The sequence below is a fragment of the Gardnerella sp. KA01002 genome (assembly GCF_049244015.1).
Classification (GTDB): Bacteria; Actinomycetota; Actinomycetes; order Actinomycetales; family Bifidobacteriaceae; genus Bifidobacterium; species Bifidobacterium vaginale.
The window spans coordinates 1,211,101-1,326,443 of record NZ_CP058365.1 but is presented as its reverse complement, the minus strand read 5'-3'; the positions used below and the strand labels follow the sequence as shown (position 1 = coordinate 1,326,443).

55 protein-coding genes, 5 tRNA genes and 1 riboswitch (2 of these 61 only partly in view) are annotated in these 115,343 nt (G+C 42.5%); of the genes, 42 read left to right on the top strand and 18 right to left on the bottom strand.

Translation table 11 applies throughout. The annotated features are described in order from the left end of the window. Positions 1-5,885, top strand: partial view of a type I pullulanase gene (gene pulA, locus HXT60_RS05085; protein ID WP_421791421.1) — the 3' portion only. Its footprint begins 154 nt before the window's first position; 5,885 of the gene's 6,039 nt are visible here — the last part of the coding sequence; its start codon lies off the left edge, out of view; its stop codon occupies positions 5,883-5,885. Between the two features lie 1,204 nt (positions 5,886-7,089). Here pulA and HXT60_RS05080 read toward each other — a convergent pair. Continuing rightward, positions 7,090-16,620: a Rib/alpha-like domain-containing protein gene (locus tag HXT60_RS05080; protein ID WP_421790939.1), complete on the bottom strand. Its 9,531-nt coding sequence runs from the start codon at positions 16,618-16,620 to the stop codon at positions 7,090-7,092. A gap of 574 nt (positions 16,621-17,194) precedes the next feature. Between HXT60_RS05080 and HXT60_RS05075 the strand changes: the two genes are divergently transcribed. The 3 genes from HXT60_RS05075 to HXT60_RS05065 all read left to right on the top strand — a co-directional run bounded on the left by HXT60_RS05075 (position 17,195) and on the right by HXT60_RS05065 (position 20,046). After that, entirely contained in the window at positions 17,195-17,671 is a 477-nt protein-coding gene (locus tag HXT60_RS05075) for a holo-ACP synthase (protein ID WP_004114448.1), read from the top strand. A gap of 218 nt (positions 17,672-17,889) precedes the next feature. Then, positions 17,890-17,963, top strand: a tRNA-Gly gene (locus HXT60_RS05070). A gap of 172 nt (positions 17,964-18,135) precedes the next feature. Next, positions 18,136-20,046 carry a glycoside hydrolase family 25 protein gene (locus tag HXT60_RS05065; protein WP_421790937.1) on the top strand — a complete coding sequence of 637 codons (1,911 nt, stop codon included), beginning with the start codon at positions 18,136-18,138 and terminating at the stop codon, positions 20,044-20,046. An 86-nt stretch (positions 20,047-20,132) separates the two neighbouring features. Here the strand turns inward: HXT60_RS05065 and HXT60_RS05060 are convergent. After that, positions 20,133-20,213, bottom strand: a tRNA-Leu gene (locus HXT60_RS05060). Between the two features lie 37 nt (positions 20,214-20,250). Continuing rightward, positions 20,251-20,323 (bottom strand) — tRNA-Thr (locus HXT60_RS05055). 315 nt (positions 20,324-20,638) lie between these two features. On the opposite strand from HXT60_RS05055, the gene pgi reads away from it, so the two are divergent. The 9 genes from pgi (at position 20,639) to HXT60_RS05010 (ending at position 32,335) form a co-directional block, all read left to right on the top strand. Beyond that, positions 20,639-22,333, top strand: a complete 1,695-nt coding sequence (gene pgi, locus HXT60_RS05050; RefSeq protein ID WP_174190809.1) for a glucose-6-phosphate isomerase — start codon at positions 20,639-20,641, stop codon at positions 22,331-22,333. Positions 22,334-22,498: 165 nt separating this feature from the next. Beyond that, positions 22,499-22,659: riboswitch (M-box (ykoK) riboswitch) on the top strand. Between the two features lie 105 nt (positions 22,660-22,764). Further along, entirely contained in the window at positions 22,765-22,977 is a 213-nt protein-coding gene (locus HXT60_RS05045; RefSeq protein ID WP_226913173.1) for a hypothetical protein, read from the top strand. Between the two features lie 137 nt (positions 22,978-23,114). Then, complete coding sequence (locus HXT60_RS05040; RefSeq protein ID WP_410313191.1) at positions 23,115-24,863, top strand: ABC transporter permease; 1,749 nt, start codon at positions 23,115-23,117, stop codon at positions 24,861-24,863. A gap of 108 nt (positions 24,864-24,971) precedes the next feature. Beyond that, on the top strand, positions 24,972-26,522 hold the full coding sequence (locus HXT60_RS05035; protein WP_004138653.1) for a nitrate/sulfonate/bicarbonate ABC transporter ATP-binding protein: 1,551 nt from the start codon (positions 24,972-24,974) through the stop codon (positions 26,520-26,522). A gap of 253 nt (positions 26,523-26,775) precedes the next feature. Then, positions 26,776-27,144, top strand: a complete 369-nt coding sequence (rplS, locus tag HXT60_RS05030) for a 50S ribosomal protein L19 (protein WP_004114457.1) — start codon at positions 26,776-26,778, stop codon at positions 27,142-27,144. A 38-nt stretch (positions 27,145-27,182) separates the two neighbouring features. Beyond that, entirely contained in the window at positions 27,183-28,037 is an 855-nt protein-coding gene (gene lepB / locus HXT60_RS05025; protein WP_004114465.1) for a signal peptidase I, read from the top strand. A gap of 39 nt (positions 28,038-28,076) precedes the next feature. Then, positions 28,077-28,760 carry a ribonuclease HII gene (locus HXT60_RS05020; RefSeq protein ID WP_020761877.1) on the top strand — a complete coding sequence of 228 codons (684 nt, stop codon included), beginning with the start codon at positions 28,077-28,079 and terminating at the stop codon, positions 28,758-28,760. 253 nt (positions 28,761-29,013) lie between these two features. Then, positions 29,014-31,614: an ABC transporter ATP-binding protein gene (locus HXT60_RS05015; protein WP_415705241.1), complete on the top strand. Its 2,601-nt coding sequence runs from the start codon at positions 29,014-29,016 to the stop codon at positions 31,612-31,614. Further along, positions 31,598-32,335 carry an HNH endonuclease family protein gene (locus tag HXT60_RS05010; RefSeq protein ID WP_421790933.1) on the top strand — a complete coding sequence of 246 codons (738 nt, stop codon included), beginning with the start codon at positions 31,598-31,600 and terminating at the stop codon, positions 32,333-32,335. The genes HXT60_RS05015 and HXT60_RS05010 overlap by 17 nt, the downstream gene beginning before the upstream one ends. Positions 32,336-32,434: 99 nt before the next feature. Here HXT60_RS05010 and HXT60_RS05005 read toward each other — a convergent pair. Then, a tRNA-Ser gene (locus HXT60_RS05005) sits at positions 32,435-32,519 on the bottom strand. 456 nt (positions 32,520-32,975) lie between these two features. Here HXT60_RS05005 and HXT60_RS05000 point away from each other — a divergent pair. The 5 genes from HXT60_RS05000 (at position 32,976) to HXT60_RS04980 (ending at position 43,280) form a co-directional block, all read left to right on the top strand. Next, entirely contained in the window at positions 32,976-33,923 is a 948-nt protein-coding gene (locus tag HXT60_RS05000; protein WP_004138573.1) for a DMT family transporter, read from the top strand. Between the two features lie 56 nt (positions 33,924-33,979). Beyond that, positions 33,980-34,618: a tRNA (cytidine(34)-2'-O)-methyltransferase gene (locus HXT60_RS04995; RefSeq protein ID WP_226988348.1), complete on the top strand. Its 639-nt coding sequence runs from the start codon at positions 33,980-33,982 to the stop codon at positions 34,616-34,618. Positions 34,619-34,681: 63 nt separating this feature from the next. After that, complete coding sequence (locus HXT60_RS04990; protein WP_415702599.1) at positions 34,682-35,407, top strand: peptide ABC transporter permease; 726 nt, start codon at positions 34,682-34,684, stop codon at positions 35,405-35,407. A gap of 199 nt (positions 35,408-35,606) precedes the next feature. Then, positions 35,607-39,173, top strand: a complete 3,567-nt coding sequence (rpoB, locus tag HXT60_RS04985; protein ID WP_004116667.1) for a DNA-directed RNA polymerase subunit beta — start codon at positions 35,607-35,609, stop codon at positions 39,171-39,173. An 87-nt stretch (positions 39,174-39,260) separates the two neighbouring features. Continuing rightward, a complete protein-coding gene (locus tag HXT60_RS04980) occupies positions 39,261-43,280 on the top strand; it encodes a DNA-directed RNA polymerase subunit beta' (protein WP_004138747.1) in 4,020 nt (1,339 codons plus the stop codon). 512 nt (positions 43,281-43,792) lie between these two features. On the opposite strand, the gene HXT60_RS04975 is transcribed toward HXT60_RS04980, so the two are convergent. Further along, a complete protein-coding gene (locus tag HXT60_RS04975; protein ID WP_285068687.1) occupies positions 43,793-45,235 on the bottom strand; it encodes an ATP-binding protein in 1,443 nt (480 codons plus the stop codon). Between the two features lie 690 nt (positions 45,236-45,925). Here HXT60_RS04975 and HXT60_RS04970 point away from each other — a divergent pair. From HXT60_RS04970 to HXT60_RS04935, 8 genes are all read left to right on the top strand, one after another. Further along, on the top strand, positions 45,926-47,728 hold the full coding sequence (locus HXT60_RS04970; RefSeq protein ID WP_421790930.1) for a SpaH/EbpB family LPXTG-anchored major pilin: 1,803 nt from the start codon (positions 45,926-45,928) through the stop codon (positions 47,726-47,728). A 195-nt stretch (positions 47,729-47,923) separates the two neighbouring features. Beyond that, positions 47,924-49,081 carry a class C sortase gene (locus HXT60_RS04965; protein ID WP_119676119.1) on the top strand — a complete coding sequence of 386 codons (1,158 nt, stop codon included), beginning with the start codon at positions 47,924-47,926 and terminating at the stop codon, positions 49,079-49,081. A 136-nt stretch (positions 49,082-49,217) separates the two neighbouring features. After that, positions 49,218-57,245, top strand: coding sequence for a cell wall-binding protein (locus HXT60_RS04960; RefSeq protein ID WP_421790928.1), 8,028 nt, complete (start codon positions 49,218-49,220; stop codon positions 57,243-57,245). Between the two features lie 112 nt (positions 57,246-57,357). Continuing rightward, positions 57,358-58,119, top strand: a complete 762-nt coding sequence (locus HXT60_RS04955; protein WP_421790926.1) for a hypothetical protein — start codon at positions 57,358-57,360, stop codon at positions 58,117-58,119. A gap of 111 nt (positions 58,120-58,230) precedes the next feature. Then, positions 58,231-63,138, top strand: a complete 4,908-nt coding sequence (locus tag HXT60_RS04950) for a PD-(D/E)XK nuclease family protein (protein ID WP_421790924.1) — start codon at positions 58,231-58,233, stop codon at positions 63,136-63,138. Continuing rightward, positions 63,131-67,312 (top strand): UvrD-helicase domain-containing protein, encoded by a 4,182-nt coding sequence (locus tag HXT60_RS04945; protein WP_421790922.1) that lies wholly within the window; start codon positions 63,131-63,133, stop codon positions 67,310-67,312. Before HXT60_RS04950 ends, HXT60_RS04945 begins: the two co-directional genes overlap by 8 nt. Positions 67,313-67,399: 87 nt before the next feature. Then, on the top strand, positions 67,400-68,071 hold the full coding sequence (locus HXT60_RS04940) for a GNAT family N-acetyltransferase (protein WP_004573806.1): 672 nt from the start codon (positions 67,400-67,402) through the stop codon (positions 68,069-68,071). Between the two features lie 497 nt (positions 68,072-68,568). Further along, on the top strand, positions 68,569-74,610 hold the full coding sequence (locus tag HXT60_RS04935; protein WP_421790920.1) for a GA module: 6,042 nt from the start codon (positions 68,569-68,571) through the stop codon (positions 74,608-74,610). A 351-nt stretch (positions 74,611-74,961) separates the two neighbouring features. Here HXT60_RS04935 and HXT60_RS04930 read toward each other — a convergent pair whose 3' ends face one another. Further along, a complete protein-coding gene (locus HXT60_RS04930; RefSeq protein ID WP_421790918.1) occupies positions 74,962-79,467 on the bottom strand; it encodes a hypothetical protein in 4,506 nt (1,501 codons plus the stop codon). Positions 79,468-79,867: 400 nt separating this feature from the next. Here HXT60_RS04930 and HXT60_RS04925 point away from each other — a divergent pair, with 400 nt between their 5' ends. From HXT60_RS04925 to HXT60_RS04900, 6 genes are all read left to right on the top strand, one after another. Then, on the top strand, positions 79,868-81,247 hold the full coding sequence (locus HXT60_RS04925; protein ID WP_004113044.1) for an MFS transporter: 1,380 nt from the start codon (positions 79,868-79,870) through the stop codon (positions 81,245-81,247). Between the two features lie 278 nt (positions 81,248-81,525). Then, positions 81,526-81,669: a hypothetical protein gene (locus HXT60_RS04920; protein WP_004113042.1), complete on the top strand. Its 144-nt coding sequence runs from the start codon at positions 81,526-81,528 to the stop codon at positions 81,667-81,669. A gap of 147 nt (positions 81,670-81,816) precedes the next feature. Beyond that, positions 81,817-83,796, top strand: a complete 1,980-nt coding sequence (locus HXT60_RS04915; RefSeq protein ID WP_101888643.1) for a ribonuclease J — start codon at positions 81,817-81,819, stop codon at positions 83,794-83,796. Positions 83,797-83,832: 36 nt separating this feature from the next. Continuing rightward, entirely contained in the window at positions 83,833-86,445 is a 2,613-nt protein-coding gene (pepN, locus tag HXT60_RS04910; protein WP_174190817.1) for an aminopeptidase N, read from the top strand. 121 nt (positions 86,446-86,566) lie between these two features. Then, complete coding sequence (locus HXT60_RS04905; protein ID WP_421790915.1) at positions 86,567-88,159, top strand: aminopeptidase P family protein; 1,593 nt, start codon at positions 86,567-86,569, stop codon at positions 88,157-88,159. A 248-nt stretch (positions 88,160-88,407) separates the two neighbouring features. Continuing rightward, positions 88,408-89,304: a carbohydrate kinase family protein gene (locus tag HXT60_RS04900; protein ID WP_004114510.1), complete on the top strand. Its 897-nt coding sequence runs from the start codon at positions 88,408-88,410 to the stop codon at positions 89,302-89,304. Between the two features lie 106 nt (positions 89,305-89,410). Here HXT60_RS04900 and HXT60_RS04895 read toward each other — a convergent pair. Both HXT60_RS04895 and HXT60_RS04890 read right to left on the bottom strand, forming a co-directional pair. After that, positions 89,411-89,484, bottom strand: a tRNA-Ile gene (locus tag HXT60_RS04895). Between the two features lie 145 nt (positions 89,485-89,629). After that, positions 89,630-90,328 (bottom strand): ECF transporter S component, encoded by a 699-nt coding sequence (locus tag HXT60_RS04890; protein ID WP_004116727.1) that lies wholly within the window; start codon positions 90,326-90,328, stop codon positions 89,630-89,632. A 517-nt stretch (positions 90,329-90,845) separates the two neighbouring features. Between HXT60_RS04890 and HXT60_RS04885 the strand changes: the two genes are divergently transcribed. Continuing rightward, positions 90,846-92,300: a bifunctional folylpolyglutamate synthase/dihydrofolate synthase gene (locus HXT60_RS04885; protein ID WP_421790913.1), complete on the top strand. Its 1,455-nt coding sequence runs from the start codon at positions 90,846-90,848 to the stop codon at positions 92,298-92,300. Positions 92,301-92,320: 20 nt separating this feature from the next. Here the strand turns inward: HXT60_RS04885 and HXT60_RS04880 are convergent, their stop codons facing one another. Together HXT60_RS04880 and HXT60_RS04875 are read right to left on the bottom strand one after the other, a co-directional pair. Continuing rightward, positions 92,321-94,114, bottom strand: a complete 1,794-nt coding sequence (locus HXT60_RS04880) for a UDP-N-acetylmuramoyl-L-alanyl-D-glutamate--2,6-diaminopimelate ligase (protein ID WP_421790911.1) — start codon at positions 94,112-94,114, stop codon at positions 92,321-92,323. A gap of 21 nt (positions 94,115-94,135) precedes the next feature. Then, complete coding sequence (locus HXT60_RS04875; RefSeq protein ID WP_004113025.1) at positions 94,136-94,906, bottom strand: exonuclease domain-containing protein; 771 nt, start codon at positions 94,904-94,906, stop codon at positions 94,136-94,138. 332 nt (positions 94,907-95,238) lie between these two features. On the opposite strand from HXT60_RS04875, the gene galT reads away from it, so the two are divergent. Together galT and galK are read left to right on the top strand one after the other, a co-directional pair. After that, entirely contained in the window at positions 95,239-96,585 is a 1,347-nt protein-coding gene (galT, locus tag HXT60_RS04870) for a galactose-1-phosphate uridylyltransferase (protein ID WP_421791419.1), read from the top strand. 82 nt (positions 96,586-96,667) lie between these two features. Beyond that, positions 96,668-97,945, top strand: coding sequence for a galactokinase (gene galK / locus HXT60_RS04865; protein WP_020760550.1), 1,278 nt, complete (start codon positions 96,668-96,670; stop codon positions 97,943-97,945). Between the two features lie 203 nt (positions 97,946-98,148). On the opposite strand, the gene HXT60_RS04860 is transcribed toward galK, so the two are convergent. Both HXT60_RS04860 and HXT60_RS04855 read right to left on the bottom strand, forming a co-directional pair. After that, positions 98,149-100,050, bottom strand: a complete 1,902-nt coding sequence (locus HXT60_RS04860; protein WP_421790909.1) for a DUF4838 domain-containing protein — start codon at positions 100,048-100,050, stop codon at positions 98,149-98,151. A 5-nt stretch (positions 100,051-100,055) separates the two neighbouring features. Continuing rightward, entirely contained in the window at positions 100,056-101,372 is a 1,317-nt protein-coding gene (locus tag HXT60_RS04855; protein WP_065189556.1) for a PTS sugar transporter subunit IIC, read from the bottom strand. Between the two features lie 346 nt (positions 101,373-101,718). Between HXT60_RS04855 and HXT60_RS04850 the strand changes: the two genes are divergently transcribed. Genes HXT60_RS04850 through HXT60_RS04835 form a run of 4 tightly spaced genes read left to right on the top strand, consistent with a single transcriptional unit; the run spans position 101,719 to position 106,035 of the window. Next, the gene (locus HXT60_RS04850; RefSeq protein ID WP_421790907.1) at positions 101,719-103,059 is read left to right on the top strand and encodes an extracellular solute-binding protein; all 1,341 of its coding nucleotides are present in this window, start codon (positions 101,719-101,721) and stop codon (positions 103,057-103,059) included. Next, entirely contained in the window at positions 103,056-104,021 is a 966-nt protein-coding gene (locus HXT60_RS04845) for a carbohydrate ABC transporter permease (protein WP_421790905.1), read from the top strand. The genes HXT60_RS04850 and HXT60_RS04845 overlap by 4 nt, the downstream gene beginning before the upstream one ends. Then, positions 104,018-104,875: a carbohydrate ABC transporter permease gene (locus tag HXT60_RS04840; protein WP_004113011.1), complete on the top strand. Its 858-nt coding sequence runs from the start codon at positions 104,018-104,020 to the stop codon at positions 104,873-104,875. The genes HXT60_RS04845 and HXT60_RS04840 overlap by 4 nt, the downstream gene beginning before the upstream one ends. A gap of 47 nt (positions 104,876-104,922) precedes the next feature. Continuing rightward, the gene (locus HXT60_RS04835; RefSeq protein ID WP_020761758.1) at positions 104,923-106,035 is read left to right on the top strand and encodes an ROK family transcriptional regulator; all 1,113 of its coding nucleotides are present in this window, start codon (positions 104,923-104,925) and stop codon (positions 106,033-106,035) included. 155 nt (positions 106,036-106,190) lie between these two features. Here HXT60_RS04835 and galE read toward each other — a convergent pair whose 3' ends face one another. Beyond that, positions 106,191-107,201 carry a UDP-glucose 4-epimerase GalE gene (gene galE, locus HXT60_RS04830; protein WP_004113007.1) on the bottom strand — a complete coding sequence of 337 codons (1,011 nt, stop codon included), beginning with the start codon at positions 107,199-107,201 and terminating at the stop codon, positions 106,191-106,193. 867 nt (positions 107,202-108,068) lie between these two features. On the opposite strand from galE, the gene HXT60_RS04825 reads away from it, so the two are divergent. The 3 genes from HXT60_RS04825 (at position 108,069) to HXT60_RS04815 (ending at position 111,352) form a co-directional block, all read left to right on the top strand. Next, a complete protein-coding gene (locus tag HXT60_RS04825) occupies positions 108,069-109,514 on the top strand; it encodes a hypothetical protein (RefSeq protein WP_421790902.1) in 1,446 nt (481 codons plus the stop codon). Between the two features lie 537 nt (positions 109,515-110,051). Next, a complete protein-coding gene (locus HXT60_RS04820) occupies positions 110,052-110,525 on the top strand; it encodes a helix-turn-helix transcriptional regulator (protein ID WP_004113003.1) in 474 nt (157 codons plus the stop codon). Between the two features lie 38 nt (positions 110,526-110,563). Beyond that, on the top strand, positions 110,564-111,352 hold the full coding sequence (locus HXT60_RS04815) for a zeta toxin family protein (RefSeq protein WP_421790900.1): 789 nt from the start codon (positions 110,564-110,566) through the stop codon (positions 111,350-111,352). A gap of 332 nt (positions 111,353-111,684) precedes the next feature. Here HXT60_RS04815 and HXT60_RS04810 read toward each other — a convergent pair whose 3' ends face one another. The 5 genes from HXT60_RS04810 to HXT60_RS04790 all read right to left on the bottom strand — a co-directional run. Next, positions 111,685-111,759: a 50S ribosomal protein bL37 gene (locus tag HXT60_RS04810; protein WP_369803150.1), complete on the bottom strand. Its 75-nt coding sequence runs from the start codon at positions 111,757-111,759 to the stop codon at positions 111,685-111,687. 102 nt (positions 111,760-111,861) lie between these two features. After that, a complete protein-coding gene (locus HXT60_RS04805; protein WP_004112999.1) occupies positions 111,862-112,821 on the bottom strand; it encodes an aldose 1-epimerase family protein in 960 nt (319 codons plus the stop codon). A gap of 47 nt (positions 112,822-112,868) precedes the next feature. Continuing rightward, on the bottom strand, positions 112,869-113,369 hold the full coding sequence (gene ybaK / locus HXT60_RS04800; protein WP_004112997.1) for a Cys-tRNA(Pro) deacylase: 501 nt from the start codon (positions 113,367-113,369) through the stop codon (positions 112,869-112,871). A gap of 110 nt (positions 113,370-113,479) precedes the next feature. After that, positions 113,480-114,535, bottom strand: coding sequence for a type I glyceraldehyde-3-phosphate dehydrogenase (gene gap / locus HXT60_RS04795; protein WP_004112995.1), 1,056 nt, complete (start codon positions 114,533-114,535; stop codon positions 113,480-113,482). Positions 114,536-114,710: 175 nt separating this feature from the next. Next, a protein-coding gene (locus HXT60_RS04790; protein WP_004112993.1) for a thiamine diphosphokinase crosses the window boundary here: on the bottom strand, positions 114,711-115,343 show its 3' portion. The gene runs 105 nt beyond the window's last position; 633 of the gene's 738 nt are visible here — the last part of the coding sequence; the start codon falls outside the window, past its right edge; the stop codon is at positions 114,711-114,713.

Here is a 115,343-nt window from a genome sequence, read left to right as displayed (position 1 = left end):
ACCGTAAGGGCGTTATTGTTACTGCATTCCAGCAGAATTGGAAGAGTATTGCTCAAGAATGCAAAACAACTTATGGTCCTGAGGGTGTTAAGTATGTGCAGGTGTCTCCTCCAAATGAGCATGTAAAGGGTACTCAGTGGTGGACTTCTTACCAGCCTGTGAGCTATAAATTAAAGTCAAAACTCGGTACTGAAAATGAGTTTAAGAGCATGATTGACACTTGCAAAGTTGCAGGCGTTGAAATCATTGCGGATGCTGTTATTAATCACATGACTGGTGCTGGTGACACTCATACAGAGGGTGTTGGTGGAAGCCAATATAGCGCTGCTAAAGAAGATTTCCCAGATGCTGGATATAAAAAGGATGATTTCCATCAAGATGCTAGGAATATTGAGCACTATAACAATGCTGAGGAAGTGTGGAATCGCAGGCTTGTTGGCTTGCTTGATTTGGATACGTCAAAGCAGCATGTGCGAGAGACTTTAGGTAAGTACTTTGCTCATTTGCTCAAGCTTGGTGTTGCTGGCTTCCGTATCGACGCAGTAAAACATATTTCTCCAACAGATATGGCTGCGATTAAGAAAGCTGCTGCTGATGCTGCGCACACTACGCCTGACAAGATTTGGTGGATGCAGGAGACGATTGGTGATCCTTCTGAAGCTAAAGAAATACAGCCAGATCAGCATTTAAAGGAAGGTGAAGTCAACGAATTCCAGTATTCTTACCGATTAAAGAGCAATTTTTATGGTTCAATTTCGAATCTAAAGAATATTACTAATGGACTTGTTCCAAGCGATAAAGCTTCAATTTTTGTTACTAATTGGGATACTCCTCGAGAAAATTATGCGCGCACTCTTACTTATAAGGATGGTCCTCGCTACGAGCTTGCAAACGCGTTTATGCTTGGCTACCCTTACGGAAACCCAAACATTTACTCGGGGTATAGGTTTGATGCAAAAAATAAGGATGATGGTGCGCCTGGTGCGACTGAAACCTCTGTTCCAAATGTAGATTGTTCTCCAACAACTGGTTGGCAGTGCACTCAGCGTTGGACTTCGATTCGTGGAATGGTTGGCTTCTTTAATGCTGTAAATGGTGCTCAAGTCACTAATTGGCAGGAGAGTGACAATAATAACATTGCATTTAGCCGCGCAGGCAAGGGCTTCTTAGCAATTAACAATACTCCAAACGCAAAGAAAGTTTTGTATACTACTGATTTGCCAAATGGTGAGTATTGCAACGTTTATGCTGCGGGGAATTGCTCTAAGACTGTTAAAGTTACAGATGGCAAGGTTGCTGCGACTATTGCTCCTTATTCTGCAATTGCTTTGCATGTGGATTCTAAAGCAGATAGCGCTAGTAAAGCTGGTCCAGCACGTGATGAATCTGATCCAAAATACAATGTTGACGATGCTAAAGACCAGTCAACAACTGTCTATTTTAATGCTAAAAATAAAGCAGGTAATCCAAGTTCTGTAAATATTCATTATCAAATCGGCAATGGATCTTGGACTGCAGTTCCTGGTAGACCAATGCGCAAAGTTTGCGATGGTTGGTTTGCAAGAACAATTCCTAATAATGGCAAGCAAATTACTGCTGTATTTAATGACGGTGGAAGTAATTGGTATAACAAGAACAATCAGTCTAGAGAAAACTTTGAAATTCAAGCTGGTTCGAAAACTTATGTAGTAGATGCCGATTTGAAAGGTTCTGAATCTGCTAGCATTCCTTGCAAGGTTGAGGACACATCTTCAAAGCCTACTGAATTAAAGACAAAGATTGTTATTCACTATAAGCAAAAATATGGTGACAATCGCCATATGGGCGTCTATATCTGGGGTCTTAAAAATGCAGATGGTCAAGAGATAAAAGGTGCTTGGCATGAATTCAATGGTCAAGACGCTTTTGGTAAGACTTACGCAGTTGAAGCTGATGGCACTTACGAGAGCGGAAAAGTTGGATTTATTATTACCGAGAAACCCGTTGATGGTCAGGACTGGCATAAGGACGGCGGAGATCGTAATATCTGGCAAATCGAAGATGGTGTTGGCGAAGCTTGGGTTTACGGAGGAGATTCAAATACTTTTGCAGAACCTCCATCTGAAGTCTCTAACAAGCTTAATAGCATTAAAACATTAAATGTTACTGTTCACTACCGCAGAACAAACAAGGATTACGCTGGTTGGAATCTTTGGACTTGGTGCGGTAGTGAGAAGGGCGTAAAGCAAGATTTTACGGCTCATGATGATTTCGGTAAGATTGCAGAATATACATTCCACAATGATTCTGGCATAAAAGATTCAAAGTTTATTGTGCGCTATTCTATGCAAGGCAACGATTGGGTTTCTAAAGATCCTGGCGAAGGCGATCGCCCAATTCCTGCAAAAGCAATTACTTTAAGCGAAGATGGTAACACTGGTAATGCTGAAATCTGGCTTATGCAGGGCGATAGTAGAGTTTACTTAAGCCCAAACGTAATCAACACGAAGGCTAATGCTATTAATGCTGATATTACGTCTTTTAAGGAATTTACTGTAAACGTGAGCGGCGACCCTTCGGAAGTTGAGAAGAAAAATGTTACTGTAACTGATGTTACAGATTCAAAGAAAAATCAACACAAGACAATAGATATTTCGCAAGTTGCTGTTGTGGATAATAGGATCGTAATCACTGCAAAGAACGAATTAGATCTTAAGAAAATGTATGAAATCAACATTAAGGGTGTTGGTGGAATGCCTAAAACAGTGTCTGCTTCAACTGTTAAAGGTTCTAAGATTGTTCGCACTGATGAGTTTGATCAAAAGTATGCGTACATAGGCGATGACTTGGGTGCTGTTGTAAATGGTAATTCTACGACTTTCAAGCTTTGGGCACCAACTGCTACGAAAGTGGAGTTAGTAACTTATAAGTCAACTGATGAAAAAGCACAAGAAGATAAAAAGCAAGATATGACTCTTGGCACAGAAGATGGAAAGCTTGGCGTGTGGAGTATTACTACGAGTGATGCAAAAGCTGGCACTGCTTATACATACAAGGTTTATTTTGCAGATGGCACTGTTAATAATTCTCCAGACCCTTATGCAAAAGCTGCTGTGCGAAATGGAATGAGATCCGTTGTATTCGGTGGCAATATGGCAACACCTGTATTTCGTAAGGCATCATTTGGAAAGCGTCCAACTGATGCGACTATTGCAGAAATGAATATTCGCGACTTTTCGATTCATGAAAGTTCTGGCGTAGATGTTGCAAAGCGCGGAAAGTATCTTGGTGTAATTCAATCTGGTGCTAAAAAAGATGGCAAGCCAACTGGCTTTGATTATTTGAAGTCCCTCGGCATCACTCACGTGCAAATCATGCCAATGTATGATTTTGGTTCTGTGAACGAAGATCTTAAAGTTGACTATGCAGAGAAGAACGACAAAAATAATCCTCATCAAAACTGGGGCTATGATCCAATAAACTACAACGTTCCAGAAGGCTCCTATGCGTCTGATTCAGCAAATCCTGCTACGCGCATTACTGAGCTAAAGCAAATGGTTGAAGGTCTACATAAGGCTGGTTTGCGCGTGATTATGGACGTGGTTTATAACCATGTTTATAACGCAGAAAAGAACGCTTTTGGACAGACTGTGCCAGGCTACTACTTCCGTTACAACGATGACGGCAGCTTGTCTAATAGATCTGGTTGCGGAAACGATACTGCTTCAGAGCGCAAAATGATGCGAAAGTATATTGTTGACTCTGTAAAGTATTGGGCTAAAGAGTACGGTATTGACGGCTTCCGTTTTGATTTGATGGGATTGATTGACCTTGAAACCATTAAGGAAGTGCGTGAAGCTGTTCATGCAATTGACCCGAACTCGATTATTCTTGGCGAAGGCTGGGATATGAGCCAATTGCCTTATGGAAACCGCACTATTCAGCCTAATGCGTATAAGCTTGCTGAAAATAATGGCGTTGCGTTCTTTAACGATTCCTTCCGTGATGCTGTAAAGGGTCAAGGAGATGATGATGTTGCTGGATTCGTGTCTGGAAACAGAGGCAGCGACAATCTTGTAATGCAAAATCTTTACGGTTGCCAGCCTGGAAACGCAAGCTGCACTGGTAGGCGCTACGCGAATGCTGGTCAGACTGTGCAATATGTTGAAGCTCACGACAATCTTAATCTTTACGATAAGTTGAAGAAATCCTTGCCTAATGAGACAGAAGAGAATCTTAAGAAGCGAGTAATGCTTGCTAATTCGCTTGTAATGTTTGCGCATGGCATGCCATTCTTTGAGCTTGGTCAAGAGTTCTTACGAAGCAAGAATGGTAATGCTAATAGTTACAATGCTGGCGACGGTGACAATTCCGTTAAGTGGGATCTAGTTAAAACGAATGAAGATGCTGTCGAGTACTTCAAAGCGTTGATAAAGCTAAGAAACGAGATTCCAGCTTTACGAGATTCTGAATATTCTGATGTTAACAATAATATGCATTGGATTAAGAGCAGCGATGGTATTAACGCATTTAGTGTTGACAACAACGGTAAAACGTATGTGTTTATTTTCAATGCTAATAGTGGTGAATTTACTGTGAATATTGGCAAAGGAAAGTATCGCGTGCGCATTGCTGATGGGAAAGCTAACAGCAATGATGAGTCAGTGTGTCCTGAAGCATCTGTAGATGACAATGGAAATTACAAGGTTTCTGCTCTTTCGACTTCAGTACTTGTGAAGGATGCTGAAAAGAAGAACGACAATCCTTTTGCAAATATTAATGTTGATGATGTTCTCAAATATAAGATGAATCCTTTGGATATCAATAAGTTGAAGGATGGATCTAAGCCTGGTACGCAGAAGCCGAATCCATCTACTCCTGGGCATGAACAAACTCCTGGTACTGTTACTCCATCACCTCAGCCACCTGTTCCTGGTCCTGTAGTGCCAAATCCGGCTCCAGCGCCTGGCCCTCATCCTCAGCCTGGTTCTAATCCTGTGAATCCGGCTCCTCAGCCAGCGCCAGTTCCAACTCCAACTCCTGGAGAAACTCATCCTGGAACTCATGAGCCAAATTCATCTACGCCTGGTCGTGAGCAAACTCCTGGAGACTCTGATACTGAAAATCATCCTGCTCCACATACTTTAGTCCCAGATGTGGGTACTGCTCCTAGTAATTCCGAATCAGGTTCTGCATCCCAGCAAGGCTCTAAGTCTAATACGCCTGCTCATGAACCTAATAATAGTATTGAATCTAAGCCTAATGCTGAGTCTCACTCTACTTCTGAATATCAAACTCATTCAAAACCTAAGCAGAATGTGCATGAAAATTCAGATCAGTCTAAACCAGCTAAAACAAAACCTGAATCTTCCTCAAATTCTGCTGTATCTGCGCCTGCTAAGCCATCATCAGCTGCTCCAACTCCTACTGCACCGGCAACAGTGCAGCAGCTTAAGTCAGAGCTAAGAGGAACTCTGCTAGTACGAGACAATAATGTTGCGAATGCTGGAATTGTGAACAAAGTAAACATTCGCATTCAAAACGGCGAGTTTATTGAACGTCTGAATCGTGAAGGTATTGCATATGCTTACGCATACATCTACTCGTCTCCGCGATTGCTTAAAGGCTCCGACGGTTCAAAGTATGTTACTGTACGAATGGTGAATGGCGTGCCTCAATTCGATGCAATATTCCCAGCTGGATACTCTGGTAAACACACTGTTCTACTTGTAGACGAGAGTGGCAAACAAATCGCATGGACTGAAGTAACTGTTGTAGATAATGGTGTTTCAAAGCGTGGTGGATCTATGCTTCAAACAGGAAGCAACATTGTTTATACTTTTGCGCTGTTCATTATACTTACATTTGTTGCAGCTATTGCTCGTTATAAAGTTGCATTTAGATAGATTTGTGGCTTTGAGTTTTAAAGCGTCGCGCGCGAGAGCACTTTTGTAGTGCGTTTGCTTTGACTGAGCTTGAAATTTCATAACGCATTTCAAGCTCCTTCAAAGCGTGATTTGGCTTAAACGTAAAGTCCAGTGGACTTTACGCGCCAGATCAGCCGAGCGGCTACTAATAGACGTTCGGAATCACACGGCTAATCCGCGCGAACGACGATCAACCTTGTAGTGCGATTGTATGACGACACGCCGTAAATCAGGTACAAACGCACTACAAGGTTGCGCCAAGTTAGGTATAGATTCGAGATTTTTCGCACTGAATGAAGCGTATCGCTCGCGCGTTACAGCGCGCTCACGTCTTCGCTTGCGTTGAAAGCACACTGTGCTTTCAACTTTGAGCAAGCTCAGCGAATCGAAGTGCATTCGCGCGCTACGCTTTAAGCGCTCAAGCAAGTCGATTCGCAGCTCTTTGATGGTGATTCGCTGAAGTAGCAAGAAAAATCGAGAATCTCGGTGATAAAAACCACGCAAAAGTTCTAGATATTCAGAAGGTTTGATGTATTTCTATACGAGCAATAAAAGAGGAGAGTAGCGACGGGATTTGCGAGGAGAGAAATACTCAAACCTCGCGCAATACCAAGTAAGGAAACCGTACTACGCTCTAAACCCAGACGCTCGCCTAGATGCCAGCGGCTGCTACTGCTGAGCTGCTGCTTACTTACAAACGCCGGGGAATTTTCTCCGGCGTTTGTAGTCGTTTTGGCGTTATGTGGAAACATTTGCTGTGTTATTCCACGGCATCTGTTTTCGCTCTGGCTTTATTTGACCACATTTGCAGGAAAAATGTAAGGCGATTGGAGTTGCGTTAAAAATTACGTAAGTAGCTCTGTAGTTCAGTATGCCATATTTAGTACGTGTAGCATTGCGTATGTCGCCTGATATTACCTAATGCCAGTAGTACGCTGTCATTATCGCAGTGGTATGCTATTTCGCTACCGGTACCCGCTACCAGTACCCAGATCATTTAACGGCATCTATTTGTAGCACCTATATCTCTGTAGATTATACCTCCGTAGCCTACAGTTCTATAGCTTTACAGATATAACAATGCTCCGTGGTTGAAGAGTTGTCGTAAATTTTGCGAACCCTTTTATCACGGAGCATATGTATATTATTTATTCAATTTTAATATTTGTTGCACCACCAACGTTTAGTCGCGCTTCTTCCTGCGAATAATGACTGCGAATGCAGCACCTATTGCGGCTGCGAGTGCAGCAACAGCGCCTGCTGCAGTAATTGCAGAGCCTGTATTGGTTAACTTTGATTGCGCAACCTGGCCGGAGGAGTGACGTGCAGGAGACTTAGGAGCTTGTAACTGAGTGTTATTGCTCTTATTCCTGTTGTTTTCACTGTTGCCAGTGTGTTCATCAGAATCATGAGAACCAGATTCATGTTCTGGGGTTGGCGCAGGTGCTGGTTCCGGTGTCGGTGCCGGTTCTGGCGTTGGTGTTGGTTTCTTGGTTGGGTTGTTTCCTACTTTACCGTTTGCCTTGTTGGATGGTTGACCATTCTTCTTGGCTTGCGCGGTAATCGTACTACCATCCTTGATTTGGGTTGCAGGGATGGTGACTTTACCAGTCTTAGGATCAACAGTCACGCCGGTTGGAGTATTACCGTTAATAGTCCAGTTACCATTCTTATCTTTCTTCACGGTAATTGTTACAGGAGTCGTTGTATCGCCTTCTGGAATATACGTGATTTCTAGAGTATCAGCATCTGCTGGTGGGGTAACAGTTGCTGAACCTTGCTCAACACCATCTTGTGGCGTGAGTATAGTCGGCTCACCCGCAGGCGTTGGCGTTGGTGTTGGCGTTGGTGTTGGTTTCTTGGTTGGGTTGTTTCCTACTTTACCGTTTGCCTTGTTGGATGGTTGACCATTCTTCTTGGCTTGCGCGGTAATCGTACTACCATCCTTGATTTGGGTTGCAGGGATGGTGACTTTACCAGTCTTAGGATCAACAGTCACGCCGGTTGGAGTATTACCGTCAATAGTCCAGTTACCATTCTTATCTTTCTTCACGGTAATTGTTACAGGAGTCGTTGTATCGCCTTCTGGAATATACGTGATTTCTAGAGTATCAGCATCTGCTGGTGGGGTAACAGTTGCGGAACCTTGCTCAACACCATCTTGTGGCGTGAGTATAGTCGGCTCACCCGCAGGCGTTGGCGTTGGTTCTGGTGCAGGCTTCTCCTTTTCGCCAACTTTAGCAGTTACCACTTCTGACTTGCTCTTGCCAGTCTTATCGCTACTGTCTTCTGATTGCGCAGTAATAGTGCTACCGTGCTTAATCTTGTTTGCTGGAATCGTAACAACGCCAGTTTGCGGATTAACGGTTACGCCTTCTGGAGCGTCTCCGTCAATCTTCCACTCATGCTTGTCGCCTTCAGCAACAACAGTAATCGTTGCGGTTGTTTCACTGCCTTCTGGAGTGTAAGTAACTACAACCTTGTTCACGCGCGTATCCGTGAGATCAGGCGTCACGCTAGCACCACCCTCGGCTGGAGTGTCAATCTTTGGCTTAGTTATATTTCCGTTGACAGTAATATTTACACTATCGCCCGTCTTTGCACCATCACCCTTACCGTTGGTTGGTGTGAGGGTGACGATGGCACCAGGCTTTTGCTTGTCGATAGTAATAGTGAAGTTGCCATCTTTATCTGCGGTACCAGTTCCGATTTGATTGCCATTGTTATCGGTAACAGTTACTGTTGCGCCCGGAAGAGTCTTTCCAGTGATGATTTGTTTAGTAGAATCATCTGGATTGTCTTTTAGCGTTTGCTCACTAATCTGTGGAGTCTTAAAGCCAGTTACAGCAGTAGCGGGATCAGATGGTTTGTCCGTCTTGTTCTTAGATACTGCAGTAATAGTGCTGCCGTCTTCCAAATTCTTTGTTGGAATAGTAACAACGCCAGTATCTGGATTAACGATTACGCCTTCTGGAGCGTCTCCGTCAATCTTCCACTTACCATTGTTATCCTTCTTAGCAATAATTGTGCGAACTGGCTGTTCTGGACCATTGATTGAATTTGGCTTAGCATTGATTTCAATTTTCACAACCGTTGTGTCATCAGTTGGCGGAGTTACAGTTACGTTTCCGTCGTTCTTCTGGTTGTCGGTTGGTACCGTAATCGTTGGCTTTTGTGGTTTAGCAGTGACGGTTACAGTAGTTGCATCACCATCAACTCCACCCTTGCTTGGAACAAGCTTGAGTGTTGTGCCAGGATCCTTCTTATCGATTTCGATAGTGAAGTTTCCGTCTTTGTTGGCATCTCCAGTACCAACAGTATTACCGTCATTGTCTTTGACAGTTACTGTGTTTCCTGGCTGAGTTTTACCAGTAATAGTTGTCTTATCAGACTTATCTGGTGTGTTTTCTGCTTTGCCACCATTAATAAATGGCTTGTTTTGTTCCACAACGTTTACTATTACTGGTACGTTCACAGGATTTGCGATACCCGGAATAGTTACCACGACAGTACCGCTCTTATTGTTTCCAGCTGTCTTGGTATCTGGAGTACCGTTAGTTGCCCAAGCAAACTTGGTTCCGTTAGGTAACTCATCCTTATTGGCAATGCTGTTTTCTGCGCTTGGAGAATCACCAACATGTACGCTCACCGTTTTACCGGCTGGATTTGGCACAACGAACACATTGACTGAAATGTCAACATCTGGCTCGCCTGGCACCTTAACGGTCACAACGCCTGGTTGGTTGCCAGTCTTTGACGTATCAGGCTTCTTCTTCCAAGAAATACTAGCATCCTTAGGTAGATCCTTATGATTCTTAATAACATCCTCTGGCTTAGGAGTAGTGTCAGTTGTGTCACCATTCTTCTTTTGCAACACAGTTACGTCGTTTGCAACAGGTGCTGGTGTCACAGTAATTGTTACTGGCACTTCTTGAGGTGCTTGCCCTGGAATCTTGACAATCACTGTGCCACTAGCAGTGCCTGGCTTGTCGGTCTTTGGAGCAGCATCCTTCTTCCACTCGAATGTGGTTCCCTTAGGGAGTTTGGTGCTGTTATCAATGCTGTTCTTAGGATCAGGATTGCTGTTCTGTGCAACGGTGGTTACCTTTGCTATAGGCACAGGGTTTACGTTCACAGTAACTATGGCTTCCGCTGGATCTTTCACACCTGGAATATGAACGAGCACAGTGCCGTTAGTGGTGCCTGGCTTGTCGGTCTTTGGAGCAGCATCTTTCTTCCACTCGAAGGTGGTTCCCTCAGGGAACTTATCTTTATTAGCGATACCCTTCGATGCGTCTGGAAGGTTGTCGCCAACCTTCACGTTCACAACATTCGCTTCTGGCTTTGGCAAAACGCTCACTGTTACAAGCACTTCTACAGGGGATTGACCTGGGATGGTAACAATAATCTTGCCATTCTTTGCGCCAGGATTGTTAGTATCTGGCTTATCTTCAGGTTTCCACTCGAACTTAGTGCCCTCAGGGAACTTACTCTTATCGCTAGAATCCTTAATAACATCCTTAGCTTCTGGCAAATCCTTGCCCTGTGGCACGTTGACTTCAGATGCACTTGGGTCAACAACGTTAACCGTTACTTCAACTTCTTGAGGAGTATCAGATCCAGGAATAGTAATCTTTACTTTGCCTTTTACGCTGTTACCTTCCTTAGATGTGTCTGGTTTTCCGTTGTTATCCCACTCGAACTTAGTGCCATCAGGGAACTTATCCTTATTGGCAATGCTGTCTTCTGGTTTAGGCTCCACGCCCTTTGGCACAGTCACAACTTTAGCTGTAGCAGTTGGAGACTTAATAGTTACAGGCACGTTGATAACAGTTGTTGATCCATCCGGATATGTAACTGTTACAGGCACTTCAAACTTTCCAGCCTTATCTCCATTAGGGATCTTAGACTTATCTCCCTCAGCAATAGAGTAAGTTGGCTTATTTGTTTCGTTCGTTGGCCAGGTAGGAACACTTACTTTGCCAATAATTTCGTCGTCCGAAGGCTTTTGACCATTATCTTTTTCAAGATTATCTGCCTTAGGTGGGTAAAGTTCAGACTGCTTATTGCTAATAGTTACTGGCACGTCAACAGTGTCAGTTGTGCCATCTGGGTAGGTGACTTTAACCTTAACAGTAGAGTTTCCAGGAGTCTTACCATCTGGAAGCTTTGTATTAGGCTCGTTCAACTCAATCTTTGGTTGTTCCTTTGAATCTTTTGACCAATCAGGAACAGTTACATTCTTAGTTACATCATCAGATGTAACCTGCTTGCCAAACGGCTTAACAACAGGTGTTACCTTTGGCTCGAAAGTATCCGACTGCTTGTTCTTAATAGTCACATCAACAGTAACTTCATCAGTTGTGTTATCTGGGTACGTGACCTTAACCTTAACGTGATAAGTGCCAGGCTTTGTGCCGTCTGGAATATCCTTATCGGCGCTTGTGATAGTGACTGTTGGCTTATCGCCATCCTTCTTTGGCTTAAAATCAGGAACAGTTACAGCAGCTGTAACAGCTTTCTTGGTCTTTTCTTTACCAGTGCCATACGGCTCTTCCACAGTGTCAACTGCAGGAGTGTTCGCAGTGGCATCGGTATCTGTAACTACTACAGGCACTTGCACAACAGTGCTGGAACCATCTGGATATGTGACCTTAACAGGTACGTTAGTTGTGCCAGTCTTATCTGTAGTTGGTAGAGGAGTTTTTGGATCTACAAGCTCTACTTTTGTTTTAGATTTATCTGGAGTCTTGCCATCAACTGTAGAAGTCTTCACAGCATTCTTAATGTCTTCAGCAGTAGGTGCTGGATCATTACGCTTCTTGTTGATAGCTTCTGCGCCTGGTTTGTAGGTCTCGTTATCTGGCTCGCCAACTGTTACAGGAACTTCCACGTGATCCTCAGAACCGTCAGGATACTTAACAGTAACCTTAACGTTTACGGTTCCAGGAGTCTTAGTGTCGATAGGTGTTTGACCTTTATCAACTGTAATTGTTGTACCATTTGGTTTATTTGGAACAGTGACTTTAGCAATGATGTCATTGTCAGAAGGGCCACTTTCTCCATACTTCTTAGTGATTCCGCCGTCAACCTTTGGCGTATGAGTTTCACTTTGAGGCTTTCCTACAGTAACCTTTACTGTTGCGTGATCTTTAGAGCCATCCTTATATGTAATGGTTACAGGAATATCGAAAGTACCAGGCTGAGTGCCATCTGGAACAGTCTTAGCTTTGTCGTCAATAGCAATACTTGCGCCTTCTGGAAGCGTTATATCTTTGCCTTGCTTATCTTTACCAAAGCTAATGCCTTTATCCTTGCCAACGCCGGTAATCTTGCTGGATATACCTGTATTCGGCGTCTTATTGTAGTCAATGTTAATTGTTTGACCTTCTGGCGTGTAATCCTTGTTTTGTGGATCCAAAACTTTAACAGTTACTGTTGCAACGTCACTAGAGCCATCCGAATACTTAACCTTAACCTGCACTTTGCTTTCGCCAGGCTTATCGGTGCTTGGAACGTCTTTTGTGTTGACGATTTCTACTGTTGGATTTTGCTTTGGAGAGTTTCCATTCCACGTCAAGCCATTGCCATCGCCAAACGACTTAATCTTATTTGCAATATCTTCCTTAGAATTCCAATGAACAGTAATCGTCCTGCCAACAGGGTCGTAGTTGTTAGACTCCCTATTAACGACAATAGGCACTTCAATCTTGCTGGAAGATCCATCTGGATATTTAACAGTTACAGGAACAGTGTAATTTCCATCATCTGTAGGAATTTTTCCAACTTCAAATGTTATACCAGTCTTATCGATTGGCGTATTTGGATTATCATATTTTGTTATTGTGATCGCGTTGGTAATTGCGTTGTTATCCTTAGGATTATCAACTTGCTTAGCAGTAGCAGTATGCTCTTCAGCATCCGTGTACACGGAGATTTGAACCTTAAGCTTAGACTCGTTGCCAGCTTCGTCTGTAACAACAAGCTCACGAGACCACTTGTTATCGGACGAATTAGTTATACTCGCATCTCGTTTTGCAGTGCCCTTAATATGAATAGTCGCAGGCTTTTCTGCAGAATTCCCGTTTTGATTGTCAATAGTGATTTTTCCGTCATGACCTGGGAATGTTGCTATTGTTGCACTCTTAATCTTTCCGCTGTTGTCATAAGCGTTGATATCAATGCTGAACGGTTTGCCATTATGCACCTTGAACTGGTAGTACTCAGCTGTTTTCTCAGTGTCTGCTCTCTTTGCCTTATTGGTACTAGGTGTGTTAATAACAGGCGCGATATCGTCCTTAACGGTAACGGTTGTAGTAACGTCTTTAGTTGAACCGTCCTTAAATGTTATGCGAACTTTAGCATCTTTCTGCTCGCCAGGCTTATTCCAATCTGGTTCTTTAGCCCAAGAATACTTAGCGTCCTTAGGCAGTTTCTTCACTGCTTCTAGATCAATGCCGCTCTTAGGATCCGGATGCTTTGTGCCGTCGCTCATGTTGTACGTAACAGGCGTTCCTGTGACTTTGCTGTACTTATCTGATTGCGGTTTAACGATAAACTTCACAGTAACTTTATTAGTGTTGCCCGAAGGGTCCACAGCTGTGATGGTACGCGTATACTCGCCAGGCTTAGTGTTGAGTGGAGTAGTGCCGTCAAGCGTCAAAGTCTTAGGATCTGCAGTTGTGCCAGTTCCAGTAGGAGCTTTTTCTGTCTCGCCTGGAGTTTTAGGCGTTAAAGTAAGAGTTGTAACTTCTCCGCTATTGTCTGTTGCAGTAATCTTAATATCGTTTTTATCACCGCGGTACGTAGTGATAGTAAATACTGGTGGGTATTTTGGACCATCTGGATATCCAGGATCAATGGTGTTATATGTACCACCGTCACCCTTTTGCTGAATCGCAACTTTAGGACTTTCGTTATCCCTAACAGTTACCTTAACGTCAACAGTTTCAACGCGTGGGTGATTTTTGTCGTTAGTAGGAATAGTTACAATAACTTTTCCAGACTTTTCTTTGCCAACAGTGGAAGTGTCTGGAGTGCCGTTAGTTTCTTTGCTCCAAGCAAACTTAGTTCCTTTTGGTAAGCTTCTGTGGTTGGCAATAGCCTTCTTTGCGTCTTTTTCGTCTAGCTTATGACCTAAGTCAACAGTAATATTTCTCGGCTTAATGTCTTCTTTTTTCTCCACTTTTACAGTCACAGTTTTTTCTGTTTTGTGACCAGCAGCATCAGTTGCAGAGAACGTAAGAGTGTAAGTGCCAACCTCTTCAGGCTTAAAGCCGGAGAATGTATAAGTAAGTTTCTTCTGTGTGTCTGTATTATTCTTAGAATCGTACTTGACTCCAGCGCGAGTTGGGTTACTAAGCAGCTTTGTTGGGCCATTGTTAAACAGAGCCATCGTTGCTGTTGCTGTGTCAATAGATTCAATCTTTACATCATCTTTTGCAGTAAGCTGAATTTTCAGATCTTCGCCAACTTTTACGGTAAAGCTATCTTTATCGGCAGTAAGCGTTGGAGCTTTGTCATCCTTAGTAGCCTTCTTAGCGTCGCTTGCGTCAGAGCTTACGGAATCTGCAGTAGTAGTTACTGCAGTAATGTTTCCTTCAGGAATGCCGTTAGCAACTGTAATTGTAACTTTGCCATCAGCTCCAACGGTTCCAGTGCCGATTTGTTGGCCCTTGCTGTTCTTAAGTGTTACAGTGCTTCCAGCTGTGCCAGGACCAGCATTAACTACAACTTCCTTGCCTTTTACGCCTGCAACGCCAGTCAAATCAGTCTCAATCTTAGGCTTTTGAGGGCGAACAGTGAAAGTGACCTTTTCTTCTGCAGTACTGCCGTCGCTAAATGTGACTTTAGCAGTGTAAGTCTTCTTTCCCGCAACGTTTGTAGAAGGTTCGCCGTTCACCCACTCTGCGCTCTTAATTTTATCTTTAACATTCTTATCGGTTATGCCAAGATATTGCTTAGCGTCAACTTTGTTGCCGTCTTTGGTCTTTGTGAGCTTATCGCCAACAGTAGCATTAACGGTATTTCCATTAAGCTTATGTTGCAAAGAAAGTGGCTTTTTAATGTATACAGGAATCGTAACAACGTGATACGAGTTATCTGAGTACACAACTTTTGCAGATGCGTTTGCGGGAAGAGTTTCCCTTCCGTTAAAGTACTCTTGTGGAATATTGGTTTGAGGGAATGGATTAAAGACGAGTTTCCCTCCGCCTTCAATCCCAGTAACGTGAGGCTTCAAGTCGTTTTCAGTAAGTGCATGTCCCCAATCAACAGTAATCGGTGTAGCAGTTGGCTCCTTGTACTTTTTATTAAGGTTTTCAAGTTTTATTTTTACTTGTTTTTCTGCTTTGTTTCCAGAAGTGTCGGTTGCAGAGACAGTAATCGTGTAGTCGGAGTTTACAGGATTGCCACTTTTATCTTTGTGTATAAATGTAGTCTTATTAATAACCTTGGTATGAGGATTGCTTTCGCTAGCATCAATACCATTATCGTTTTTCTCGTCAACATTGCCATTTTTAGCAAAGTCTGGCAATCCGCTTACAGAGAATTTCGTTACTTTTCCACTGTCGTCAGATGTTCCGAATTTGATTGTAGGAGTATCGCCCTGATACACGGTAATGCTGTTGTTGGAATCGCTAATCTCTTTGCCATTAAAATACAGCTTTGGAGGTAAATTGTCGCTTTTTGTGCGCTTAAGATTTGGTTCTTTCCAGCGCTCGCGACCAGAAATAAAGGTGTAAGCAGAGTTAGTCGTTCTACCATAAGTACTTGTATTTGCCCATGTATAAGCATCTTGAATGTCGTCAAGAGTGACTCCTTGACGTAATTTTACTTTGCAATGCATGTGTACTGCATAGTCGACGTTTGTAGTTCTTAAGCCGATGCCGTAGCTTTTGTTCTTATATACGCCTGTTAATGTTGTAGCATTGCTAATAACCCCGTCGCCTGCATTCTTGTGGAAAGTATCACTCAAATCTTGCTGGTTGCTATTCCCCATGCGTATGCCCAAGGTTATTTTGTAAATAGAATTTCCAAGGTGCTGATCATCTTGCAAAGGCTTACTAAGTGTTGCTGATTGGCTATCTTCTTTAGTGAATAATGAAAAATCGCGTGAAAGAACAGCGTTTGTTGTTTGTGGACTAGTGCCATTTCGTTTATAAAAATCAAAGCTTAAATCACTTAATGTGTCTCCATTGTAATAACCATTATTTAAGTCAGCAACTGCAAAAGGAATTTGCCAAACATACTGTTGTTGTTTGGAAGCGCCAGTCATATCTTTACCGTCGTTGTTAAAGAACACATCGAAGACTAAATACTTAGCACCGTTGTTTTCTTCAAGATGTGCATACATATCCGATTTCTTGGTGGTGTTATCGTAATCACCCAAACCGTCGGATCCTATTTGACCGATTTTTCCGTTGCTGTTAGCAAAGCGATACCTTTGGAACTCAAGAATATTTGGCGTATGCAGCCAAGGAGTAGGATCAGCGTTACGCACTTCTTGCGCAAAAGCTGCCGTAGTTGGAGGAAGAAGAATATTAGAGGATGCGAGGATTGGCTGACCACCCAAGCAGGTTGCTGCAGTGAGAACTGTGGCAAGTGTGCTCAATGAAACCTTGCGCATGGTTGCATACGCAGAAGATGAATCAACGTTTTTAAACGAGCTCTCAACTTGCTCGCGTGCATGCTTTTTGCGGTTGCTATTTGCCATAATAATCCGTAATCCTTTATTCTTGTGCTTCTTAATTTAACGTTCCCTAATGTGTGTCGTATATAAACTTGTGTCTAGTTCTTCTTCAAATACTAATTTTGTGTTTTCATAAAGCAACGGTAGACAATAAGTACGTTTATATACATGCTGCATAATATTATATCGTATTTTTACTATTTTGTCGTAATTTTTTTATTGTTAAGTGTTCTATAACTGTAAAATTTCCTGCGGGGGGGGGGGGGGTGCTCTATGTATAAAATATTGTCATAACGACGGATTGTTTAAAATTATCTAAAATTTTATCGTTTTATAGTAATTTATTCGCATATGAATTAATCACACTTGTAGCGTTTCTTGTACACATGCTTAAGCAGGTAGTAGCGTGCGTAATTTTCTGGCGTTTGCTGTCGTTTTGTAGTTTTGGAAAACATTTGCCGGTGATTTTTTCGGCGTTTGCTACTGCAGTAAAAGCGCGTAAGTGATTGTTGATTTAAATATATTTTATACAAGATTTTATATAGTATTTTTGCGTAGAACATAAAAAAGTATGTATATGTGCTAAAAGTAGGTGTGTATGATTGCAGGAATAGGGCACGACTTGGTAAACGTTGCGCAGTTTGCTGAGCAGATGCATGATGGCGATGGTTGGCGTGCTCTGTTTTCTCAGAGAGAGCTTAGACAGTGCGCCATGCGAGCGAACTCAAAAAACGACGCTGAGGCGATGCATATTGCAGCGCGCTGGGCTGGAAAAGAGGCAGTTATAAAAGCGTGGTGCGAGGCTTTATCTTCGTTTGGAGATGCAAAATATCCTTACACGCTAGATAACACACCGTGGTCGAGTATTGAGATTTTAGATGATTCTCGTGGTTGCCCAAGTGTCCATCTTAATGATGCTGTTAATGAAAAGCTTATGCAATCTTTGAGCACGGTTCCTATGATTAATGCACAGAATGGCTTTTCTATTAGATGGCATGTTTCTTTGAGCCACGATGGTTTGCTCGAAGATGCATCTGCAATCGCCTCTGCGTTTGTGATTCTAGAAATAGCTTAGATATTTGCGATTTGCACTGTATGGTTTTGTTTATTTTTTTTCCCGCGTTTGTTGTCGTATTTGCATAAAAAGGGAACAAACACGGGAATGTTAATTGTGTGGTACAACGCTCTTGAGAATCTAAGTGGAGTGTCGTTAGTTGTTTTATGTCAAAATCATCTGTATAATTGTTCGAGTCGCTGTTTTGGGGTCTTATAAAAATTCCATTACGTGCAATTGCGGATGTAGCTCAATGGTAGAGTATCAGTCTTCCAAACTGATGACGCGGGTCCGATTCCCGTCATCCGCTCCACTTGATTTCTGTGATTTCTTTGATTCCGATTGTTCTAAATATATCGTGATTAGTCATAGTTATTTTTGTGTTTTTTCGTTATTCTGATTTGCGATTTGTTTCTTTACTGTTTGCGCATATTGCTATGGTTGTATGAGGTAAAAACACGTAAAAGCATATCTCTGGAGGAGTTGTGGGACAAATTATTGTACGTGTAATTGCAAGTTTAGTTTCTGTTGCTGCTGCATTTGTTATGAACGTTTCTCCATCTATTAATGTTGAAGGACGTGGTGTTTTTGAAGGCTCTGCTTCTAGTTCATCAAGAAGTTCATTAAGAAGTGCCAAAAATAATGCAATAAAAAGTGCAGATAATGGGAATAGTAATTCTGCTGAAGATAATCGTTTGAATGGTTTTGCCGATGGTGATGCCAATAATCCTGATTTTAAGTTGCCTTCAAAAGTGGCGTCGTCATTTAAGAATAGTGACGAAGTAGTTTCTTCAAAATATGCTCTTACATCTACTGGTCATTTGAAATCTCTTAAAACTGGCGATATTGTTACTGATCCTAAAATTATTGGTACTAAAGACAAGCAGCCAGATCCTCTTGCTAAGAGCGATGGAAGACGTTTTACGCCTATTACTGTTGGAGATTTGCGAAAAGCAATTAAGCGCTACAATTCTACGAATTCTACAAATTCTGCCAATCCTTCCAAAGTTCGTCTAATAAGCTCAAATCAGCCTATTCCAGACGAGTCTAAATCTTCTGCTAAAGCAAAAGATTCAACAATATTGTCTTCTAAAACAGCCACAACAACTGATGGTATTGTTCGCAAAGCCTATTTGCCTGTAACAAATTATGGTGTGGAATGGGAAGATTACAATGGTTCTCAATCATTCTTTGATGGCAACGGAAACATGTTTGCTTATAACGCTAGAGGTGTTATAGATGTTTCTGAACATCAGCATGAAATTGATTGGGCTGCTGCTAAAGCCGCTGGAGTAGAAGGTGCAATAATTCGCATCAGCTACGGTTGGGATAATGGCTACGATAAGTATGCTGTACGAAATATCAACGAATGCAAGCGTTTAGGTATTCCTTTTGGAGTTTATGTTTATTCCTACGCTGAAACGCCTTCTGATGGCGCTTCCGAAGGTGCCGATGTGGCAAGGCTTTTGCAAGGTGCTGGAGTTAATCCAAGTGACCTTTCATACCCTGTTTACTACGATTTGGAAAGATGGGAGTGGGCAGGGCATCAACCACCTACTGATCCATACGTTTATCAGAATATTGTCGCATCGTGGTGGAATCAGCTGGCTTCTGCTGGATACACTAATCTAGGTGTTTATTCTTATGCTAATTATTTAAACGGTCCGCTTAATTCCCAATATATTCACGATCGTACAAGCTGGGTTGCTAGCTATGGTGCCACTACGCTTTTTAACATTACAACACCATTAGGCGGCTGGCAGTACACTTCTAGCGGTTCTGTATCTGGAATTCAAGGTAATGTTGATTTAAATGCATTTGGTACTAGGCCAACTACGCCTACAAGCCGCGCTCACATCGATTTTACGTGGATTATTCGCAGTAACGATATAGCTGTAGGTGCCGCAGCAAGTAGTAGTATTTACAATCATATGGAATATCGCTGGCTTGCTTACGATTTGCTTAATAAGCAGTGGAAGACTATTTCTGACTGGTCTGTTAGCAATTGGGCTTCTTGGGTGACAAGCAACGGTGATTATTGGCTTCACTGTGATGTTCGTGATTCGTTCACTAAGAAGCCTTTGGGTAACAAAACCATTGCTTTCCATTATGAGATTCAAAATGCACCGGCTCCTGTTTTTACAGGTGATACCGTGATTTCTGGCACTTATGCGGCTTGGCGTGGTAGCAATGTTTTACTAGGTGCTACTACAAATAATCCTAATGGTTACACGATTATCAAAATATATGACTATAACGCCAAACAATGGGTGAGCCAATTTAAGGGTCCATGGGCTTTGTGGAGTCCTAAACCTGGAATTTATTGGACACATTTTGAAGCCTACACATCTAATGGTACACTCAAAGATACTAAGACTTATGCTTTTGGAGTGTAGTTTTAGACTAAGAGTTAATATTTTCTCTGGTTGTTTCGTTTAAGAGAAAAAATGGACCAGGTGCAATAGCATCTGGTCCATTTTTGTGCGCGAGATGGGACTTGAACCCACATGTCGTAAGACACAGGAACCTAAATCCTGCGCGTCTACCATTTCGCCACTCGCGCTTAAATCGCCTAAAACAAGCGAAAAAGAAACTTTAAGAGCCACTTGACAGAATCGAACTGTCGACCTTCTCATTACGAGTGAGACGCTCTACCGACTGAGCTAAAGTGGCAATTTGCCCGAGAAGCATTCGCGACTCGCGCACAAATCAAATACTATATATTAATATTTGCAATTTGTCTAGCATGACGCGCCGCAAATGTTCGCATGTGTTCTAGTCAAAGTGTATTTCTGTCCGCTTTTGTGAGTATCTTGGCAATTGGAAGATAGTGATGCACAAGTTCCACTTTGCGCGCATTTACACGTGTTTACTTTATAGTTCACTATGATTCTCGATGATTATTGTGATTAAAACGTGTTCAAGTGTGCCTAAAGATTGATAAAACAAGGCATCACGTCACTTCATTCAAGATGAAAGGACCAAGAAATGGCCATCAATCCACCAGTTGACGCCGTTAAAACACCTGAATGGGCTGCTTTGCAGAAGCACTATGATGAATTGCAGTCCGAAGGCGTGAGCCTGAAGAAGTGGTTTGCTCAGGATGCAAATCGCGTGGATAAGTTGAGCTTCGAAGCTGGAGACCTCCACTTCGATCTTTCTAAGAATTTGATTAAGCCAGAGACGCTTAAGCTTTTCGCCGACCTTGCAAAGGCAGTTAAGCTTGATGAGCGCACTAAGGCGATGTACACTGGCGTGCACATTAACAACACCGAAGATCGTGCAGTATTGCACACCGCTTTGCGTCGTCCAGCCGAAGATGCTGGTAAGTTCATGGTAGACGGTCAAGATACCGTTGCCGACGTGCGTGAAGTGTTGGGTCGCATTTACGATTTTGCTAACGAAGTTCGCTCCGGCGCTTGGAAGGGCGTTACTGGCAAGAACATCAAGACCGTTGTAAACATTGGTATCGGCGGCTCTGATTTGGGTCCAGTCATGGTTTACGAAGCCTTGAAGCCATATGCTGACGCTGGAATTAGCGCTCGCTATGTTTCTAATATCGATCCAAATGATATGGCAGAGAAGACCAAGGATTTGGATCCAGAAACCACGCTTTTCATCATTGTTTCCAAGACTTTCACCACTTTGGAGACTTTGACCAACGCTCGTACCGCTCGTACCTGGTTGCTTAATAAGCTTCAGGAGTGCGGTGCTATTGACGGCAGCGACGCAAAGAAGGCTGAAGCTGTTGCTAAGCACTTCGTGGCTGTTTCCACCAATCTCGAGAAGGTTGAAGAGTTCGGCATTAACCCAACCAACGCTTTCGGATTCTGGAACTGGGTTGGCGGCCGCTACTCTGTGGATTCCGCTGTTGGCACTTCTTTGGCTGTAGTTCTTGGACCAGAGCGCTTCGAAGAGTTCTTGAAGGGCTTCCACGCAATCGATACTTACTTTGCCGAAACCCCATTCGAGAAGAATGTTGTTGTGCTTCTCGGTATGCTCAACGTTTGGTACCGCAACTTCTACAAGGTTGCTTCTCACGCTGTGCTTCCATACGATCAGTACTTGCACCGTTTCCCAGCTTATTTGCAGCAGCTCACCATGGAATCCAACGGTAAGTCTGTGCGCTGGGACGGCACTCCTGTAACAAGCGAAACCGGCGAAATCTTCTGGGGTGAGCCAGGCACCAACGGCCAGCACGCTTTCTACCAGTTGATTCACCAGGGCACTCAGCTTATTCCAGCTGACTTCATTGCTTTCGTGAACACGCCAAATCCTACTAAAGATGGCGATCAGGATGTGCACGAGCTCTTCTTGGGCAACTATCTTGCACAGACTAAGGCTCTTGCTTTCGGAAAGACGGCAGACGAAGTTCGCGCTGAAGGAACTCCAGAAGAGATTGTTCCAGCTCGCGTATTTAGCGGAAACCGTCCAACCACTTCTATCTTTGGTGAAGCTTTGACTCCATTTAGCTTGGGCGAGTTGATTGCTCTCTACGAGCACATCACCTTCGTCGAAGGCACTGTTTGGGGCTTGGATTCCTACGATCAGTGGGGTGTGGAGCTTGGCAAGCAGCTTGCAAAGCAGATTACTCCTGCAATCTCTAAGGATGACGATGCTTTGGCAGCTCAGGATGCTTCTACCCAGAGCTTGATTCGCTTCTATCGCGCTCATCGCAAGTAAGTGAGTGTGTAGCAATCTTATTTGATTGTTGATTTAAAGCCTCTTGTTGATTAAATTCTTCAAGAGGCTTTTTGCGAATCGACTTGCATGAGCGCTTAGAGCGTAGCGCGCGAATGCACTTCGATTCAAAAATAGGTTGACACAAGAGCAGTGATAATTTATAATGAGCACGGTCGGTAGGTAAGGCTACCACGGGGATACGGGTTGCTGCCGCAACACAGTGGAGACACTGCAAGTTGGTCAACAGTCGTTGTCGATTTCAAGGCTTCGACTAATGCAACACCACCGCCCTGCGAAGCTGAAGCTTGAACGACAAGATTAAGGTTGATTTCTTTTGATTTAAAAATCACCTTGTGTCTTCTTGCTTGCCGTCCGGTTCAATGATGATACGGTTTTGCGTTGGCGCGCACAAGCTAGAGGAGGTGATTGCCGTGAAACATGACAGTAGCAGTAGTACCAGTTGTAATCAAAGTGCTAATACAGTTAATGCCGTTAGTGACGATTCAGACAGTATTAGTAGTAGTACGGACGTTCCCCCTGAATATACAAAAGATGAATATAAAAAACCGGCAGTCACCGCCAAAATGTTTGCGATTACAGGTTTTGCGATTAAAGATTTTATTTTATTTGATTTGTTGGGATAAGTCGCCAGCAACCGCGCGCTAAATAAGCGCTTCTAAAATAAAGTCTGAAATTCTAAGCAAAATTTAAGATAAATGCAAAAAATAGTGGTGATAAGCGGCAAACGCGTGTAAAAATACGCGTTCCCAGAGGACTTATCATGACAATATTTACAACATCTGGAAAAAACGGTGCTAGTACGCAAGTAGACGAAAACACTCGTTTTTGGTCCGACATTATTGTGTGCGTTGGTATAATCGCGCTTTTTGGATTAAGCGCTTTCCTTTTGCAGCGCATTAACCAGCCAATTGGACCTAAAGGAATACCTTCCACGGTTTCAACCGACCTTATTAATTTGCCTTACTACACGCTTAGATCCGTGTTTCGTATGATGCTTGCGCTTATTGCGTCGCTGATTTTTACGATTGTTTACGGATCTCTTGCAGCGCGCAGCCGCCGACTAGGCAAGGTTCTTATTCCGTTGCTAGACATTTTGCAATCCGTTCCAATTCTTGGCTTCCTTTCAGCTACAGTAACGATTTGGCTGGTGATTTTCCCAGGATCGATGATGGGCGTTGAAGCCGCTTCGATTTTTGCAATTTTTACAAGCCAGGCTTGGAATATGACTTTCTCGTTCCACCGTTCGCTTTTAAGCGAGCCAAAAGAGCTAGATGAGGCAGTGCGCAGCTTGCAACTTACGCATTGGCAGCGATTCTGGGTACTAGATATGCCAAACGCAATGATTCCGCTGCTTTGGAATTGCATGATGAGCGTTGGCGGCGGATGGTTCTTCCTTACTGCTTCCGAAATGATTTCCGTAAACAATCACACTTACGCGCTTCCTGGAGTAGGTAGTTTTGTGGCGCAATCTGCAGCAGAAAACAAGCTTGGAAACATTTGGTGGGCTATTTTATCCATGATTGTTGTTGTGCTAGCGATTGACTTCTTCCTTTGGAAGCCGCTTACCGCCTGGGCAGAACGATTCCGCATAACTCAAAGCGCATCCGACGAAGAACGAAAGAGTGCTGTTTTGACACTTATTCGTCATTCGCATGCCGACGAAGTTATTAGCAAGCTGTTTTCTCCGATTCGCGAATGGCTTGAAATTATTACACGACCATTCGGACGCACAGGTTCACAGTGGCCGCGTAAAGCATCACAGCGTAAACTTGGCGACTTGGTTTTCAACATTGTTATGGCTGTGCTGATTTTGGGGCTTGCTGCTCAAATGCTTTACTTTGTAGCAACTCGCACAGGTTTGCAGGAGTTCGCTACAGCTGGAGCGTTAGGAGCTTTAACTTTTGCTCGCGTAGCTGTGTTGATTTTTGTAAGCTCGCTGATTTGGGTTCCAGTAGGCGTATATATTGGCATGAATCCTAAGATTTCGCGAATTATGCAACCTGTTGTGCAAATTCTGGCTAGCTTCCCAGCAAACTTTGTGTTCCCATTTGCAATGATGTGGTTTATGGCTTGGCATATTGACCTTGGATGGGGAAGTATTATTTTGATGGCGCTTGGCACGCAATGGTACATTCTGTTTAACGTTATTGCAGGCGCTAGCGCGATTCCAGACGATTTACGAGAAATGGCAAGAAGCTTTAGATTAAATCGTATGCTCAAGTGGAAGGCTCTTGTTTTGCCTGCGATTTTTGGGTCCTGGTGCACTGGCGGAATTACTGCCGCTGGCGGTGCTTGGAACGCTTCGATTGTGTCAGAGATTGTGGAATACGGCAAGAATCACATGGCAACTCAGGGTTTGGGCGCGTATATTACGAATGCAACAACCGTTGGTGATTCTGTAAAAACGCTTGTGGGAGTAACGGTTATGAGCTTAATAGTGGTGTTAAGTAATCGACTGTTCTGGACGCCTTTGCAAAGGTATTCGGCAAAAAGATTTGTTTTGAATTAATCGACTAATCAATCGACTAATCAATCGAATAAATCAAATAAACTACGGAAAATTAAACTTTTTAAGTTTATAAACTTTTTAACTTTATAAAACAGATTGGCAAATATTATGAACACTTTGAACAAAACCGCAGAAAAGGCTGCGCAGAATTTGGCTGCGCAATCTTCAGTTACAAGCGATATCATCGACGCAAAACACATAACTCAAAGTTTCACATCGGATAGTGGAACTACTCAGCACGTACTTCACGATATATCGTTTACGTTGCGCGAAGGCGAAATCGTTGCAATTCTAGGGCGTTCTGGCGCTGGAAAATCAACCTTCTTGCGAACAATGGCAGGCTTAATTCAGCCAACAGAGGGAACTGTAACGTATCGCGGTCGTGAGCTTACTGGTCCAAACCCAGGGGTGGCAATCGTTTTCCAAACATTCGCACTTATGCCATGGCTTACAGTTCAAGACAATGTGGAGCTTGGTTTGCGCGCTAGAGGCGTTAGTAAAGAAAAGCGCACGGAGCTTGCTCTCGCAGCAATTGATGCTATTGGTTTGGACGGCTTTGAAACAGCGTACCCAAAGGAGCTTTCTGGCGGCATGCGTCAGCGCGTAGGTATTGCGCGCGCGCTTGTTTTGCGTCCAGATGCTCTGTTTATGGACGAGCCATTTTCTGCGCTTGACGTCCTTACAGCAGAAAATCTTCGTCAGGAAGTTCTTAAGCTTTGGTCTAGTGAAGAGCGTGATATCAAGTCTGTTGTAATCGTTACGCACAATATTGAAGAAGCTGTGCAAATGGCAGATCGCGTGGTGGTTTTGGGATCTCATCCTGGGCATTTGATTGCAGACGTGCAAGTTGATTTGCCTCGCCCGAGAGACAAACATAGTGCTGAATTTGAGGCGATGGTTGATAATCTTTATGCGATTTTGACTGGTTCTATGCCAGAGGGTGAATCTGAGCCAGATAATACTGATACAACGGTTGCTGGCGACTTGTCTGGTGCAGATGGCGATTCTCAACCTGTGGAACAGACGGATGCGGAAGAAACAGAGGCTGCTGCAATCGCCGACATGCTTATTCAAAAGCATCACGACGCGGAGGCAGAAGCTAAGCAAAACGAGGAGCAGGCGGATGCGGGGGAGCCGAAGCCTGAGCCTGTTGCTGTGCACTTGCTGCCGAACGCAACGCCAGGAGGAATGGCAGGTTTGCTAGACGTTATTTCGGAAGAGCCAGATGGCATTGATTTGGCTGATTTGGCTGCGGATTTGTCGTTTGAAATCGATGACTTGTTCCCACTTGTAGATGCTGGAACAATGCTTAATTTGCTTACAGCAGAAAATGGTCATATTACTATTACGCCAGCAGGTCAAGAATGGCATAATGCCGACATTTTGCACAGCAAGCAGGTGTTTGCGCGTCTTGCAATTGAGCATGCTCCTCTTGTTCATGCAATTGATCAGGCTTTGAGCCGAAACCGCAATGGCAAGCTTCGTGGCGAGTTGATTTTGGATTTGCTTCGCAGCAAGCATACGGACGCCTTGGCTCGTCAGCAATTTGATATTGCGATTAGCTGGGGTCGTTATGGTGAGCTTTTTGACTACGATGCCGATGATGACGAATTAACCCGTACTGTTGAGACGGCGCCGCTTAATGGAGTTGCGCGCTGAAATAGTGCGAAATAATGCTCAATAATGTCCATTATTGAGCATAGATTTGTGTTTTGTATGCTTTCGATAAGGCGATGCCGCATAGTCGACTTATCAATAGTCTAGCCTGCTTTTTTAAAGTTTTGGCAGATGGAAGCCCTGAAAAGCAAACTTTTTGGGAAGGATTATTCAAAGTAAAGTTGAAAAAGTTAAAATTAGACTAACTTACTTTGATGTAGCTTACGTCGATATGCGGCGGCGAGGAGGAATTATCATGGTGAATGCTGTAGAAGCATTTGATGCTAAGCATCTTAAGTCTGCTGAGGAAATCCCAGCTTTCCGTCCTGGAGATACTGTTGACGTTAACGTTAAGATTCAGGAAGGCAACAACACTCGTATTCAGACCTTTACTGGCGTTGTTATCGCTCGTAAGGGTGCTGGTGTTCGCGAGACTTTCGTTGTACGTAAGGTGAGCTTCGGCACTGGTGTTGAGCGTCGCTTCCCACTTCATTCCCCAGCTATCGATTCGATTAAGCTGGTTCGTAGTGGTCGCGTTCGTCGCGCTAAGCTTTACTACTTGCGCGCTTTGCGTGGTAAGGCTGCTCGTATTGCCGAGCGTCGTGACAACAGCGCTGCTAAGTAAATTTATTTAAGGTTAAGGATTTAACATTAAGGATTAATATGTCTGCCGAAGACTTGCAAAATAGCGATGGTCACATTGTTAATGTGGCAGGTCACGGCTTAAATCCTTCTCCAGTTCCACCGGAGCCAGAAGAAAGACCAAGTCTAACTTCTGGCTTCAGTGCTAAACGTGCTAGGCATGGAAAAATAAAAGGGAATCATATTTCTGGATATCAAGATAGTGATTATGATTCCTCTAAATCTCAGTCCAAGGTTCGTACTCGCAAGCTTTTTAAAACATCTTGGAAAGAGCTTGTTGCATGGTATCTTGTGCCTATTCTTGTTGTTATTTTTCTTCGTGTTTTTATTCTCGGCGTATATTTTATTCCATCTGGCTCCATGCTAGACACAATTCATATTGGCGATTATGTTGTTACGTCTAAGCTCACTCCTCGCCTGTTTCCACTAAATCGTGGAGATATTGTTGTTTTTGAAGATCCTGCTAATTGGCTTCAAGGTGAAAATAGTCGCGGCGGAATTGTGTCTGGTAAAGATCTTATAAAGCGTCTAATTGGATTGCCTGGGGATACTGTTGAATGTAAGGGCGATGGTGACCCAATTCTTGTTAACGGTGTTCCTGTGCTTGAATCTGCTTATATTAAACCAGGTGTAAGTCCTAGTTCCTTCCCGTTTAAGGTGAAGGTTAAACCTGGTCATGTATTTGTTCTAGGAGATAATCGCGCTAACTCTGCGGATTCTAGGTATCATAAGAATGATGGTGACGATGGTTTGGTACCTATTTCTAAGGTTGAAGGCGTGGCATTTATGCGTTTTTGGCCTTTGAATCGTATGGGTATTTTTGAAAATCATAGCGATGCGTTTGATGATGTAAGAAATAAGTCAGATGCTAAATAGTTCTTTTAAACGTGCGTAGATATTAGATTTGGGGAGATTTTGGCTGCTGTTCCGTCTTTTAACTTTGAGCAAGACCTTTTAAAAAGTGGCTTCGATTGGGTTATTGGATTAGATGAGGTTGGACGTGGTAGTTTAGCTGGTCCTGTTATGGTTGGTGCTGCTCTTTTTGGTGCCGATAAAATTAATTCTGGTTATTTTCCTGATGGATTAGCTGATTCCAAGCTTATTAACGCTCACAAGCGTGAAGGATTATTGGAGCCTCTTGAAAATTGGTGCGATGCTTTTGCTGTTGGTTCTTGTACAAATCGCGAGATTGACGAGTGGGGAATAAGTTATGCTCTTGGTGTTGCTGCGATTCGTGCAATTTCAGATGTGCAAAACAGTATGAGATATAAGCTTGAAAATGCTCATATTGCAGCGATTTTAGATGGACCATTTAATTATATTGGTAAGGTTTCTGGAACTTTTGATGCGCCTAGTATGGATTTTCCTGTTAAAGTTCACACTTTAGTTAAGGCTGATCAGAAGTGTGCTAGTGTTTCTGCAGCTTCTGTGATCGCAAAGGTGACTCGAGATTCTCTTATGACAAGCTTGTCTGACGATCCTAAATATAAAATTTATGATTGGGCACATAACAAGGGTTATGGTTCTAAATCGCATAGAGCTGCGATTTTAGAGTATGGTCCTAGTGATTTGCATCGTATTAGTTGGCATTTAAGCTAAAGTTCTTCGGCGTGTTGATGCCTGATGCTCAGCGTAATCTTGAATGCTAAAGGGGTAGTGAGCTAGTGCGTGGGTATGTGTTTGTAGAGAGTGTTTAGATAGCGTTTTTAAGAGATTTAAAGCTGATTTTAACAGTGCGAGCTACTCGAATTTGTAGATTCAATCTGCAGGGTATCGTGTGTGTACTTTGTAGTGCGTGAAAGTATTTTTGGAATTTAAAAGAGTTTTCTATGGAAAAGAAAAGGATAGTTAAATGATTGGTCGTTTCTTCGCTTTTGTTCCAGGTGTTAAGCACTTGGTTGTTTTAAGAGCGGCATGTCTTGCTATATCTTCTCTTGCGAATATTGGTTTTGTGTATGTTTGTGTTGGAATTCTTTCGCCAGTGCTTATTCCTGCAAAATATACTGGCAAGTCCTTGTTAAGCTCTGTTGAATTGACGTCTTATCTTATTTCTCTTGTTGGAATACTTATCGTAAAATATATTGCGTTCCATCAGTCTTGTACTATTTCTACCGAAATTGGAACTCGCGTATCTATGAAGCTTAGACCAAAAATGTTGCGTTCTATGCTTTCTTTGAGCTCCTCTAAAAAATGGTCTAAGGGATATTCTTCTATTTGCGTGAACGATGATGTTGAGTGGGTTCAACGTTGGTATGGTTTACTTTTGCCGCAGATCATTGCTGCTTTTCCTATGCCTTTTGCGGTTAGTGTTGCAATGTTTTCAATAAACTCTTATGTTGCCACTATTTGCGTTTTTGCGTCAATTTTTTCTACTTTGGCACTTGTATCTGCTCTTGCAGATGTTCGCATTTTGTGGCGCTGTTTATGCGTATTTTTAACGTATTTAATGACTGGTGTGGCAATTATTTCTACAGTTTGGCTTCTTTCTGTTAAATCTGTTGGTCTTCCTGCTGCAATGCTAACTTTGCCACTTCTTATGCTAAGCGTAGATCCAATACGTAGAGTTGCTAACTGTATGCATATTAAAAATCGGGCTGTTTTAGGTTTGAATAACATTAGTAACTTGTTTAAAAGTGTTGCTTCTAGTAAAGTTCATTCTTCTAATTTAGACTCTGTAGAATCTTCTGCTTCTGCAGATTCCATAGATTTCTCAGATAATAAAAAGTCACTGAGCATCCCAGATGGAGCTAATAATGTTTCTCTTCATGTGCGATGCAATTTCACTGAAAATAATAAACATTTGCGTGCATCCTTTAATATTTCAAGTGGAAAATTGAATGTAATGCCAAAGGAATACTACGAATTATTTACTAATAATGTTTTGAATGGCGTAGTTTTTAGCGATAAATCAGATGTTGCGTTATCTTACAGTGATAGATATGGTTTTTCTGAAGTAGATGTTGAATCGCCTTTTGTAGTATCTGATTTTGGTGATATTTCTGGAAACTCAACTTATGTTTCACTAAATAATGAAAATCCTGGTGCTATTGCAGATCTTGTTACTATTGTTCGTTCAAATAGTCATCTGTTTTCAGCCACTTTGCGAGAGAATCTGCTCATGGCATCGTCTAATGCTACTACTACATCTATGTGGCAAGCATTGCGTACTGCTCATGTAGATGGTGTTGTTTATGCGGATTATAACGGATTAGATTTGCGTGTAGACAATATTCAGGTTGAAAATAAGCAAGATATTTTCCGACGAATTATTATGGCTCGTGCGCTTATTCGTAGAACTCCAGTGTATATTTTCGACTATTCTTCAAGCGATATTAGTTCTGATGAAGCTAAGAATTTATGTGATATTTTGCGTCATGTTGCTAAAAAAGCTACGATTCTTGTATTTTTGCCAGACGATAACTACGTTTCTAAAGCGGACAATTTGGTTAACGTTAGTGTATATCATAATTCGCATTACACCAGTTCTAGTTCTATTAGCTCTTATGCCGAAAATTTCGCAGATGGTAGCGTTGATAAAGCTAATAAAGTAGACGAATATGCTAAAAGTTTTGATGAAAACTCTAATAAGAATTTTAATAATGCAAAACACGAAGGCTTATTGAAAGATTTATCTCATGAAAGTAAATCAACTATATCTTCGTTGAAAAAGGCGTTTTTTGCGATTCTTTCAGCATTCTCTACAACAATCAATATAGTTTGCGCAGTATTGATACCTGTTTGCACTTTTGCAGCAATGTTCGCTATCGCTAATCGACCGCTTTTTGGACTTGCTATGCAAGAATACGTGCTTATCGTAAGCGTATGCGCATGTTTAAGATGCATAACATTAGTAACATCTTTTGCTGGCGTGGATCTTCATCATGCGCATTTGCACAAGGCAGGTTTAAGCATGAGTGTTGGAATGGTTTTGTCGATTATTCCAGCAATCGTTTTGTTATGTTACTTTGATATTCAAATTGCTATTTTTGCTGTTGTGATTTGTGCTCTAATAGTGTTTATAATTCCAGGATTATTTAGACTTAGACTCCGCAGTTTTATTAAAAAAGTTCATTCAGAGCAAAAGATGGTAGAGCTTGAAGTTGATGATGTAGAACTTGGTATTGATGAGGTTCTAGCTTTCCGACAGGGCGAGCATTGTGTTAAGCGTGTTGTTGATTCAATGCGTAAGCTTTCACAACAGCGAGTGCGATTATCTCGTAAAGTGGGAAGAATGCAGGCAATTCTTATGTCTGTTGCTCTTATAGGTATTGCGAACGCAATAATGCTTGTTTCTAACACTATTCACCCAATTGTCACTAAGAATCCACAATGGAATGTTGTTTACGCAGTTATGGCAATTATTGTGCTTATTAGCCTTATTCAACAAGTTCTAGACGTTGTTATTAGGCGTATCCCTTGGGTTGTAGACATAAATCATGCAGTACGATCGTAATACGCATTATTCAAGTAACCCTATATCTAAAAGAATAGCCTCTTTTATATGGCTTATTTCTTTGGCTATTATTATAGGCATTGTTATTGGGCTTGTTTTGCCAAAAATCAATCATGATGTTGGCGAAATTACTGGTGAATACGTTGCTGATGGAGATGCTGCTGCTCTTCTTAATAAGCTAAAAGTCTCTAAATCACATCCGTCTGGATACAACAGGAGTGTCTTTGGATACAGGACTACAGATGTTGATAAAAATGGCTGTGATGTTAGAGAAGATGTTCTTGCTCGCGATTTAAAACAGGTTCGTTTTAAGTATTCTGGTTCTTGCAAAGTAGCATCAGGGCTTTTGCATGATCCTTATACTGGTTTAAATATTAATTTTGTTCGAGGAAGAAAAACTAGTGCTCTTGTTCAAATCGACCATGTTGTAGCACTAGAAAACGCTTGGCAATCAGGAGCCTGGAAATGGAGTCATGCCAAGAGGCTTAAGTTTGGTAACGATATGCTTAATCTTCTTGCTGTTCAAGGAGCAGCGAACCAAGAAAAAGGATCTGCTTCTGCGGCTTATTGGCTGCCATCTAATAAATCCTTTAGATGCGATTATGTAGCTAGGCAGATTGCTGTTAAGTATAAGTACGATCTTAGCGTTACTAGTGCGGAAAAACGTAGCATGGCTTCAATTTTGCATGGTTGTTCTGCGCAGAAATTGCCTAACAGTTGAGTTCGACGCTAAGCTGCTTGTGTATGTTCATATATTTTGATGCATAGGCAAATATATAAAAAGGGTTCTAACCAATGATGCTGGCTAGAACCCTAAGCGCGGAGAATACGAGATTCGAACTCGTGAGGCTGTTACACCAACACGCTTTCCAAGCGTGCGCCATAGACCACTAGGCGAATTCTCCACATCAATCATTGTGCTAAACAGCATAACGAAAGACAACTTAAATAAGATAACATAAACTGAGGATAATGCAAAGTCGCGCGTGGCGTATTGGTTTGAGTGTTAGATTTGCATCACGCGTGATGCGTTTGTAACGTTTTTTGGTCAAAATTCGTTAGATTTGTCTCGGCTGCGAGACATTTGTAACGTTTTTTGACTGATTTTCGTTAGATTTGTCTCACGCATGATGCAAATCTAACGAATCTACGATTCTCAAATCACCTCAATAGATTTATTGCACATGCAATCCTTGCAATTGCGTGTTGTTGATTATGTGCGTGTTGTTGATTATGTGATAGTGTAGATTTTTCATATGTAGTAAGCGATTTGCTAGATTTGCGACTTGCAACTTACTACATATGCGCAAAACTACAGGATTATTAGCGAGTACGGGATGTAAGTTTAGAAGGTGTTTAGCATGGATGTTGGTTTTGTAAAGAATATCCAAAAAATAAAGCCTAAAAAGCCAAATCCTGCGGTGGATCATAGTCCGCGCACAATGATGATTGGCATAATCTTGACGATTCTTGGTGGCGCGCTTTGGGGCACGAATGCTACTGTTTCTAAGATTCTAATGTCGCAATACCTTGTGAGTCCGTTGCAAATCGCGTGCGTTCGTCAGCTTGCTGCAGGCGTGCTTTTTGTAATCGTTGCGTCAATTGTTAATCGCAAGCAACTCGTTGGTGCATTAAGCACAAAAAAATCATGGCCAATGCTAGTTGTAACAGGTATTGTGTGTGTGCTTTTAACGCAAGTGGCGTATCTTTTTACAATCGACTGGACTAATTCTGGCACGGCTACTGTTTTGCAAAGCCTGAATCTGCTTTTTGTGCTTGTTTATGTGTGTTTGCGGTCAAAAAGAACTCCGACTTTGCGCGAAAACATTGGTGTTTTGCTTGCATTTGCAGGAACTGCGCTTATGGCAACGGGAGGCAATTTTAGCTCGCTTTCGCTGCCGCTGATGGGACTTTTGTGGGGATTGGCAGATGCTGCAAGTACGGCGGCTCTTGCGATTATGCCAGTTAAATTGATTGCAAAATGGGGAAATCTTACTGTAAACGGAATTACGTTTATTATTGCAGGTCTTATTATGATGCCATTTGTGAAGCCATGGCAAACAATGCCTCCTTTGGATTTGCGCGCGTACTTGCTGTTTACTTTTACGATTGTTGGCGGAACTTTTGGCGCATATTGGATGTTTTTGGCTGGCGTTATGCGAGTTGGATCTGTGCGCGGAACGCTTTTGGGGGCGAGCGAGCCTGTTATGGCTGCAATCACGGCTGTTGTGTTTACGGGAGCTGTGTTCTCGTGGGCTGATTTTGCAGGATTTGCGCTTATTTTTATTATGATGATTTTATTGAGGTGATTATTACGAGTATGCAAGTCACAGGTAAAGAAGATAAAAGTAAAGAAGATAAAAATATGCAAGACGCACAAAACCCAGTCAATCGTGTAGAGCAGATGTATGAGTACGGCTACCGAAAGTCAAACTACGGTCCGGACGAGCTTGTAACAGACGCGCACGGAAATCCAATCAGCGTTATGGATGCCATGCTAAGCGCGCAAGATGCAAGCACTGCGCAAACTCAAACTCCGCACTTGTGCTTCTATTCGCCTAGAATCCCAGGAAACACAGGCTCTGCGATTCGCCTTTGCGCGGTAACGGGCACCATTTTGCATCTTGTAGAGCCGCTTGGATTTAATCTTCAAGACACAAAGCTTCGTCGCGCGGGTCTTGATTATCACGATATGGCACACGTTGTTATGCACCCGAATTTTGAAAACCTTGTGGAATCAATGCCAAATTCTCGCATAATCGCGTTTACTGCAAATGCCACAAAACTTTACACAGATATTGAGTATAAGCCGAACGATATTTTGCTTTTTGGACCAGAGCCAGGAGATATTCCAGACCCAATGGATATTATGGCTGGCCCTCATGTTGCGGAACAGGTTCGCTTGCCAATGCGTCCTTCGCTTAGAAGCTTAAATCTTACAAATTGCGCATCAATCGCCATTTATGAAGCGTGGCGTCAGCTTGGATTTGAGGGCGGAAAATAGTCTATAAAAATAGCTTATAGTCAAAAATAGTCTTAAAACTACTCATGCATTACAATGGTGACTATGCCTGTGTTAAAACGTAAACCGAAGCGGAAGATTAGTGCTGCGCGCCGCCGCATGTACATTCGCCGCCGAATCATAGTTTGCGTGGGGCTGCTGGCTGTTTTAGTGTTTTGTATCTTTTGCATAATCAGCGTTTTCAAAGGAATTGCCGCAATCGGAACTGCTATAAGCAAACATTCAGACGTTACTCTATCTAAACAACTAGTGCCAGACCCAAGACCTGTTGGAATTATAAAAAAATGTAGTGCAAAAGACGTCCGTATTGAATTAACCTCAGCATCGCAATCTGTACCGATGGGAGGAAGCGTAGAATTTACTGCTCGCGTAGTTCATGAAGGAGATGATTCCTGCAGAATAGATGCGTCGGATGGCAGAATGGTGTTGACAATTGGAGACAGCGTAAGTGCTGATAAGTCTGATAAGTCTGATAAGTCTGATCAATCTAGAGAAAAGCAAGAAAAGCAAGAAAAGCAGCAGAAAATAGAGCCGAAGTGGAGATCAGATGTGTGCGAAATTCCACTCAAGCCTCTGTTAATGGCAAAAGGTGATTCGTACGAGAAAAAAATCGTATGGAGCACGGATGCTACAGTCGGAACGCCTACCGGCAAGGATTGCTTAGATGACGCCGACTTGCCTAAAGTTTCGCGCGGAACTTACATTGCACAAATTGCGCATAAGGATGTGTCAGGATTACAAAGCAATCCCGTGGTTATTTCTGTTCGCTAGCACATGCACAAATGGCGCCAAAAGTCGATGTGAAGGGGTAAAATCGTTTCTTTGTACAAGGTGTGTCATATAGCGGGCATACTCAAGGAACCGAAGAAGGCGCCCGCAAACCCAAAATCGTTGATTTTAAGCGCGTTTGCTGCGATTTTCTAAAGCTCCCAAGGATTAAGAAAACTAGCTAGCGATAAAGGAACGTCCATTGGCTGCTGAACAAGCTACGACGAACACCACCAAAGTCATCGCGCGTGCCGACGAGCACAGCATTAAATTGCATAAAGCGTCGGATCGTGTGAATTTCGGCTCCATTTGTGAGCCAATCGATGTGCCATACCTCCTCGGTGTGCAAACCGACAGCTTTGACTGGCTGATCGGCTCCGAGCGTTGGAAGAAGCGCGTCGAAGAAGATGAGGCAAATGGCACTCACACTGTGCCTCATGTCTCTGGTTTGGAAGAAGTGTTCCAAGAGATTTCTCCAATTGAGAATTTTGCTGAGACAATGAGCCTCACATTCTCGGATCCATATTTTGAAGAGCCACGTCACACTGTGCTTGAGTGCAAAGAGAAGGATTACACATATTCCGCTCCTTTGTATGTAAACGCAGAGTTTGAAAACGGCGAAACTGGCGAGATTAAGAGCCAGACTGTGTTTATGGGTGATTTCCCGCTGCAAACACCACACGGAACATTCATTATTGGCGGCACTGAGCGCGTAATCGTGTCCCAGCTTGTGCGTTCCCCAGGCGTGTATTTTGACCGCACGCAAGATCGCACTTCCGACAAAGACGTTTTTGGCGCAAAAATCATTCCAAGTCGCGGAGCGTGGCTTGAGTTTGAGATTGATAAGCGCGATGTTCTTGGCGTGCGCGTAGATCGCAAGCGTAAGCAGTCTGCAATCGTGTTCTTGATGGCAATTGGCATGACTAAGCCAGAAATTGCAGAGGCATTCCAAGGGTATCCTCTTGTTCTCGACGCTCTAGAAAAAGAGCCAATCGACACTCAAAATGATGCTCTTACAGACTTGTATCGCAAGATTCGCCCAGCAGATACCGCAACTCCAGACGCGGGTCGCAATTTGCTCGAATCCTTCTACTTCAACACAAAGCGCTACGATTTGGCGCGCGTTGGTCGCTACAAGATCAATCGCAAGCTTGGTTTGGAAGCGGATTACAACGATCGCAGCTTGAATCGCGAAGACATAATCGCCACAATCAAGTATTTGGTTACTTTGCACTCGGGCGAAAAGACCTTCCCAGGCAAGCGCGATGGCGAAGATGTGCAATTGCGTGTAGACGTGGACGATATTGATCACTTTGGAAACCGTCGAATCCGTCAGGTTGGCGAGCTTGTACAGAATCAGATTCGTACTGGCTTAAGCCGTATGGAGCGCGTTGTGCGCGAGCGCATGACCACGCAAGATGCTGAGGCGATTACACCACAGTCGTTGATTAACATTCGACCAGTTAACGCTACTATTAAGGAGTTCTTCGGAACTTCTCAGCTTAGCCAGTTTATGGATCAGAACAATCCTTTGGCGGGCGTTACAAACAAGCGTCGTCTTTCGGCTCTTGGTCCTGGTGGTCTTTCTAGAGACCGCGCATCTATGGAAGTTCGAGACGTGCACCCATCCCACTTTGGTCGTATGTGCCCAATCGAATCCCCAGAAGGTCCAAACATCGGTCTTATCGGTTCGCTTGCAACCTTTGGTCGCATCAACCCATTCGGCTTTATTGAAACACCTTATCGTAAGGTCGTTAATGGTCATGTGACTAACGAAGTCGAATATATGACTGCAGATCGCGAAGCCGAGCACGTTATTGCTCAGGCAAATCAGGAACTCGATGAAAATGGCAACTTTGTTGGCACTCAGGCACTTGCTCGTGTTGACGAAGAAGAAGCAGTCGATGTTCCTGTAAGCACTGTTGACTACATGGATGTTTCTCCACGTCAGATGGTTTCCCTCGGCGCAAGCTTGATTCCATTCTTGGAGCACGATGAAGGCCACCGTGCTTTGATGGGTACTAACATGCAGCGTCAGGCTGTGCCGCTTATTAAGTCGGAGCGTCCACTTGTTGGTACGGGTTCCGAATGGCGTGCTGCAGTTGATTCTGGAGACGTGATTCTTTCCGAAAAGCCAGGCGTTGTAACCTACGTTTCTGCAGATATTATTCGCGTTATGAACGACGATGGAACTCAGTCCAGCTACAAGCTTTCTAAGTTCCAGCGTTCTAACCAGACTACTTGCTACAACCAGGTGCCACTTATTAAAGATGGCGAGCGTGTTGAAGCTGGTACAGTTTTGGCAGACGGTCCTGCAACAGACAAGGGTGAGCTTGCACTCGGCAAGAATTTGCTCGTTGCGTTTATGCCTTGGAATGGTTACAACTACGAGGATGCTATTATTATTTCCCAGCGTCTTGTGCAAGACGATACGCTTTCTTCGATTCACATTGAAGAGTACGAAATCGATGCTCGTGAAACCAAGCTTGGTGCCGAAGAGATTACTCGCGACCTTCCAAACGTTGGCGAAGACGCTATTGCAAACCTCGACGAGCGCGGTATTATTCGCATTGGTGCCGAGGTGGAAGCTGGCGACATTTTGGTTGGTAAGGTAACGCCTAAGGGCGAGACTGAGCTTACTCCAGAAGAGCGCTTGCTTCGTGCAATCTTTGGCGAAAAGAGCCGTGAAGTTCGAGACACTTCTTTGCGCGTGCCACACGGCGAAACTGGTACTGTGATTGCTGTTAAGGAAATCACTCGTGAAGACGCTGAAGACGATGGCGATGAGCTTCCAAATGGCGTAAACCAGATGATTCGCGTGTACATTGCTCAGCATCGTAAGATTACGCAGGGCGATAAGCTTTCTGGTCGCCACGGCAACAAGGGTGTTATTTCCCGCATTTTGCCAGAAGAGGATATGCCATTCTTGGCTGATGGTACTCCAGTAGACATTATGCTTAACCCGTTGGGTGTGCCTTCTCGAATGAACTTGGGTCAGGTGCTCGAGCTTCACTTGGGTTGGATTGCTCACGCTGGTTGGGATATTAATTTGGATCCAGACCTTGAGGCTGCTTGGAAGAAGTATGTGCCAGAAGGCGCTGAGCATGGCGATCCATGCACTCCTGTTGCAACTCCAGTGTTCGACGGCGTGCGCCCAGAAACCTTGAAGGGTCTTTTGAGCACTACGCTTGCAGACCGCGATGGCAATAAGCTTGTTGGTTCCGACGGTAAGGCAACATTGTTTGACGGCCGCACTGGTGAGCCATTCCCTAAGCCAATTTCTGTTGGCTACATGTACATCTTGAAGCTGCATCACTTGGTTGATGATAAGATTCACGCTCGTTCCACTGGTCCTTACTCTATGATTACCCAGCAGCCGTTGGGTGGTAAGGCGCAGTTCGGCGGCCAGCGCTTCGGCGAAATGGAAGTGTGGGCGCTTGAGGCTTATGGCGCTGCTTACACATTGCACGAAATGATGACCACAAAGTCTGATGACGTTGACGGCCGCGTGCGTGTGTATGGCGCTATTGTCAAGGGCGATAACCTTCCACCAGCTGGTATTCCTGAGTCCTTCAAGGTGTTGCTCAAGGAAATGCAGTCTCTCTCCTTGAATGTTGAGGTGCTTAACTCCGAAGGAGTGGCAATTGACATGAAGGATGAGGATGATGATCCGGTGTCGTCTTCTGAAGATTTGGGCTTCAACATTGGTGCACGACCAGATTCGTCCGCCAAGGAAGATCAAGTTATTCAAGAACCTGAATACCAGTGATGCCAGTGATTAGAAATAACTTAATCACTAATCACTAATCACTTTAAGAAACTTAGAAAAACAATTTCATGAGACAGGACGATAATAGTGCTGGACGTCAACGCATTTGACAAACTGAGGATTGGACTGGCCACTGCCGACGACATCCGTAGCTGGAGCCACGGCGAGGTTAAGAAGCCAGAAACCATTAATTACCGTACCCTTAAACCAGAGAAGGATGGTCTGTTCGGTGAGCAGATTTTCGGTCCTACTCGCGACTGGGAGTGCGCGTGCGGCAAGTATAAGCGCGTGCGCTTTAAGGGAATCGTGTGCGAGCGATGCGGCGTGGAAGTTACACGCAGCCGCGTTCGCCGTGAACGCATGGGTCATATTGAGCTTGCGGCTCCTGTAACACACATTTGGTTCTTCAAGGGTGTGCCAAGCCGCTTGGGTTACCTGCTTGATATTGCTCCAAAAGACTTGGAAAAGGTTATTTACTTTGCAGCCTACATGGTTACTAAGGTAGATGAAGAGCAGCGTCACCAAGATCTTCCAGACTTGCAAGACGAGTTCGATACGGAAATCGGCAATCTTCGTAAGCGCCGCGACAATGAGATTGAAGCTCGCGCAAAGAAGGTAGAAGAAGACCTGCACGAGCTGGAAGAATCAGGCGAAGCAAAAGGCAACGCAAAGTCTAAATTGCGCGCTGGAGCAGAGCGAGAAATGGCTGCTATTCGTACTCGCTACGATGAGCAGATTCAGCGTTTGAACGCAGTTTTCGATCGCTTTAAGGGCTTACGCGCAGGAGATATGGAAGGCGATGTTGACCTTTGGCGAGAAATGGAAGACCGCTACGGTGACTATTTTGAAGGCTGCATGGGTGCTGAAGCAATCAAGAAGCGCTTGCAGGACTTCGACCTTAAGTCTGCTGCCGTAGAACTTCGCGAAGAAATCGACAATGGTACTGGTCAGCGCAAGGCGCGCGCTTTGAAGCGACTTAAAGTTGTAAACGCGTTCTTGACTACTGGAAACAAGCCAGAAGCAATGGTTTTGGACGTTATTCCAGTAATCCCACCAGATTTGCGACCAATGGTTCAGCTTGATGGTGGACGCTTTGCAACATCCGATTTGAACGACTTGTACCGTCGAGTAATCAACCGTAACAATCGTTTGAAGAGGTTGATTGAACTTGGTGCTCCTGAAATCATGCTTAATAACGAAAAGCGCATGCTTCAGGAAGCAGTTGATTCACTCTTCGACAACGGTCGTCGTGGTCGCCCAGTAACTGGTGCATCGAACCGTCCACTAAAGTCGCTTTCCGATATGCTTAAAGGTAAGCAGGGTCGATTCCGCCAGAACTTGCTCGGTAAGCGAGTTGATTATTCTGGCCGTTCCGTAATCGTTGTTGGTCCAAGCCTCCGCATGCATCAATGCGGTTTGCCTAAGCCAATGGCGTTGGAGCTGTTTAAGCCATTCGTTATTAAGCGTTTGGTGGATCAGGGCTTTGCTCAGAATATGAAGAGCGCAAAGCGCCTTGTAGATCGCGGAGATTCCGAGGTTTGGGGTGTGCTTGAGGAAGTTATTTCTGAACATCCTGTGCTTCTTAACCGTGCTCCTACACTTCACCGTTTGGGTATTCAGGCATTTGAGCCAATTTTGGTTGAAGGTAAAGCAATTCACCTTCCACCACTTGCTTGCGCCGCATTCAACGCTGACTTCGATGGTGACCAGATGGCAGTGCATTTGCCACTTTCCGCCGAAGCTCAGGCAGAAGCTCGCAGCTTGATGATGGCATCCGACAATATCTTGAAGCCAGCAGATGGTCACACTGTTACCATGCCATCTCAGGATATGATTTTGGGCTTGTACTACTTGTCTACAGTAATAGACGGTGCAAAGGGTCAAGGCAGAATCTTCTCTTCGCTTGCAGAGGCTCAAATGGCACTCGACAAGCATGAGATTGACATGCAGGCAAAGGTATTAATCCGCGTGCCAGAGGACTTTGTGCTACCAAAGGATTGGGAGCCAGGAGAACTTAAGGTCGTAGATCCAGAGCCAGGCAGCCCAGATGTTGTTCATGAAGAGCGCTTTAAGGATGGAACTGTATTGTTCGCCACATCCTACGGTCGCGTGTTGTTTAACGGCACTCTTCCAGAGGACTATCCGTTTGTGAACCAGCAGGTTCCAAAGGGTGTTCTCTCCAAGATTGTTGACGATATTGCTACACGTTATTCCACTGCTCAGGTAGCCGCATCCCTTGATGCTTTGAAGGATCTTGGCTTTACTCGAGCACCTTGGTCTGGCGTTACAATGGCATTCTCTGATATTGTGCTTCCTTCAAATCGTGAGTCTATTGCACAAGACTATGAGAATCAGGCTGCAAAGATTAACTCCCAGTACGATATGGGTCTTCTTACAGATGAAGAGCGTCGTCAAGAGTTGATTAACTTGTGGACTGAATGCACCGATAAGGTTGCAGATGCTATGCGCGAGAACTTCCATGATGATAACAACGTGAACATCATGGTTCAGTCTGGTGCACGCGGTAACTGGATGCAGATTCGTCAGATTGCTGGTATGCGAGGCTTAGTGGCAAACCCTAAGGGTGAGATTATTCCTCGTCCTGTTAAGTCAAACTACCGTGATGGTCTTTCTGTGTTGGAGTACTTCATCTCCCAGCACGGTGCGCGTAAGGGCTTGGCTGATACCGCACTTCGTACTGCAGAATCTGGTTACTTGACTCGTCGTCTTGTGGACGTTTCTCAGGAAGTTATTGTTCGTGAGGAAGATTGCGGCACAAAGCGTGGTCTTATGATGAAGATTGCGGACCGCGACGAAAATGGCAATTTGACGCTTGTTAAGGCTGCTGATGGTGGTCCATACTCGCGCTTGCTTGCTGCAGATGTTCTCGATCCAGCAGACGGTACAACCGTTTTGGCAAAGTGTGGTGACGCGCTTTCGATGGATGTTTTGCGTGACTTGGTTGCGCATGGTGTCGAAGAAGTTAAGGCTCGTTCTGTGCTTACTTGCGAGTCTAAGCGTGGCGTTTGCGCAAAGTGCTACGGTTGGTCTTTGGCTACAAGCTCTCTTGTTGATGTTGGCGAGGCTGTTGGTATTGTTGCAGCACAGTCCATTGGTGAGCCTGGTACGCAGCTTACGCTTCGTTCCTTCCACTCTGGTGGTGTTGCTTCGGCAAGCGATATTACGCAGGGTCTTCCTCGTGTTACCGAGCTTTTCGAAGCTCGTACACCTAAGGGCGAAGCTCCAATTGCTGAGTTCCCAGGTGTTGTGAAGGTTGAGGATACTGACCATGGTCGTCAGGTGACTTTGACTCCAGACGATACTACGGTTGAGCCAATCGTTTACCCAGTAACTCGTCGTGCTCCAATGCTTGTTAAGGATGGAGACCACGTTGAGGTTGGTACGCAGCTGATTGAAGGTTCTGTGGATCCTAAGAAGATTCTGCGAATTCTTGGTCCTCGTGCTGCTCAGGTGAACATTGTGGAAGAAGTGCACAACGTGTACCGTTCTCAGGGCGTTGATATTCACGATAAGCATATTGAGGTTATTGTTCACCAGATGCTTCGCCGCATTACGGTGATTGATTCTGGAGACACGAACCTTCTTCCAGGCGAACTTGTGGATCAGGCTAAGTTCCGTGAAGCAAATCTTGAGGCTGTTAAGAATGGTGGTAAGCCTGCTGCTGGTCGTCCAGAGCTTATGGGTATTACAAAGGCTTCTTTGGCTACAGATTCTTGGCTTTCTGCCGCATCCTTCCAGGAGACTACTCGCGTGCTTACTGAAGCTGCTTTGAGCCAGAAGGAAGATGATCTTAAGGGCTTGAAGGAGAACGTTATTATTGGTAAGCTCATCCCAGCTGGTACTGGTTTGGCGCGTTATCGTAATGCGGATGTCTTTGCAGATCCTGAGGTGCGTGATGCTGTTTATCCAAACCTTGGTTTGGGTGGAGCAAATGGCACTCCGTCAAACTTTGGCGAGAGCAACATGGGAGATGTTGATTTCTCGAACATTGATTTTGGCGACATGCAGCTTGGGGATGAGTTTAATCCAGATGACTTCCTTGATGATCAGGGTGGTCAGGGTGATTATGACGATGACCTTAACTAATCAGGCTAGGTATAACTGGCGATTTTAGGCTATCTATATTATTTATGGGTGATTTGCTTAAATCTCTAGGTTTGATTTTGCTAGTCTGAATTGAATTAGCCGTTGCAAGTTGTTTTACACATCTTGCAGCGGCTTTTTGTTTTTTTGCGTTTGCGTGTTTTGTATTAAATCTGGTGTAAAGTGCGGTCACTTCGTTCGCGCGGTCTAAGCGCGCTCACGTTTTTGCCGCACGTAAAGTCCACTGGACTTTACGTTTGAGCGGCTCAGCGCTCTATTCCTCGCGGCTATTAGTAGCCGCTCGGCTGATTTGGCACATAAAGTCCACTGGACTTTATGCTTGAGCCAAATCACGCTTTGAAGGAGCTTGAAATGCGTTATGCAATTTCAAGCTCAGTCAAAGCGCCTCTCGCGCTACGCTTTAAGCTCGAAGTCGTAGATTCGCCTGTGTTTGTTTATTTTTGCCCGTGTTTGTAGTCGTATGTGCTTTCAACGCAAGCGAAGACGTGAGCGAATTACAAGAACTCAGTCATTACTATTGGAATGTATTCCAGCATTCCGTTATGTAGGTAGTCTTTTGTATAAATCAGAATTTCCCGTGCGATTCGCGAAGAAAACTTGCGCGCGAAAGTATCAAGCGAAGCATGCGTTTTATAACCTGAGCTCTTTACTTCAATCGGCACAATCTTGTTCTTATCAGCAATCAAGAAATCTACTTCATAGCTGCGATTGTTGTGATTATTTCGATTATCGTGATTGTCAATCTCAACATTAGTATCGTCCGCGATTAAGCGCGCGTCGCCGTCCATAAAAGTGTGATAATACAATTCGTGTCCATGAGTGCTCAAAGTTTGAGCAACAATATTTTCGTATACATAACCTAGATTTACTTGCAACTTATCGTTTAACAATCGCATATAAATGTCGTTGCTTGTAAAAGACTTGTCTTTAAATGCTAACGTAACAAACAAGCCAGTATCTGCAAGAAAGAGTTTGAACTTAGATAAATCTTTGTGTTGAGCCATTCCAGAATTAGGATCGTTAGTATGGTGGGAGATTAGCACAGTTCCAGAATCTTCTAGTTGAGCTAGTTGTTCAAGAACAGTATTTGCTCTGTTGCCAGCAAGAACGCTCGAAACATGGTAACGGGAAGTGTTAGACATGAGCTGAGCTGGTATAGAATCAAAAATTGCAGATATTTTACCAGTAGGGTCTATTTTTATAAAATCATCTTCGTAAAGTGAAAGAATATCGCGTTTTACTCTATCTACAGCACTAAAATCGTTGGTTTCAATATAGCTTTCAACAGCTTGTGGCATTCCTCCAACAAGCATATAAAGTCTAAAATCTCTTAGCATTTTTCTGCATGCTGCTTGACCGATTGGTTTTTTAGAATCGTAGAGTTTTTTTAGAAGCGGAATGGTTGTATTGTCGCCAAGTGCCCATTTAAATTCCTCATAATCCATAGGATGCATTTTTAGTTTGCGTTCTTCGCTTGGAATAAGAATATTTTTAACGTTTTTGTGGATTGAAATTAGTGAGCCCGTTTCTATGTAGTCGTATCTTCCGTCGTTGACTAGGGCTTTAATTGCTTGGCGCGCTTTTGGGCAGAGTTGAACTTCATCAAAAATAATGCACGACTTGCGTTCTTTGAGGCTTGTTTTATATGTAAGCTGGAGTTGCAAGAAGATGTAGTTTAAATCTGAAAGGTCTTCAAATAGTTGTTTTACTTCTGGAGATGCTGTGTAAAAATCCACTAATATGTAGCTTTCATACTCATTTTGCGCAAACTCTTTTACAATAGTGGATTTTCCTACGCGTCGTGGTCCTTCTATGAGTAGTGCTGTTTTCCCGTTAGAAGAGTTTTTCCAATTGAGCATGTGCGAATAGATTTTGCGTGGAAATTTGCGCTCAGTGTATGTTGTGCTAGATGCTGATTGATTAAGGTTATAAATCATTGTAATTCCGCCATTCTTTGCAAAATCGATTATTTTATTTTAACAGATTTTTGCAAAATCGATAATTTTATTTTGATGATTTATTGCAGAATCGACATTTTGCTATAAAATGCAATTTGACTTGATTCGCTTGTGTTTGTGTATTTTTGCCCGTGTTTGTAGTCATATTTGCTGAAAAAGGGAAAAACAAACGCGCGCGACGACCTGCCTTTTCGCTTAGAGCGTAGCGCGAAAAGGCAATTTGGAGCGCTGAGCCGCTCAAAGCAGAAGCACTGCTTCTGCGCGGCGAAGACGTTCGCGCGCTGTTCGCGCAAGCGATAACGACGCGGTTTATTCGACACGCCAAGGTGCGAATTTAGCAAAAATTCGGAAAGAATTTTTAACAATTTTAATCACTTATTAAGCTGAGAAAACCCTGATATTTCAACGATACCGGGGGGGGGTATTAAAAGCTTATTTTAGTAGGCTTTTGTTAGGTGATTTTTAGGTGATTTTTACGCTGCAAAATGCTAGTCTGTTTTAGTCAATGAAGGTTTGGCGCACAGCTTTAGTGCGCATAGAAGCCCAGTGAGAGGAATCTGTAGTTCGCGATATTTATGCGATTTTTGCGGAAAAGTCTAATCACATGGGCGATTCTTTCTAAACACAAAATTCTCATAACGAGATGTCACTCTAAAGAAGAGAGGAAACATGCGTTTAAATACGAATTCGCTGAAGCGCACCGTTGCTGTTTTGGCGGCGGTATGCACACTTGGAACATGCTGTATTGCTGGCTCTATTGCTTATGCTAAGGATGCTGGTGTTAATACAGCTACTATTGATACTACAAAGAAAAGTACTACATCCATTACTATTCATAAATATGAAAATAACCCTGCTGGAACTATACGCGCTAATGGTGAGGAAGTAAAAGATCTTTCTAATAGAAAGCCAGTTAAGGGTGTTAAGTTTACTCTGTGGCGATTAAAGAAGGGTGCTGATGAAATTGATCTTTCTACGTCTGAAGGATGGAAGAAGATCAAAGGCTTAGAAAATCTAGTCGCAACAGCTGAGAACAACAAGAAGACCGCTCATGATTTTATAGCTGGCACTAATCCAGAGTTTAATAAGTATACCGATGCTGGTGAAGGTGTTGATAAGGCTAGTGGAAAGTCGTGCACAACAGGTGAAGATGGCTCATGCAAGTTTGAACAACTACCGATGGGCTTGTACTACGTTGAGGAAACGGATGTTTCTGGAGCGCAATTAAAAGATGGACAGACATGGAAGCCAGTTTCCATTACAAAGGGTGTGGATCCATTCTTTGTGACGACTCCACTCGCTAATGAAACTACGAAGAAGTGGTTTTACGATGTGAACGTGTATCCAAAGAATGATACAAGCACTGATCTTCCAAAGAAGACTCCTGCTAATGCTCCAAGCTCGCTCGACATAAAGAGCAATAATGCTACAACAATGTCTTGGGATATTACTATTCCTTTGAACCTTATTGCTCCTGCTACAAAATTCACTACTATTAAGTTCACTGATCCTTTAATGAAGGATTTAGTGTTTGATGCTGCTAGCGGCATAAGCGATGTTAAGATTTCAAAGTTTAATAAGACTAGCGGTGCTGTTGTTACTGGTAACGATGCTTCGCAGGCTTTAACTAAAGATACAGATTACACTGTTACTACAGATAATACCAAGACATATACAGTTGGCAGTAAGACAGAAAAATTCACATTAGTTACTGTTGCTTTAAATAATACTGGTTTAGGTAAAGCTGATACATTGTATAAGAATCTTGGCGACGGTAATGTTTTGAAGCTTACTGCCAAGATTACTGCTAAGGTTAAGCAAGGCGCTACAAAGGTTGTTAACGTTATCAACACTGAGGTTAATAATACTGTAACGGGTCAAAAGGATGATCCAAAGCCATGCGTTCCAACTACAGGTAAGCCGTGCGATAATCCTGGTCAGTCTGTAACTAACTTTGCAACGCTAAAGGTTACTAAGGTCAATGAACAGACAGGTCAAGATAAGAAGACACTTAAAGGTGCTGAGTTCGAAGTTTACTCAATGAAAGATAACAATGCTAATCCAACAAAAAACGAAGAAGTAACTAGTAACAATAACGGCAACACGAAGGTCAATGACGTTAAACTTACTACTGGCGACAATGGTGAAGCTTCTGTAGAACTGTTTATTGGCAATGGTGATACTACATCTAAGAAGTATTGCATTGTGGAAACCAAGGCTCCTGCTGGTTATCAGTCTTCAGACAAGCCAACTTGCTACGACTTAACTGTTGAGGGTCAGGCTGATGCTGCAACTAAGAACAGTAAAGAAGTAGTCAACAAGCTTTCAACAGCCTTGGACAAGATTGTTGGCGCACTGCCAATGACTGGTGCTCGCGGATTAGTGTTGCTCACTGCATTCGGCATTGTTGGCTTGGGCGGCACGTTGTTCTACATCATCACTCGTCGTCGCAAGGAACAAGAAGAAGCGTAAGGCTTACTTGGTTTTGTGATTATTTTGTGATTGGTTTTGTGATTTAAGCTGTATGCGAGTGTTTGCGTATTCAAGTGAGTGAATTGCGCGGATTCGCGAATACTCGCATCGGCTCACAAAACCGAAAATTAATTCGCAGATCAAATCGCAAATAAAATCGCAAATCCAATTTAAAGTCCAATCGCAAAGCAACAAATGCTTAGGTTTTTATTCTTAAATCGAAACGTTGTGGTTAAGCATAAGAAGCGCGATAAGCGAAAGTGGAGATTTTCTAAATCTTCTATCGTTCCAGCGCTTCTATTAACCGCATCGTTCGCCTCACTGTTATACCCACATGCAGCAATGTGGTTAAGCCAGTATCACATGTCGGAAGTAGCCGAAGAATACGCTAAGCTAATCACGCATGCTATTCCAGCTCCGCATGAGCAGCTGGCTCGCGCGCGCGAATACAATCGCAAGCTATCCGTAGGCGCAATATATGAGGCGAACACGAATATTCCAACATCCCATGGCGAAACGTCTGACGTTAGTCAAAACTATTGGGATCAGTTGAAAGCGAATGACGATGGTCTTATGGCTCGCCTTCGCATTAAGAAAATTGACCTAGATTTGCCCGTGTATCACGGTACGCAGGACGATACTCTGCTTAAGGGACTTGGACATTTACGCGGAACTTCTCTACCAGTTGGAGGATTAGGAACTCGTTCAGTGATTACTGGCCACCGTGGTTTGGCTAGTGCGGAAATGTTCACGAGATTGGATGAGATAGATAAGGGCGATTCTTTTACGATCGAGGTTTTTGACGAGATTCTCACTTACAAGGTGATAGAAAAAATTGTTGTAAACCCAGACGAAACAAAGAAGATTGCTGCAGTGCCAGGCAAGGATCTTGTGACTCTGATTACTTGCACACCGCTTGGAATCAACACACAGAGAATCTTGGTAACGGGGGAGCGAGTAATACCGACTCCTGCTGCGGACAAGTCTTTGCTTGGTAAAAAGCCAGATGTTCCGAGATTCCCGTGGTGGCTTGTTGGGAGCATTGCAAGCTTGAGTGTGGTTGGAGGCTACATTTACTGGGCTGGTCTGCCGATTGTTAAGAAGAAAAAGAAGAAAAACGATAAGCAGAACGGCGATGATCGAAATAATGGTGATGACCATAGTGATGCCAATGGTGATGACCAGACTAACGATACTCTTTGGCTTGGCATTTATGGCGACCAAAACAAGCAGATGTATAGGGATTCCGAAGAAGCGAGAAGGATTAGTCAGGAATCCTTTGAGTCGATTATTGATGGTTTTGCGCAGGGCAAGCGTCCGAAGGCTTCAAAGCTTAAAAAACTGAAAAGTTAATAGGTTAAAACTTAATACGTTAAAAAAATTGATGCGTTTAATACATCAAAATTTAAATACATCAAAATTTAAGATTTTAAAACTTAATACATTGATTGGCATGTGGAAATTAGCACACGAGAGTTTAGGTGGACAAATGAGAAGTATTTGGACGGGTTTGCTAAGCGTTATCGTCTTGATAGGGCGTTTAGCTCAGCATGCGACTAAGGCTGCTCTTATTTTCCTGATTTCGGTGGCTATGTGGCTGCCGATGTGCCTAACTGCAAACACCGCTGTAGCTGCTGACAGTGGCACTGCCGCGAATGCGGCTATCTCTGGTAATTCTGGTAAAAAGCATGAGTCCAATAAGTCTGGCGATAAGCCTAAATCTGCTGCTAAGCCTAATGCCGATGTAGATGCAGATAATGCCGATATTTCTGCGCCATCGCAACCTCCAGTTTTTGTCGATGGACAAAACAATGCGTTTGCAAAGCTGAAAAATGGTGTAAGCGTAAATAATAATCTTGCTAACAACGCCGCTAAGGGTGATGCGTCTGATAAAGGACTTATTGACAGTGCTATGATGAGCGCTGCCAAAGGTATGGCTAAGCAGGGTGCATCTTATACTTCTTTTGGCATGGATCGCTCCAATGAAATATTCAATAATACAGAACGATCTTCAAATGGAGACAAAATGGGTTACGATCGCAGCAGGATGGAGTTTCGTCCCGGCTGTAATCGTAATTATGCTCGTTCTGAATGCATTACAGATGATGGTGATGAAACAGGTCATCGCGCGTCAAAAGGTGCTGATATGGAACGTGGAGATAATCCTTGGCGCGAAGATAGTGGCTATGATCAACCTCAGGGTATTTATACGAATAATGATCCAAACTTTACTCCATATCCGCGTGGAACATACCTGCAAAAACGTATACGTAACTTAGCTTATTTGAAAAATAAAAATGGTGTTGATTCTTTAAATCGTATTCAGCTTGACGATGTTCACGATTACATTTTTATGAAACGTACTCCTAAACGTGATGGTAATGGATATATTTGGGATGTACTTGTAAACATGGGTGCGCGCATTCATGGTGCTGCTAAAGCTTTGACCTATTTTGTTGTTCCTAAAGATCAGAGTCTCGACACAAGTAATGGTCAGTATGACCAGTATGTAGAGCGCTTGCATTTTGATGCAAAGAATCGCGGTTGCGCAAAAGATTGGGTTAATCCAAACGGTTTTTGTATTGATGAGGGCACTAGAAAAGAGACACTTAACGATGGCGAGACCCTTGATAAAGCGTGGTATCGAATTGGTAATTCAAATGCTATAGACAATGTTGGTGTTTTTGAAGGTGGAACGCAAAAGTCTAGAGATGATAGCAATAGTAAACTTGGATTATGTGATTCTTACGGCTTTGACTGCTATCATTCTGGTAACTATGGTTTCCCAAGTGAAGGTGAACATAAAGCTGGTACTCGTCTTCCTCCAGATGGTACTCAAAAATTTAATGACACTTATATAAAATTGATAGATAACCTCTTTTCTGAGCTTCGAGGAACTGATAAAGAGCCACGAGCAAAGATTTTTGCATTACGTAATCAATTTGATGATAGCAAATCACCTTATAGCTACCATATTCACTATACAACATCGAATAATGGTAAATATGGAAAACTGAGTACTTCCTACTATGGTGCAGGAAGCTATTATGGAGATACTTGGCATGGTCCTCTTTCAAGATACGGTTTAGGCGATCCATATAGTAGGAATCCTAAATACTCTTTGTCAAATTATCGTATTGGATCAGGCCATACAACTTACGAATACACTACTTTGTATCAGCAATGGTATGGAATACCTAATCTTGTAGATATAAATGTGCCGCATTACTCCTTCCTTCGTGGTACACATTTAGGTCCTTTTACTAGCAATAATGGTCAATTATTGGCTCATACTAAGAATATTGATGTTACGAGTTTGTTATTCCAACCTACAAGACAAGAAGTGTGTGATAAAGATACTGAAGCACAATGTGGTAATAATACAGTTTGGGCTAAAGGCCAGCTTTCATTATTGCCAAAGTATAATGCGTCAGAAAACAAGTATGCTCGTGGAAACAGATGGTGGCGAAAACCATTAGATCCTAAAACTAACATTAATACAAAAGATTCAAAGTTTGGCATACACGATTTGACTGTTCAATATTGGAATGACAAGCTTCAAATGGGTTCTGCTAAAAAAGTAAAGTACGATATTATTGGTCAAGCGGATGTGTTTAGACCACTGCAGGCTCAAGAGTGGCAAGATAATCCAAAATATAGGTCTTCTAAAGATAGTTTAGGAAAAGCTGCAGATTATGTGAATTATCTTGATAACAAGGGTAAAATATATGAATTTGCTCACGCATTGAATCCGCGTTTATATATGCCAGATTCGCATAGTAGTAATAATCTTGAAAACTATAGTAAATATTCAGATTCAGATGACTCTGTTTACTACGGTTCTATTAAGGATGGTAAAATTCCTGGTGATGCTCATGGTTTAGAGTATCCGCTTAACGATAGTTATTTGTATAGCCAAGATTCTGGTGCAAACGCGGCGATTAAAGATCGCGCCATTTATAGTGTTGAATGGACAAATGCAGATGGTTCGCTTAAGAAATCTAACACTCTGAAAGATGCGGAAACGAAGGTTGCTGTAAGAGTTCCAGTTGTAAACGTAGTAGATCCTTGTAAGGGCGATGATGATAAAGCTGCTGATAAAGCTGCAGATAAGTCTGCACAAGCGGATGCAGCTGCGAAAAATAAAGATAGTCAAGAGTGTAAGCTTAGTCCGCTAAATTATACAAAGCGTTATATTTGGAAACTTTATGATGCGCCTAGTGGTAAAACAGTTGACCAAAAGTTAACTGGCGACGAAAAAGCAAAATATGCGAAACTTGCAAAAGACTACTTCTCAAATCCTGTAAAGGAAGAATACGCAACCCCAACTAATCCTAATGATGAAAATCGTATTATGCTTCAATTTGGTGAACAGCCAGAAGTAAAGCCAGTGTATGTTGCTGCAAAGTACGCAAAAATAACGTATTGGGATGAGTCTACTGGCGTATTACCACTTGTGTTTACGCATGTTGATGATGAGAAGCCGACTATAGACGTAAAAGTTAGCATCAATGGTGGAGAGCCTAGATCTGTGCCTGAAAATGGTATGAAAATATCGGTTGGCAGCAGAATTAGATTCCTAGTAACTGGTCACGATGATAAACACGTGTACATGGGAACCAAGGAAAAGGTAAAAGATAACAACAATAAAACAGATATACAGTCAACAAGTGAACAATTTAAAGCAACTGCTTTTAATAAATATGATCAATCTAAGCCTGTAGGCGTTGATAGTGCTACAGATCAATCAGGTTATGTAACTACAAGTGAAACAAATGGTCCTGAACTTAAATCTAATGATTCTGGTGTTAAAGAGTTTACGTTCCACGCTTGGGATGATGCTGGAAATAAGGTTCAAAAAAAGATTAAGCTTATTATCACTGGCGATGAGTTTACTGCTCCTAATGTTCGTTGGCAAAAACAGCCAAATGGTAGATACGTTGGTAAAGTTAATCTTTTAACAAAATCTAAGCAAGTTGCAGTATTAGCTGTTCGCATATGGAAAAGAGGTGAGCCAAAGCAGAAGCCTGTAGGAGAAACTGATACATTCAGAATATTTAGTGATTGTCCTAATAAATCATGCCACGGTATTATGTTAACTCGTCAAGCAGGTGAAGATTGGCAACAGCTTAACGATGATAAACCTGATCATTCGTACTTTACTAACTTTATGCCTTATGAGAAGGATATAACATTTGATCCAAAAACTGGTGAAATAACTATCCCAGAGCATTTGGCAGAGATTGGTTCAAGAATTTATGCGGGTGTTGGCAATAATGCTTCTCAGCTTCAAACAACTTTGAATGCATCTTCTGACCCATTGCCATTAGATATGACTTGGCCAGACGATGGCATGGTTCAGGTGAACCCGTATGAGCTGAATCCTTCCGAAAAACAAGGTTTGATAGATAGAATTAAGCAAAAGAATCCGCGTTTGTTCCAATACCGAAAAGATGAAATTGGTTGGTCGAAAGATGAAACTAAAACTCTTGGCGGCACAAGCGATAAATATTCTTGTAAAGACAACACAAAGCAGTATAAAATCTGCCTTTCTGTAACTCCTGACGGTAAAAATACTGGTCAAAATAGGTCTGGTTCAGAAAAGACTTTTAAAGTAGTAAAAGCAACTGGTACAGGCAATGACACTAAAGATGATCAAAATCAGGAAACTGTACTTGATCCAAAGCAGAAGAAAATCACGCGATTTGTTAATATTCGTGCAGATTATGATTGGTCATACGGCAGTGGAAAAATAAACGGTCGTAACACAGACGATGGCTTTAAGTGGTACGGTCGTGATGAAAATAGCTCACAGTATTTGGTGTACAGATTCAACATTAACCAAGGTGATAATAAAAACTTCAACACGAATGAGGCTTTGAGCTTATTCCAAGGCACAAAGAAAAGCCGATGGCTTAGAAACCAAATACAGCCATCACTATACCCATTGAACACTAATGCTGCTGATTCTACTAATAAGACAACCATAGAAAAGCTGTGGGGTGGATACAACAGAATGCCTAATCGCGGTGATGGAATTGGCTACGCACGTAAAGTAAATAATGCGCGCGGAGAATGGGCTAATATTGTTGATTTAGTTAATTATAGTAATCTTGGCGGCGGTCAGACTATATTCACAAATAATATTACTGATAAAGATAATTTTGTTCAGCCTCAAGGTTACGTTATGCCAGGTGGCGAAGATTATAATCAGCAAGATTCTGGAGCTAATATTGGTGCTGCTATTCTAAAGAAAAGTGGTAACAAATACCCTTTGCATGCGCAGCTATATATTTTCAACGGTAATCCGTGGAGAGAATTAGAGGCCAGAGACGAGGGTGACAAAGATCATACGCCAAATGTAATTAACGTGTGGTTCGTGCCAGTAGACAAGAACAAGCCGTGGATTTCAGTAAAAGATGCTAACGATCCTAGTAAGAAGCTTCTTGGCGAGTGCAATCCTACTAAAACAAAGTCTGATTCTTGCGGAACTGTTACGACTATTGATATGAACAAGACTGATATTACAAAGCAGTCGGGATTATTCAACGTAGTAGATTTGCTTGCACTGGATGATGATTTCAATGTTGCAGATAAGACTACGCATGTAAGCAAAGCTTTGAAGGATACTCTGAGCATAGACATTGAAGCAGAAGGTGCAACAGATCCGAAAACTAAAAAAGCTCCTCGCGTAAGGTTTGTAACAGGAGGCAATACAAATAAGGAACTGTTGCGCGGATTTATAGAAAAATGGCGTGGAAACGATTCTAAAAATTCTCCAACCTTCAAGATGATTGCGCAAGTAACTGACGACTCTGGAAACAAGAGTGACGAAGCAGTAGTAGGCAAATTCAAGTTCAATTGGACTGTAGCTAAAGCTCCAGTTGTGCGAGCATACGATGGTAATCACTATAATGATTTGTCTGGTTCTGGCGTGTGGCTTCATGATTGGGAAGGAGCCTCTGCTCCTAATTACAGCAATAAGGTGTCTGTGATTTCTGGAAATAATGCAACTCGACTCGTAGTGTATTTTGCTCGCGCAAAGAAAGCTGCAGCAAAAACTGGTAATACAGTATCGCTAAGGAATGCTGGTGCTAATGCAATATACAGTAGAAGTGCAGATGCTACTACAGGTATAAATGATGATAGTGATATTAGTGAATCATTGGCCTTATGTAGAGCTAAAACAGGTGATAGGTGGAGTTTGTGTGATGGCTACACGTTCCCAGAAGGGCTAAGTACAAATGATCTAAATCAGACAGCATTTGGTGGCGATAAAACTGCAATATTGTTCCCATCAGGTTTCCTAGCCCCTGGAAGCGTAGTGCGTGCAAGGAATCGCACTGGATCTTACGGACCTTGGTCAGATATGCCTGGCGTTAAATCCGAAAATTTGGATGAGTTAGCAAATGATGCTAATGAAACTACTTCTGTTAATAATGATTTGAAGAAGCTTTCAGGTAGTGAAAATGTAAGTCAGGCTCAAAACGGAGCAAATAGTGCAAAAGAAGAAGACATGCGAGGTGTTCAATCAGTTGACTCTTTGTCTTCTAAGAGAAGTTCTGTATGCCGTCCTGAAAGTAAGGCTCCAAAGGTGTGGAGTGAACCGTCTGACTGTGTATTCTTCCCAGTCGTAGTCAATAAGAAAGTAGTACAAGTGCATCCACTGCTTCTGAATGATTCCGAAAAGCGTGCTGTGAATCATGTATTGCGCAACGGAAATGCAGGAGGCAAATGGCTAGACTCGGGTGATAACGATTCGCTCGATAATGCTACTAATACAAGAAGTGGTGTTAGTGTAGACAATAGTAACGCTAGCTTAGATGATGATGACGATACTCTTGCCGCAAATGAGTCGAAAGTTACGTGGAAACGTGGGAACTATATTGCTCCTCAAAAACAGGATGATGGACGCAATAATTACTCTAATGTAGGTAGCGAGCAGGACTCGTTTATACTTACGCGCGGATGGCGTAGGAGAACTGTAACGCCAGAGCCTAGGCGCAATATTGTAACAAGATTTGCTAAGCTGCGAAGTGATAGTAATTCTGCCGCTGACTACACGATTACTTGGGATAAGAAGAAGCCATATATTGGTGAGCGTTCTAGCGACCCTGGCTTTGAACTGGTTGGCGCGCCTGGTCATCAATCGCTTGTGTACCGTTATAACGCGAGTACGAAAGACAAGCGCATCGATTTAAACCAATTACAGAATGCTCTCACTCTTAAGCCGAATGTTCCATCTGGTATGAGTGAAGATGAGTTTAAGAAGATTCAACCATCTTTGCGCGTTGTAAGTGGTACAGATAAGAAAAATGGCGAAGGTAGTAAGGAAGTTACGGTACAGCTCCCTGATGGCAAAACTAGAGTAGATAAATTCGGCAATGGCTCTGGTTTCTTCACGCTGAACGATGAGTATATCAATATACCTGATTTAGTATTAGGTAATGGAAACTATGGTGGCGGATTAAATGTTTCTAACACTAATGGCATGAATTACAGTACATTGGGTAATAATTATTTGAATATGAGTCCTCAAGATATTACTGTGAACAAATGGTGTGAGGGCGGTGATACTGCAAATCCAAATTGTACGAGTGTCAATTCTGAATCATTTAATCTTGAAAAAGTTTTAGGCGGACATAAGAACATAGAAACTGCAGATGACATAAAAGGAACATCTAAAAAGGCTATTGCTCCAGTTTATGCTTTGTCGCTTTCTAACGGTTGGGCAATGAATAGCTTAAAGAACACGTATGGCTATAATGCACAAACTCATTTTAAGAATGTTGCCTCTGCACCTACACTTCTTCCAGTATACGTAGTGCCGGTTGATGTAATAAAGCCTAAAGCTGAATCTATAGGTTCGCTTCAGAAATCGACTATGAGTAAGCCTTACGAGGTTAGTGCTAATGACATTAAGTTCACTTTCACAGGTAATCCAGACACTAACGGTAAAGTGGGCGGCAAAGAATTGTTAGTAGATGCTAGCGATGATTTTGATTCTAAAGATGTAGTTGACAAGAATCTTCAAGTATGCGTGCGTTGGATGAACAATAATAAGCCTCAACAGGATGATTGCACGCCTATTTTGAAGGACGATAAAAGTGTAGATTCTGACAAATTGCAGCAGATGCTTGTCACTCATGGCAATACGGCTGTTTACGCCGTATACGCGCAGACAAAAGATAAGTCAGATAATAAGAGCGTTGGCTATGATGAGAGTAAAGAAACAGCTCCGATCATAGGTTACATAAAGATTACTGGCATCAACGTGTCGCCGATTCCGCTGCCGTTTACTGGTGGAAACGCTGCTATTACGTATACCTTCCTGTTCAGCATATTAATGGCACTCTTCATCGCGTCGGGCGCATTCGGTAGGCGCGGATGGTTGGCGTCTGTGCTTAGCGGAAACGGATTTAGTGGCGAGTTAACGTACAGCAAGCATTGCAACGTTTCGGCAGAACCGTTGCGCTGCAGGAGATTGTTTGGCCTTATCTACAAAAATCGCCATTAAATTTTGCACGTTTTGCTATTCCTAGATCGGAGTCAAGTATAGTAAATCTTATTTATATAAAACATTGAAGAACATAGATGAGAGTTAAAAATTATTTGAAAGCGAGATAAGAATGAGCGAAACACTAGTCTTGGCGCGCAAAGATTACATTACAAGAACCATGATTCGAATTATTGCAATAGTTTCGTCCATTTACGGAATGGCAATGTCTTGGGATTCAATGGCACTAACGTATTTTACGAATCTTTCTAACTTGATGATTTGCGTTGCGCTGCTTGGCTCGCTGATTTTAGACACGCGAAGTGCGCTTAAATCTAAAAGCGATGAACAGAGTGAGCGCGCTGGAGCCTGGGTGGATGCAAAGCCAAACGCATGGTACATTTTTAAATTTATGATGACGATTTCAATCGCCGTCACTTTTACGCTGTACCTGTGCTTTTTGGCTCCTACAAACAAGCTCGGATTTGTTGGCGCGTACATGAACAATGGGTGCTCAAGCTTATGCGTGCATTTTATAACGCCGTTGCTCGCAATTTTTGACTTTGTTCTTTTTGATTACAAGTACAAGTCCAGCCGCGCGCACGTTTATTTTGCTACGATTCCGCCGCTCACTTACGTTGCGTACGCTGTGTGTTTAAGCGAGTTTGCTGGCATGCGATGGGGAGAGCATGCTATGGCAGCGCCGTACAATTTTTTGAATTACAAGGCTCCTGCAGGATGGTTTGGTTTTGCGCCAAACACGTTTAATTCCACAACGCTTGGAGTGGGTGTTGTTTATTTGCTTGCCATTTTTACGCTGATTTTTATTGGCATTGGAATAGCATTTCTTGCGATTAAAAACGCTCGCGCTACGCGACTTCTTAGTCAACAATAGTTAGCGCAGCTAATCTGCGCTATCGCTATTTCCGCCTTTTGTTGCTAATTTTGCCGTTTAGAGCTACAAAAAGCGGAAGAATAGCTCGCGCCAGTTGATAGAATTGTGTTCATGTGTACGGAAGATTCTGCGCTAGATGCTGTTCAATCGTTGCTTGATGGCAGTCTTAAAAACACCAGCGAACGTCACACCAATGTTTTGTTGGTGTTTGGCGCTCCAAATTCTGGAAAGTCAAGTTTCGCTCTAAACGCTCTTCTATGCGGTTTGCGAGCTAATTGGAAGAATACGCAGGACTCTAAATACGATGAAGCCGTACAGCTTTTACTCAAACATGCGATTCGCACTGATTTTGCTATCGCCGCAGCCCAGAATCGTGCAACTGCCGCACGCATGTCTAACTACGTAATAAGCAATCTTGGTGTTTCATACCAGTCTCGTCCAGTTGGCACTCTTTCCGCTTTTGCATTCAGCCTGATTTCCGCACGAAATAAGCTTTTTGGAATGCCCTCTCCTAAATTGCTTAACGGCGCTGAACAAGATGCGATTCTTCGCGAAATAGTGCGAATGCATGTTAATCATGTTTTGCAAGGCGATAGCGGTGATTGCAAAATCTGCTCGCTTTTTAACGATTATTTTTCTGGAGAGTATTCTAAATCTTTGCAAGATGGTGATTATAAATCACATGATTCTTGGATTTACGTAATATCGCAGTTGCAAAACAGTGATAATCTTATGGATTCGTTCGACTCTACAGATTATCGGAATGCACATAATGCGCATAATGCTTATGATGCTCAAAATACTCAGGATTTGCCAATAAATAGTGCTTTCATTCATCAACTTCGCGATATGCTCGCTCGGTTAGACGAAATGGGAATTGTAAGCGAATCTGCAGAGTTGCAAATATTAAATAGCCTTAATTTTCAGTCGCATTTGCAATCCGTCTCTAGTTCCGATTTGCTTGCAACTTTGCAGGCGGATTTGCAATCTTCTAGCATTGCTAATCGTTTGCGTGTGCAATGGAATTTGGCTTTTGCACTTCGTAGTCAGTATGCGGATTGTGTGCGGAAAAAATATCCAAATGCTTTTAGATTAGATTCTTCTAAACTTTTGGCTAACGGTGTTCAAATTTTGAATGAGATTTTTAAGAGTTTATATGATGATAATACAGAAGAATCGTCGGTTGCTTGCGACTATTCAGCTGACTCTTCAAAGGATTTTTCTAAAGAATTATTTGCGCTTAAATGTTCACTTCCACGTCTTTTGGTGGTAGATGATTTTCATGATGTAACACTTGCTGGACTTGCATTTCTTGAGTCTCTATCTAGTTTAGGTGTTCGTATTATTTTAACGGCAAACCCAGACGAATCTGTGCAATCCTTCCGTGGATCATACCCAGATTATGTGGTTGAAGCTGCTCAGCATGGTGTTATGCAAGCAGCGGTACTTAAAATTTGTGACTATAGGATTGACGATGTAGCTGAGTCTTACAATGATCCCAATGACTATGTAGATTCTTCAAATACTTCAGATTTGCTAAAACAAAATAGTCGCTCAATTCCACTGAGTCTTTTTTCGTCCAGGGTTTCGCTTTCAATCCCTTCGCTTATGCCAACGCCAATGCCTATCGCCCGAAGGGCTTGGAAGATGGCAAATGTTAAAGGCGCTTTTCCTATAGAAAAAATCGAATCAAATTCGCAAGAAACAGAAAATTCTTCGGTTTCTGGCGACTTGTATCGTACTGCGCGCGAAGAAATGGATTGTGTTATTTGGCAAATAAAACGCGCTCACTTAGATCACAAAATCCCGTGGAAAAATATGGCTGTGATTGCTCACGATAATGCTACTGTTCGTGCTTTCGGCGAGCGACTTCGCAAAGATGGTGTTCCTGTGCGATACTCGTCCGTTACTCGCGCTCTCAGGGAAGAGCCGTTTATAAAAGCACTGTTTGCGCTTATTGAATTGGCGCAATTTAGCCAAAATAGCGTGGATAATTTAGCTAAAGACGTATCTTTAGGAACTCGCACTATTTCTTCGATTGCGCGTTTTGTGAAAAGTCGCATAAAAACCATAATGGATAGTCCTCTGATAGATTCAGATAATTACAATTGTGCTGATTTAAGTGCTGTAGAAGCGCTTATGCGTTCCATTGTCTCTCTTAGTGACATGGTTAAATCTAAGGAAAATTCCCCTCTTAGCGTTCTTATAAGACAGTGGGATTTACTGCAAAATCAGCTTTTAAATAAGACTGATTATAAGAATGATGGTTTGGATGCTAATTTTAGCTTCGACAATCGTATTTTTGATTCAAATCCAAACCCTAATTCCACGCGATTTAGTGTTGATTCCTGCTACCTTCTGATAATTAAAGCGCTTATTGATAGTTGTGCTATTGATAAATCAATGGATTGTGATGATTTTAGTGTTGATTCCTGCGATTCTGATTTATTGGATAAGTCACCAGCTGATAAGTCACCAGCTAACCAAACTCAATCTGATCAAACTACAGAAATTTTTTCTGTTTTGCAAAAAATGCGCCCAAACAGTGTTCATCTTCGTACTTTAATGCGCGTTTTTAAAATCACGTCTAAACTGTCTAAGATTTTAAAACAAGATTTAGCAAAAATTCAAAATAGTGAAACAAACGAGGCTAGTTACATACTTGGGCAGGCGTGGAATCTTTGTAATTGCGCTAAAAAGTGGCAGATTCAAGCGCTTAAAAACAACGATGAAGGTCGTCTTGCAAACGATAGACTAGATGCTGCTATGCGATTATTTGAGTATGCTAATTCGTTTAATTACATAGATTCGCGTGCGGATTATTACGAGTCGTCGGTTGCTGGCGACTATTCTGCAGCGGCACCAACAATCACACAGTTTATTGATCAAGTTCGTCAAATGGAAATTGAAGCTGATTCTCTTGCCAGTGTTGCTCCTGCTCCTGATTCTGTAACGCTCACAACTCCGTCTGGCTCGGTTGGTTCTCGCTGGGATTATGTGTGGATTCCAGCCGTACAGCAGCGAGTTTGGCCAAATACTGCGGCTCGAAGCACAATGTTTGGGTCAGAAACTCTAGTAAACATGGTGTTAAATAATAGGATTTTCGGCTCAGTAAACCTTAAATCTAATAATTCTAAAAATTCATCATTATTAGATGAATACGCTAATCCTACTGGAATTTGCGTAAACGATAGACAAGCGATTTTTACTGGAGAGCAGCGAAGCTTTTTAATGGCGATTACGCGCGCCAACCGTCATCTATTTATAAGCGCGGTTAATAGTGATGATTGTGTTCCTTCTGATTTTCTCTACTACTATTTGCCAGAAATATATTGGCGTAATGCGGATGGAAGTAGTGAATACACTGATTTCTGTGAAGATTTTGCTGTAATGGATGCGGATCCTAGAGGGCTTGTTGCTTCGGCGCGAACACAAGTAGCGCGTGCAATATATGAATCAGAAAATAGTCACAACTTAGACGGAAATCCTACTGTTAAAGATGCTTTAACAGCGTTGAATCTTTTGAAAAATAATGGAGTGGATTCGGCAAATCCAGAAAATTGGGATTTTATTCGTAAAAATTACGGTTCTAAGACCGAAGAGAAATCTATTGAAAACGAATCAAAATCAAACTTAGTCACACTATCTCCATCAATGGTGGATAGTCTTTGGTCATGTCCAGTCTGTTGTCTTTTAGAGCGAAAATTTGCAGGTCCTACACGTGGAGGAACGGCAGCACAATTCGGCACGCTTATTCACGAAACTGCTAGATGGGCAAGTCAAGATGAGCATTTAGACAACGAGTATTTACGCGAAAAATATCCACAATTGCAAGCGTTTGCTGCGATTAAAAATAACAAAGTTAGCGAATTTCCTGACTTTGATTTTTCGTTTGAATCTATAAGCGCTTTACAAAAAAAGGCGATTGACGATGTTGCAAACACTATGATTGAGCATTATTATTCGATTTGCCCAAGCGATTCCAATATTTCAGACGTAAAAGACCGGTATCGTTTTATAAAAAATGATTTAAATGTTCGACGAGCGCTTTATACGATTGCTCAATATTTTGTAGGTTCTTTAACTGGATCAAACTACCCGATTATGGCAAAAAAAGATGAAGACGGTGTGGTTACTGATATTTTACCAGCGTTAGAAAGGTCGAAGTCTGCAAAACCTACAATTGCAGACGTCGATTTGGGGAATCTTGAACATGCTTATTGTGAGTGCAATATAAATGCCACTTTTGGATTCGACGATATTTTAAACGCCTATAATCGTGCGTCTAAAACGCAAACAAGCTTGGAAGATCTTTATTCAATAATGGGATTCTTAGTAGGCGGATGGCAAAATGGCGCGTCTAGCGATTTGCGAGTGAGGATTCAAGGTCGAATTGACCGCATGGAAATTAGAAAGTTAAATGACAATACGGAACAAATTCGCTTAATCGACTATAAAACAGGAAAAGTTCCTAAAACGCAGCAGGTGTTTAACGATTTACAACTTATCTGCTATCAGCTTGGGATTGTGTTTTGTAACGAAAACGTTGAAGACGTTAAACAATTGCTTAAGTTTAAGCATACAAAAATCGCGCGAAGTGCGCTGTTTCACGTTGTATACAAAGATTCTCCTGCGCAAGATAATGGTGTTGCAGAAAACATTTGTCAGCCGTCTTTGTTTGGTGCTGATGGCGCGTTGAGCACTAAAGGACTGATAAGTCGATACAGGTATGCAGATGATAATCGTCTTTACGAACTTCCAGATATTGATGAGCAAAATCCTGCGGACGGTGTGAGCCAGAATGCGTGGTCGGATTTTGTAAACCTGCCTATGAGAACAAAATGGTCTCTTATGATGATATCTCGAGTATTCTTTGCTGCTTCTGCTGTTAAGTCAACCAGTTTTGTTGTTGAGCCAAAAGCAGACCATAAAAATCATTGCAGATGTTTAGATGTATGTCCTGGTTGCGCTGGAAAAGTGGACACGGTTTACGAAATGATTGAAGGTAAAAATGAATAATAACAACGTTAACGCCGTAAAATCCACACCTAATAGTGCTCCAAGTTTAGAGCAAAAAAACGTTATAGAAGCGCCGATTAATCAAGACGTGCTAATAGTTGCTGGAGCTGGCAGCGGCAAAACATACACTATGACTCGTCGCGTAATACATTTAATTAAAAGCAAAGTTCCGCCAGAGTCCATATTGGGATTAACCTTTACAAACAAGGCGGCTGCGGAATTGCTAAGTCGCGTTTCGGCGGAGGTTAGCGCAAGCGGTGCAAATGGCGCAAAGTCATTCTTAAAGCCAGAAGTTATGACGTACGACGCGTTCTTTCAATCAATCGTAAGAAGATACGGGCTTTTGGTTGGCTTTAATCAAAACACAATGCCATTAAGCGATGCTGGCGCGATGGAAATCATAAAAAGTATAATCGGAAAATATTTAGATAATCCACAAAATCACAATAAAAATTTAAACAAATTATATGATTTTGACACGTTATGTTCAGATGTTATGAAACTTTGTGCTGAAATATCATGCTCAATGATAGGTGTAGACGCGCAAGGAAACACTTGTTCCAGTGTGCCTCAAGCAGTACAAAAAATACGAGAGTGGAATAACGAATTTGCAGAACACTTAAAAAATGTCATAGGAAACAAGAAAGTCGAATCGCCATTACCTGCTAAATCACCAGCAATACCAAAATACAAAAAAGTCAAAAAAACTGCTGGAATGAGTGCGGAAGACGTTACAAAAACATCTTCAGAAAAATTTAAACAAGCGTGTAAAAAATACGAAAAATATTGGGATGATTCATGCTTGCAACTCTGCGTGAATCTATACAACTCATGTGTAAAAAGAGACATACTGTTAGATCTTGTTTTGCAATTTGACGCTGAAAAAAAGCGCGTAAACATGGCACAATTTAGCGATTTTACAATCGCAGCCTACTATTTGGTTACACATTTTCCTTCGATTTGTGCGCAATACAGGAATCAATATTCGCAAGTTCTTTTAGACGAATACCAAGATACTTCTACAACGCAAGCAATGCTTATAAACACGCTGTTTCATGCGGAGAATGGTGGCGAGAATGGTGCGGATAGTGATGGCGATTTTGCGGCGTCAAAGCGTACACACGTTATGGCAGTAGGAGACCCATTCCAAGCAATCTACTCGTTTAGAGGCGCTTCAACTGGAGCTTTTTGCAAGTTTGAACAAGACTTTAATATAAACAAACAAAACAAATATTCGCTAACTGTTACACGCAGAAACTCGCTTTTTATACTAAAAGTTGCAAACGCACTAACTGAGCCGATGCGCGGAGAAAATGGCGATAATTCAACGCAAAACGCAAGTCGTAGATTTAGCAGCATTGATGATCGCGAAGTGCAAGTAGAAACCTTAAAGCCAAAAGAGGATGCGCCAAATGGCACGATTGCAGCGCTATTTATGCCATCTCAAGCAGAAGAAATCGACGCAGTAGTGCGATTTGCGCAAAAAATTATAGAAAAGCAGGAAAGTCAAGGATCGCAAGTATCTCACGTATCGCGCGAACCACAATTGGCAATACTATTTAGAAGTAAAGCAAATATGCCAAAATATGCTGAAAAATTAGAATCAGCAGGTATAAGAACAAGCATAGTAGGATACTCATCGTTAATCGAAAAGCCAGCAGTTAAAGATGTGTTAAGCCTACTAAAAGTAGTGCAAGATCACAGCGACTCAAACTCACTTATGCGACTCTTAGCCACACCGCGTTTTGCGCTATCTACTAGCGATTTGAGCGCATTAGCTGCAATCGCAAATAGCGCAAACACGGAATATCTTTACAACATTTACTCGTCGGCAGGATTATTAGAAGCAGATCTTCCTAAAAGTCAGTGGGATTCTGCCGTTCGCAATCTTAGAAACAAGGCGAATAGTGGGGAAATATCTGGGCAAGTCATAAATATTTATGGCGGAGTTTATTTAGCAGACCTAATAATGCGTGATTTTTCCACAAAAAACGACCAGTGGGTTAATCAAATGCAGCAAAAACTTAGCATTAGAGGGTTTGATGCAGTAAAAAGACTTAGTAAAATCCTCCATAATGTAGAAGGCATACAAAGAAACTCGCTAACAAACGTAATGCAAGCCGCTGTTCAAGCTCTTAATGTAGACATAGATACAGCAGTGGGGTCTGCCTTAAAATACAAGGATTTTAGCAACCAAATCATACTGGACGACATGCGTAGTGTGTTAGATTCGCTAAATGCAATTGTAGAAACATATATTCAGGAAATGGGCGAGTGGCAGGACGTAAGTTTGCGCGGACTAATAAGCTGGATTGACTCAGCAAAAAATCTTGATTCTCAGTCAGGATCCTCTGTTTCATCTTCGTCTCAAACAGAACCAGCGCAAGTCGTGCTAATGACAGTTCACCAATCCAAAGGTTTGCAATGGCCTGCTGTTGCTGTAGTTGGGCTAAATGAGGGCGCTTTTCCAAGTAATCAAGGAGATTCGCTAAAAGTTGATGATAATGGGCAGGCAAGCGCTCGCATACCGATTGAGTTTGGTGCAAGCGTGCCTTCTGCGTTGCGCGTGGATGCCAACATTTTGCCGCATTTTCCGCATACAGTCACGCGCGCGGAGGCAATGCACCCAGAAAAAGCAATGCAAAGTTTAGATAGTGTGCAAAAGATTTTTGACGAGATTAAGCCAGATAGAATCAAAGCTTTGTGCGATTTTGCGGAGGCAGTTAAAGAAGTAGATTCTTGCGATTCTTCGGATTCTGGCGATTTTTTGAGCGAAGAAACGCGCCGCGTGTATAACGCGTATAAATCCCAGCAAAACGTTGATTCTATGCCATTTACGCAAAGTGAGGAGCGCGGAATTCAGCTTCACATGGATGAGCGTCACCTTATGTATGTTGCTCTTACGCGCGCAAAGTTCGCTGCTCTTTTAACAGGATCAGCTACATCTGGAGATAGCGCTCAAAGTGGCAGAAAGCGCAGTGCGTCAGTGTTTCTTAACGAATCAATAAATGCTATTAAAAATCTCAATGGAGCTATCGAAGGCCAACGCTGTGATTCAAATGAGGAAAATAAAACAGAATCGAAAGAATCTGAAGAATATGAAGAACAGGATGTTTTCGGTTTTATAGCTGGAGACGATGCTCAGGAATTTGCTGCAGAATTTAGCAAAATCGCGCCTCAGTCTGACTCATCAAGTTTAGAGCCAACACTTAAATGGCCTTGTACGTTGAGCAGTACTATAGAAAAATCCTTAATAGAATCAGCAAAACTCGTAGAAAACTGCGATTCTGATTTAGAATCCGTATACGATTCATCCATAAACACAAACCCTAAATCGTTGCTCTATAAGGCAAAAATTTTCATACAAGACGCGGACTTAACATCACAAAATGACTGCGACTATTCGCTAGAAGAATTAGCCGAAAAAGTGAATAAAATATCTAGCGGATCAAGACTAAACGTAACATCGTTGCAAAAAATAAGTAAAATCGCACAAAATGCAAAAACAAGCGTTTACAACAATCTATTGGCTTGCATTAGACCAATCCCGTCCATTCCTTCAATAGATGCAAACCTAGGCACAAAATTCCACGCTTGGGCGCAACAGTTTGTAGACTCAGCAACACCGAGCGAATCTTGCGCATGCTACGAGTGGAAAAACATTGTAAAACATGGAATATCGTTAGAAAAAACGCCTGAAAACAGACAAAAAGTTATAGATGATTTTAATCAAAGTTGCAAAGATTCAGATTCGCAAAGCTGCGCATTAAATCAATGGAAGCAACGGCTTATAGAATCGCGTTGGGCAAAACGAGTGCCGCTAGCTGCAGAAATGCCGATTTTAATGCAAATCGATAATACGGAATTTGCAAATAGAATCATCAACGGCACTTTGGATGCTGTTTTTGCAGGAGGACTAGACGCTAGCGATACTACAAAACTCTACACAATCGTTGACTGGAAGACGGGAAAGCGGCCAAAAAGCGCGGAAGATATTCGCCTAAAACTAGAGCAGCTCGACTGGTATAGGATGCTGCTAGCGCGCGCAACAAACGTTGATTTAAGATGCATTGACGCCACTCTTTACTACGTTAGCGAGGCGCGTGCGGAAAATCGCGAGATTCACGCATTGTGTAAAACGCGCGACGAAATTTTGAGTGAAGCGTCTTTTTAAAATCAACTTTTTTGATAATCTAAAAGTAGAATATAAGCCGATTTAAGTTAGTAAAAGTAAAGTTAGTAAAAGTAAAAGAAGGACAAAATGACGGTTGAGTTTCGTCCAGTTAAAATTAACGACATTGACGCAATCGTAGAAGAATACGAGCGCACATGGGGGATTGCGAATGCTGTTGGAGCAGACGCTTCGCGCAATCTTTCTAGGCGATTCGTGCTGCACTATTTAGAGCCATCCACGTTTGGAACTGTTGCAACGATAAACGGCAAATTTATGGGACTTTTGCTTGCGCGCGTGTACGGAGATAAAGTGCTGTTTAAGCAAGTTAAGAAGATGCTAGAAGAGCAAGAAGCAAAGATGTCTAGCAAAGGCGATTCTTCGCACGCAAAAGCGTTGGATTCTGCGATTGGCATGGGCCAGATTGAGCGCAAGTTAGAGGCGATGAGCCATATTAACGACTTGACTCAGGCAGAGTTGGAGCTTTTTATTGTTTCTCCAGACGCTCGCGGGCACGGAGTCGGTGGCGGATTGTGGAAGCGCACAATGCAACATTTGCGCAGCCGCGGAGTGAATCGCTACTTTTTGCACACAGATACGGCTTGCGATGTTAGTTTCTACGATTATCACGGGCTTAGGCGAGATGCTACGTGGGCTAAAAAGGATCATGAGAAGTATGCGAACCGCGTAAAAGATCTTGTTGAGGACTTGTACATATATTCGGGCGAGCCGTTTGTAAACCGCACCAAGCGCTTTGACTGAGCTTGAAATTGCATAACGCCTTTCAAGCTCCTTCAAAGCGTGATTTGGCTCAAGAATAAAGTCCAGTGGACTTTACACTTAAGTGGCTCAGCGAATCGAAGTGACTTCTCGCGCATTATGCAGCTCGAAGTCGTCGATACGCACAACGCTCTGCCTCTTGCGTGTTGGTTGTTGTTGCGGTTGTTCCGATTTGGTTTTGATTTTGTTTTTTGGTTGAAGTTTGTTTGTAGTGGTTGATCATTTGGATTATTTGGTATCGGCTGTCGCTCTTATATTGTTCGACCAAGAATCACCCAGCCCTCTTACATGCTTGAACAATTGCGTGATTTTCATCACCGAGATTTTTGTGTGTTGCGCGCGTTAATCGCATAAAATTCATCATATGAATTAATCTTAAATTGTATAAAACAATTAGTAAAATATGACTTGCATAATTGTGTGGATTTTGCGGTCTGGTTGGCGCATTAATCCAAAGAAAAAGATAATGGAGTAAGAGTATGTCTAAGAAGATTCGTGTAGTTAAGCACTATTCTGGCGTTAATTCTGGTGTTGGGGCTGATTCTCAGCCAGTTCTTTCAAAGAGCGTTTGCGCTGCAATGTTGACTGGCGCAATGGTGCTTGGGGGGGGGGGGGTATTCGTTTCCTCACCTGCCTATGCTGACGGTTATGTAGACGGCACTGGCAACAACATTTATTACGGTTATAAAACAGACGCAAGTTATACAGAAGCTCGTTTCCACATAGAAGTGGATTATTACGATACTCTTGAGCATGCTCAGGCGGGCAAGGATGAAGGTAAAGACCCGCTTGGAAAGTTTGTTCGCGTTCATTATCTTTCTAATTGTGCCAAAAAAGACGGCGCAGCTGACGATTGGCGATTCCGCCCAATGTGGTGGTATGGCGTTCCAAAAGGCTTGAAGAACGTTCAAAATATTACGTATACGCGCGTTGAAAAACTAACAAATCAGCGCGGAAATCAGCCGTTTGTGCCAACTGGCTCTTCGCAGTTTACGTTTACAGATACAAACGGCTACGGCGTTGTGTCTAAGAAAACATATCCTACTCCAAAGCAGTGGAAAAGCATCTCCAACTTCTACTTTGATGAGCAAAATGTGCTTGCAAGTAAGGGATGGAAGCAGCTGCTTGGTCTTAATGGGGGAAGTTACGATAACGCTGGAAATACGGAGAGCCAGTGGAGTGTTTACCAAGAGCAAACCGCTGGCTTGCAAGGCATTTTTGTAGACTGGGAGTCTGCAGGGCAGCGCTTCTATGACATGACTTACGTTGGCGAGATGACCAAGGAAGCTTGGGAGAATCGCGACGTAAATCCACTTCGTTTTGCTGCTGGCGTGTATCGTTTTGCTGGTAACTGGCACTATGCTGTTGGTCAAAAGCACAATACGCCAAAGATTGCGGACCATTTGAAGCTTAACTATCCAGAGGTTACGAAGGTTAAGAAGCTTGATGCACTTAGCAATGACGAAAAGGGTAAGGTTAAAGAAGCAATCGAAAAAGCTAATCGCGGAAAAGCTGGTTCTCAAACTCTGTTTGATGAATTAGTTAAAGACGGTCAAGACGGCATTGTTATAAATAATGACGGCTCTGCAACTATCACATTTAAAGACAACACTAAGCGCACTATGCCAGCTAGCTTGCTTGTTTCTAAAGACGAGACTGATAAAGATAAGTACAAGCCAGTCATGCCTGAGCGCACGCCTGTAGTGAATTTGAAGAATCTTACTTCTGATGAAAAAACTAAAATTCGTCAAGCGATTATTGATGCTAATGGTGGTTCATCTCCAAACGAGTTCTTGAAGCATGTGAAGCAAACCAATAATCAGTATGACTTCAAAGTTAATGAAGATGGTTCCGTAGAAGTTACGTACGAGGACGATTCAAAACTTACTATTCCTGCTGAAGATTTGGTATTCCAAGGGCCAAAGATCTCAGATTGGGCGCCGTACGTTGTGCCTGATGCGATTGAGGTTGAGAATCTTACAAAGCTTTCTGATACTGAAGTAAGCAATATAGTATCTGCTTTTGATACAGCCAACACTGGTATTACGCCATACGATGAGGCTAAAACTAAGAATAGCAATAAAGCTCCTGTTACGGTTGATTCTAAGACGGGCGACGCAACAATCAAATGGGCAGATGGTTCAACCACCACTATCGCCGCGTGGCAATTCCTTAAGCAGAAGCCAAAGACTCCAACTCCAAATCCTCAGCCGCCAACTCCAACTCCTGCTGCCGAAAAAGAGTTCATTGTTGAAGCACCTACGACGCAAACAAGAGTTAAATTTGATCCATTCAATATGAAGGAAACAGATTTAACAACTTACAGCCAAGCTCTTGATGCAAATAAAAATGCTTTAAAGAAGGTTAAGGGTAAGGACGCTAAAGATAATTCAGATGTAACTATTACCGATGTTTCGTATAGCGTGAAAGATGGTAAGGGTTACATTACGTTTAAGGCTGATAAGTACAAAGATGCTACCTACCCAATGAGCGTATTCTTTAAGAAAGATCCTGGTACGCAAACTCCTCAGACGCCTTCTACGGAAACCAAGACGGAAACTGATAATGATAATCCGAAAAATACCTTTACGTATAAGGTTACAAAGACGGAGACTGAAGGTGATACACCAACTGCTCAAGAAGCTGTAAAGGCTTTAAAGCAATTTGTAAAAGACAATTACGATAATGTATCTGATTCTGATTTGCAAAATGTTACGAGTGATGTTGCTGTCGGTGCAAATTGGAAACCAAAAGCTAATACAAAAAATATGGGTCCCTATGGTGGTACTAACAACAATGCCGGACCAATGCTAACTATTAGTTTAGGTCTTGATAATGGCATTAAGGTTAGTGGTCATCCTTGGTTGGATGACGATGACCCAGATTGGGATCCTGGTACAATAATGGATTTGATTACCATCAAGCCAGATGAATTATATACCAAAAGAGGTGGTGCACAACAGCAGGATAATACGATTGACAATCTAAAGAAGCAAGCAAAAGATCTGTTAGATAAACGCAGGAATACTGACAAGCTTACCAACGACGATTTGAAGCGCGCTGGTATTTCCGATCCTGATCAGCTGAATAATGACAAGATTGACGGTATGAGTGAAAAGGATCTTCGCGACCTTATCCGCAAGCTTACCGATGCAAAGAAGGCGGAGCGCAAGTACAATCCAATTCCTGAGATTGAAGTTACCGACCCAGAAAATCTGTCTGAAGATGATTTTAAGAAAGCTGCGGAAGCATTCTTGAAAGCCAATTACGATGGCACGGGTTCACTAACAGGAGATAAGGCGCCGTATACTGTTCCTACGAGTCTCAAGCCAAAAACAGATACCGTCTTAATGGAACCTGCATCCGATACTAACGCAACAGGTATTTCATCGATTACATACGCAAACAGTGATTTTAAGACGCTTATTTTCAAAGACAAAAATAATAATCAGCTGTTTACCGTTTCTGTAAAATACAAGAAGAAGGCGGGAACCCCTGCGCCAAGTCCTGATGCACTTGCGCAAATGAAGAAGGACGCTGAGAAGCAAATCGACCGTAATCCTAATCTGACAAAAGAGCAAAAAGAAGAATATAAGAAGCAGATTGAGCAAGCTCAAACTCCTGATGCGATCAAAGAAATTCTCAATAAAGCGGCTCAGCAGGGCAAAGATAACCAAAACGATCCGTCAAAGAAGCAAACTATAACCGACAACAAGGGTGGCGGCAGCGCAAAGAAAGAAGCCGAAGACAAGAAGCAAAAAGAAGAGGAGGAGCATAACAAACAACAGCTTCAAAAGGATAAAACAGATGCCAAGGAAGCTCTCAAGAACCTGACCAATCTGACTGATGGTGATTCTGGCGATAAGAATAAGCTATCAGGTGAAATTGATAATGCTCAAACTCCTGAGGAAGTTAAGAATATTCTCGAAAAGGCCAAGGCGATTAACGACGCTCGAGGTGCTTTGAAGGAAGGTGCGCTTCCATTCTTAAGCCACGGCAAGTCTGATAGTAACGACGATAAGGCTCTTAAGGAGTTAATCGGTTCTGATCCAAGCAAGAAGGATGCAGCACTCACTGCTTTGGAAACCGCTCTTGCAAAGAAGGATCCTGCAGCTACTGCAAAAGAGATTAAGACTGCTCTTGATGCAGCCAAGCGCCAGAACGCAATTAACGAGCAGAATGCCAAGAATGCTGGCCTTGCCAAGCTTGAAGCTAAGAAAGCAGAGCTTGATGCAGCATATAATGCATTGAATGATGAGCAGAAAGAAAAAGCTAAAGCTAAGTATGAGGCTGCTGTTAACGAAATAAATACAGCTAAAGGCAAAGTTAATAGCGCAACAAAGCCTTCTGACATCAAGACTGCTGTTAATGGTGTAGATACTTCGCTTAATGCTGCTAAGGAAGATATCAAGAATAATACGCCTGAGCGCGATAAGACTGGTAACACCAACGATAACGCTGACGCTCTCAACCAAGAAAAGGAAGCTCAGAAGAAGCGTATTAACGATAGCAATCTTCCAGATGCTGACAAGCAGAAGGCTATTGAAGACATCAATAATGCAAAGAAGCTTGGCGACCCAACGGGTATTGCTAATCGTGCTTTGAAAGCCAAGAAGATTGCGGATGCTCTAAAGAAGATTGATGAATTTAAGCATTTAAACAAGGCTCAAAAGGATGCTTTTAAGGCAATCATCAATGGCACTGATGCTGGTAATCACAAGGATGATGATGGCAATGACACTGGTGTTGACGACATTGACGATGCACTCGTAAATGCCACTAACACCGATACTGCCATGGGTCGTCTTGAGAAGCTGAAAGAGATCGCTGATAAGTTCGCTAAGGGCGAAAAGTTCACTGGATCTTCTGATCAGACCAAGAAGGATGCGTTCAATACGGCCGCTACCGCAGCTGGTGCCGTTCTCGACAAAGCCAAGGGCGACGCCAAGAATGCTGATCAGGTTAATGAGCTGTATAAGGATCTTCTTAAGACCATGCAGGATCTTGACAACACAGTTAAGGGTGCTGGCGTTAACACCGAAGCTCTAAACAAAGAGATTGAGTCCGATAAGAACTTGCAGCCAAATGATAAAGCTGATCCTAAGACGCCAGGCGATTCTCTGTACACGACCGCTTCTAAGGAGAAGAAAGAGGCCTTTGACAAGGCACTCTCTGACGCTGAAGCAGCATTGAATAAAGCTAAAAAAGATAACGCAGATCAAGCGAAGCCAGACTCTACTCCACGAACTCCAGAGCAGGAAGCAGAAGCTCAGAAGGCTGTTGACGACGCACTTCAGAAGCTTGAAAATGCGCGTAAGGCGCTTGATGGCGTTGACACAACCGCGTTGCAGAATGAGATTGGTAAGGATAACACCGTTAAAGACTTAGATAAGTATAAGTATGCTGATAAGTCTAAGACGGATGCGTTTGATCAGGCTCTTAAGGATGCTAAGGATCTTATCGATAAGCTAACTGGTACGAAGAAGGCTGCTCAAGGCGAGGAAGATGTAACAACTAAGACTCAAGCTGAAAAGCAGAAGCTTGTTGATGCGGCTCTTGCAAAGCTTAAGGCAGCTGAAGAGGCTCTTGATGGTAAGAAACCAGTCGAGCCAACCCCAACGCCTTCTGTTGATAAGTCTCACTTGCAGCAGGGTATTAATGGTAGCGGTGATGTGAAGAAGTCTGATGATTATACGAATGCTCCTTCGGATAAGAAGCAGGCTTATGATCACGCTTTGGATCATGCTAACGAGGTTAACAATAATCCTAATGCTACTCAGGATCAGGTGAATCAGGCTGCTGAGGATTTGAAGAAGGCTGAGAATGATTTGAAGCCAACTCCAACCCCACTTCCAAATCCTGGTGCTGGTTCTGGTAATGCTGGTTCTGGTTCTGAAGCAGGTTATGGTGTGAACGATAATGCGCCTACCATTGTAGATAAGGGCGAGTTGAACATTCAGATTGATAGTGCTGAAACTGATTCTAAGCCTGGCAATGCTGGAGCTGGTAACGCTGGTAACGCTGGTAACGCAAACGCTGGCTCAGCTACAGGCGCCCAGGGTGGTGCAGGTACATCTTCAGGTGCAGGTGTGGGCGCTGGCACTGCGGGCGCAGCCAATGCAGGTGTTGACAACAAGGCTGTAAATAACGCTGTAGAAAACTCGCCAGAAGTAAAGCAAGCGGATGCTGCCGTTAAGCAGGCTGCTGCTACACTAGACGAAGCTTTGGCACAAGCTAAGCGCGTTGCTGCCGATCCGCACGCAACGCAAGCGCAAGTCGACGCTGCGGCAGTTAAGCTTGCGGATGCTCGTAAGGCACTTGCGGATGCTCAAGCAAATGCTGCAAAAGTGCGTGCAGCTGTTCGCAGCCGCGTTATAAAGGGCATGCGTTCTCGCGGGAATGCAGGCGTTGCTGCGGGCGCAGACGTTGCTACTGCTGGATTGATGGCAACTATGATTGCTGCAATTGGAGGAGCGTTTGTAACTCGTCGCATGCGCGCAATGCACGCTAATCGCGACTAGCGTTTAGTTGCTACTTATGTAGGTCGTCGCGCGACGACCTACATAAGCGCTTAAAGCGTAGCGCGCGAAGGCAATTCGGAGCGCTGAGCTTGCTTAAGGTTGAAAGCACGGTGTGCTTTCAACGCGAGCGAAGACGTTCGCGCGGCTAATCCATGTGAACGATGTGACGGGTTTTGTTGTTCGGCATGCCGTAAATCGCTACAAAGTGCGGAGTTATTGGACTGGGTTTGTAGTTCTAATCGGCGTGTTGGACTACAAAAAGCGGGATCGTGTGTAGATACAAAAACCGCGGAAGACTAGTCAGTTATAAGACCAGTTAACCGCGGTTTTATTTTTGTTTTTTAGTTTTGATTATGCGCGACGATGGCGAGCGAAGTAAGTGCCGCCTCCGATTGCTGCGATTCCTGCAACAACAGCCGCTAGAGCTGCAACAACCTTAAGCGTAGTGTTGTTGGACGCGCGTTGTGCTTCGTTTTGTGCGCCGTCAGAAGTTTGAGCGTTCTTAGACTCATCCTTGGATTCGCTAGATTCACTCTTGGAATCCTTATTGGATTCGCTCTTAGACTTGCTCTTTGCAGAATCCTTTGCATTATCATTATTGGACTCGCTATTAGCAGCAGAATCCTTAGCAGCATCTTGTGCTTTAGCAAGATCCTTAGCAAAATCCTTAGCTGCAGCTTTAGCGCCAGATGCAAGAGCAGCTGCTATGCGGTTAGCGCTGCTTGCGCTAAGAGTGTTAGCGTGTGCTGCGCCTGCAACATTATTCGCTGCAACGCCATTAGCATTTTGAGCATTTGCACCGTTAGCACCGTTAGCACCGTTTGCGCTTTGCGATTGTGCAGCTGGAATAGCAGCGTGGAATCCGAGTTGCTCGCTGCCGAATAAGTTGTTTGCGTATCCTGCAAGATACTGGTTGTAGTAGTTTTCGAAGGATTCGCTAGAACTCGTGTTGTTGCTCGTACTGCTGCTAGTGTTATTTTGCGTTGCACTAGTTGAACCAGTATTTTGATTAGCATTGCCTGATTCAGTGTTTTGCTCTTGTGTTCCACTGCCAGTGTTGGTATTAGAACCACCTTCATTATGATGTTCCGGTACCACTACTGGTGGTGTAGGTGGTGTTGGTACTGGCACAGGAGCAGGTGGTTCTGGAGCTGGTTCTGGAACAGCATTGGACAGGCTTTCTGCTGATTTTTGCAACGTGCTAGTAGCAGAACTCAAAGTAGTAGAGCAAGAGTTAAGGGTTGCTAGCATTGTTGTAAAGTTACCAGTTACAGCAGCAAAATTCGCCTGATATGTCACTCGAACTTGTTCAGGAAGAGCAGCTACGGCTGCTGCAAATTTAGTCTTATAAGACTCAACCTTTGTTTGAGCCTGTGTAACCTTAGTTTTAGCAGCTGCAAGAGCAGATTGAGCAGAAGCAACCGTAATCTTAGCTTGCTTAACAGATTCTTTAGCAGCACTAATAGCAGCAATTGCTTTTTCAACATTTTGTTCAGCAGTCTTAACGGCTTCAGCTTTTTCTTTTGCTGTTTGTTTTGCATTCTTAAGCTCAGTTTCGGCGCTAGTTTGCTTTTGTGTTGCTGTGTCAAGATAGCCTTGAGCATCTGCTACCTTTGTTTTAGCAGCTTTAATCTCATTGTCGTGCTTTTGTATTGCTGCAGCAAATCCAGATATCTTTTCAGTTAACTCAGTAACATTCTTATTTGCTGCCGCAAGCGCTTCAACAGCACTATCTTTAGCTTTGATTGCATCTTGAACAGCCTGCTGTGCTTGATCAACCTTCTGCTTAGCTTGTGTAACAGCCTGAGTTAACTCTCCATCAATCTTATTCTTTTGAAGTTGAGCATCATTTTTTGCTGCATCAGCAGCTGTCTTAGCTTGTTTAGCAGTCTGCTCCAGAGTTTTGGCTTTTTCTTTCAGCTGATCGAGCTCACCTTGAAGATTTTGAATCTGCTTATTGCGCTCTTCACTAGTCTGCTGAGCTGCAGTCTGAGCCTTCTGCTCAGCTTCTTTATACTTCTGCTGCGCACTTGTAGCTTCAGTATTTAACCTATTAGCTGTTTCTTGAGCTTGTGTTAAAGCTTTATTTGCTTCTTGAACATCAGTTTTAGCCTGTTCAAACGCAGTATTTGCATTTGTAACAGCCTTCTTAAGCTTTTCTACTTCAGATTTTTTGGAATCAGCAGTGCTTATTGAATTAGTAATATTAGTAATTTTAGATTCGATTTTTTGCACTTCAGATTTTGCTTGATTAAGAAGTCGATTAATAGTCTCTTGCGTAGCTGCCCACGTTACATCAGTTTGGCTATAGTACGCAACAAGTTCTTGAGCTTTTTGCTTAAGAACATCAAGTGCGTTCTTTTCCTGATCTTGCAAACCAGCTTCAGGTTTAGCGGCATCTGCAGCGTCTAAGTTGTTAGCATCGCTCATGTTCAAGTCATAATGCAATTTACGAAGCGCATACTTTTTAACGAACAAATCGTAGTTTGCTTTATTCGCTTCAGCATTCAGCTTGTTTATAGCGTCATTCTCTTGCAACTCTGCCTTAGCGCTTTCATCAAGGCTACTCTCGTAATTAGCAAGAAGTTGCTTATACTTAGCAATAGTAATCGAAGATTCGTTGCTTCCGTGCCATACAGCTACATCTCCTACAACATCTTCTTTGCTAACTGTAGACTTTCCGTTTACTGTGGTTGTTGTTATAACTTCTTGCAAGCTTAAGTCGCTTTCAGCGAATCCGCCAGCAGTAATATCTTTGCTAGCAAAATTCGTGTAATGACCCACAGATTCCAAGAAAATGCCCTTGAGATTACCACTATTATCAGCACTATCAACGAATAACTGAGTCTCTGGATTCTGCCGCATGTATCGACCCAAATCATAACGATGTTCTTTAAGAACCTTTTTACCAGCATCAGAAATCTTATGAGTTACTTCACTACCTTTTTCGCCAGTTACAAACGTTCCTTCAACAGCCTTGTCGTAACGCTCTTTTTCAACCGTATACCAGCCGCTAAGAGCGTTATATTTTTCAGCATCTACAGAGCAAGACGTATTGCCATTTGCTGTTATATGGCAACTTCCATACTCCTGATTCTTATGATCCTTAGAGTCTCCGTCGTAATTGCCCCACGCAAGATTTTCTGTAGCATTGTACGGGTTAGTTTTCATCACTTCACTACCCTTATAACCAGGGTGGTTTATTGCATGATCATGATTTGCACCAGAATAGAAGGAGTTTACAATTGACTCAGCAATCAAGCTAAGACGCACGTTAACAGCGCCCAAAGTTGCACTGCCTTCAGTACTTGCGCTGTTTTTATCGCTATCTTCTTTGCGTAACTTGTTGAGTGCCTCGTAGTAAGTTGCAGCTTCCTTCATGTTTTGCAATGAATCCGCGCCGCCAACTTTACCGAGTTTTACAAGATCCTTATACCACATAGGAACTTCTATAACGTGGTCTAGAACGTTTTCTGTTTTGTCTCCGTTCTGGACTTGCTTCATGATTTCAACTCTTTCACCGTTCAAAATCTGCTTAGCGCGCTGAGCGTCTGCAAGAAGAGCTTTATCTTCTTTGCTAGTAGAATTTTTATAAGTTTTAATCACATAATCCAAGAATCCATCAAAGTTTGCTGTAGTTGTAGAAGCATTTTTAGCAGCTTCATCTGCAGTATTCTTAGCGTCTTTCACAGCTTTTTCTGCATCGCTCAACTTCTTAGCGTCTGAGTTATTTTCAAGATCTTTTTCTGCTGAGTTGAGATTGTTTCCAGCGTTATCTAGATCTTTTTTCTTATTTTTAGCTTCTTTATCTTTCTTATCCTCATCTTCCTTAGCATCTTTAGCTTTTTGTTCAGCTTCAGATGCTTCACGCTTAAGTCTTTCTACTTCTTCGTTAGTGGTAGTAGTCGGATTATTTAGAGCATCAATCTTATTTTGCTTTTCTTGCTGCTCTTTTTTGTTATTTTCAACAGCGAGATCTGCTTGTTCTTGTTTTGTTTTGGCTCTATCAGCTATATCATCTAAACGAGCTTGTTCCTTCTTTTCGTTTTCTAACTTTTCTTGTGCTGCCTTTAATTTTTTGTCGTAATCGTTTTTCTCGTCTTGCTTAGCTTCTAAAGTTCCTTTTGCTTTTTCTAAATCTTTGGTTTTATCAGTAACATTATTTTCAGCGGTTTTCTTTTCTTCTTCAGCCGCAGTTTTTTCTTTCTCTGCTTTCTTCTTTGCTTCTTCAGCTGCAGTCTGCTTAGCTTGCTCGTCTTTTAAAGTCTTTTCTTTTGCAGCTACATCGCCTGCAGCTTCTTCAGCTACTTTCTCTTTGGCGTTAACTTCATTGTTAGCTGCGTTTAAATTGTTGTCAGCCTCAGTCTTTTCTTTATCTGCTTTATCTTTTGACTTGTTAGCAGCATTTAAACAATTCTGAGCTTCTTCGGCAGTGTTCTTGGCTTCAGTTGCCTTTTCGTTTGCTTGCTTAACTTCATTGTCTGCTGTAGCTACATCTTTTTGAGCGTCTTCACTCTTGGACTTTGCATCCTTTATAGCTTGTTCTGCAGCTTCATTTTTCTTTTCTTCTGGCTTCGTTCCCTCGCTATTTCCACCGCCTTGATGGACTGCAGTAGCGTTTCCTGTTTGACCCTGTCCAGAATTACCACCTTGATTTGTGCTTCCAGGTTGAGGATTTTGACTACCTGAATTGCCACTAGGATTTGTGTTTCCACCTTGTGGAGCCTGTACAACAGGTTGTGGATTTGTGCCAGAATTTGGTGGAGTAACTGTTTCAGCGTTGGCAACACCTGCCATGCCGAATAATGCAAGAGAACTTGCGCCTAAAGATATTGCTACGGCAAGCTTAGCGTTCATAACTAACCTCTCCTCTTTTCTAATGATTAAAATCGTAGACTCTGCTATTTAAACAAGATTTTGTGCGAGAATCGCAATTTTTGTTCGCTTCCATTGCGATCTTTTTTAAACCTTGCTTCATACGAAAACAGTATACAGCTCTACGGGGGGGGGGTATCAAGTTTTCAATGCGATTTTATCAAATACCTATGGATTAACTTTCGAATCGACGATTTGGATCTGCATAATGCGCGAACGATTTTCCCGCTTTTGTTTCCCCAATCGACCAAAAAGGGAACAAACACGGGAAAATCAAAACATCAATCTGCAAACTTTGACGCCATAATGTAGACTAGAAAGATACTCAAAAATCAATCATGTTAAGCACGTTAAACGCGTACAAATTTTAAGGGAAGTGAATATGTCATCGAAATCGGCGCAGCAAAAGTCTTCGCCTATGTCAAATTATGCAAGATTATTCTCTTTTGAAGGAACGCGAGCATTTTGCATATCTGGAGCAATAGCAAGGCTGCCTATTTCGATGATGGGTTTAGGAATCGTTCTTGCACTAAATCACATTTACAACAATTGGACTATTGCAGGCACTATGAGTGCCGCATACGTGCTATCACAAGCAGCCGTAACGCCATTATATGCAAAGTTTTTTGATAGATTTGGTCAAAGAAAAGTTGGAACACTTGCTCTAAGCGCGCAAGTTGTAGCTATGCTATCTTTTGCTGTTGCAGCGCTAATACGTGTACCCTTGCCAATACTTTTTGTGCTTGCAATCTTAATGGGAGTTACGCAATTTGCGTTCGGCGCGCTTGTTAGAACGCGCTGGGCATACACACTTAAAAGTCAAAGCGACGATACGTTACTAAACGTTGCATATGCGCTTGAATCTGGAATTGACGAGATTGTGTTTATTTTCGGACCAATTCTTGCAGCATGGCTTGCCACTAGCGTTCACCCTGTATCTCAACTTTTTGTGCCGGTTTTAGCAAGTGGACTAGGTGGAGCGTGGTTCTTATCACTTAAAAACACACAGCCAGCGGTTATTAAAATCGTGCAAGTAGAAAGCGCGCCTAAATACGACGAAGACGTGCAAAATGCAATAAGCGAGCAAAGCGAAAACGTACAAAACACACATAAAAGCAACAACACTACAAAGCTTATAGACAGGCTTTCACTTAAACAACTCAAAAACAAAAATCGTAAGAAGAAGCCTAAAAACGTTCTTCTTTACCGCGGAATCATACCACTTGTTGTTATGTTCCTTGTTTTTAATATGAGTTTTAGCGCTTTTGACGTATCTGTTACTGCAGCAATGCGTGCGCAAGGATTAGACAAATTAATCGGCTTGCAACTTGCGCTGTTTGCATGCGGATCTTTAGTTGGAGCTGTTATTTTTGGTTCGCACAAATTCCGCGGATCTAATTGGTCTCATCTAATCGTGTTTTTAAGCCTTCTTACTATTGGCTTTATTCTTATGAACATTAACTTAGATAGACTTGTGCTTCTAAGCATTTTTGAGCTTTTAAGCGGACTATGCGTTTCGCCAATTTTTGCAACTGGAAATCTTATTGTTAAAGACACGATTCCTGAGCACTCGCTTACCGAAGGATTATCGTGGCTGCCAACGGCATCTGCAACTGGCGCTTCTCTTGGATCAATGGTCGCGGGCTTTGCGATTGACGCGTGGAGCTCGCATGGCGGAATGATGGTTCCATGGATTTCTACGCTTGTTGCAATTCCAATCGCGTCAATTGGGTGGATTATTGTAACACGCAAACAACACTGACGCTTTTCATACTAAAAGGGGTATATGCCACAGCCAAAAAACGTTACAAATGCCTCACCGATAATACAAATGTAACGAATCCGCATATCTCGCAACAGCAAACAGAGAATTACCCTTGCGCGCTACGCTCTAAGCGCGACAACCTGTCTGAGCGTTCAAAGCGTAGCACGAAGGCAATTCGGAGTATTATCTTTTGCAAAAAAGTATTGTAGAATTAGGAATAATAGGTTTTTATAACAAAACAATAAACAATAAACAAGAATTTTAGAAGGTGTGTAATGTTTGGTTCAGATTTATTCGCAGCAGCAGGCTTTGCTGACATTCAATCAGGCTCCGCAATTTTAGGTTCAATGATTTTCGCAATCGTTGTAGTACTAATCGGCATCGGAATCAAGATTTGGAAAAAATACGGTAAGCATTAGAGTTTACGCTTTAACACACGTTTCAACACACGCTTTAACATTTTGACTTTAACTTTAGCTTTATAGGTTATTTACGACAAATTCAAAGCGATTTGCTTCATATTTTTAAGTGTTAATCCGTTGAGGCGTAACGCTACAATGGATTAGATGAGTAAGACAACGATGCAATTGACGGATGAGATTCTTGCAGAAATTGTAGACTCTGTAAAAACCTCCCAACCTTCAAAAATAACGAATAAAAAGTCAAATAAAACTGTGAAAAAAGAAAAAACAACTAATACAAGTAAAAAAAGCAATAAAACAAGCGATAACAAGATTAACGATAACAATATCGAATCTTTGAAAGCAAGCAAAAAAATCAAAAATACGCAAAGTTCTAAAAGTTCTAAAATAGTTAAAAACGCGCTTCCACCAGTGGTAAACGATCAGCGCGATGGTGCGTTAATCGCTCCGCCAAAATATCGCAAGGGGTCAATGAGAATTGTTCCGCTTGGCGGATTGGGCGAAATCGGAAGAAATATGAACGTTATAGAATACAACGGTCATATCTTACTTATAGACTGCGGAGTGCTTTTCCCAGAAGAAGAGCAGCCAGGCGTAGACCTGATTTTGCCAGATTTTCACTACATTCAAAACAGGTTAGATAAAGTAGATGCTCTGGTACTTACGCACGGACATGAAGACCATATTGGTGGCGTGCCATATTTGCTAAAAATGCGTCCAGACATTCCTCTAATCGGATCTAAATTAACACTCGCTTTTGTTGAAGCAAAATGTGCAGAACACAGAATCAACCCAAAAATGATTCATGTAGAAGGCAGAGACAAGCTAAAAATAGGTCCTTTTAATTTGGAGTTTATTAGCGTAACACACTCCATTCCAGACGCTCTTGCAGTGTGTGTAAAAACGCCAGCAGGAACGCTTATTGATACGGGAGATATAAAGCTAGATCAGCTTCCACTAGACCATAGGCTTACTGATTTAGTTGAATTCGGAAAGCTTGGTGAACAGGGAATTGACTTATTAATGGCGGATTCCACAAATGCCGAGGTTCCAGGATTCGTTAAGCCAGAAACCACTATTGGACCAGCTTTGAATCGCGCGTTTGCGGAAGCCACTCGCAAAATAATCGTCGCAAGCTTCTCTAGCCATGTTCACCGCGTTCAGCAAGTCGTAGACGCTGCACACAAGTATGGTCGAAAAGTTGTGTTCGTTGGGCGCTCAATGGTTAGAAATATGTCTATTGCGGCAGATCTCGGCTACTTACATATTCCAGAAAATACTGTTGTAGATTTAAAGCAAGCAAAAGATATTCAAGACGACAAGCTTGTGTATATGTGCACAGGATCTCAAGGCGAACCAATGGCAGCTCTTGGGCGAATCGCAGACGGAATACACAAAGATATTACAGTTAATGAGCTTGATACTGTAATTCTTGCAAGCTCACTAATCCCAGGAAACGAGCATGAAGTTTACAAAGTAATCAACAAGCTTGTACAAATGGGCGCTCGCGTAATCAATAAAGATAATGCTGCGATTCATGTTTCTGGTCATTGCAATGAGGGTGAGTTGCTCTACTTGTACAACATTGTTAAGCCAAAATGCGCTATGCCAATTCACGGCGAACACAGGCATCTTGTGGCAAACGGTTCGATTGCTGTTAAAACAGGCGTGGATCCTAAAAATGTTGTTTTGGCAGAAGATGGAGATGTTGTGGACTTGTACCATGGAAACGCCGCCGTTGTTGGATCTGTGCCATGCGGATACGTGTATGTTGATGGCGATTCCGTTGGCGAGCTTACAGACGAAGAGCTGGAAAAGCGTAGAATCCTTGGCACAGAAGGATTTGTGTCTAGCTTTATAGTGGTAAATACAGATAGCGCAGATGTTGTAGCAGGTCCAAAGATTTACTTGAATGCTGTTGCAGAAGACGAGTCTGATTTTGAAAAGATTCGTAGTCAGATTGTTTTCCAGCTTCAAGACGCTATGATGCATGGCGAGAAAGACACGTATAAGCTTCAGCAGATTATGCGAAGAACGCTTGGAAGTTGGATTGCGCGTGCGTTGCGTAGGAAGCCAATGATTGTGCCAGTAGTAGCAAATATTTCAGAAAATAATCAAGAATAAGGAAAATATAAAGGAAATATAAAAAGGAAGGTAAATATGCCAGGAGCAAATCTGACTCGCGTAGAAGCTGCGGAACGTTTTAGCGCAATTCAAATGCCAATTCACTACGATGTTGCGCTTGATTTAGGCAAAGGGGAACGCGATTTTAAATCGCACACAAAGATTGAGTTTGATGCTAAAGCTGGTGGAACAAGCTTCCTCGATTTGATTGCAAACAGCGTTGAATCCGTTGTGCTCAATGGCGCATCTCTTGATGTTTCTAAGGTTTTTGCAGATAGTCGAATTGAGCTCGCAAATCTGCTTGAGCATAATACCGTAGAAGTTGTAGCAAACTGCCAATATTCCAACACGGGCGAAGGTTTGCACAGAAGCGTTGATCCTTCCGATGGCAACGTGTATTTGTACACTCAGTTCGAGGTGCCGGATGCTCGCCGCGTTTATGCTGTGTTTGATCAGCCAGATTTGAAGGCGGTTTTTGATTTTAGCGTGGATGCTCCAGAAAGCTGGATTGTGACTTCCAATATGCCAGTTAAGAGCGAAACAGCGCTGGAAGGCCGCGAAACTGAAGCAGGCACTTTGGAAAATGGCGCTGTAGAAGGAATGAAGCGCTGGGTGTTTGAGTCAACTCCAAAAATGAGCTCCTACTTAACTGCTATTTGCGCAGGCCCTTACGCCGAATGGCACACGTCTTACAACAATGAGGATGGCCGCGTAGTGCCAATGGCAATGTATTGCCGTCAGGCACTTAAAGACGCTTTTGCAAAAGACGTTGACTACTTGTTCGATATTACGAAGAAAGGTTTTGCTTTCTACGCTAAGACTTGGGGAGTGCCATACCCGTACGCAAAGTACGATCAGATTTACGTGCCAGAATATAACGCTGGAGCTATGGAAAACATTGGTATGGTTACAATTCGCGACCAATACGTGTTTGAATCCAAGGTCACGGACGCATATGCTGAGCGCCGCGTTGTAACAGTTTTGCACGAGCTTGCACACATGTGGTTCGGCGATTACGTAACAATGAAGTGGTGGAACGATTTGTGGCTTAACGAGTCTTTTGCAGAATTCACTTCTACGCTTGCAACTGCTGAAGCAACAGAATGGCATGACGCTTGGAGCACTTTCAATTCTGGCGAAAAAAGCTGGGCGCTTAATCAAGATCAGCTTCCAACAACCCACCCAATCGTTGCTCCAATCAACGATTTGAACGACACTTCCGTTAACTTCGACGGCATCACTTACGCAAAGGGCGCTTCCGTATTAAAGCAACTCGTAGCGTACGTTGGTCGCGAAAAGTTCTTTGAAGGAATCCACAATTACTTGAGCAAGCATGCATACAGCAACGCAACTTTGGCTGATTTGTTGCACGAGTTGGAGCTTACAAGCGGACGCGATCTTAAGGCTTGGAGTGCTCAGTGGCTTGAAAAAGCTGGAATTAACACGATTTCTACCGAAGTCGAAGAAGCAGCTGACGGTACTATTGCTTCCTTGCGTTTGCGTCAGAGCGCACCAGTTGAGCATCCTGTTCTTCGTGCACACCGTTTGGCTGTTGGATTCTACAATGTAGATGAAGCAAGTGGCGAAATTAAGCGCACAAAGCGAATCGAACTAGATGTTGACGGCGAAGTGACAGAAGTGGCGGAAGCGCGCGGCGAAAAAATGCCTGCGCTTATTCTTGTAAACGACGACGATTTAACGTACACGAAGCTACGTTTTGACGCAAAGTCGCTTGAGTTTGCTGCAGAAAACTTGTATCGTTTCAAGGATTCTTTGACTCGCTCGCTTATTTGGCTCGCATTGTGGGATATGACTCGCGATGCAGAATTCCCAGCAGAACGCTTCGTGGAACTCAGCCTTAAAGCCTTGGCAACTGAGCGTGAATCAACTACTTTCCGCTATGCTCTTGGTCAAGTAAAGGTAACTGCAAGCCACTACGTGGTGCCTGAGTGTCAAGCAGAAGTCGCAAAGCATGTAGCTCACGAACTTTGGCAGTTGGCTTTGGCAGCTTCTGCAGGTTCTGACGAGCAATTCCAGTTGCTCAAGGCTTATCTTGGATACGGCGAAGTTGGAGATGCTGAGTTTGTGCGCGTAGCTAACGGATTACTTGACGGTTCTGTGAGTTTGGAAGGCTTGGAAATCGACAACGACTTGCGCTGGAGCATTCTTATTGCGCTCGCAGGCGTGAACGCTTTGGACGAAGCTGGAATTGACGCGGAACTTAAAAAGCGCGATACTACCGAGAATCGCGAATACGCTTACCAAGCTCGTGCGGCTCGATCAACTGCAGAAGCTAAGGATTGGGCTTTTGAACAGGCTTTGCGTAATCTCAATTTGACTAATATGCAAATGGGTGCTGTGGTTGCTGGCTTTGCAAGCACAGCTAAAGGCGATTTGGTTAAGCCTTATGTTGAGCGCTACTTTGCTGAAGTTGAGTGGATTTGGAAGAATCGCACATTCCATATGGCGGAAACTTTGATTGAAGGCTTGTATCCAAATTATGCGGATGTAGACGAATTAGTTGAGCGCGGACAGCGCTGGCTTGATGAGCATAAGGATGCGGATCAAGCTTTGCGTCGTATGGTGCTCGGCAAGCTTGATTCTTCTCGCCGTACGCTTAAGGTGCAGCATTACAACGCTTCGCTTTAGTATTTTGCAAGTTAATGGCTATTTTCAATGTACATTCCTAATAAGAAAATAGGGAAATGTAGATTGAATCTAAGTTTATTAAAGATTAGGTTGATTAAAGATTAATTCAAGGAGTCGCAAGATGGCAGAAGATATGCATCAATCAACGCCAACGATACATGGTGAGCAACTAAACGCGGATGGTACGCAGAAAGCGCAAGACCGCGTAAACAATCGATCTTTGCGCCCAAACAGCGATTCCTTTAAAGAGTTTATGACTAGTGGCTGGGATAACCAGGAGCCACAAATCGAACCGCTTGAGTCCTCAAAGTACACGCCAGCACGCTTAGAAGCGCTTGGTAAGAGGTTCCCAGGCGAGCGCCTTGTTATCCCAGCAGGTCAGCCAAAAGTACGCAATAACGATTGCGACTACGCTTTTAGACCAGACACAACTTTCGCATACTACACTGGCTTGGGTCAGGATTACGAAGCTGGCGCTGTTCTTGTACTTGAGCCGGTGCAAACAGGTAGCGACGAGGAATCGGCTGGCGAAACTCACGTTCCGCAGCTTTTTGTGGCTCCTCGCGCAGACAATAGCACTGATGCGTTCTACAAAGACCCGCACTACGGTGAATACTGGGTTGGTCCTCGCGCAGGACTCAAAGAGTTGAAAGCTATGACAGGCATTGAAACGCGTGATATTGCGGAGCTTGACGACGCAATCGCAAAAAATGTTAGCGACGATAATAGCTCTGCCGAAAGCGTGCGTGTGCGAATTGTGCGAGAAGCGGACTCCAATTTAACAGCACGTGTAGATGAGTTAAGAGAAGCTAGCGGATTTAGCGACGAAGATGCAAATATTGCCGCAGACGATAAATTGCACGAAGTAGCAGCCGAAGCTCGTATGCTTAAAGATGCTTACGAGATTGGTGAAATGCGCAAAGCTGTTGCTGCTACAAAGTTAGGCTTTGATCGCATGCTTACGCGTTTACCTCAAGCTTTAGGCAAAGAGCATTCTGAGCGCATGATTGAAGGCGCTTTTAACTCCGTTGCTCGAGAAGTTGGAAACGAGGTTGGCTACGATACGATTGTTGCTTCTGGAAAGCACGCTCCAATTTTGCATTGGATGCGCAACACGGGCGTGGTTTCTAGCGGGGATCTTCTTTTGATTGATGCAGGCGTAGAAGTCAACAGCCTTTACACGGCAGACATTACGCGAACTTTCCCAACAAACGGCAAGTTTACAGACTTGCAAAAGAAGCTTTACCAGTGCGTTCTCGACGCTCAGCAAGCTGGTTTTGAGGCGGCTAAGCCAGGCGCCACTTACAGCGATATTCACCACGCTTGCATGCGCGTGCTTGCGGAGCATTTGCACGAGTGGGGTATTCTAAAGGTTAGCGTTGAAGAATCGCTTTCGCCGCAAGGTCAGCAGCATCGTCGTTGGCATGCGTGTGGTGTTGCTCACCACTTGGGTTTGGATGTTCACGATTGCGCTCAAGCTCGCTACGAGGCGTATCAGGGTGCGAAGATTACTCCAGGAATGATTTTCACAATCGAGCCTGGCTTGTACTTTGCTGCCAATGATCTTATGCTTCCGCCAGAAATGCGCGGAATTGGAATCCGCATTGAAGATGATGTTTTGATGACGGAGAATGGCCCTGAATGGCTTTCTATCGATATTCCTAAGCAGATTGATGATGTAGAGGCTTGGATGGCTCAGTGCGCGTCAAAGTAACGTGCGGCAGAGCAACTTTTTTCGATGAGATTAGTGCCACTTTTCTTATATTTCGGCGGAAAAGTGGCAACTAACCGTTGAGTTGTAAAGTTCAAAATCCTAAAGACCCAATTTATCTAATCTTAACGCAATAATGTTGTTATATCGCTTTGTTATAACAGCATTATTTTATTATCGGCGTGCTGCGGGTAAAAATGTTGAATCAACAAGTTGTAGCCAAAATCATTGATGCTCTTGAAAGGAATATAATGACTAAGCCAATCGTTCTTTCGCTTGGAGAACTACTGTGGGATTTGCTCCCACAAGGAAAACGAGTTGGAGGTGCTCCAGCCAACTTTGCGTATCACGCGCAATGCAATGGAGCAGAAAGCTATGTTATTAGTGCGGTTGGAGAAGATTCTCTCGGTGATGAACTTGTTGAAGAAGTTAAAAAAGCAGGGATCAAGCACGTTATTCAGCGCAATGCTTGGCCAACTAGCACAGTAGATGTGGAACTTAAAAATGGCATTCCAGAATACACGATTGTGCGAAACATTGCGTGGGACCATATTGTTTATACGCGAGAACTTGTAGATCTTGTTAGCAAAGCAGACGCGATTTGCTTTGGTACTCTTAGCTTAAGATCGCAAGAAACGCACGACACTGTTTTGGAGCTTTTAAAGCACACTAAGCCAAACGCCATGAAGTTCTTTGACATTAACATTCGTAGCGATCATTATTCAAAAGATTTAATTGATGCTCTGCTCAAAGAGGCTACTGTTTTTAAGCTTAACGATTCTGAGCTGCTTCTTCTTAGAGACATGTTCAATATTCGCGAAACTTCAGACAATGAGGCTTGCAAATGGTTCCAGGCGCGCTACGGCTTGGATTATGTGATTTTGACTGGCGGATCTACTTTTAGCACAATCTTTACTAAGACGGGAGAAAGCTCCACATATCCGACCCCTCATGTGGAAGTTAATGACACAGTTGGTGCTGGCGATTCGTTCTCTGGTACTTTTACTGCAAGGATTTTGGCTGGCGATTCGCTTAAAGACGCGCATCGTGCTGCAATCAACACTGCTGCGTACGTTTGCACTCAAGCAGGAGCCTGGCCAGAGTACCCGAGCGAAATCCCAGACTATCTTTCTAAAGCAGGACTGTAGTCTGTAAGAATATAAACAAAAAGCTTCAACTTGTAAGATGAATTAGGTAATTCCTAGAATCAAACGAGTTGAAGCTTTTTTATACGCCATTAAGGCGATTATCTAGTGGGGCCTCAGGGGCTTGAACCCTGGACCGGCGGATTATGAGTCCGCTGCTCTAACCGACTGAGCTAAAGCCCCACGCTAACAAAGTCAGCAACGACTAGATTAGCACACACCCATAAACGTTTAACACGCTATGCAACACTATTCATATACAATTCGCATTGCAATGCACACTTATGTGCTCTGCTAGTCTAGTCGCCAGCTGTTTTAGCTCGAATAATTATGCTACTGTAGCTTGTCCTCTTCCAGAAGCGAAATTACTCAAAGCTCCAGTTTTACGAACTGCAACGAACAAAATCCAAGGAATAATTCCAGCAATCACAATACCGCTTATAAACTCACAAATCATGTGAATTGTTAGATAATTTACAGACTTACCTTGGTAGATTACGAACATCAAATAAATACCATATTCAATAGCTGTAAGACCACCAGCAATAACGCTTAAGGTAAGGTTATACTTCTTATATTTGGCAATCGCAAAAGGAATTTCGCTAAACACAGCTTGTAAAGCGGCAGAAGCAAGAACCATGAATGCGGAGAATTGTTGACCAAGAATATTTTCGAATACAGCACCAAGAACATTAACATAAATCGCAGCACCAGGCTTACGAATTAAAAGAAGAGCAAGAGGGCCAGACATGTACCAAACGCCATGCAAAATGCTGCCAAATCCAGGCAAAACCGTTCGCAAAATAGGTGAAATCTGGGAGAAGAACACAATAGTAAAGCCCCAGTAGATTACACCAAACAAAGCAGCTAAAGCAGCTCCAAGTGATATATCTGCCACTCGCCAGCGAAGACTGCTAATTATTGTAGGCGTAACTTCTTCTTGATTCTGAGCCTTGTCTGTTATAGGCGTGCTGGATTGCGTGTAATTTGATTCATTATTTGATTCATTATTGAAAATATCACTCATAAGAGTCCCTTAACTACTAGATGCTGCGTATTGTAATTTCTTTAAAATCGTCTCTTGACCTACGCAGCCTGGGCGGAAACGACATCGAGTACTCTACCATTTAGTTTCCACTAACACGCCTTTTGGATAATTTTTTGTATGATTTGTAACATTTTTCACTATTGCAGAAATTTATAACGCGCTATAAAGTCGTTTGCGCGACACCAAGCAAGAAATACCGCTAGCGTTACAAATGCATCATGAGTGAGATAAATCTAACGAATTTGAGCCAAAAAGCGTTACAAATGTCTCATCAATGATGCAAATGTAACGAAAAACAGCCAAATAACGTTACAAATGCATCATGAGTGAGATAAATCTAACGAATTTGTAGTGTGTCGCTACTTCGACACGCCGATACGCACTAACAAAAACACTACAGTTACTAATCTAGATAGTTGGAAAAATGAGCATAAGAATGTCGCATATAACGAACACAGCGTATGGCGAGAGTTAAATCAGGGGGAGTACAAACAAAATGTCTATGGAACATCCAAATAGTAGCGGCGAGCGCATTATTGACGTTGAGCGTGATATCATGCGACGCGCTCCAGAGCATAATAAGACGAATCTTGATTTAGACAGAATGCGCCTAATCCTTGATATTTTGGGGCATCCAGAGCAATCGATGCACGTAATTCACGTTACTGGCACCAATGGCAAGGGATCCACGGCTCGCATGGCGGAGGCGATTTGCCGCGCATACGGTTTGCGCACGGGTCTTTACACTTCTCCGCATTTGCAGCGCATAAATGAGCGAATCATGATTGATGGTGAGGAAATTAGCGACGACCAGTTCGTTGACGTGTATGATCAAATGAAAGACATTATAGACATGGTTGACGCTCGCATGGACGCCGATGGCAAACCGCGCATGAGCTTTTTTGAGGTGCTTACAGCCATGGCGATTTGGGCTTTTGCTGACGCTCCTGTAGATGTTGCCGTGATGGAAGTTGGCATGGGTGGCGAATGGGATGCCACTAATGTTATGAACGCGGATGCTGCAATTATTGGTCCTGTAGACATGGATCACATGCAATGGCTTGGAAACACGGTTGAAGAGATTGCGCGCACAAAAGCGGGCATTATTAAGCCAAATTGCACTGTGATTTTGGGGCCGCAGCCACACGAATCACAAGTTTTGCCGATTATTCAAGAGGTGGCAAATAGCAATAATGCCAAGCTTTTACGCGACTTTAGTGACGGCAGTGGCGAGCTAGAGGTTATTTCGCGCACTCCAGCTGTTGGCGGTCAAGTTGCCACTTTGCGCACGCCTAATGGCACTTATGAAGATGTGCCGATTGACAAGTTTGGTGTGCATCAGGCGCATAATGCTTTGGCGGCGCTTGCTGCTGCGGAGGTTGTTCTGCCTGTAAATGGCGCTTTGGATGGCGATTTGGTTGCCGAGGCTTTGAGCCAAGTTAAGGTTCCTGGGCGAATTGAGCAAGTGCGCACTTCTCCGACAATTATTATTGATGGCGGCCACAATGTTAATGCTGCTGAGTCGCTTCGTAAAACAATCGAGGAGAATTATAATTTTGAGCAGCTTATTGGCGTTGTGGCAATGATGGCAGATAAGCAAGTTGAAGAATACTTGGGTGTTCTTGAGCCGATTTTAACGAAGATTATTGTTACTCGTAACTCTTGGCGTGATCGCGTTATGGATCCAGAAGATTTGGAGAAGATTGCGGTTAACGTATTTGGCAGAGATCGAGTGATTCGCGTTGACGATCTTCCAGACGCTATTCAAGAAGCTGTGAATCTTGTTGACGAAGACGATGAGCTTGGAGTTGGATACGGACATGGAGTGTTGATTTGCGGCAGTTTTGTTACAGCTGGCGACGCTCGAACTATGCTTATTGAGCGCGTTAATCCAGACTTGAAGAAGCCTAAGGATCAGCGCGCTAATATTCATCCAAACATTGCGAATTGACTTTAGCTAAAGAGAGGTGCTTAGCTAAATAAGCGTTTAATAATAAACGAATCTCCTTCGTAAGGAACATGCTTGTTGTGCACCTTTATCCAGCGTTCGTCGCCTTTTCCGATAGCAAGTATTATGTTGAGTCTGTTGTTCTCTCTCGCATCTTTTCTTGCTTCTTCAACACTGTATTCAATAGCTTCAGCTCTGTTTATAATAATTCGCGATTCAACGTTTGTATTGGTTACGCAAGATTGCATGTATTTGCAAATGTCCATTTCGTCTTCGACATTTGTGTCTTCTTGAGTGAACACAAATTGGCTGATTCGATCTTGTGCAGCTTGAACTATTTCTTTTCTCCTGTCAACGGCTTTGTCTCCCGTGGATCCTGTTACAAGCGTGATTCTAAGATCATTGTTACCGTATTTGTCGTATACGAAGTCGACAACAGATTTTGTGGAAATGTAGTTGTGTGCGTAATCCACTATGGCAACTGTATTGGATTTTGTGTCTTTAAAGACTTCCATTCGCCCCGATATTTGAACGTTTTCTATAGCATGTAGGGCTTTTTGATCTGTGTTTTCATTTATGCCTAATGCGTTTGCGATTGCGATTGCTGCAGTGGCGTTTTCGTAGTTAAAGTCGCCTGCGATTTTTAGATTGAATTTGTCTATAGTTGTGTAATTAGGTACGAATTGTTTTTTGTTTTTCTTGCTTTCGTTGTCTAAAATAGCAACATAATGTTCTTGCGCGTCTGATGAAACTGGCATTGCTACATATTTTGTCCAAATAAGTTCTGGATATTTTTCGCTTTTTTCGTAAGGGTGAATGTCTGAATGATCGCTGCATGCTTGGCAGTTGCAGATGTTTTCGCCCATTTCTTCTTTTCGTACTCTTGAAAATGTTGTGACGTCCACGTATTCGTTTTGTGCGTCTTGGAGTATTAAGTCTGCGTGAGCGCAGTCTGCATTGAGTATAAGCGCGTCAGTGTTTTTTACGATTTGGCGTTTGCAATACAGGTAGTCTTCAAAAGTTGGGTGTTCTATTGGGCTTATGTGGTCTGGGCTTATGTTTAGGAATGCTGCCACATTAAAGTGTAGTCCGTATACTCGCTCTACTTTGTATGCTTGTGATGAAACTTCCATGACTAGGTATTTCATACCGTTTTTTACGGCTTGGCTCATCATGCGGAATGCGTCTAGGCTTTCTGGTGTAGTCAAATTAGATTCAACATATGTTTTTCCATCTAAGCAATTGTCAACGGAGGAGAATAGGGCTGCTTTGCCTTCAGAATGTTCGTTTAAAATTGCATGAGTGAAGTAAGCTGTTGTTGTTTTTCCTTTTGTTCCCGTAATTCCAATAACTCTAAGTCTTTCTTGTGGGTTTCCAAAGAATTCTGATGAAAGCAAGCTCATTGCTTTACGAACGTCTGTTACTATAAGTCCTACTGCATTGGTGTAATCCGCGTAACTTTGCTCGGCAACGTATGTAGTTAAGCCATTTTTATCAGCGTCTTTAAGATATTCTGGCTTAAAATTGCCTTTAATGAACAGAAGAGTGTTTTTCTTAATATCTCGTGAATCGTATGTTATGTGGTTGTATGTTTTTTTGTAGTTTTTAAAATCGTCCGCGTTCATAGACCAGATTTCGTTGCGAATATGCACGAAATCGTTGTTTTCTATGTTGTTTTCTATGCAGTTGTTTTGTTCGTCTGAGTGTTCAGTATTGGTCTGTGGGAGTTTTTGGATAATTTCTCGTAGAAGTCTGTAATTTTTTAAAATTGTGCTTGCGTCTAGCATGTTTAGATGAAGATTTGTTTTTTCGCTCATTTTGTTCCTCTTGATTTTGAATTATAGCCAGTTTCCGCTGCTAGCTGGTTTTCCTTTGGATTTTAGCCACTCGTCGAAGCTGTTTTTCCACTTTGTATACGCTTTGCGTTGCCATGTCATTAAATCGCATAATTCAAGATTTGCAACATCTTCATGTAATTCGCTTATAGGCTTAATCAAGTCTACTGCGGCTACAGTGTCTGCTGTTGCGTCGTGAAAGTCTCCTATTGGCTCTACGCCGTAGAATTGTGTTGTATGCGTAAGTGTTCGCTTGCCTGTGCGCTTAGAAACAGCGCGGTCTATAACTAATGGGTCTACTACAAGAATTTCTCCATCGTTGATTGTGCTATTCGGGCGATTGTTCAGGCTTGTTAAATCCCATTTTTTTAAATCATGCCTTAGCATTTCAACGTCGAAAGGAGCGTTGTATGCAAGCAGTGGAATATTTTTGCTCTGCGCGAGGCTTACCGCCGCAGCCAATGCTTCGATTTCCGCCGTTGGTTCCCCACCGTTTTCTTGTAGGAACTCGTCCGTAAATCCGTTGACTTGGCTTGCTTTTGGATTAATTGGCTTGTGCGGGTTTATTAACCAGGTTGCTATCACGTCATTGTGAGTCTTATTTTGTGGGTTTCTGAGCACAAGAGTTGCTGAACAAATGGAGTCTTCGCCGAGAATTGCGCCCGTTGTTTCTGTGTCGAAACCGAGCAGGAAGGATTGGCTGAGTGGCGTTTTTTCGCTTTGCTGCTGTGTCTCGTTTAGCGCTTCCATAAGCTCGTTAATGTTGTTTGGCATAGTCTTAATCGTAGAATGCGCTGCAGACCCTGAGTTTGTGTTAGTAAATGGTGGATTGTTATTTTTTGTAATGTTGCGTCTATGAGTTATTTAGTGCGAATTTTTGCAAAATATGTAATAAAATGCCCTCAAAGTACACAATTATATGATAGAATAGCATCAAGAACGCTCGTTATGTTACAAAAAGTAACATTTTCTGAGAGTTGAGATGTGCTTTTTGTTTAGGAGTCGTTGTGGATTTACCTTTGCAAAAGCAAAGAAACAAAATAATAAATACAAAATAACAAAATAGCAAAAGATTTAAAATCAAAAGGACAAAGGTGTATATGAACATGGACATCAATGACGGACTTAATGACGGACTTGGCGACGGACTTAACGACGTTCAAAATCATCAGAATGCTACTGATAATAATAATGGCGAATATTCTTATAATTCTTATAAGTCATATAAGCAAGGAGAGTATGCTCGCAATCATATTCGCATTACTGCAACGAAATTGTCTGACGGTCGTGACTTTTTCTATCTTGATGATAGCCCAGATTATGTTAGCGGTCTTAAAACGCGCGAATTGAAAGATCCTCGAAAATTAGCGTATAGGTTTGCCTCGCATATTGATGCGGATGGTAATGAAGTGCAGTATGCAGCTCCGCAAATGCGTCAAGATCCTCTTACTGGAGACTGGATTCCTATGTCTACAGCGCGCATGAATCGACCAATCACTGCTGGCCCTGGAGCGCTTACTAAGGGCAATCCGCTTGCCGCTCGCAAACCTGGTTCTGCATATCAAGATGGGGAAGTTCCAGACACTGATTACGATGTTGTGGTTTTTGAAAATCGTTTTCCATCCATGGTTCAAGTTCCTGGTGTAAGCCGTGAACCTCATTATCTTAATGGCAATCCACTATGGAAACAAGCTCCTGCAGCTGGGCGTTGTGAAGTGATTTGCTTCGGACCAGACGAAAATATGTTACCGGCTCAATTGCCAGTATCTCGTTTGCGAACTGTAGTAGAGGCGTGGGCTTTTAGAACGGCTGAAATTAGCCAGATTGATGGCATTGAACAAATATTCACATTTGAAAATCATGGTGCAGAAATTGGTGTTACTTTAGCTCATCCTCATGGTCAGGTTTATTCTTATCCGTTTATTGCGCCTAGACTTGAGCAAGAATTGCGACATACTCAAGCTTATTTTGAACGCACTGGCAGTAATTTGTTGAAAGATTTAATGCTTTCGGAGATTGATAATGCTTCGCGCATTGTAATGAGAAATCACAGTTGGGTGGCATATGTTCCAGCTGCAGCGCGCTGGCCACTAGAGGTGCATGTTGCTCCAGTTAGAGATGTTCTTTCTTTGGATCAGCTTGATGACCAAGAGCGTTGGGATTTGGCACAAATGTATTCAACATTATTGCGTCGCGGAAACGCATTCTTCGATAAGGGAGATGGATTGGGAATGGATCTTCCATATATTGCAGCATGGCATCAAGCCCCATTGCATGACCCTCGTCGTGAAAATTATCGTCTTAATTTGCAATTCTTCTCATTCCGCAGAGATGTTAACAAAATCAAGTATTTGGCTGGATCTGAGTCTGGTATGGCTGCGTGGGTTTCAGATACTACGCCAGAACTTATTGCACAACGATTCCATGAACTCGGTGCGGTTGATTTAGACTAGTTAGGCTAGTTAGGCTAATGTTATTAACTATATTAGTAATATTAAATGTTATTATGATTTGTGAGTACAAAGGAGTGCTATTATGCCAGTATCATTTATTGAAGCAGTGAAGAATGATGATGGTGCCAGACAAGCAACATCACTATTCAGCGAGACTTTTGGCGAATATTGCAGAATGCGTTTGCAAGATAATGGTGGAGTATGGGCAAGCCCTGGACGAGTAAACATTATTGGTGAACACACGGATTATAACGAAGGATTATGCTTGCCTATCGCTCTTCCGCATCGCACTTTTGTTGCGTTGCATCCTAGAAGAGACACAAAAGTTAGAGTAGTTTCAAGCGTTAACCCTATGTCAATCGAACAAGCGGATCTTGATCATCTACATGCTGGAGATGTAAAAGGTTGGGCAGCATACGCTATTGGAGTGGCGTGGGCATTGCGTAAAGCAGGCTACTTAAAGGTACGTGGTTTTGATGCTGCGTTTGTTTCATGCGTTCCACTTGGATCAGGCTTAAGCTCTTCTGCAGCAATGACATGTTCTATTGCGCTCGCTTTAAGTGATGCATTTGACTTAGGATTATCAGATTCGGATGTTGGGCGCGTGCAGCTTATTCATGCGGCGATTATGGCAGAGAATGAAATGGCTGGAGCTTCAACTGGAGGCTTGGATCAAAATGCTTCTTTGCGATGTGTTGAAGGTAATGCGCTTCTGTTGGACTGCAAGAAGAATTTGACGCCATTACAAAGCGTGAGCCAGCAGCCGTTTGATTTGGCGGCGAATAATCTAGAACTACTGGTTGTAGATACTTGCGCTCCTCATCAGCTTAATGATGGTCAATATGCTGCTCGTCGAATGATGTGTCAAGAGGCTGCTCAAGCGCTTAATGTGTCATCTTTGCGTGCTGTTGCTGATTCTATTTCTAATAGTGGGGATTCACAGCAGACTTTACAAGATACTCTTAATCGAGTGCAGAAGCTTGGTGGCGAAACAATGATGAGAAGAGTGCGTCATGTTGTTACGGAAATAAATCGCGTTCGAGAGTTTGTTGAGGCTTTCCATAAAACAGACATTACTCTTGCAGGAGAATTGATGAACCAGTCACATAATTCATTAAGAGATGATTATGAGGTTACTGTTCCAGAACTCGATACTGCTGTTGATGTGGCTCGCAATGAGGGAGCTTATGGCGCTCGCATGACTGGCGGCGGATTTGGTGGTTCCATTATTGCTTTAGTTGATACTAATAGGGCTAAGCCGATTGCTCAGGCTATTGCTGATGAGTTTGCAAAACGTGGTTTTGCTGCTCCGCGCGCTCTTTCGGCTGTACCGTCATCAAGTGGTGAGCGAATTTTGTAGTATCTGCCTTAAATGGTGTATGCCTTAAGTAGTATCGCCTTAAGGATTGTGTATAAATATTGTGCATAAATAGCATATAACGTATAAACAAATAATATATAAACAAAATGTGCCTTTGAAAGTCTCTACTTGTTTTTCAACCTGTAGAAACGATCAAAGGCACTTCTTAATGGTAATTTATTGATCTTTTGGATTATTTTTGATTAAAGCTTGAATCCAGCGTAGTTTTTAGCTACTTCGATTACTCTGTAAACATCAAGATTCGGTTGAATATTGTTTTCTTCCCTTCTAATAAAATCAAGGAATTCGTACCAATATTGTTGGGCTTGTTCGTTGTGTCCGCAAGAAATTTCTCGCAATGCTTGGGAAAGTTTCTTAACGTATTCACGATGCCAAGAGAGAAGCAACCATTCGTTAGCAATGTGACCAGTTTCATTACTTATCTGTTTAGAAATAGTTGTTACCATTGAGTCCGCTAGGCAAGCAATGGCATTGAACTGTTCGCTTTGCTTTAGATTAATTCTTTCACCAATGGCGTTGAAATAATCGCATGAAGAAAGGTAAGAAACGGTTTGCAGCCAATCTACAGCAGTTTTCCAACTATTGCCATACAGTGATGCAAAGTATTCTTGCTTTATATCATCGTAAGTGCGCGTATTGTTCCACAGCATGGATCCCATAACATAATTAGGGAAATTATGTGGGAATCCTGCTCGAAGCTCTTGGCAAGAAATGTATCCATCTAATCCTAACTTACTAAGATGTGCAATATCGCGGTAAATAGTTGAACTTATAGCCATGTATCCTAGATCGCCATAATGTGCTCGTCCGAGTGGATAATCGTACACAAATCCATCTCCTTGGAAGGCTTTTTTCCAAGAAAACAGGTAGCTTAGATTTTCTTCTAGCGAGTTCGGCATAACTGTATTGTTGCGATTGTAGGCTTCAGTTTGTGGAATACCATTCTTGTAGTCAACGTCTGCGTAACTTTTTTCAAACGTTCTACTAATTGGTGCGAACATCATGGTGAAACGTTCTGGATTAGCAATTTTCGCATGCTCTGGTGCAAACAATAATTCGTGGTAAAGCAAGAAGCAAATATGAGTGTCCAAACCTTTTTCCGTAAGTTTTTTGTCAAGCGCGTTAAGAAAATCAACGTACTGATCGGAAGGGAATGTCTTTTTGCATTCTTCACATTCACAAATATTGTTGCAAGCGTCAGACAGCCATACGTGCAGATAATCTACGTCTGAATGTTCTTGAGCATACGATACAACAATATCAACAAGTTGCTTAGTTACTTCTGGATTTGCAAAATCTAGACTCGTTAATATTGGAGCGCCGTTAAACAGTTCTCGTTTCCCTGCAATTTCGGCTACTAGTGGTTTCTTGTCTTCTGGAAGACTAACGCCTGATTCCCAGCCGTATTTTGAGGAGTATCCTAGAACTTCACCAGTCCAACCATGTCCAACTCTATGCTGAACAATACCGCGCTTGTGCATTGCTTCATCAACAGAATCACTCATTTGTTGCGCAATCTCAATGCTGAATGGCTCTTTCTCTTGATACGGATTAAACTCGTGCTCATACCAACGTTTGAGGAATGGGTAAGGGTTTTCAAATTGTATAAAGAAGCTATTCATGCCAATTTTAGGAAGCCAATCAATGAAATCGACTATGTTCTCAATCTTGTCGGCTCCTTCGATGCATACACCTCTATGAGCAAAACTTGCCGTTTCATCAAGTTGAATATTTGCCTTTTCAAAGTCTTCTTCGCGAAGAGAAGGTAGTATTTCGTTGCTTCTGCCTGGTCTTAGGAATCTTGCTCCAAACTCGTAAGCAAACCTGTAAACGGCAATTAATAGTGCTACATCTGTATTAGTGTGAATTGAGATTTTTGCGCTAGTCACTTTCAAGCTAAAAGCATCTTTTAGATTCGCACGTTGCTTCTGCTCGTCGGATAAAAGCTTGAAATCTGCCTCTTCTAGTGTGCTTGCAGGCGTTATTTTCATGCCAAACATTCTTTTGCAGAGGCGTTCCATCTCATTGTAAATAAATTCACCAGTATTAGGATTAGCTTGAACATATAGTGTCTTAGACAACATGTTAATTAATCCTCCTTAGAAGTAGCGCTGTTCTTGCTATCCATTAAATCCTTTTCAGCCTTAGAATGAGCTGCGTCTGCTGCCTTGAAGAATGGGAAGTAGATTATAAAGGATAGTACTACAAGCAGTGCTTGTAATACAGCACCTTGCCAGCTTCCTGTAGCAAGGAATCCGCCGATGATTGGTGGAGTCGTCCATGGTAGTGCGACACCAGTGGTGTAAGGAACTAATCCTGTTGCCATAGCGCCGTATGTTACTACAGCATTGATGATAGGCGTAAAGATGAATGGGAAGATCATAATAGGATTGAGAACGGTTGGGAAGCTGAAGAGGATAGCAGTGTTGATGTTGAACAATGCTGGTATGCCTGAAATGCGACCCAATGTTTTGTATTCGCGGCTCCTTGAGAAGAAGAGAAGGCAGAGCGCAAGACCGATTGTTGCTCCGCCGCCACCCATGTACACGAACAAATCCATGAACGGTGCAGTGATGATGTTAGGAAGCGCGTGACCGGCTTGCAAAGCAATACGATTGGCGTCGGCTTGCTGAAGCCAGATTGGGTTCATAACAGAACCAACAACTTGACCGCCGTTTACGCCGCAGAACCAGAATACGGAGTTGAGGAGTACGGCAACGAATGTTCCTGGAAGTGTTGCACCAATAAGAGCCAATGGAGTTCCAACTATAATAGCGAGAAGATTATTGAGGCTGCCAATTCCTGTGACTTGCAAAACTTTTGTCACTATTGCAAATAGAACAATTATTACTGTTCCTGGCACGAGTGCTGCAAACGAATGTCCAACAGCTTCTGGAACGCTTTTTGGCATTTTAATTGTGAATTTATGTTGAATAAACTGGCGATATATTTCTGCGGTTATGAAGGCTATAACAATTGCTGTAAATAAACCTTTTCCACCAATAAGTCCGTAAGGAATGCCGTTTGCGCCTTCTTTGCTTGCGATTGGTGGAGTTACGAGAAGGAATGCGCCGATTGCAAGAACTCCTGCAGAAGGTCCGTCTGTTTTGTATGATTCTGCAAGTCTGTATGAAATTCCAAATGCGGTTGCTAGACCGATTAATCCAAAGGAATTGTTTGCCATAGTGCTAAGTAAAGCATCTAATTCGCCGTGTGTGTGAAGCCATTTGGTCCACGCTTCAATAGGGAAGCTTCCAATTAATGTGAAAATGGAACCAATAAGTACAAGAGGCATTGCCATAAGCACGCCTTCACGCAATGCTTTCAAATGCCGTTGTGCTGCGACTTTTTCGCCAAACGGCGCAAGTTTATTGGACAAAAAATCCATCATTGTATTTCTAGCCATTTTTATCCTTTGTTTGTTGTTCATCAATGAACTTTTTGTTTGGCTTATGTTATGTATAGGGTTCTTCACTGAACATATTTAGTTCGCTTTACTTTCTAATTATTGGTTAAAAAATAAAGTATATCTATCATCGCATTTAAATTATCAAAAATCAAACTTTGTCGTCGAATCGTTTTAATTCCAACGGTTATGAGCGTGTCGCTCTTTGTCTTATAAACTATTTGATTCATTTTTTGCATGTATTTTACAAAATTTAATAAGTGCGGAAATCGTACTTATGAAGGTGTAGAATAGTAATACGGCTTAAGCAATGGTGCGAAGTCAAATATGTTTTCAAGGAGCGCGCATGAGACGAATATACGGAAAGTGTACTGCTTATGCGGTTATTACGCTAGCAATGGCAATAATGCTTAGTGGATGCTCTATAGGAGCGCCAACAAGCAGCGTATCTTCCCAATCCTCATCCAAAAATGGCATAACAGTGTGGGTTATGCAAGACGATTTTACAAAAGAAACACTTAACGCAATCAACAAACAGTTTGAAGCACAAACAGGCGTGCGAGTACATGTACAAGTTCAGCCCTGGGACGGTATTTCTACAAAACTTACAACTGCATTATCTACATCTCGTCCGCCAGATGTTGTTGATATTGGTAATACAAAAATAGCGGATTTTGCAGCAAGTGGAGGATTACTAGATATAAAAGAACACGAAAAAATGCTTTCACAAGGTAAACGTTGGCTTAAAGGATTACGAGAGCCAGCTATTTATAAAGATAAGCTGTATGCTGTCCCAGCATTTGCAGCATCTAGAGTTGTTATTTACAACAAACGCATATGGTCTTCAGCTGGAATAACAAATCAGCCAACAACTTTTACTCAGCTGATTTCTGCACTTAACACAATAAAACAAGCTCACAAAAATGAAGCGGATTTTAGTGCAATGTATCTTCCAGGACAGAATTGGTTTGCTGGAATGCAATTTGTTTGGGATTGTGGTGGAAGCTTAGCTTCATTCAATGGAATGCAATGGCATTCGTCTGCAATAAGTAAGAAAACCTTACAGGGACTTAAAAAATGGGCAGATTTTCAAAACGCATTCTCAACAGAAGCATCAAGATCTGCAGAAATAAATAATCCTGATCAAGCGCAAATACTAGCTCAACAAAAAGCTTCAGCAGTATTGACAAATAGTGCAGCTGTTACAAAGGCAATCTCAATTAATCCATCTCTTTCTAGAAAAGATTTTGCCACATTTCCAATGCCAAGCGTAAATGGTAAGGGTATACAACCTTCTGTTCTTGCTGGTTCAGACTGGGCAATACCGTCTAGAAGTAGCAACGTTGCGTTGGCATTAAAATGGATACGCATTGCTGCAAGCCCTTTAATTCAGCGTAAGTGGATCGTGGAACACGATGGTTGGCTTCCTAATAGTATTGACTTGTTGGATGAATATTTACATTCTCGCGATTTAGACGAGGTGCAAAAAGGATTCTTCGAAACAGCTAGAGTATCTCAATCAACTCCTGCAGCTCCTGGATGGTCAACTATCGAAGCAGATGGTTCTCTCAAAGAATTATTCGCTTCATCTGCTATGTCTGCAAAATCTGTTTTGCAAGCAGCACGCGTATTCCATGACCATGCACAAGAGATTTTCTCTCATAATCAGGTTGGTGGTGACTTATGAGGCTCCTAAAAGTTAGCAAAAATTATAGTAGTAAATCTGCTAGTAAATCTGCTAGTAAATCTGCTAGTAAAAGTGCTAGTAAAATAGTTCCAGCTCTAATGCTACTTCCAGCTTGCATATTACTTATGGTGTTGGTTATTTTGCCTCTACTTATGCTTGTTGTAGCATCTCTTAGCAATTTTAATGCTAGATCGTTGTTCACTGGAGAATTTGAGTTCGTTGGTATTCAGCAATATTTAACTCTTTTTGCAGACAAAGGATTCTACTATTCTCTAGGAATCACAATTGCTTTTGCTGCATTTCTCGTTATTACTAGCGTGCTTATAGGGATGTGGGTTGCGCAAACCATGTTTAAACAATCTGCAGTAGTAAGGGTGATTATGTCTATTGTTCTTGTAGCTGCATGGGCAATGCCTAATGTTGCTGCTGCATTAGTGTTTAAATGGATGTTTCAACCTGGTTATGGAGTAGTAGGTTGGCTGTTAACTCAGTTAAAAATTTTTGGCAATATTCGCAATCTTTCGTGGACTAGTAACACGAATTTAGCTTTTTGCTGTATTGGATTAATAATCGTATGGCAGGCTGTTCCATATATTGCTATTACCTTATATGCGGCACAAAAGCAGATTGCTCCTGAATATGCTGAGGCTGCGGCAGTTGACGGAGCTTCAAAAACGCGTATATATTGGCAAATTACAGTACCTATATTGGCTCCACAATTAACGGCTATAACCATACTTTCTTGCATATGGGATTTCAACGTATTTAATCAAATATGGTTACTTACTCAGGGCGGTCCTCGTGAATCTACTGCAACCGTTGGAGTTTTTACATATAAGAAAGCATTTATTAATTTTTCTATTGGACAAGGCTCTGCAATAAGCGTGGTAACTACTCTGATACTCTTTTTTGCCACGGTTTACTATATTAGACGACTTCTAAAGAATGGTGATGAGCTATGAAGATAGTTACCTTATTGGATTTGCTTCGTAGGCGCGTTACATTGAATAAAATTATTAACACGTTGCTTGCTTTTGTGTTTATTATTGTATGGATTTTCCCCGTGTATTGGATGTGTGTTACGGCATTTTCACCTCGAAACGAAGTTCTACAATCCAAGCCAACTTTGTTACCAAGTCACTGGTCGTTTGAACATATGCATGATGCTTTTTCTTCTGATTCAATGCTTTCATATGCTTGCAATAGTCTGTTGGTAACAGTGTTGAGTGTAGTTATTGCGGTTATTGTAGCGTTTTTGGCTTGTGCTGCTTTAACTATGCACGCGTTTGCTGGCAGAAAGCTTATTATGGCTGCTGTGATTGTTGTGCAAATGATTCCAGCAACAGCAATTCTTATACCACAATTCATTGTTTTCAATCGTTTTGGAATGCTTGATACTTACGTTGGTTTAGTTTTAGCTTATGTTACTGCTGTGCTTCCAGTGGCAATTTGGAATTTGCGAGGATTTTTCTTGGCTATGCCAATGTCTATTTTTGAATCAGCTCGTGTTGAAGGTGCTAGTGAATGGCAAATTTTGTGGAGGATTACATTTCCGCTTGCAGCTCCAGGGATTATCGCAACATCAGTATTTGCTTGTATTCACGCATGGAATGATTATTTAATAGCGTATACTTTTATGAAAACTCAAGAAAAATACACTCTTCCTGTATGGTTGGCGTCATTTGCTACACCTTCAGGAGTTGATGTTGGTGCTCAGATGGCTGCATCTCTGATTTTCTCTGTGCCAGTGATTGTTTTCTTCTTGATTATTCAACATGGTCTTACGTTTGGTTCTATGCAAGGCGCAATAAAATGATAAAAATAAATAATTACCTAGTGTGGGAATCTTAGGAGAAACAAAGAATGAAAGACTCTGATGATTCGCGTAATAGATTGATCTCATTTACGCCAGAAGATATTCGTAAGAAGAATCGTTGTAATGTTTTAAATCTTCTTTACTCAAATTATATTCTTTCGAGATCTGATGTGGCAAAATTAACTGGTATATCTAAATCGTCTGCATCCGCAGTGGTAGAATCCTTGATTTCCGACGGTCTTGTAAAAGAAGGCAAAACAAAGTCTGCAACGTGCCCTGGTAAGCCTGCAGTTTTATTGCATTTATGCGAGAATTCTAGGCAAATAATAGTTGTTGACATTGCTGGAGAGAATACGATTGTTGGAGCTATAACAAATCTTGTTGGAAAGGTTATAGAGCGTATCCAAACTCCGATTCGTTTAGATGACAAGCTTTCTGTAGATGATATTGTGTCTTTAATCGTTGATTTGCGTAAAAAGACTACGGCACCACTATTGGGAATTGGTATCTCATCTCCTGGAGTTATTGACGATGAAGGGAAAATTCTGTCAGCACCTCATCTAGGTTGGAAAAATGTTACACTGGCGGATGATTTGCGAAAAATATTTAATGTTCCGGTTCGTGTTGATAATAATGCTAATGCTGCAGCCTTGGGAGAAAAACAACTTGCTAATGGATCGAGTAATTTAATATACATACAAATCGCTCGTGGTGTTGGTGCAGGAACGCTGATTTCCAATAAGATTGTTGACGGCGGAAAATTTACTGCAGGCGAAATTGGACATGTTGTTGTTGATGAAGATGGTCTTTTATGTCGTTGTGGTAAACGAGGATGTTTGGAAACACTTATATCGATTCCTCGTTTGCAACAGCGTATTGCGGATGCTCCATCGGAAAAAGATAGGATTATTACTCAGGCTGGAACTTCTTTGGGTAAGATCTTAGCCATTCCTATAGCTATGAATGGTATTGAAGATGTGGTAGTAAATGGTGATAGCAGTATTATTAACGATACTTTTATTGCTAATATGCAGTTTGCGATTAACAGCAGGATTGATAGCAAGCTATTTGGGGCTGTAAGAGTGCGATTCCCAGCATTAAAACAAGATGCGTCATTGCTTGGAGAAAGTGTAGCTGTTATGCGAAGCGAACTTTGTTAATTACTGGCTGGTTGGCAATAATGCAAATTTAAATAATTATAAATAATAATGTAAATAGCTCCTTCGTTTATAAACATATGTTGCGATTTAGATTCATATGTTGCGTTTTACGAAGGAGCTATTTTGTTTATGTGTCTTTGTTTATGTATTTTGTTTTAGTCTTGCTGCTTCCAAGTATCAACGTCAATATGATGTTCTGGATTTGCTTGCCAAGCTTTCCATGCAGATTCAACTATGTCTTGCACGTTGTATTTTGCATGCCATCCCATTTCTTCGTTGATTCGCTTCGGACTGCCAATTAGCTGAGGTGGGTCGCCAGCTCTACGATCTAGAATTGCCTCTTTAAATGGCAATTTCGTAACTTTGCGAATCTCTTCAACAATCTGGCGCACTGATGTGCCCTTTCCAGTACCAACGTTAAACGCATCGTACTTGCGCTCGTCGCGATCCAAGTATGATAGTGCAGCAATGTGTGCATCTGCAAGATCGGAAACATGAATGTAGTCGCGAATGCAAGTGCCGTCTGGAGTAGGGTAGTCGCTGCCAAAAATTGCAGGCGCTTTGCCTTTCTGTAAACGTTCAAGAAGCATAGGAATAAGGTTCAGTATAGCTGGATCTTCTAGCTCAACAGGTCCGCAGCCTGCAACGTTAAAGTAGCGTAGGGCGCAGAAGCGAATGCCGTATGGTTTTTCACATGCTCGTGCCATCCATTCGCCGAAGAGCTTTGTTTGACCATATGGGTTAATTGGAAGCATTGGCACAACGTCTTCTGGAACAACCTCTACAGGAGGCTCGCCGTATGTTGCAGCACTAGACGAGAACACGAGTTTTTTTGCTCCACTTTGTCGCATAGCTTCTAAAACATTAAGCATGCCGTTTATATTCTGCTGATAGTACCAAAGCGGCTTTTCTACAGATTCCCCAACCTGCTTGCGCGCTGCAAAGTGAATAACGGAGTCAACATTTTCATCCTTCATGATTTGTGCAAGTCGCGCACCAGCGTCTGGAGAAGATATATCCATTCCATAAAGTCGCGCGCCTTCGATGCGAGTTGGTTTGCCATAGCTAAGGTCATCCACTACGACGACGTTTTGCTTGGCTTGATGTAGTGCGTGAACAACGTGTGCGCCAATGTACCCGCATCCACCTGTTACAAGGACTGTCATTTTGAAGCCTTTCTTGCATGTTTTACGCAAAAGTATTGCATAAGATTTGTTATACGAACTTGGTTGTATAAGGTCGCTATATATTTTTTAAGGCAAAAAATCATCATATAAAGCAAAAGCTGAAATAGAAAGATTGAAAAACATACAGATTGTGATATGCACATTTTCCATCAGTTCTGTGTTCATTTTTGCTCATATATGTTATCTTTTGTGATTTTAGTATACAACACTTGCTCGAGAATTTGTACTTTTGCAGCAAATTTTTAGAAGCAATGCGGGAATCGAAGTGCATTCGCGCGCTACGCTTTGAGCGCGAAGGCAGGTATCGCGTCCGTGTTTGTTTCTATTTTGCTAAAAAAGGGAACAAACGCGGGAATCTAGTTGGGTGTGATTGCCTTGTAGCATGGCATTTCGTTTGATGTTGGTTTGTGTTGGCGTGGCGCTGTGTGGCGCTGTGTGGCGATGCATGGTGTCGGCGTGTTGCGTGTGTGATGTGTGTGGAATGTTGATTTTTCAATGGTTTTATAGTGTTAGTGTTCTTGTTCGAGTAGTTTCCTGAGAAAAGTCTGGGAAAATTCTTTAAAAACCTTGAAACAATGTGTTTTTACGGTTTTATTAGTGTTAATCCACAAATATTATGATGAAAATAGTTTTTATTGTGGATTAGTTTGTGTATAACATTATTTTTTTCTGTTTGTTTTGTGTGATTGCCTCTTGACTTTTTTAAACGGGGGGGGGGTATGTTAATAACAGCTGCTAGCTAGATGCTCTAGATGGTGGTTATCCACAATATTTCGGAATGTTGTTGGATGTTTAAAATTTCTCTTCGCGTGTTTTACGTGGAGGAGAAGAAGAAAGGAAATTAAAATGATGAATAAGAAGGCTATCGCCGCTTTCGCTGCTGGCGCAACTTTGCTTGCCGGCTTCGCAATGGCAACCCCAGCATTCGCTGGTGCCAAAGGTGATGCTCTTGCTGATGCTGTACAAATTCATGAGGCTAACAAGACTCTTCGTGAAAGCCAGCGTGCTGTGAGAACTGCAGAGATAAGTTTGGTCAAGCTTCAAAGCGCCCAAGCTGCAGCTAAGACGGCTTATGAGAATGCTAAAACCAAGTTTGATGCTGCTAAGAAGGCTGCAGAAGCTGCTAAGAAGGCAGTGGAAGATGGCTTGACTGCTTATCTTGGAAAGCATGTTAACGATAAGGATTTCGATAAGACTAAAGCTACTGCAGAATATAAGCAGTCTGAAGAATACAAGAGTTTAGATAAGGCTAATACTGAAGCTGAAGCGAAGCTTAAGGATACAGATGCTGAAGGCAAGACTCTTGAGAAGAAAGCTGAAGATTTGAAGACTGCTCTTGATGCTGCTGATGCTAAGGTTACAGCTCAGACTGAGGCTGTTGCTGCTGCTAAGGCTCAGGTTGAAGCCAATCAGCGTTATTTGAACGCGTTGCGTGGTGTGAATCCAGGCGGTGAGACTAAGCCAGATCAGACTAAGCCTGGTGAGACCAAGCCAGATCAGACTAAGCCAGATCAGACTAAGCCAGATCAGACTAAGCCAGATCAGACTAAACCTGTTCAGACTGCTGATCCATCTAAGTCTGCTGCTTCTGCTGAGTTGATGCGTACTCAGGTTGTGCTTGCTGAGGCTGATGCTACTAATAAGGATGCTCAGGAGAAGTTTGTTAAGGCTAAGGCTGATTTTGAGGCTGCTAAGACTCAGATGGCTGCTTTGGATGCTCAGGTGAAGTCTGCTGCTGATCGTGAAGAGGCTCTTCGCGTGGCTGGTAAGACTGATACTGATGCTTACAAGGCTGCTGTTATTGATTTGAAGGCTGCTCAGTCTAAGGCTAATGCTTATAGGACTCATGAGTATGCTGATGCTGAGAAGAATTTCGGAGAGAAGAGTGGTAAGGCTTTGCTTGCTGCTACTGCTTATAATACTGCTCTTGTGAATTATCGTGCTGCTTTTAATAAGGCTGTTGAGGTTGAGGCTTCTGCTGTTAAGGGCTTTGCTGATCCTAACACTTTGAACCCAGTTTCTACTGATTTCCCTGCTGCTTCTGCTGCTGCTAAGGCTGAGGCTAAGAAGGTTGAGGCTAAGGCTCAGACTGCTGCTCCAGCCGCTGGTAAGGCTGGTGCCGCTGCTGCTGCTAAGGGTGAGCTTGCTGGTATGGGCACCAAGGGTGGTAATGGTCATGGTGGTAAGGCTGGCGAGCAGCTTGGTAATGCTGGTGTTGGTGTTGCTTTGACTGCTTTGGCTGCTTCTATGCTTGCTGGTATGGGTGCTGCTGTTCGCAAGATGCGTCACTAAGTTAAAAAGCACGTTAAGTGTTATCGGTGAGCGTGCTGCGTATTTTTCAGTGCGCTCACTTCTATAATTTTGCTCTCAACTGTGGTAGTTTTCTTTGATTTCTGTCGCAAGTTTTCTTGCAGGATTGCATTACTGGTTTTTACTGTTTTGCTTAATTTCCTTTTTTCGCAGTGGATTCTGGTGATGCTGATCTTGTGAGTTGACTGTTGAGGGTAATTAGCAGTGCTGTTTTTGCTAGGGACAGTAATAGTGCTGTGATTATTAAGGGCTTGGAGATAGATGCTACTAGGGGCGTCAACTCTCCGAGCCTTTTTGTTTTCTTTAAATCTTTTATTTTGGCTTATGACCCTTTTTATTTTCAATTATTGAGCAATTTAATATTTTTGTATGTGTTGTGAGAGTTTAAAAATTTTGTAAAGATTTTGCACCAAAATTGGTGCTTCAATGTTTTTTGTTATATGCTTATATCACAAATAAATCTTAAATCTTAATTTTGAATTAATTGTTATTGCAGATTTTTTATAAAAGGGCGTATATATGGTTTCTGTGAATATTCGAGCACTACGTCGCTCAAAAAAAATAACTCAACAAGAGTTAGCTGAAGCATTAGGAGTATCTCGTAATAGCATTGTGCGATACGAAAATGGTACAAGTGCTATTTCAACTAGGTTAATAGATAAGATTTGTGATAAATTCAAGGTTTCTCTTTTTGATATCGTACATGAAAAAGAATTATCTGCATCTGATAAATACGATTTGAATATGAAGATTGAAGTTTTAAAGGAGCGTGGCGCACTTTTACTGGCTCGTTTATATAAATACGAGGATAGTATGAATATACAATTTGATGATTCTTCTAATGCATGGATTGCAATTAGTGATGATTTATCAGATGTAATTAATACAAAGATTTATACATCTACAAATTTTGAAGATATAAATCGTTATATCGGATATTTAGATGGCATAGAACGCTTGCTTGAATACGTAAGTTGCAATAAAAATAGTTAACAATCGTATAGAAAAATATGGGTAAGTGTGATTTTGCTATGGTTATAGAAGATTTTAGCGAAGAGTATTTTACTCACTGTTTGTTAAGAAATTTACGTTCTTTACAAATGTATAAGCATGCAGATTTGCATCCTAAGGCGGTTTTACTCGGTGGTCAAAGTGGTGCTGGCAAAACGACCATTCATGTAATAAAACAAAAAGAATTTAACGGTAACATAATAATCCTTGATGCTGATAGCTATAGGGCTCAACACCCTTATTATTGCGAGTTGCTTGATAAATACGGTAAAGAAAGTGTTAAATATACGAGTGCTTTTTCAGCAAAAATGGTGAGAAGCTTAATTGATGAGTTAAGTTCTAAAAAATATAATCTCATAATTGAAGGTACTTTGCGCAGTGTTGAAGTTCCTAGTAGTACTGCGAAAATGTTGATAGATCGTGGTTACCGTGTTTCTCTTGCTGTCATTGCAACAAAACCTGAATTGTCATGGATCAGTACGCTGATTCGCTACAGGGAAATGTATTTGGAAGATCCTAAAAGTGCTAGGGCAACTCCTAAGGATCATCACGACAATATTGTGAACAATATAGTAGATAACTTGTTGAAATTAGAACAATCGAAAATATTTGACAGAATTCAGATTTACAAGCGAGACGAAAAATGTATATATGATTCTGATTCGTATAAAAATAATCCAAATATTACAGCAGCTAGTGTTCTTAAGGAAGTGCTCTTTGGTAAGAAAACTATTGATGAGAAAAAGTTGATTTGCCACGCTAAGAATAGGTTGAATGAACTAGACAAGTTGATAGATAAAAGTTTGTAGAATTTGCAGAGACTTGCATTAGCGCGGCTGATTTGCGCGAGTGGGTTATTTTGTAGTATTTTTGTTTTTTTTTTATCCCGCATTTGTTCCCATATTTGGCGTTTTGATAAACAAATGCGTGGTAAGAGATAGGCAGAGTGAAGAGTTGTGGGGTAAAAAATTCAGATAAGCGGCAAAAGGTGTGTCAACAAATCGAGTTTTCGTTGAAATATCAAGAAAGACTTGTCTTAGTTAATATAAAAAACGAGCATGTCCACAATAAAAGTGAATATGCTCGTTTTTTTTTAAAATAGTTTAAAATCACCAAAAATAAAGGTTAATAAATCACTAGCTTAAGCATTTGGTCTTTTGCCGTGATTTGCTGCCTTTTTGCGGCGTGCCTTGCGCTTACGTCCACGCATACCCATAATAAACTCCTAACGATTAAAATGAACAACCTTAGGGATTATCGCACATTGCCAAGACGTTCAAGCTTTTGTCTTTCGTAAGATGTCACATATCTGCAGCTATTACATATTCTCAATCAGAGGTGAAATTCTAAATTGGTTAACAACAGTTTCCTGTGGTGCTATAACAGTCAAGTCTGTTCCTGTGTTAAATGCATTCGCATACGCCGTCTGTGGTTCTACAGCAACTCCGCAAGGATGCTTGTCTGCAGGGAAACCAGTTGCAGTGCACACTTGGAATGATGTTACGCTTTTGTCGCCTTTTACCGCTATTTGTAAGTCGTCAGCTCGCGTAAAAATCGCAGTAGTCCACTCATCGTCATCCCTAATTAAATCAGTCCAAGCATCATCAAATGGCTGATTAACTAAAAATGGATTATCGCGTAAATCAAATCGCGTTCCGTCTACGCTTTCTGTACCAACTGGTATTAAACGTTCATTTGCGCGCACATGCGTTTTTGCAGGAAGCTTAAGCTTGCACTTAGAGTTTAGTTGATCAATCTCGTCTCCATGCCCTTGTAATCCGTTGCACAGCCAAGGGTGCATTGCAGCAGCCCATGGAGCATCATCATTGCCATGATTGGTTGTATTCAACGTTAAATGAATCCCATAATCGTCAAGCTCCCAAGTGGCTATGGTGACAATGTCAAAAGGATATCCTTCCATATTTGGTGATCGCCATAAAAGACTCACACTGGATTGTGTAACGCTTAAAGTTTGCCAGTATGAACGGTATCCGTAGCCGTGCAAAGCTGTGTCTCTATCTCGCTCGTCGATAGGCAGAGTATAAGACGCGTTTTGGAACTTGTAAGACGCTTTATCTACACGATTTGGGAAAGGAATAAGTATTTGTCCATTGTAGCAAGGCGGTAACTCGTCAGCCTCAAATGGCACAACAATATCACTATTTCTCCAAGTAAAATTGCGTAGTGCAGCTCCAAGTTGTGTTATTGTAGCCTTGTAATCTTTGTGGCAAATCGTGTATTGGTTGCCTGTTCGCGGTGGTAGCGAATACGATTTCATAAATCACCCCTATGTGAAAACGTTTTTAATAATACGAATTGTATTACTTAAGCCAATATATCTGCTACGGTTGCGTTAAGCAAGCTAACTAAATCGTTTGGATTTAGAACAACATCAAGACCGCGTTTGCCTCCAGAAACAAGAATCTCATCAAAGTGCATAACACTAGCATCCAGAACGGTTTCGTGATGAGTACGCTGACCAAATGGGCTGATTCCGCCAACCACGTAGCCGCTTTCGCGTTGGGCTACATCTGGGCTTGTCATACTGGCTTTTTTGGCATTTACTGCGCTAGCAATCGCCTTCATACTCAATCTACCGTTTACTGGCACAATCCCAACTACGCGCTTTTCGCCAGTGTCTACCATAAGTGTTTTGCACACTTGTTCAGCATTTACGCCTAATTTTTGCGCTGCTTCCATGCCATATCCATCATCCATGTGGTCTGCATCGTGCTCATAGTCAACAACGCGGAACGTAATTCCAGCGTTTTCTAACTGTGCGATTGCTGGCGTTGCTTTACCTGTCGTAGCATGTTTTTTGCTCATTTTTACCCCCCGTGTGCAAAATGTTTTGCGAAAACCCCCTGCGATGAGTCACCGCAAGGGGTTTATAGCTTTTATTTAAGCTTTATTAGCTTTACCGTGTTTCGCTAACTTTACTCAGCAATCTCAGCGAAGTAAAGCAAGGTGCGAATCATGTTAGCAGTAAAGCCGTACTCGTTATCGTAGAAGGTAACGGTACGAGCCAAAGTTACGCCGTCAACAGTGTTAACATCGGTCTGAGTTGGATCGAAAACGCCACCGTGGGTGTCGCCAATAATATCGGAAGACACAATGCTATCGGCATTGTAACCGAAGTATTCGCAGTTTTCGAATGCCTTCTTAAAGGCTTCGTTGATTTCTTCGGTGGTTGCTGGCTTCTCGAGAACAGTGGTCAACTCGGTAACAGATCCATCTGGAACCTGAATACGCTGAGCATGACCCTGAAGCTTTCCGTTAACCTCTGGAACAACCTTGCCGATTGCCTTAGCAGCACCAGTGGAGTGCTCGATGGTGTTGCAAGCTGCAGAACGGTTGTTGCGTGGCTTGGAGCCGCGTGGGCCGTCGAGAATCATCTGGGTGCCAGTGTAAGCGTGAATGGTGGTCATGAAGCCAGACTTAATACCCCAGTTATCCTGCAAAAGCTTAACCATTGCAGCCATGGAGTTAGTTGTGCAAGAGCCAGCGGACACAATGTTGTCGGTTGGCTTCAAAATGTCTTGGTTCACACCAAACACAACGGTTGGGGTGGTTTCGTCTTTAGCAGGAGCGGAGATAAGAACCTTCTTAGCTCCAGCGTTCAAGTGAGCCTGGGACTTTTCTGCAGAAGTGTAGAAACCAGTGCACTCGAGCACGAACTCAACGCCATCGTTCTTAACCCATGGAATATTGTTTGCGTCTTTTTCAGCGTAAACCTTGTAAGTCTTACCATCTACGACGATTGCGTCTTCTGTGGAGGTAACCTCAACTGGGGTGCCGTCGTCGTGGCGGAAAGTGCCATGAGTGCTGTCGTACTTAAGCAAGTAAGCAAGCATCGAAGGAGTGGTCAGATCGTTGATGGCTGCGACTTCGATATCGCCAGCTTGACCGCCACGAGCCTGAAGCTCAAAAATACGACGGAATGCCAAACGGCCGATACGTCCAAAGCCGTTAATACCAATCTTGACTGTCATATGGGATCTCCCTTGAGTGAAACCTTAACGCATAGTTCTAGCGATTTTTCGCGATTTTTAACAATACGTTTTGGTCTTCGTTATTTAAACTAACATGTTCATTTTAATGTGCGGTATGTACGACGCATTACGAGGCATTTTTGCTCTCTACACCGCAAATTTGCGATTATTTACGCTATTTTGATGGCACAGCTAGAGCGCTTGAAATGCTAGTGTTTATATCTCCCAAATCGCCAACTGGCCGCTTAAACCAGCTGACTTGCGGCAGTGGAGCATCTATAGGGAATGTGATTACAAGAGTGCCTTCATGAACGTCAATATGTGCAGGAGTGTCGTTTAGTAACTCGTTGCTTAAGCCTTGAACGGCATCACCATACATAGTTGCGTGCTGAAGTTGATATTTAAGACCAATCTCGTTTACATCGCTAGAAACGGGCGTGTGTGAGAACACAGAAACCATGCGGCCTTCGTGACCATTAGATGCAGGAAAGTCAAGAGAACCGTTGTGAATTGCTGTAACAATCGTGCCGTCTCCATACAAGAATCCAATTCCGCCTCTAACGGCAAGTCGAACCATAAGCTGAATATTGGAAATCGTGTGATCGACGCGACCGCCTAAGCCGCCAAAAATATGGAATTCTCTAGAACCTTTAGCCCAGCCAACTTTAAGAGCAGAAAGCAAATCTGGATCATCTTTTTCGGCGGGAAGTCGCGTAATGGCAGCATCTGTTGGAAGCTTTAAGCGCACAGAATCAAAGTCACCAATTAGAGCATCAACATGCAAGCCGAGTCTGCACGCATGATCCCA

What these genes read in the sequence shown, in the direction of transcription:
- galK (WP_020760550.1), top strand. Translation starts at nt 96,668, where the DNA reads ATGCCAGTATCATTTATTGAAGCAGTGAAGAATGATGATGGTGCCAGA.
- HXT60_RS04875 (WP_004113025.1), bottom strand. Translation starts at nt 94,906, where the DNA reads ATGCCAAACAACATTAACGAGCTTATGGAAGCGCTAAACGAGACACAG.
- HXT60_RS04885 (WP_421790913.1), top strand. Translation starts at nt 90,846, where the DNA reads ATGTCTATGGAACATCCAAATAGTAGCGGCGAGCGCATTATTGACGTT.
- HXT60_RS05080 (WP_421790939.1), bottom strand. Translation starts at nt 16,620, where the DNA reads ATGGCAAATAGCAACCGCAAAAAGCATGCACGCGAGCAAGTTGAGAGC.
- gap (WP_004112995.1), bottom strand. Translation starts at nt 114,535, where the DNA reads ATGACAGTCAAGATTGGTATTAACGGCTTTGGACGTATCGGCCGTTTG.
- pgi (WP_174190809.1), top strand. Translation starts at nt 20,639, where the DNA reads ATGGCCATCAATCCACCAGTTGACGCCGTTAAAACACCTGAATGGGCT.
- HXT60_RS04860 (WP_421790909.1), bottom strand. Translation starts at nt 100,050, where the DNA reads ATGTTGTCTAAGACACTATATGTTCAAGCTAATCCTAATACTGGTGAA.
- HXT60_RS04815 (WP_421790900.1), top strand. Translation starts at nt 110,564, where the DNA reads ATGGTTATAGAAGATTTTAGCGAAGAGTATTTTACTCACTGTTTGTTA.
- lepB (WP_004114465.1), top strand. Translation starts at nt 27,183, where the DNA reads ATGTCTGCCGAAGACTTGCAAAATAGCGATGGTCACATTGTTAATGTG.
- HXT60_RS05000 (WP_004138573.1), top strand. Translation starts at nt 32,976, where the DNA reads ATGGATGTTGGTTTTGTAAAGAATATCCAAAAAATAAAGCCTAAAAAG.
- HXT60_RS04900 (WP_004114510.1), top strand. Translation starts at nt 88,408, where the DNA reads ATGACTAAGCCAATCGTTCTTTCGCTTGGAGAACTACTGTGGGATTTG.
- HXT60_RS04930 (WP_421790918.1), bottom strand. Translation starts at nt 79,467, where the DNA reads ATGAACGCTAAGCTTGCCGTAGCAATATCTTTAGGCGCAAGTTCTCTT.
- HXT60_RS04845 (WP_421790905.1), top strand. Translation starts at nt 103,056, where the DNA reads ATGAGGCTCCTAAAAGTTAGCAAAAATTATAGTAGTAAATCTGCTAGT.
- galT (WP_421791419.1), top strand. Translation starts at nt 95,239, where the DNA reads ATGGACATCAATGACGGACTTAATGACGGACTTGGCGACGGACTTAAC.
- HXT60_RS04920 (WP_004113042.1), top strand. Translation starts at nt 81,526, where the DNA reads ATGTTTGGTTCAGATTTATTCGCAGCAGCAGGCTTTGCTGACATTCAA.
- HXT60_RS05035 (WP_004138653.1), top strand. Translation starts at nt 24,972, where the DNA reads ATGAACACTTTGAACAAAACCGCAGAAAAGGCTGCGCAGAATTTGGCT.
- HXT60_RS04925 (WP_004113044.1), top strand. Translation starts at nt 79,868, where the DNA reads ATGTCATCGAAATCGGCGCAGCAAAAGTCTTCGCCTATGTCAAATTAT.
- HXT60_RS04960 (WP_421790928.1), top strand. Translation starts at nt 49,218, where the DNA reads ATGAGAAGTATTTGGACGGGTTTGCTAAGCGTTATCGTCTTGATAGGG.
- galE (WP_004113007.1), bottom strand. Translation starts at nt 107,201, where the DNA reads ATGACAGTCCTTGTAACAGGTGGATGCGGGTACATTGGCGCACACGTT.
- HXT60_RS04905 (WP_421790915.1), top strand. Translation starts at nt 86,567, where the DNA reads ATGGCAGAAGATATGCATCAATCAACGCCAACGATACATGGTGAGCAA.
- rplS (WP_004114457.1), top strand. Translation starts at nt 26,776, where the DNA reads ATGGTGAATGCTGTAGAAGCATTTGATGCTAAGCATCTTAAGTCTGCT.
- HXT60_RS04890 (WP_004116727.1), bottom strand. Translation starts at nt 90,328, where the DNA reads ATGAGTGATATTTTCAATAATGAATCAAATAATGAATCAAATTACACG.
- HXT60_RS04840 (WP_004113011.1), top strand. Translation starts at nt 104,018, where the DNA reads ATGAAGATAGTTACCTTATTGGATTTGCTTCGTAGGCGCGTTACATTG.
- HXT60_RS04805 (WP_004112999.1), bottom strand. Translation starts at nt 112,821, where the DNA reads ATGAAATCGTATTCGCTACCACCGCGAACAGGCAACCAATACACGATT.
- HXT60_RS05075 (WP_004114448.1), top strand. Translation starts at nt 17,195, where the DNA reads ATGATTGCAGGAATAGGGCACGACTTGGTAAACGTTGCGCAGTTTGCT.
- HXT60_RS04950 (WP_421790924.1), top strand. Translation starts at nt 58,231, where the DNA reads ATGTGTACGGAAGATTCTGCGCTAGATGCTGTTCAATCGTTGCTTGAT.
- HXT60_RS04955 (WP_421790926.1), top strand. Translation starts at nt 57,358, where the DNA reads ATGAGCGAAACACTAGTCTTGGCGCGCAAAGATTACATTACAAGAACC.
- HXT60_RS04850 (WP_421790907.1), top strand. Translation starts at nt 101,719, where the DNA reads ATGAGACGAATATACGGAAAGTGTACTGCTTATGCGGTTATTACGCTA.
- HXT60_RS04855 (WP_065189556.1), bottom strand. Translation starts at nt 101,372, where the DNA reads ATGGCTAGAAATACAATGATGGATTTTTTGTCCAATAAACTTGCGCCG.
- pepN (WP_174190817.1), top strand. Translation starts at nt 83,833, where the DNA reads ATGCCAGGAGCAAATCTGACTCGCGTAGAAGCTGCGGAACGTTTTAGC.
- HXT60_RS04935 (WP_421790920.1), top strand. Translation starts at nt 68,569, where the DNA reads ATGTCTAAGAAGATTCGTGTAGTTAAGCACTATTCTGGCGTTAATTCT.
- HXT60_RS04945 (WP_421790922.1), top strand. Translation starts at nt 63,131, where the DNA reads ATGAATAATAACAACGTTAACGCCGTAAAATCCACACCTAATAGTGCT.
- HXT60_RS04940 (WP_004573806.1), top strand. Translation starts at nt 67,400, where the DNA reads ATGACGGTTGAGTTTCGTCCAGTTAAAATTAACGACATTGACGCAATC.
- HXT60_RS04835 (WP_020761758.1), top strand. Translation starts at nt 104,923, where the DNA reads ATGAAAGACTCTGATGATTCGCGTAATAGATTGATCTCATTTACGCCA.
- HXT60_RS05040 (WP_410313191.1), top strand. Translation starts at nt 23,115, where the DNA reads ATGACAATATTTACAACATCTGGAAAAAACGGTGCTAGTACGCAAGTA.
- HXT60_RS05015 (WP_415705241.1), top strand. Translation starts at nt 29,014, where the DNA reads ATGATTGGTCGTTTCTTCGCTTTTGTTCCAGGTGTTAAGCACTTGGTT.
- HXT60_RS04975 (WP_285068687.1), bottom strand. Translation starts at nt 45,235, where the DNA reads ATGATTTATAACCTTAATCAATCAGCATCTAGCACAACATACACTGAG.
- HXT60_RS04990 (WP_415702599.1), top strand. Translation starts at nt 34,682, where the DNA reads ATGCCTGTGTTAAAACGTAAACCGAAGCGGAAGATTAGTGCTGCGCGC.
- HXT60_RS04995 (WP_226988348.1), top strand. Translation starts at nt 33,980, where the DNA reads ATGCAAGACGCACAAAACCCAGTCAATCGTGTAGAGCAGATGTATGAG.
- ybaK (WP_004112997.1), bottom strand. Translation starts at nt 113,369, where the DNA reads ATGAGCAAAAAACATGCTACGACAGGTAAAGCAACGCCAGCAATCGCA.
- HXT60_RS04915 (WP_101888643.1), top strand. Translation starts at nt 81,817, where the DNA reads ATGAGTAAGACAACGATGCAATTGACGGATGAGATTCTTGCAGAAATT.
- HXT60_RS04820 (WP_004113003.1), top strand. Translation starts at nt 110,052, where the DNA reads ATGGTTTCTGTGAATATTCGAGCACTACGTCGCTCAAAAAAAATAACT.
- HXT60_RS05010 (WP_421790933.1), top strand. Translation starts at nt 31,598, where the DNA reads ATGCAGTACGATCGTAATACGCATTATTCAAGTAACCCTATATCTAAA.
- HXT60_RS04825 (WP_421790902.1), top strand. Translation starts at nt 108,069, where the DNA reads ATGATGAATAAGAAGGCTATCGCCGCTTTCGCTGCTGGCGCAACTTTG.
- HXT60_RS04965 (WP_119676119.1), top strand. Translation starts at nt 47,924, where the DNA reads ATGCTTAGGTTTTTATTCTTAAATCGAAACGTTGTGGTTAAGCATAAG.
- HXT60_RS04970 (WP_421790930.1), top strand. Translation starts at nt 45,926, where the DNA reads ATGCGTTTAAATACGAATTCGCTGAAGCGCACCGTTGCTGTTTTGGCG.
- HXT60_RS04880 (WP_421790911.1), bottom strand. Translation starts at nt 94,114, where the DNA reads ATGAGCGAAAAAACAAATCTTCATCTAAACATGCTAGACGCAAGCACA.